Raw genomic sequence first — 115,343 nt, 5'->3', positions numbered from 1 at the left:
TTTAATTTTACGTAATCCTGATTATTAGCAGTTTCGGCAGCAGCCAATGAAGCTTTTGCAGTTTCAACGGCACCTTTTTTATCTCCTTGTTTTGCCTGGATCAACGATTTTAATCTTAAAATAAAATAAGGTTTTTCAGTACTCATATCTAGAGATTTATCTACATAAGTTCTTGCCGTTTCGATATTTCCGTTTGATTGAAATAAATATTGAGATGCAGCAAAATAATCATTTGCTGTTGGTCCGCCTAAAGTTTTTTCAATACTTGCAATCGCATTTTTTGCAGTTGGAACTTCAAATTTTAAAGCAACATGAGAGTTTTCCCAAGCCATTTCTAAATATCCGAAGTTTGGATCTAAACCATTAATTCCAATTGTAAATGTCTCAACTGGAGTTGGTAAAGCATCTTCTTTTACAGTGGTTCTTAAAACAACATACGATTCATTCCAATTTTCAGGTAATCCCCAGTTATCTGTAGAAAGATAAAAAATCACTTCCCAGCTTTCGATTTTAGGAATTGTATATATTGCATATTTTCCCTTTTTTAATGTTTTACCATCAATAATAACATCATCGCTAAAATTAATGATTGTATTTTCGTTAGCCCCTGTTCTCCATAATTTACCAAACGGAACTAAATTTCCAAATACAGCTCTTCCTCTGGCACCTGGTCTTGAATACGTAACTTCAACATCAGTTAAACCTACAGTTTGTTTTATATAACCTTTCGGACTCGCTTGTGGTGTTTTTATTTGTGCTTCTGTAGCAAAAGGAGCCAAAATAATGGCTAATGCAATAAGTAGTTTTTTCATTTCTTGTTTATTTTGTTTTGCCCAAATTTACAAATTCAATTAGCGAACAAATGTTAAATATTATATAATTCAAGCGCCTAGCTGTGATATTTTTTGTGCGTTTAATTCATTAAAATGGTTGATAATTAAATCAGCAGCAGATAAATCCTGCATTTTAGAATGATGGCTGTTATAACCTACACAAAACAAGTTTGCTGCTTTTGCCGCTTTCACTCCGTTTGTGCTGTCTTCAATTACAATACAATTTTCTGCCGGCGCCACAGACAATGATGCTGCATGAAGAAAAATGGCCGGATTAGGTTTTGATTGAGGAAAATCTTCTCCACTTACAATATGTGTAAAATAGGGATGCAAATTAAATCTTGTAAAAACACGATCAATCGTTACTTTTGATGCTGATGAAGCTAATACCAACTGTATTCCATTGGCATACAGATCTTTGATTAAATCTTCCACACCTTCTAACAGATACAAATCTTCTTTGGTATCAAAAGCATCATTAAAAATATTCCTTTTTCTCTGAATCAAATCTTCAACTTCATGTTCAATCGTTGGGAAAAAGCCTTTTAAGGTTTGAAAAGTATTTCGGGTCGAAAACCCAGTAAACGAAGTATACATTTCTTCGGTTACTTCGATATTCAATTCTGTAAATTGTTTATAATAAGCATAACGATGAACGGGTTCTGTATCGACAATTACACCGTCCATATCAAATATTACTGTTTTTATCATTTCTTTTTTAAGTTTCTAAGGTTCTGAGGAACTAAGATTCTGAGATACTGAGGTTCTAAGTTTTTTAGCTAAGTTTAAAATCTTAGCAGCTTAGAACCTTAGCATCTTAGTATCTATTTTTTCAGCAAATATCTAATTACGGTTTCGGCAGCGTGAAGTCCGAATAATCCTGGCATATAACTGTTTGTTCCGTAAAATGACTTTTTGAAGTTTTTTCCGTCGGTTAATTTTAAGCTTTTTTCGTCTTGAATTTCAGAAGAGAAAACCACTTTTAATTTGTTGATTTTGACTTCTTTCAAACGTTTTCTGATAGTTTTAGAAAAATAGCAGTTTATTGTTTTAGAAATATCACTCACTTTTACTTTCGAAGCCAGCATTTTTCCACCAGCACCCATACTGCTTATGATTTTAACTCTTTTGCGTTTGGCTGCAATAATCAAATTTAATTTTGGTGTGATACTGTCAATACAATCCAAAACATAATCAAATTCTGGAGAAACAATCTCAAAAGCACGTTCAGGAGATAAAAATTCCTGTATACGAGTTAGTTTCAATTCCGGATTAATATCCATCAATCGATCGCCAACAATTTTTATTTTTGGCTCACCAACTGTCGAATGCAATGCCGGCAATTGTCTGTTTATATTGGTTATATCAACTACATCGCCATCTACAATTGTCATACTCCCTACTCCTGCTCTTGCCAAAAATTCTGCTGCAAATGAGCCAACTCCTCCTAAACCAACTACTAAAACATTCGAGTTTTGCAAGTTCTGTAATCCTTCTTTTGTAAATAAAAGCTCGGCTCTTTCTGTCCACTCTGCCATATAAAATTCTTTTGTTTATTTCTTTATGTTTGTTTTCTTTGTTTCAGGTTTCAAGTTCCGTACTTGTGCTCAGCTTTGTCAAAGTTTAAAACTTTGACAAAGCTTCATTCTGAAATACTGTTTTAAAATTAACTGAGATAATATCTTGTAACTCATTAATTCTTATATTTTTATAATCTGCTGCTAAATTGTAAACCTGTTTGATACTTTCCTCTACCGTATCAGTTTCCAGAAAAAAACGATCGTTTGGAATTTGTTCGAAAACCGTTTTCAATTCCGGATTTCTCAATAAATATTTTCCAAACGAAAGATAAAATCCATCCTTAATAAGCTGATTTGCAGTTTGGGCATTTTTTGAAAAACCATGCACAATCATCGGAACTGAAATTTTCATTTCTTTCTTGATCGCGGTTATTTCCTGAAAAGCCGCAACACAATGAATTACAACGGGTTTCTTATATTTTTCGGCTAAAGCCAATTGTTTTTTAAAAACTATAATCTGCTCTTGTAACGGAATATCAATTCGTTTATCCAAACCACATTCGCCAATAGCCAGACAATTGTTGGTTTGCAATTTCTCTTCAATAATTTTCAAATCGGCATCAACTCTGTCTCGTACAATATACCAGGGGTGAATTCCGACAGAATAAAACGGAATTGCAGCATTAAATTCCTGCGGATATTGATTAACCAGTTCTAAAATATCAGGCTGGTTTGTAAATTGATGCGTATGAAAATTAAAGAATTCCATTAATGAAATGTTTTAACTCCGGCTTTAACTTCTACTTTCAAATCATTTTCTAAAGGAACCAATGGACATGAATACTTGTGATTATAAGCACAATACGGATTATAAGCCTGGTTAAAATCGACTGCAATTGTATTTCCCTTCGGAATTTTCAAATCAATATATCTTCCTCCTATATAACTTTCTTTACCGCTTGTTAAGTCAGAAAATGGTAAAAACAAATGATCTTTGTATGCTGCCGTTTTAGAAAGTTCGATATTTCTGTAAACGTTCAATTGCAGGGCAACACCGTTTAAGGTAAAATACAAAGTTCCGTATTTAATATATTGTGGAGTTCTTGTTCCTGTAGTTTTCATCTCAAAGACTTTTTCATTCTTTGCTTTTACAAACTTTGCATTCACAAAATATTTTGCATCTATAGGATAAAAATCTAAAGCTTTAAAAGTCTTTAAATCTTCTTCCATAAGCGGACTAGTCTTAGGATCAGCATATTCTGAGTTTATTGTTTTCTGAAATTTTTCTGTTTCTTTCTGATCAAATTTTTTCTGACCGAAACAAAAATTAACCAGTAACAATACTAAAAAAGAAATTACATTTTTCATCTTTGAAATTTTATGCAAAAATAGTTTAAAAGTAACAAAGCACCAACCGCAGGAAGTGACAAAGTTTCCTAACTTTGTTGCAAATACATATTTATAATGCTCAGAACTGCTTTTACCCACTACATCAATAATTTTAGAGGATTTTCAAGAGAAATTTGGATTCTTACCCTGATCACTTTTATTAATCGTGCCGGTACAATGGTACTTCCTTTTTTGTCAAAATATTTAAAGGAAGATTTACATTTTACTTACAATCAGGTGGGTTGGATTATGGTTTCTTTTGGATTAGGATCGATGTTAGGTTCGTGGTTAGGAGGAAAACTATCAGATAAAATCGGGTTTTATAAAATCATGATATTTAGTTTATTTACAAGTGGGGTTTCGCTATTTCTTGTACAATATATTACCACATTTTGGGCGCTATGCGGTGCTATGTTTGTTTTAATGACTATTGCAGACATGTTTCGACCTGCAATGTTTGTTTCTTTGGGCGCTTATGCAAAACCCGAAAATCGTACCCGCGCATTGACTTTGGTACGTTTAGCAGTAAATCTTGGTTTTGCTGCAGGACCTGCTTTGGGAGGTTTGATTATAATGGGAATTGGTTATCAGGGGCTTTTTTGGGTTGATGGTGCATCTTGTATCATTTCGATTTCCATTTTTGCTTTATTGGTTAAGGAAAAGAAAAAAGTAAACCACGGTGATAAAATGGAAATTTCGACAGAAATTAAATCGGTTTTTCACGATCGTATCTTTTGGGTTTTCTTGTTTGTGAGTTTTATTACGGCAATGATTTTCTTTCAATTATTTACGACTTTACCTTTATATCATAATGAAAAGTTTGGCTTAAGCGAATTTCAAACAGGATTATTAATGACTTTAAACGGACTCTTGATCTTTGCTCTTGAAATGCCAACTGTTGGTTTTATGGAGAGAAAAGCTTTCCCTAAAATTAAAATCATTATCCTGGGATCGTTTATTATGGCTTTGAGTTTCTTTTTACTACTTATTAATGTATGGGCTGGTATTCTGGTTATTAGTATGATTTGTATTTCGATTGGAGAAATTCTAACATTTCCTTTTTCGAATGCTTTTGCTTTAAGTCGTGCTCCACGTGGTCAGGAAGGTCGATATATGGCACTTTATACTATGAGCTTTAGTTTGGCTCATATCGTAAGTTCAAAAGTTGGTTTCGAAATAATTTCTCGTTTGGGTTATCAAATCAATTGGTTGTTTATGGCTTGTATTGGTGTTGTTGCTACTTTTTGTTGTTTCTGGATTAGGAAAGCTTTAGTAGACGAGAAAATTAATTAAATACTGGTTTGTGTGATTTTACCGCAATGCGTTAAGTTTATTTTTTATAGAATATGTTAAAAGACAATGCTTTGTGGGATTTTACCGCAAAGTGCGCGAAGATTTACGCAAAGTTCGCTAAGTTATTTTTAAGGTGATGTGTTTATAAACACAAAGTTCGCAAAGCTTTTTCAATACAAAGCTTTGCGAACTTTTTTTATTTTATAAAAACACTTTCAAATAGAAACTTTGCGTACTTTGCGGTAAAATCTCATTAAACATTGAAAATCAATCAATTAAACTCGTATTTCCTATACTTAAAACATAATCAAACGTATTTTTTAGTTAAATAACTAAATTTATAGTTGTGTAACTAAAAAAATAGTTGTAGGTTTGAATTAAAATTAGAAAACATGCAAAAGTTAACCAATAAGGAAGAAGAGATCATGCACATTTTATGGAAGCTTAAAAAAGCTTTTGTAAAAGAGGTTCAGGCAGAAATTACTGAAGATCAACCACATTATAACACACTTTCGACAATTGTGCGTAATTTGGAAGAAAAGGGATATGTGGCGCATAATGCTTTTGGAAACACACATCAATATTATCCAATTGTGAGTATTGAAGATTACAGAAAAGGATTTATGAGTACTGCAATCGACAACTATTTTAATAGCTCTTACAAAAGTATGGTTTCGTTTTTTGCTAAGGAAGAAAAAATTTCTGCTGATGAATTAAGAGAAATCCTTAATATGATCGAAAATCCTAAAGAAAAGTAAGAAAAAAATCAACCAAAATAAAATAACCTTTTTATGGAAGCACTTTTCATATTTGTCGCAAAATCAAGTGGATTATTAATATTGTTTTATCTTGCTTATCATTTTTTATTACGCAAGGAAACATTCTTTAATAGTAACAGATGGTTTTTACTAATTGGTTTGATAACTTCGGTTGCATTGCCCTTTTTAGTTTACACCAAAGTTGTCTGGGTTGATCCTACTCCACTGCCAAATTTTAACTATTCACCAACTTACGTTCCACAAAGTATTGAAAAAGAATCATTTGTGATAGACTGGAATTTAGTATCTCTTGCTATTTATGCCATTGGATTTTTGGCTTTTATGCTAAAGTTTGCTCTTGATTTTTATAGTTTAAATTCGGTTTTAAAAGGTAAAAAAGTACAACAACAAGCTGATTTTAAATTTATTGACATCAAAGAAAATATTGCGCCTTTTTCTTATTTCGATTATATCGTGTACAACTCATCAATGTACAGCGAATCTGAATTAGAGAATATTCTGGAACATGAAAAAGTGCATAGTGATCAAAATCATACTATTGACGTTCTAATTTCGAGAATCTTTTGTGTCCTTTTTTGGTTCAATCCAATCATCTGGCTGTACAAAAAAGCGATTTTACAAAATCTTGAATTTATTGCCGACAGCGAAGCCACCAAAAAAATATCCGACAAAAAAGCGTATCAATACACGCTTTTAAAAATAACAACACACGAATCATGTGTTGCAATTACCAATCATTTTTATCAATCATTAATCAAAAAACGAATTGTCATGTTAAACAAAAATCAATCAAAAAAATGGAATTATTGGAAGTATTACACCATTATTCCGGCACTTGTAGCCTTTGTATTTTTATTTCAAATCAAAGTTATTGCACAAGAAAAAGAAAGTAAAGAAAAAACAGAAGTTGTTGAGAAAACAGATCCTGTTGATGTTTACAAAATTAATAAACATACAACAGATCAGGATCTAAAGGAAATCGCCGAAGAGTTAAAGGAAAACTACGATGCTGATGTTGTTATTTCGAATGTAAAAAGAAATTCAAAAGAAGAATTAACATCTATTAGAATCGATATCAAAAAAGAAAATGAAGAAACCCAAACTCTTCAGATTGAAGGAGATCAAGCTATTAAAAAATGTGGAATTGTCGTATCTGTTGAGAATGACGGTTCTAATAAAATAGGTATACTTACGGATGATGCAATTGATAAACCAATAAGTATTGAAAATCGTAAGATTGAGATTAGAGAAATTAGAAATCAAGTGGGTGAAGTAACTTCTCCGACACCTCCGACACCGCCAACAATGCCAGTGTTTCCAAACGGGCCAATGCCTCCCGCTCCGCCTATTGACATGTCTAAAATGCCAAAAGCACCAAAAGCGCCAACCAACCATAACGATAAAGCAGCCATGAAAATTTTTGAAAAAGAATTGGCTGAATTCGAGAAAAAAATGGAAGCATTTGAACCTGATATGTCTGCTTACGAAAAACAAGTAGAAGAAATCATGGCAAAACGTGAAGCCATTTATGACAAAGAAATGGCAAAATATGATCTTGCTATGGAAAAGTTTGATGCTGATATGGAAAAATTCAATCAGTACGTAGAAAAAACATACGGCTCAAGCAGCGACGAATATGCTAAAAACATGGGAGAGTATGAAAAAGGCATGAGAACTTATGAAAAATATATGAGACAGCAAGAAAGGGATATGAGAAAAGCTGAGAAAAATAAAAAATCATAAGATTTATTAAAATGAAAGAAACATTTTTTATTGCAACAATATTGTTCATTTTAAATTTATGTTTTAGTCAGAAAGAAATGAACGGAACAAAACTGAATATTGATCATTGTATCAAAAAAGTAATAGAAATAAAATTAAAATAAATAATATATGGAACCAGTGAACAAAACACTGGTTCTTTTTTTAGCTTTTATTTTTCTGTTCAAAAAATTTAACCCAATATTTCTTTAAAAACGAAACAAATATTTAATACGAGAGTCTTTTAATTATAAACTAGCACGAATCTGTTAAATAGAACATTAAGTCGAAATCAAATGAAAAAAATAATTTTAATAGTACTGATAAGTTCTTGTTTATCTTGTCTGGCACAGAAACAATTAAATAACTTATCCGAAAAAGAAATTGTGGCATCAATGGATAAAAATGCCACAATTTTATTAGAAAATTCCAAAGCCAATTCCGTTTCTATTGGTATTGTAAAAGATGGTAAAACATTTACCAAACATTATGGCGAAATAGATAAAGGAAAAGGAAATCAAGCTACCAATAATACCGTTTTTGAAGTTGCTTCGATAACCAAATTATTTACCGGATTATTAATGGCTCAAGCCATTACAGAAGGAAAAATAAGTCCGGATGACGATATTAGAAAATACATAACAGGTTCATATCCTAATTTGGAATATCAGGGAAACCCAATTAAAATTAAAGATCTGGTTTCATTTAGAACCGGGTTTAATAAAGATTTACCGGATAATTCAAAATTCAGAAATAATCCAAGCGATAGCAGTTATCTTGATTTCAAAAAAATGGATGAATCCTATTCGAGAGAAAAATTCTTTGAAGATTTAAAAACAATAAAGCTGGATACTTTACCGGGAACTAAATTTAAATATAGTAATGGAAGTGTACAATTGGCTGCGCATATGCTGGAGAATATCTTTCATAAAAGTTACGAAACACTTTTGAAAGAAAATATTCTGTCTAAACTCAATATGACATCGACATTTTTACATCCTGATAAAAATACCATTATTGCAAATGGATATAACGGTAAAATCCAAATGCCAATGCTGTCTGATAATCTTTGGGGAGCGGCAGGATATTTAAAATCTACTTTAGGTGATTTAACCAAATTTATTGCTTTTGAATTGAATACAAAAAATAAAATAGTTCTCGAATCTCAAAGAAATCTATCAAATTCTGATAGTGATTTTAACGGTTATTTTTGGGATGGCATACAAGTTGACGACAACGGAAAAAACTGCTGGAAACACGGAGGAGCTTTTGGAACACAAAATATGTTTTTGGCTTATCCTGAACGTGGTTTAGGAATTTCTATTATTGTAAATATCAGTAATGAAAAAACAGCAAATGCATTAGGAAATGCCATAGTAAGCTTGTCCCACGATTTATTGATTAATGAAAACAGCAAAAAAGAAATTTACGGTTATAAAATTAGTAACAACAATGTTGTTTTTACTTATCAGCATGATAAGGCGCTTGATGCTAGTTTAGTAAAAAGTGTTTCAATTGCCGGCTCTTTTGACAATTGGAACCCGAAGGATCAAAAGTATCAAATGGTTCGAAAAAACAAAGATACTTTTGAGATTTCAATTCCAAAAAGCCAATTTGAAAATGACAAAATCCGTATGTTCAAATTTGTTATCAATAAAACGGGTTGGATCGAAGCTCCTGAAAATGCTTTAAATGTTGAAAATGGGCCAGATAAAAATTTGCTTTTGAAGATTGAATAAAATGTCTATTTGAATCTTTAGAAAAAAAAATCCCAAATAAAATTAACTTTTTACAATCTTAAAAATGAAAGAAACTTTTATTATATCAACTCTCCTATTGACTATTAATTTCTGTTCTGGTCAAACAAAGGAAACGACTACAAAACAAAAAATAGATGCATACATTAAGGATGTAATAGCAATCAATGAAATTCCTGGTGCAGCTTTGGCGGTCATAAAAGATGGGAAAATTATTTATGAAAACTATTATGGAAAAGCTTCTTTGGAAGAAAATAAACCAGTAGATCAAAATACAATATTCAAAATTTTCTCGACATCAAAACTAATTACGAATGTTGGCATTTTTCAACTTATAGAAAACGGAAAATTATCTTTAGAAGATGAAATTTCTACATATTTAGACAATTTACCCAAAGAATGGCAAACCATAAAAGTCAAGAATTTATTAACTCATTCTTCTGGTTTACCAGATATTATAAAATTTGATGACATACCAATTACATTACCATATGATAAAAGAATAGAATTATTGGCAAAAAAGCCAATGGAATTTTCTACCGGAAATCAATACAGTTATAACCAGACAAATTATTTGTTTTTGGCAAAAATTATAGAAAAAATCACTGGTTTAACGTTTGATCAATATATTTTGCAAAACCAATTTTCGAATGTAAAATCGGGTGTTTATCTTTCTTCTAACTTTGGAGAAGTGTTTCCAAATAGTGCTTATAGATACTTTTTTAACAGGCAAACCAATACATATGAAAAAAGTGTTACAGACAGCGGCAAAGATTCTCATTCTTCAAATGGAATAAATATTTCTCTTACGGAATTTATTCGATGGAATCAAAACCTGGATAATAATAGTTATTTAAAAAGCGAAACAAAGCACATTATGTGGGAACCTTTTCAATTTAAAAACAAATACAATTTTGGATATGGATGGGGAATTTATCCTGTAAATAATATTTTTACTTATGGATTTAGTGGCGGAAATGAAACTGCTTTCAGAAAATTTACCAAGAACAATTTGACTGTTATCTTTTTATCAAACGGACATAAATATTCTGGTGTTCAGGATCAGGTTGTTACTCATGTTGCCGGAATTGTAGATCAGGCTTTATATGACGAATATGCCATTACAGATGAAAAAATAACCTTCGATTTTTTAAAACTGGATTTTAATAAAGCAGAACAAAATTATATTGCTATCAAAAAACAACATCCTGAATGGAATTTTGAAGAAAGATTAAATACCATTGGTTATGCATTAATGACTTGCAAAAGAATTAATGACGCCATCAAAGTTTTTGAATTAAATACTAAAGAAAATCCACAATCCGGAAATGCTTATGATAGCCTTGCAGAAAGTTATTTTACTGATAAACAATTTGAAATTTCTAAGCAAAATTACCTGAAATCATTAAAATTAGCACCTGACAATAATAATGCAAAAGAGATGCTGAAAAAAATAGATACCATTTTAACTAAAAAATCTTAAACCTGTAACTCAAAAAGACTTTGCCGAAACGCAAAGTCTTTTTTTATATCTTTGACGAAAATTAACCCACCATGTATAAAATTTTAGCCAAAATAAATAAACTACTTTTACCAAGCTTCACTAAGCAGGGTTTGGATATTGCTAAAGCAAAAAAATGGCAAATGGCAATTATTGGTTACCGTGCTTATGTAACGAAACGTGCTTTGGGATAGTTTATAATCCAATATTTTTGTAAATGTTGATTTATTTTCAACACAGCTTTCTATTTGAATAAATTAGAAAAATACATCTTCTTAAGCTTACTACAAGTTTGCGTTCATCATAATTTTCATGAAAAATAAAGAATTCAACATTCCTCCTGTTCCGGCGGTACTTTTAGCTATTATTAGTGTACAGTGTGGTGCAGCCATTGCTAAAACCCTTTTCCCTACAATAGGCGCAGCAGGAACGGCATCTATACGAATTGGGATTTCGGCTTTGATTTTATTATTGGCTTACAGACCAAATTTAAAAGCAATTACACGTGAGCAATGGAAAATTGTAGTTCCGTATGGTTTAGCATTGGGATCCATGAATTTGATATTTTATTTAGCAATAGAAAGAATTCCAATTGGTTTAGCGGTGACTTTAGAATTCATCGGACCGCTTTTGGTCGCCATAATTGGATCAAAACGTTTAATAGACTATTGTTGGATATTATTGGCCGCGGCAGGAATCGTTTTAATTGCACCATGGTCAAATGAAAGAATCGATCCGCTGGGCGTTTTGTTTGCCCTTATCGCCGGAGGTCTTTGGGCTGCTTATATTGTTTTGGGCGGAAAAATATCCCGAATAATGAATGATGGTCAGGCTGTTTCTACCGGAATGTTATTTGCAGCGATTTTAATATTACCATTCGGTTTTTACGAAAACGGATTGGCAAATCTTACTCCAAAACTTTTCGGAATGGGTGTTGCGCTTGCTCTTCTGTCGAGTGCTATTCCGTTTACTTTGGAGATGAAAGCTTTGGGTCAGCTTCCTCCACGAACTTTCAGTATTTTAATGAGTTTAGAACCGGCAGCAGCCTCTATTTGTGCTTTTATCTTTCTGCAGGAAAACTTAAGTTTTTACGAAATTCTGGCTGTTTTTTGTGTTGTTGCTGCTTCTGTAGGATCTACATTAACCGCTAAGAAATAGATCTTTTAAATTCCAATATTTTAAAATCCAAATTCCAATTTACTTTTGTGAAATTTTACAGAATAAAAAATTCCAAATTCCAATTTAAAAATTGAGATTTGGAATTTTTTAAATTTGGAATTTAAAATTATTACATTTTTGGCAGTAAAACTGTATCTACAACATGAATTACACCATTAGATTGGTTTACATCTGCAATAGTAACTTTAGCTTTGTTTCCGCTTTCGTCGCTAATGTATAAATCTTTTCCATCCATCCAGGCTGTTAAAGTTCCGCCACTTACAGTTTTAAGAGTAGCTTTTCCTTTACCCGCTTTAATTGCTTTTGCAATATCAGATGCATTCATTTTTCCTGCAACAACATGATAAGTTAAAACAGTTTGTAATGTTTTGATGTTTTCTGGTTTCAATAATGTCTCAACAGTTCCAGCCGGCAATTTGTCAAACGCGGCATTTGTTGGGGCAAAAACGGTGAATGGTCCTTTACTTTGTAATGTTTCTACTAATCCTGCAGCTTTTACAGCGGCAACAAGTGTAGTATGATCTTTTGAATTAACTGCATTTTCAACAATATTTTTATTTGGATACATTGCTGCTCCACCAACCATTACTGTTTTTTGTGCGAAAGATGCAAATCCAAATCCTAATGTTAAGATTGCTACGGCTAAAAATTTTCTAGTTTTCATAATTAATATTTTAAGTTATAAGCTCATTTACGCCGTAACAATGGTTTTGGTTTTGCTAAAAAAATAAAAAAGATAAAATATTATTGTAAAATCCTCAAAATATACTGTAAAACAAGACTTTAATAGATTAAATTATTTTTGAAATATTTTAAAAACCAACTCTGTTTTGCTTCAATTTTATTATTAACTTTCATAAAAAATTAATCATTTATGGAAAATCTACCCAAAAAAGTAAGAAGTAAAAAGTTAAATACACGAGTTGATTTAACGGCAATGGCTAGCGTTTCTTTTTTATTGATTATCTTTTTTATGGTAACAATTGAGTTGGCGAAACCGAAAATGATGAACTATTACTTGCCTAATTGCTATGATGAAGTTCATGATATTGGTTGCAATAAACCAGATGAAAATCGTATTTTAACTTTGTTATTGGACGAAAACGATAAAATGATATCTTATATGGGAATTTTAGAATCTCCTATACAAATGCCCAAACAGATTAAATATGGGAAAAGTGGAATTCGACAAGAACTATTAGATAAAAATCGTAAAGTTCATGAGTATTCGGCAAATATGGGAAGACCTCAGATTGGTGTTACAGTTATCATAAAACCAAGTAATAAATGTAATTTTAAAAATTTAGTTGATATTTTAGATGAATTACAAATTACGGGTATAAAGTCATTTTCAATTGTAGATTATTATACACCTGAAGAAACAAAATTATTAGCTTTAAAATAATCTAAACTCTACATTCTAAAATCTAAACTTATATCACTCCCATTTTCTGCATTAAAAAAGTAGCGCTTTTGTTTTTGCAAATACCCGGACGCAATTTATAATCAAAATGGAGTTCATTATTTTGAATTTCGACTTCAAAACATTGGTTCGTTAAAGTAGCAGGATATTCATTGGCTGTTAAGCAAACTTCGATATCATGTGTGGCGATCGCCCCTATTGCTTTTTTTACAATAATCTTTTTTACGACTTCAATAGTTCCGTTACGTTTATCATCAGAATTTGTTCCTCTTAAAATTTCATCTAATAAAACAAAAGCCGGTTTATCTTCAAGCGCATCCATAATTTGTTTCAAACGCTTTATTTCGGCAAAAAAATACGATTCGCTATCCGCCAAAGAATCTGATAGTCGCATTGAAACTAAAACTGGAAGTGGATGAATGTTAGCCTTTGAAGCACAGACAACAGAACCTATTCCGCCTAAAACCATATTAATACCTAAACTTCTTAAGAAAGTACTTTTTCCGGACATGTTTGAACCAGTCAGAATCATGAAAGATTGCGGATAAAAATGAGTGTCATTCCCTACTCTGGTCGCAGGATTTAATAAAGGATGGCTCAAATCTGAAAATTCAATTTTGTATTCAGAATTAATTTCCGGAAAAACAAAATCAGAATTATTATATGCCAAATTCGCCAAGCTATTTAAAGCTTCAAATTCACCAATAATAGCAATCCATTTTTCCAGTTCATCAGAATAGTTTTCTTTCCATTTTAAAAGTGCTTTTAAAACGTGGAGATTAAACAAAAAAGTTCCGTTGAACAAAATAGCGGTAACAAAGTTGCTAATTGTATCCATTCTCGAAAACAGTTCTGATAAATCTTTTAGATGTTTGCTTGCAGTTGCATTTTTAAAAATAAGCTTTTGCTGCAAGTCAATTATTTTTTTAGACTGAAATTTTTCCGTTTCAATTTTCTCCACCAATAAACTGTATTGTTTGATGATTTTATCAACATTGTCTGCTTTGGCAATTTCTGATTGAATTCGTTTTAATGATCTTCCTAAAACAATCATATTGGCTATAAAAATATAAGTCAGATACGATAATAAAATTGTTTTTGAAGTGATAAAATAGGCAATTAACGTTCCGAAAAACAAAGTTGGAAGAATAATTGAAAGTGCAAGTAAAATTTTAGATAAGGTATTATTTTTAAATGAATTCCAATGAATTATAGAATCATAAGAGTTTTTAGAATCATTGCTCACCATTGCCAAAGCTAAAAACTCCTGCCTCCAGTCTATTTTTGTTTTAAGCTCATTAACGGCTTCCTGATTTTCTAAAATAGTATCATTAGAAAACTGTTGTAACAAGTTATTCGCCAATGTTTTTTTACCGATAAAAGTCGCTGTTCTGTTTAGATTCTGAAACAAGGAATGTTCTCCAAAAATATCTAAATCGTATGCATAAGGATGATGAAAATCATTGAATTCTATTCCGTTTTCAAAAGGAATTTTTTCTCTTTTAAGAAAGAAATTTCATTTTTATTAATTTTTAAAAGTGCCGTTGTAAGCTGTTTTTGAAAAGACAAACGCGAATGAATTCTCATCAAAAAGATAAAACCAACAAAAGATAGAAAAGCAAAAGCAACGTACAGGATTACATTTGTTTTGATGTAATAAAACAACAGAAACAAACAAGCAAAAATGCTTAAAAGCCTTAGTAAACTTAAACTATTGTATCTTTTATTGATTTTATTAAGAAGTTCCGAATAATGCGCAACTTTGTCTTGATATGAATTCATTTTATTGATTTGATGAAATACAAATATAGGTTTTAGATCATAAAATCAATATTAAAAATGGACCGAATTTAATCTTCATGCATAATTAAAACGGGTACTGAAACCTCTTTGGTTATTTTTTTGAAAAACTGGATTCGAAAATACTTTCAAAAAAAGATCTTTTATGCGTTATGGTCGTCAATATATCTATGTCTTTATAAAGTATAAAATCAAGAATAGTTTCTTTGACTTCATCACTCGGTAAAACTAGAAATTCAATGTTTTCGCCGGCAAATTCTTTTTCCCATTCTTTAATGGTAACATCAGAAACATCTGAATTTGAGGTTTTAACGTATAAACTTTTTACTTTGGCATTTGTTTTTTTGGCAATTTTCAATACTTTTTTCAGTTCTTTTTTATCTTTTTCACGGTAACGGGTTGTAAATCCAATTGTTTTAATTTTCTTGAATTTAGCATCAACAGGAATGCATAAAACAGGAACATCAACTCCGGAAATTACAGAATTTGTGTTTGATCCGAGAAAGAATTTTGTCCAGTCAGAAGCACCTGTTGTTCCCATAATTACAAAATCAATTTGATCTTCTTCAACGGCATTTTTCAAATTGTATAATAAATCACCATCCATCAGGCGGTGTTTTATCACTATATCGCTCAAATTTCGTTCGGCCGCAATAGTTTTTAATTTTGGGATTTCACCTTTGAACATTTCAAATTTTGCCAACTCTATGGAGCTGTAAACTGTGGCATAATTTTCAGGGAAAAATTGGCTATCGTATACCGGAATCTCAAAAGTATGTAACAAAATAAGCTCGGCATTCACAATTTTTGCAAATTCTAATGCATGTACAAACGCATTTGTTGCTGCGTCAGAAAAATCGGTTGGAAATAATATCTTTTTCATTCTGTTTCAGTTTTATAAAGTTCTTCTCTCAAATTTAATCATTCTAAAAACAAAACACCCTGATAATTATCAGTATTTTAACATTAAGATATGGGGTAAATAGTGCTTTTGCGAATGAGTTCCGGTTTCGGAAATTTGTGCCTTTTTTTATACCTTTGCACCATGATAAATCAAGATTCTATAGTTGCATTGGCAACACCATCCGGAGCCGGGGCTATTGCTATAATCCGAATTTCAGGTTCTGAAGCAATCACTATTGGAAATTCGGTTTTTAAATCGATTAAAAATAAAGATTTAACCAAACAAAAAACACATACCCTGCATTTGGGTCATATTGTTGATGATGTAAAAACGCTGGACGAAGTTTTGGTTTCTGTTTTTAAAGGACCCAATTCTTATACCGGAGAAGATACTATCGAAATATCCTGTCACGGATCAACTTATATTCAGCAGCAAATTATTCAATTATTATTGAGAAAAGGCTGTAGAATGGCCGATGCAGGAGAATTTACATTGAGAGCTTTCCTGAACGGAAAGCTGGATTTATCACAAGCCGAGGCTGTTGCCGATTTGATTTCATCTGATAATGAAGCTTCACATCAAATTGCGATGCAGCAAATGCGTGGTGGTTTTAGTAATGAAATTGCCAAATTGCGTGAAGAACTTTTAAATTTTGCGTCTTTAATTGAGTTAGAATTAGACTTTGCCGAAGAGGATGTAGAATTTGCAGACAGAACCCAGTTTTATGAATTATTAAACAGAATTGAATTTGTTTTAAAACGTTTAATCGATTCATTTGCTGTTGGGAATGTTATTAAAAATGGAATTCCGGTTGCAATTGTTGGTGAACCGAATGTTGGGAAATCTACTTTATTAAACGCTTTATTAAACGAAGAACGCGCTATTGTTTCTGATATTGCCGGAACAACCCGAGACACTATTGAAGATGAATTGGTTATTGGCGGAATTGGTTTTAGATTTATTGATACAGCCGGAATTCGCGAAACTAAAGATGTTGTAGAAAGCATCGGGATCAAAAAACTTTCGAAAAAATTGATCAGGCGCAGGTTGTTATATTTTTGTTTGATGGTTTCAAGTTTCAGGTTTCAGGTTCTGACTATATTGTAGAAATTGAAAAAGTTAAAAATAAATACCCTCTAAAACCAATATTAGTTGTGGTAAATAAGGTGGATTTATTAAGTGAAAAAGAAATTGAAACTATCAATGAAAAACTTGAAACTTTAAACTTGAAACTTTTAAAGATTTCAGCTAAAGAAAAAATTGGTGTTGACGAATTAAAGAATGAATTACTTTCTTTTGTAAATACGGGAGCGTTGCGAAATAATGAAACTATCGTAACAAATACAAGACATTACGATTCTTTACTTAAAGCTCTGGATGAAATTACAAAAGTGAAATTCGGTCTGGAAACAAATCTTTCAAGTGACTTAATTGCTCTTGATATTCGTGAAGCTTTATACCAATTTGGGCTTATTACAGGCCAGGTTTCTAATGATGAATTGCTGGGGAATATTTTTGCTAATTTTTGCATCGGAAAATAACAGGACAGAATAATTTTGTGATTTTTTTCAAGACGAGACAGGTAACCTTACACCAAACCAGGTACATCAATACAATATAAAAACAGAAAAATTATGGAAGAATTATTATGTAAAAAGCCCTACTATTGTAAACCAATAGCAGGACTAAAATATGACTGTAAATCTATTTTAGGATTAAGTATAAATATGTAAACTTTTTTCAGGACGAGACAAGGGTATTTTGGATAACAATGACTAGTATTCATTTTTTGATGGGTTTAAAATTCTAAAGATAAAAGTTATTCCCATATGCGACAGAAACCATTTTTTTGAATCTTAATCTTTCTCTTCTTTTTTCCATTTTTTAATAAAATAATATTCCAATACTATTACAAATATAGAGGTAACACTTAAAGCTATATAATCATTGGTAGTGAGATATCCCTTTTTGCTATATAACAAGTATATTGAATAGAATATTCCAATTACAGAAGCTATAATTAGAATTATTATTTTATTTTTTGTTTTCATTTATTCTATTTTATTAATATTTAAGTTTTCGAATTCTTCAATAATATTATCTAAAGTTTCTTGTGTCCAACCATCAAAACCTCTTCCTATTCCAACTATTTTCTTCTCATTTTTATAAAATCTCAATTCATAAGATTCAATACCTCGCGCACCTATTTCGAGTTTATATGAGAAACTAAGCTCTTTTTGGTTAATTTCTTTACAATAGCTATTTACTAACAACTTTCTATAGTAAAAATAAATAGAATTTTCAATTATCACAATTTTATATAAAAAAGGCTTCATAAAAAAATAAAAATTTCTAATCCCACAATAAGAATAAAAGATATAAAATAAACTATAAGATTAAACCCTGTGGTAACTAAGAAAAAAAGGAATTAAATACTATACCGATTAATAAAAGTTTTAATGATATTGATGAAAGACTTAATTTGAAAATCATTTTTATTCTTTTGTTATTGTTTCATATCCCGATACTCCTCCTTGGATTAATGCATTTGCATCTAAAAAAGCATCAACAGTATTTGCTCCATTCTCTACCGCTTTTTCTCCTCTACTTAATTGTTTCAAAGCATCAACTGTGCCCATTACATTTCCTCCTTTTCCCATAGTTCCAGGTATCCAGCTTGCCATTCCCTCAACAAAAGGAGCGTACTCGCTACCTGTTTGTCCTGCTATAAGTCCTGGAATAGTACTATACTGATGAAGAACATCACTTGGCTTCTCACTAAATGAATCAGCCATTTGACTAATTCCAATTGACACTTCACCAATTGTAAAGGGTAGTGCAAGTCCAGAGGCTCCACCAGTTTCAGGTATTGCGGTAACTGCACCAACTGTTCCAACAACTCCAAAAAATGTATTACTTAATCCATTCATAAATAGATTATCATCACTCCATGGTTGCATTGCAGGTCCGTACTCACCAGATGGTACATAATTATCTTTATTTCCTCCAACATTTACATTATCTAGTTCTATAGTATTACCTATATTTTTAGCTCCAAACATCCCAAACCATGTTGTTGTCTTAGAATCATACACCCAACTTCCATCTTTATCTGAATGTACAGTTCCCGTTTTTGCATCAAATCCTACAGGCGGATAAGCCATCATTCCATCTGGGTCAATAAAATACACTGGATTATCAAGGGCATATGTGTAAGGACTAAATTTACGAGATTTTTCAGCTAAGGGATCAATATTCATCCATCGACCGAGTGCAGGATCATAATTTCTAGCTCCGTAGTCGTAGGAGTTCAGCCCCAGTTCGTCTTGCAGTTCCTTGCCGTTGTACTTATACTTCTGCGCCGTACTATTTCCTTTAGTTATATTATTAACATAATTATATCCTTTTTGCTTTAATCCAAATGGGTAATAGTTGTTTTCTTCCTGAATTACAAGATCTTTATCATAACTTAAACGAACGTTACCTAAATGGTCTTTGTATTGGTAAATATAATCAAAAGCTCCTGAATTATAAGAGATGTACCCCTCAGGTTGAGAGAAAAATTTCAGTTGGCTATTTTCATAGATAAAACTACCTGTATAATCAGTTATTATGCCATTTACAATCTTTTGCTGTTTTGTTCCTGTCGCATCATAATAATATTTTATGTTCTGGCCGTTTATTGTCATTTCATCAGGCAGATTCAAATGATTGTAACTTATGGAGGTAATTCCTTTATTGGTATCAGTTTTCATATTTCCATTGGCATCATAGGTATAATCTATCGATGGGTCATCTCCTGAGCCTATAAAATCATCTTTAAATCCATATGTTTTATTCCCTAAATCAGATACAATTTGGAGTTTATTGCCATTGTCATAGCTATAAGTAAGATTATCCATTTCGCCGAAATGTGAAGGAATATTAATATTAGGAACTGTACCTCCTCCAACTATTTCTCCATTTCTGTTCAGATGCATGATATTTCCATTTTTATCATAACTAAGACTTTCGTTAAACTTATTTAAATTATCAGCTGCATTTCTCAGCCTGTTCAGCTTATCATATGTATAGGTATAGTTTTTAATGCTGGAATCATCATTTGCTGTTTTCCAGAAAGTTTGGCTTATGTTTCCGTTAAACAGTTTTTTATTAGGATCGGCAATATCATTATATTTAATTTGAAAAGCGAACAAATCACTTCCCATAGCATTTATATCATTAATATTTTTAAGCCAACCCCTAATATTGTATTTGTAATCTACTGTTTGTAATCGGCTTTGCGAAGCTTTGTTTCCAATTCCTTTGCTTACTAACTGGCCTAATTCATCATAGGTGTTAATCGTAATAACTTCTGGGTCAACCGCACTATTTATAGACTGAGTCTGCCTGGTCAGTCTGCCTGCCTGATCATATTCATATTTATCAACAATAGTAGTTGTAACACTATTTTTAATATTTGTTGATGTTGTTTGTTTTACTTTCCCCTGAAAGTCAAATTCACTCTTTACGATGCTTGTCGAATTTAAGTAATCATTTTTGCTGTAATTGTAAAAAGGCCTGCTCTTGTTATCATAATAACTCCAGCCCGTGATCCAGTTATTAGTACTTAGAATGCGGATTCTACTTCCTGTCGAAAGTCCTTTTACATTTGTAATAGCACCCAGAGAAGAAATATCTGTCGGCATAACATCAAAGTTATAATCGTCGTAATAATGTATGGTAAATAAATTAATATTAGCATCATTAATATTAGGGAAAGCATTATTACTATAGTAAACAATTGTACTGTTTATAGTATTGGCAGTTTGTTTTTGCTCGAAAAGTGTATTATTTTCATCAGCAAAAGACTGTATTAAGGCACGGGTCGTTTTTACTGTATTTTTATATTCACCTGTATATACTACTCTGTCAAAAACGTCATATTTAGTAAAGAGCCATTTGTTTTCAGTTCGTAAGTTAGCATCCTGAGTCAAAATAGGTTTGTCTTGTTTGTTATAAATAATATATTCCCAATCTTTTCCAGGCAGTTTCTTTTCAATCAATCTGTTTCTTTCGTCATATCGATATTGATAACATAAATTATCTAAAGTGCTTTGACTGCCATTGTCTATAACCGCAGAAAAAGTACTGCCTGATTTGGCATGAAATCCGTCAGTTAATCTAATATAATTAGATGCTTCTAAATTTAAAGCAGGGCTGCCAGGCTCAACAACTGCAGAAGATTCTATATGATCGTCTATATTTACCGAATCAAGAAGATCAGCAGCCTTAGGAGGAATCACAAAACTCAGATTTCCAAAATCATCATAAACATAATACGTATCATGTTTTTTGTTGGTTGTTTCTGTTCCTACAATTCCATAAGTTCTTTTTAAAACAACTTGGCCTTCTTTGTTTTTAAATTCTACTGTTGCCCCTTCCGCTTCTGTAGAATTTGTTACAGGATTTGCCGTAGAGTTTTCATCAAAAACAATGTTTTTAGAGAGCATAGTCTGAGCGTACGACCCTGATTTTTTTAATTTGGGCACATATACATTATTTTCGATAACAAAATCTACTGCGAACAGTTGTACTTCCTCAGGAGCGTTTGTCTTATAATCCATTTTTATCTCATGCCCCTGACCTATCATCCAGTCTTTACCTGGAGCTGCCTGTTTCAGAACGCGGTTAAGCGGTGAGGGCTCAAAATCTTTTTGAGAATAAGGATTCGATGCTGCCGGATTGATATCTGCCGGAAAATGACTCGCATAATAAGTTTTGGTTGCTAAATCAATATCTGCTGTTCTAAATGCACCACAGCTATTTCCATCAGTATAAGGCAGATATTCCTTGTCCTGTCTTCCATAATCATCATAACCTATATGTGTTATAAGGTCAACATTATTGATTCCCCCGGCTCGTATCTCTATTTTCTGTCTTGGCCTTCCTATGCCGTCATAATAAGTTATGGATTCCTGTTTTTGATTGTTAGCAAGCACATTAATATCCGTGCTTTCTATTAAAGGAACAATAGTATGAACATAGCTCTCTTCATTGCTAATACCATCACAATTAAAAGGCTGCAAATTAATAAAAACATCTGCAGAGGCTGGAGAGATGCATCCCGAGTAATTCGTTACCGTAAAATTATGCACGATACCAGCTTTCAGTCCTGTTATATTGGCAACAGGACCGGAACCAATAAAATTACCAGGATTTATTCTCCAGCCATTTGGTAAACCTGTCAAAATAACACTTCCTGTAGCAGTACTTAAAGTAGGATGTGTTATTGTACCTACAATTGGCGCAGTAGGTGTAACTGGCTGTGAATTAATAGTGAAAGACGTTAAAGGAGATGAAATATTAAATTCAGATGTCGCTTTTATGGTGTAGCTGCCTTGTGGTGCTAAAACCTCTGATCCTAATATACTTACATCCATTGATGGAATCACAGTATAACTATAGGAAGAATTATAATTGACAATTGTGAATTTTCCTTTACTGTTATTACAATCCGGCTGTATGATATCAGTCAACACAGGAGCATCTAAGATAGATGATTGTGCATTAATGACCACATTTGCCGAAGCATTTGACGTACATCCGGAAACATTTGTAACTGTAAAATTGTAAGTAGTAGAAGGATTTAATCCCGTTATGGTTGTTGATCCACCTGTTCCTGAAATATTTCCGGGATTGATAACCCATGTGCCAGAGTCTGGAAGACCTATCAAAGTGACGCTTCCGGTTGGGGTTGTTACAGTAGGTTGTGTTACATTGTAAATTGTTGGGGCAGGAACACCAACAAAATATTGTACACTGCTCGATTCATCACTCCAAATACCATTTGCACGTCTGGCTCTCAGGTAATATTCAGTACCCGATGTTACAGTTATAGTGGATGAGGAATTGGCCGTACTGGTTCCTGATGGGGTAGTCTGCCAATACCAGGTAATATCCTGCCCGCTAGTTCTTATATTTCCCGGGGGTCGTTTCTTTGCAGGACAACCTGATTGCATCCCGAACTTAATACAATTGGAGTATCTGGAGTTGCTGGGGTTGGAAGTACAGTAACATTTAGTTCTGCATAATACTGATATGATTCATCCCGCCTTTGATACAAAACATATACTTTTTCCTGATTTGGTGTTCCATCCCAATATACTTCGGCATCCGGTTGATAACTTTCATTTACATATGTTAAAACAGAACCATCATCCACTATCATCCAGTTGTAATTATAATATTGAGATATTGAAGGAGTATAATTGTCCATAGCATCTTTTAGATAATAGGTAACAACATCCCCATAATGAACAGTCGTGGGACCTTCTAAATACAACTGGCCCGTTACCTGTGCCTGAATTTTTGATGAGTTAAAGAAAATAATCATCACCAAAACTACAAAAACCAACGTGTTTTTTATCTTATTATGTGTCATTTTAAAAGTTTAAATTTTACAATAACATGCCGCAGCTCCTGACATCATGTGTCAATAGTACTGTGCCTGATTTGTGAGGTTATTTTTAGTTGGTGAAGTGGTATTTATTGGCAGAAAGAATTTTTTTATCTTTATCCTTAACCTGCTTCAAGCGTCCATAGGTATCATACTCATAATAAGTCGTGAATTCTTTAGGATCAGTCATGCTTGTAATTCCTATTAAAGAATCATAAGTAAACGTTGTCACCATAGCATTGGGGAAACCCGCTCTCAAAAGTCTTAATTTATTGACAAGATTATTTTCCGTGGTAGAATTCGTTTCTCCAAATGAAGCAGAAACAGCATCATTAATAAGAGTCTGCTGGGCAGGGGTTATACTGTTTGCCTGGCCACTTAAAAAGCTTGCATTTTCAATTTTGGCAATAGGGTATTTTTTATCATATCCCCAGATATAGCATACAGATGTTTTTCCTCTAGGAGTAACTTGCGTCGGATTCCCTTTTTCATCGTAAAGATCATAAGTGATTTCGGGATTTGGGCTATAATGTGAATCTTTATTTAATCCGTTAAAAACAGAAAACTGCAACAGAGGTAGCGGCGTGCTTAATTCGGTTATATAATTTTGGTCAGGAACAAAATTAGCATCGCTTTTTTTATAGGTAAGCACAGTGCTGTTAATTATTTTTTCATTTTTTAAAGTTGTTTTTTCAACTAAAGGAGAAATGACATTTGCATTATTCATCTGGTTGTAAATCCCTGTATTGATGTTAAAAGGATACAGAAATTTCTGAACAAGATTTTCGCCTTTAGAATTCAATAACGAAGACTCTTTTATAAATGAGGGCTTGTTTATATCGTATTTGTTAGTTATAGTCTGAACAATACTTGTTCCATCATCAAAAAATAATTCTTCGGTCGTAGTTTTCAAATTTTCTACACCGATAGCATATTTTTGTGTCTTATAGCCAAAAAATGATCCTGCATCGTATTGCACGCGTTCTAGTTCCTCTTTGGCAATTGCATTAGAACTAGATTTTGATCGGTCTTGATCTTGGTTTGCTTCAAGTCCATAAAAAGTTTTATACTTAAAAATTGATGTATCATAGATTTCATCTACGATATACTCTTCATAGTCGTAGTTTGTTTTTCTAACTTTCAAATACGTGTTATTGTTACCTCTTTTATACTCAATTTTTTGAATTATATTATTTCCTGACCAGAAATTAGATGGATCGATGGCAAATTTGTTTCTTTTGTAGGTGTAATGGCGAGTATCAAAGTTATAATCGTAAATCTTGGGAATATTGTTGTAGTAGTAGTTTTCAATTTTACCTATATTGTTTGCTACATCACCTATATATTCAGTCACTTTATCATAATATACCAATTTGTTTAAAAAAGTATAATATCGAGAAGGAAAATAACCACTATAACTCCTAGTTTTATAGGTTACATTAGCCGATTGATTTCTGAATGACGGAGTACCGTGAGCGCCACCGAAAATGATAAAATTGTCTATAACTTTCCAATCTGTAGCTGTTTCCTCGAATTCATTTTTAAAATATCGATCCGGATAAAGATAACTAGGTATTTGTCCTATTCCATCTTCATTTGAACCATAAGTATATTCCTTTTTCTTTATTTCTGTACCATCTTTATCTTTTTCAATTACTCTCTGAATTCTTAATCCTCCACAATCTTTTATTGGGTTGGTACCATCATTATATAAAGCCATAATTTTATTACCTTCATATTCAAATTCGCTTTTTCCACCTGTTGGATAGGTAATTGTTTTTATCATTCCAATTTTCATATCCTCAGGATTACTAAAACGGTTATTATTAATTCCTATCTCATTTGAAAAACTCATGTTTGCCGGTCCTGCCACGCAACCGCCTACAGGATTAGAAAATGCGACATTTACTGTGTCTTTTGAAATTAAATTTTCAATCTGAGAATTATAGTACCCCCAATAATCACCACTATTGGCTAATTTTTCTGCATGGGGAAGCTTATTCAGATTGTAATAATCAAATTTATATTTTTCAATTATTTGGTCATTTTTGTCTTTAATTTCAAAAGAATTTAAATAACTGGGCTTTTCACCGCCAGGATTGATTATGTCAAATTTTATTTTTTTAAAATTTCAATATTATTTTTAATTTCAATATTATTTAGCAGAAATCCATTGATGTCAGGAACATTTTGTCCATAATTAAAATTAATAGTTAAATCATTGTATGTTAGTTTTGTTAAAATACAGGCTTCCTGATTACTATACGGAGGCATATTGTAATTTTTTACAAAATAATTTCTATGTAAATCCCAACCAATAAGGTCATACAAAACAGAATTACTACACAGGTTCATATCATTTGAAAAATAATTCATTGCTGTAGTTAATTGGTCATGTATAATAAGTGGTGGCAATGGACTATTTCCGTTTAAAGATGTTTTTGTATATTCAAATTTGATAATATCCTTTTTGTTAGGAGCCATAATTGAATTTAACACCCAGCAAGTGACAGAATAGTATTCCTGATCAAGTTCATAATTTTGATTATTTAAATCACTCTTCCCAAATTGATATATATATCCTAAATCATCAGTTAGCTCTAAAGAGGTTATATATAAACGGCTACGATAAAGATATTCTGAAGTAGTTCTAACTTTATAAGGCTGATACGGCATAAATGCGGCAGTTTTATTACCATTTATGTCGTTTAATATAAATTTTCCACTTTTCCCATTTGGCAAAGAGAAGGTGAATATGTCGTATTCAGTATCTTCATATTTACCATAAACACCAGGTCTACCAACTTGACTCAGATCCTGAGTTTGAAAAATATAATTATTATTGAGATAATCCTCGTCATTGGTACCTCCGTATAAAGTGATCCAATCTGGAACATAACCTTCTGAGACTATACCTTGTTTATGATCATTCCTTTCGTCAGGATATCCTCTAACTTCTCGACTAATAAATCCGCCTATATTCATTACCCATTTAAGACCTAATACACCATTTTCAGTAACATTTGCTTTGAGACCCGAAGCATGAAATTTTAGATTTAAAGGGATTTTAATGTCTCCAAAATTTATTTCATAAAGAGGTAATGAAACATCAACTAAACCGTTTGATAATTCAACTGGATAATCAGCGAATTGTTTTAAAAGATGCACTTGAGGAGAATTTATTTTTTCAAGTGCCGAATTTTGTGGATTTGTAAATTGACTTTGAGATAAACTTTTGATTGATAATAAGGTAATAAAAAATAGTAGAATTTTGGTCATAGTTTGGTGATTGAGATAGTTTATATTTTTGGTTATTATTAAAAATGCAATAATTTTTAATTAATGAAAGTGTAATTTTAGAAAAAGAAAATAATCTTCTTGTTTAAGAAATGAACTTAAAAATGAGGATGTGATGTCAAAATAATATATAGTACGGAAATAATCACAAAACACTAATAGTCCAATATTATTGATTAGTTTAAATTGATTGTATTTCATAAAATACAAATACTTTTTCGTGTTAAAATTTTTATAAAAATAATAATTAAAATTTATCATACAATAATTTGGATGTGTATTTTTTACAATTGTTTAAAAAACTTTATAGCTCTAACAAGTAATATTTTTTGTAAATTATTCCAACTACTGGATTAATGCGTTCTTAGAAAATATTTCAACAAATTGAACAAATATATTCATTGAAAATTTATAGGATTTGCTTGTAATTATTTTTTATTATTTTATTTAGATAACTACTTTTCTTGTACCTCTGGACCTGACAATCCCAGTAAATACTGAGAATTTAATTTCTGTATTAGGAAATAGCAGGACAAAATAACACAAAACAAACAAACGGGTTAGAATACTAATAAACAATACATTAACCCGTTTGTTTTAGATAATTTACCTATTCAGATATAAATATCCAGCCTTTTCATGTGTAGTAGATCGCTTGTCCTTATATCTTAATATATAATAATAGGTACCTTCTTCTAATTCGTTTGAGTATTTACTAGAAAAAGCTCCTTCTGATATGCCTCTAAAAGCGATGTCGTTGTTATTATAATGATTTCTCTCGAATACCAAAATTCCTAAACGGTTGTAAATCTGCACTGTATTATCCGGATAACATTCTAAACCCTGAATATAGAATCTTGAGTTATTTTGATCTCCATTTGCAGAAACAGCGTTAAAGATTTTGATCAGACAATCACCAAATTCTAAAACAGTTGGTCTTTCACCATTAAAATCGCTAAAATCTGACTTGTCAGTAACAATTATTCTGCTTTTACTATTTCCTGATGCCATTGCCTGATTGCTTATAGTCCCGGCATTCAGATCTGCCTGAGTTAAAACATAGGTTCCTGTAATGGAAGAATTATCCATTTGCCCAATAGCTAAATCGATCGGACCACCAAATATCGCAATTCCAGGTAAAGGATCAGTAACTGTTATGTTTTCAAGATCAGAGTTTCCTTTATTTGCTATTTCGAAGCTATAAGTTAAAGTTTCACCCACTTCTGTATATCCATTTCCATTATCATCGTTAAAAACCGCTTTCTTAACTATTGCAATAGCAGGAATTTCTACAAAAACACGCACTGTTGCTGTACTGCAATTAGATAAATTAGCCACTTCACATATTTGATAGTTGAAGGTATAATTTCCTGCCTGTGTACCTGGCGCTACATCAATTGTACCATCAGTGTTAATAGTAATTCCAACAGGAGAATCTATAGCTTTTATTATCACTTGCGAAGCAGTAACAGGAATACCGTTTATTTTGTCATTATCCAAAACATTCCCTATTTCTAATGAACCATTAATACCGTCCGCATTCCATGTAGGATCTCCTGCTGCCTCCAATAGTGCTGCTGAAATTACTAGAGTTATCGTTGCCGGACTTGCGTCTATGCCTCCCTGGTTATCTCTTGCAGTAAATATAAATGTATCATTACCAACAAATGTTCCACTAGGATCATAAGTGAGCATTGCTGCCTGCGCTGTTGTCAGTACCTGATTTTTTGTTACCGGAACACCTGATAAAGCCAAAACACCGTGAACTGGTAAACTTAAGATGGTATAACTAACGATAGTTCCATCAACATCTGTTGCCGTTAATTTATCGATAGGTGTTGCGCCGGATGTAGATAATATTGCTGTATTTACATGATCAGCTGCAACCGGATTATCATTGACAGCCCTAACTCTAATGAGTTGGTTTGCTGTCGCGGTTCCACCATTCCCATCGCTTATTATATAAGGAAAACTGATGGGCGTAGCCGAATTATAGTTAGCATCCGGCGTAAAAGTAATCACACCTCCTATTATCTTTACTTTCGCATTTGGTACAATTATCACTTGATCAAAACCTGTTAAACTTGTTCCATTAATTGAAGTGATAGTCAATGTATCACCATCAAGATCTGAATCAAGATTTAATGGGTTCAATGTTGCCGTTTCGTCTTCTGCAACTGTATAAATATCGTCTATTGCAACCGGATTATCATTGACAGCCGTAACCGTAATAAGCTGGTTTGCTGTAGCAGTTCCTCCATTACCATCGCTTATGACATAAGGAATGTTTATGGCTGTAGTCGAATTAAAGTTTTTATCTGGTGTAAAAGTTATCACGCCTGCAGCCGATATGTTTATAGTGCCGTTCGATACAGCAATAACCTGTGCTGCACTTGTTAATGTCGTTCCATTAATAGACGTTATACCCAACGTGTCGCCTTCAAGATCTGAATCAAGATTTAATGGGTTCAATGTTACCGTTCCATCTTCAGTAATTGTATAAATATCGTCTACTGCAACGGGATTATCGTTGACAGCCGTAACGGTAATATACATGTTTGCTGTAGCGGTTCCTCCATTTCCATCGCTTATTGCATAAGGAATACTTATGGTTGTAGCGGAATTAAAGTTTTGATCTGGTGTGAAAGTAATCACACCTGTAGCCGATATGTTTACTGTTCCATTCGCTACGGAAATTAACTGTGCCGTGCCGGTTAAAGTGGTTCCATTGATGGACGTAACATTCAATGTGTTCCCATCAGGATCTGAATCAAGATTTAAGGGAGTTAATGTCAATGTCACATCTTCCGCAACTCTGTAAATATCATCAACCGCAACTGGCACATGATTGATATTTGGATTGACAGAGCTCGAATTATTTCCAAGGTTTGGATCATGCTCAATTCCTGTTATAGTAGCTGTATTGTTATAATTACCTGTAGCATTTACTCTTGCAACGATATTCAGCGTTGCAGTAGCTCCGTTAGCAAGACTACCAATATCCCAGTTTGGTGATGACCAGGTTCCTGTTGACGCCGTTACGCTGACAAAAGTGTAACCAGAAGGAAGAACATCTATTACCGAAACTCCCGTTGCAGCGCTTGGTCCGGCATTGGAAGCAGTGATGGTAAATGTAATGTTATCTCCAATATTTACCGTGTTATTGCTAATGGTTTTCGATATCGAAAGATTACTCTGCACTACTGGTGTGGCAGTTGATGTATTATTTGGTATATTAGTATCCGGATTATTCCCGGTAATGGTAGCTTTATTAGCATATATTCCTGAAGCTTTAACTGTTGCAACAATTGACATTGTTGCAGTTGCTCCGTTGACAAGGTTACCAATATTCCAGTTTGGTGATGACCATGTTCCGATAGAAGGGCTTGCACTAACAAAGTCATAACCCGATGGAAGTACATCATTTACAATTACTCCAGTAGCCTTATAGGGTCCATTATTTTTTGCATTTATTGTAAAAATACTAGTACTTCCGATACTTGGATTAAGATTATCCACTGTTTTTGTAATCTCCAAATCCAACGGACAAATTGCAGTCTCAAAACTTTTTAAGACTAATGATGTACCTCCACAAGAAGTAGTTACTAAATATTGAACCACAACAGTACCTGATGCGGTAAAATTTAGCGTATTTCCGGTGAGGTTTCCAGGACCGCTACGAATACTTAATCTACCTCCTGCAGGAGTTGGATCTAATAAAACAGGATCATTAACGCAATATTTCATACCAGGTCCTGCTCCAGCAGTAACAGGTTGAATAATAGGAAGTGACTCTACACCACAAATTTGTACTGGAGCTGTGGCAAAAGTATAATTTATTTCATTTGTATCTATATTACTGCCATCGCCCATACTTCCATGGTATCTATGGCCGACGTATCCAAATTTAACTTCACAATCTTTAACGATCATTGAGGTGTGCCCCCGGTTTCTACTGCCAGAATATGATCTTGTCCATTTAAACCATTAGGAATAACAGGGTTTGAAGTGGAACCTGTAGTTCCAAGTAACAAGCCATTATTACCAAATGCGTAAATACTTTTACTGTTGTTAATCACATTTATGGCGCCATATTGACCGTCATGTTCCTGCGGGCTAAACCATTTAATATCATTCATCACAGGACCTGTCGGAGAAGAATATCTGGGTTGTACCCACGATAATCTGTCAGTAACCGTCCAATCTCCCAGCTCCTTATTAGAATTTTCACCCATACTATATAAGTTACCGTTTGTTGCTAAAATATAGTACGATCTTGCTGTCCCGTTTCCAGTCGAACCAATCATTTTTGGAGTTGCATTCAAAGGCAGTGTCATCTGTATCGCCCTGGCTTGACTTGGAATAACAGGCGAGTTATTTCCCAATAAGACATTATTCCCCCAAACATATATAGTACCGTCTGACTTCAATGCCATAAGTCCATCGTTATTTCCTCTACAGGCAACGACACCCGTCAAAAATGGATTTCCGGTATCCGAAGTTGTTACTTTGTACCACGTAACAGCATTTCCCCTTCCTCCATTACCTCTTACAGTTGATGTTTGTGAAAGTACCCACACATCTCCACTACAAGTTGTTATGGCCAATGTCTTGTATGTCGCAAACATCATTTTAACATCTTGGGGATTTACACCAGTAGGCAGACCATTTGAGTTGCCATTTATAGTGAGTTTTTGAAAAGCTGTGCTTGAGGTAATTGCAGCGCTAAGAACGATTCCTTCTTTTGACCATGCATATAATCCATCTGTTGCTAAAATAATAGCCTGAATATTACCCGTAGAATTACTTCCCAAAGCAGCCTTGAGAGGGATACCTGTTAATGCCGGAAAGTTTAATGTATTTATCGTTAGAGGTGCTAATACATCTGTAGTTCCGTCATTTGCAATTTTTTCTCCCCAGATCTGGAAAGAACCATCAGAAGTTCTTACAACTGTGCTATGAAAACCCGAGACGAAATTATCATATTCTATTGTTGCAGCATCATTATTTGACTCACTTCCAAAATTGGATAAATTAGTGTTTGAACATCCTACAATTGGTGTAGCACATTGACTACTCGCAATTTGACTGAATATAAAAAAACAAAAATGAAGCATATTTTTTTTAAGTTTGATCTATTATCTGTTGATCTATTATCTAAGGGAAAATATCGTATTGGCATAATTTTCGGATTATTTTATCTGGGGAAATTAGATAATCGTTGGTTATTCAATTCATAAAACTCTTAACTTGATTTTCTTTACTTTTATTTTAATTGCAAGTACTTTTTTATTCAATTTGTGATACGGGGATGCTGTTCATACAATAATTAAGTAGTAAAATTACGACACTTTACTATTAGTGTACTTACAATTAGTAATTATATAATTACATAATTGCCAGCTGGCAAAACATCAATATTTCAAATTACTTATCCCAACATTCAGCCAGTTAAAATGATATTCAGTTATCATTTTAGATTTTATTGAACGCCTGAAAGTTGAACTTAATTTTGATGAAAAACAGGTTATTTAATGGTTTCAGCCAGTGATGTAAATCTTTGGCTGAAAAACAATTAAACAATAAAAGCGCCAAATCAATGGCGCTTTTTATAACTTTATATATTTAAAATTTCATTTTCTGAATTCTCACAGCATTTAAAATTGCCAATAAAGCCACTCCAACATCTGCAAATACAGCTTCCCACATCGTAGCCAAGCCTCCCGCACCCAGAATCAAAACAATTCCTTTAACAACAAAAGCCAGCGTAATGTTTTGCCAGACTATCTTGCGCGTTTGCTTTCCTATATTGATTGCCATTGGTATTTTACTGGGTTTATCATCCTGAATTACAACATCGGCTGTTTCAATTGTTGCATCACTTCCTAAGCCGCCCATTGCAATTCCTACTGTACTTAATGCCACAACCGGCGCATCATTAACACCATCACCAACAAAAGCTACTGTTTCATTTTTAGCTTTTATTTCATTAACCTTATTTACTTTATCTTCAGGCAATAAGTCCCCAAAAGCATTACTTATACCTAGTTTATTGGCAACAAACTGCACTACAGTGTTTTTATCCCCACTTAGCATTGTGGTTTTAACCCCCATCGATTTTAGTTTATCGATAGTTAGCTGTGCATCCTCTTTAATCAAGTCAGCAATAGTTAAATATCCTGCAAACTTTTTATCATAGGCAATGGCAATCAAGGTGTAAACAATAGAATCTGGATCAATATCATACGGAATGCTAAATTTGTCCATCAATTTAAAATTGCCCACATGAAGTTCTTTTCCGTTGATTTCAGCTTTTAATCCATGCCCTGCTATTTCTTCTACATTTTTAAGTTCAATGGAAGGATCAATTGCGCCTACGTGATTATGAATGGCAGTAGCGACTGGATGGGTACTTTGGCTTTCTAAAGCATTAACCATTTTAAGTATTTCTTCTCTTTCAAATTCATTTGAAATAATAACTTCCTGAACCATAAAAACTCCTTCAGTCATGGTTCCTGTTTTGTCCATTACTACATTTTGGATATTGGCAATACTGTCCAAAAAGTTACTACCCTTAAACAATATCCCGTTTTTACTCGCTGCACCAATTCCTCCAAAATAACCAAGCGGAATACTAATTACTAAAGCACAAGGGCAAGATATTACCAGAAAGACCAATGCCCGGTATAACCAATCATTAAAATCATAGTTAGCCACAAAAAAATAAGGCAATAAACAAATGGCAATGGCTAGAAAAACTACTATTGGTGTATAGATTTTGGCAAATTTTCTGATGAATAGCTCCGTTGGTGCTTTTTGAGCTGTTGCATTTTGAACCATTTCTAATATTTTGGAAAGCTTACTGTCATTATAGGCAGTAGTTACTTTTACCTGAGCAATGGTTGTTCCGTTTATCATACCCGCCAAAACGGTTTCACCTTTTACTTTAGTATCTGGCTTGCTTTCACCTGTTAGAGCGGCGGTATTAAACGATGCTTTCTCTGATATTAATTCTCCGTCTAATCCTAGTTTCTCCCCGGATTTAAGCTGTATAATAGTTCCAATACTTACATCTGCTGCTTTTACGGTTTGTACAAGATTATTCACTAAAATACTAACTTCGTCAGGACGTTGGTCCAACAAACTTTTTATATTTGATTTTGCCCTGCTTACTGCCAAAGTCTGAAAAACTTCGCCAATAGTATAAAATAGCATTACTGCGACTCCTTCCGGATATTCACCAATGGCAAATGCTCCAAGTGTAGCAATACACATCAAAAGAAATTCAGAGAAAAATTCGCCTTTTGTTATACTTTCAAATGCTTCTTTTAAAACAGGAATTCCAACAGGCAAATAAGCTATGATATACCAGCCTAATCGCAAATAGCCTTTAAACCAGTTTTGTGGAAAATAATTATCAAATACAATGGCAATTATCAACAAAATGAAGGATATAATAGCAGGCAAAAACATCTTAAATAAGCTATCATCAGCATTATGTTCATGATTGTGCCCATCATCATCTAAATGGCTGTGATCTTCATGTGCAGCACAGCATCCGGTATTCTTATTCGATTTTTTATTGTTTTTTTGTTCTAATTCGCAACAAAGTTGTTTCCCATCTTCGTTATATATATGTTCATGTGCCATTTTTGAACTCTTTTTTAGGATTTTTTATCAAAATCATTTAATGCCTAAGTTAAGTATTTTAAAATCTATTTATATATATATTTTGTTTAATGCTCGTGTTCACCACCGCCTTTTATTGCTGATAATAAATAAAAAGCGCCCTTGAAAACTATTCGTGCACCAGAAGGTATTTCATCTACAAATTTTACCTCTGTAAAACCAAGATCTGTTGTTCCGGGAATAACTTCAATAGCTTTAAAATGAATTTCATCCTGTTCTTTTTCTTTGTTCGCACTTTTCTTCTTGAGGTGATTTTGTTCCTGAATATAAACAAAATATTTATCACCATTTCTAACAATAGCATCTTTTGGTAATGCGGGAACAGTTGCATTTGTGATATTGATGTTTGCCGAGACATACATTCCCGGAATTAAATCTTTTGCATTGGCAGGATCTATTTTTGCATGTACTGCTACCGTTTTACTTTCATTCGAAAAAGATTTATTAATTCCGAAGATTTTTCCTTTAATAGATTTATTCGATTGATTCGTTAACACAAAATCAATCACCTGCCCAACAGAAATAGAACCCAGATCTTTTTCATAAACATTTAAGTCTAAGTGCATCTGACTGTTATCTACTACTTCAAATAAAATCAGTCCAGTTTCTGCAAATGCTCCTTTTGCAATGTTTATTTTGCCTACATAACCACTAATAGGTGCTACGATAGGAACAAGTGAGCTATTGCCTTTGGTGCTTACATGCAAAGTTTCGAGTTTATTTTTTGCTGCCTGTGCTCTTGCTCTCTCTGCTGCCAGTTTTGATTTTACTTCCTGAAAAATTTTCCGTGGATTTACATTCTCATCACTCAGTGTTTTCTGGCGATTATATTCTAATTGTAAATATTCAATATTTGCTGTTGCAGAATGATAATCTTCCTGCATCTCGATTACTTCCAGATTTTGAATGGTTGCCAGAACTTTTCCCTTGTTGACATAAGTGCCTTCTAAAACAAAAATATCTTTAACCGTTCCGCCAATTAAGGTTGCTACTTCTGCAGAATTTTGTGGCGGTACCGTTGTATAACCGTTTGCTTTTATGATTTTGTTCAGGTTTCTCTCTTCAACCAAACCAGTTTCGATTCCAACGGTTTTAAATTGATCAGCCGTTAATGCTACTTCCGTTTCAGATTTTTCTTCTTCATGTGTTTCTTCGGTTTTTTTATCCTGACAGGAAGTGATTAAAAAGAGACTTAAAACCAGTATCAATAAATTGATTTTAGCTGTTATTGTTGAAATATTATATTTTTTCATTTTGCGGAATTTATTTATTTGTAAGGGATGGAAACTGTAATTCGATAGCACTTTGGTTAAAGGAATGTGCTGCTTCTGCATACTGTTTTTTAATGTCAATGGCCTGATTCAAAAAACTGATGTACGACCAATAGCTCATATCACCATTAGCATAACTTTTTTCTGCCGACTTTATAATCTGATCCGCATATTGTGTTCCTTCATTTTGATAATAGGTCAATGCTTTTTTTGCTTTTCAAAATTGTTCTGTAATTCCTGCATTTGAAAATTCAAAGCCAGTTTGTTTTTATCTAATGCAAGCTCTGACTGCGAAATACTTATAGAAGCTGCCTGTGCCTTGGCTGTATTAACTCCTCCAAATAACGGAATTTGAAGCCCTGCCGTAAAGCCCTGAAACAAAGATTCTGTATTGATGGTTTGGGCAAAATATCCCAATCCTAATTTTGGCGTACGCATAGCTTTAAACGTATTGGCTTCTTTTTGATATACCGAAATTTGCTGATTATAATAATCTGTAACCAGACCCTCTGCTTTTGATTTTCCTTTCTCATTTACATCAGAATAGAGTAATGTGGTATTGGTATCCGGTACTATATTTTCATTAGTTTGAACAAAAAACTGAAATTGCTTTTGGTAAATGGCCATATCGTAACTAAGCTGCTCTTTTTGCGTTTCGATCTCTTTTACCTTGGCCTTGGCACTAATAACCTCGATATTGCCACTTTCTCCGGTTTTGAAACGAAGCTCTGCGTTTTTGAGGAATTTGGTATAAATATCATTCAGTTCAGAATTCAGCTTTTGGATTGAAATACCGTATAGATATTGATAATAAGACAGCGTGATTGCTTTTTCTATTTCATATTCAGATAATGCTTTTCGCTTTTCAGCCAGCTTGACCAGTTCTTCTTGTAATTGTCGATTGGCTTTGGTAATTTTTCCTATCGGAAAGTATTGCTGAATCGAAATATTATGATCAAAATCAACACTGTTGAATTGGCCTCCCTGATATTGAACATTAAGCGGATCTGCCTGGAAAGCTGTCTTTTTAAGAGCGGTTTGTTTCTCAATTTCCTTATCGGCAATTTTTAAATCTATATTGTTAGATTTCCCTATTTCAATTGCTTTTTGTAAACTTACCGGTTGTGTCGTTTGGGCAAATGAAATACTCGTAAAAAGCAATAACAATGCGATGGTAAGAGGTTGCGATATCATTTTTCTTTTTTTAGTATTGTTCTCCAATAGCAGATACAGAATTGGCAAAACAATTAAGGTCAGCAGGGTTGCCGAAAATAATCCGCCAATAACTACTGTTGCCAATGGCTTTTGTACTTCTGCCCCTCCACTGGTTGATAATGCCATTGGCAAGAAACCCAGAGATGCAACGGCAGCTGTCATTAATACTGGTCTTAGTCTGGTTTTGGTTCCAAGGAACACTCGTTGTAGCGGATCTGTTATTCCTTCTGCTTTAAGCTGATTGAAATACGAAATCAGGACAATTCCGTTTAATACCGCTATTCCGAATAAAGCAATAAAACCAATTCCAGCCGAAATACTAAATGGCATACCTCGCAACCAAAGTGCAAAAATTCCTCCAATAGCTGATAACGGAATAGCTGTAAAAATTAATCCGGCTTGTTTGAAACTATTAAAAGTAAAAAATAATAATATTAAAATTAATCCCAAAGCAATTGGCAATGCAATTGATAACCGTTTTGTGGCTTCAATTAAATTCTCAAACTGTCCTCCATAAGTAACATAATAGCCTGCGGGAAGTTCAAAACTTTTATCTAGTTTTTGCTGAATTTCCTCTACTACACTTTTAATATCACGACCACGAACATTCAGTCCGACTGTTATTCTTCGCTTACCATCTTCACGCGAAACCTGTACAGGACCTTGCTCATAATTAATGGAAGCCACTTGCGAAAGTGGTACCTGCTGCCCATTCGGCAATGGTATAAATAAATTGCTCACATCGGCAATATCGCTTCTGTTATCGGCATTCATTCGTACTACAACATCAAACCGCTTGCTTTCATCGTATATCTTACCTGCAATCTCTCCTGCAAATGACGAACGAATAATGCGATTAATATCGGATATATTCAAACCATACAAAGCGATTTTATTATAATCATATTTGATCGTAATTTGTGGCAAACCAGTAACTTTATCTGCTTTTAAATCTCCTATTCCTTCAATGTTTTTTACTTTCGAAATGAGTTCGGCTGCTTTTGCATCCAGAATTTCTAAGTCATCTCCAAAAATCTTAATTGCAATATCACTTCTGCTTCCGGTCATCAATTCATTAAAACGCATTTGAATAGGTTGTGAAATCTCAATGTTTACTCCGGGAATAATTTCCATTTCTTTTTTCATCGCATTCGCTAAATCTTCCCAATTTTTGTATTTTCCTGACCATTGCTTTTTATCTTTAAGAACAATAATCAAATCTGCACTTTCTATTGGCATTGGGTCTGTTGGTATTTCACCGCTTCCAATTTTAGCTACAACGGTTTTAATCTCAGGAAATTTATCTTTTAAAATTTTTTCATATTCCGTAGTAGTCTTTATCATTTGGGTTAGAGAACTTCCGGTCATAATAGTAACATTTAGTGCCAAATCTCCTTCTTCGATAGTTGGAATAAATTCTCCTCCCATATTTTGAAAAACAATGACTCCCAAAATAAATAAACCAAGAGCAATACCTAATACTGTTTTTTTAAAGGCCAAAGCCTTCTCTAAAAATGGTGCGTAAATATTCTCCAGCCACGCCATCATTCGGTCACTAAAGTTTTCTTTGTGTTCTGTATTTTTAGATAAAAACATAGCACTCATCATGGGTACATACGTTAACGAAAGAATAAAAGCACCAATAACAGCAAAACCAACTGTCATGGCCATAGGTTTAAACATTTTTCCCTCTGTACCAATAAGAGCCAAAATAGGCAAGTACACGATAAGAATAATGATTTCTCCAAATGCAGCACTATTTCTAATCTTAGACGCTGAATTATATACTTCAGTATCCATTTCTTCTTGTGATAAATTATCTTTTCTTTTGAGTTTCTGCAAATGATGCATCGTAGCTTCAACTATGATAACCGCGCCATCGACGATGATTCCAAAATCAATCGCTCCCAAACTCATTAAGTTTCCACTTACGCCAAAGGCATTCATTAAAATAACGGCAAAAAGCATCGCCAGTGGAATTACAGATGCTACAATTAAACCTGCACGAAGATTTCCTAAAAATAAAATAAGTACAAAAATAACGATCAATGCTCCCTCCAATAAATTTTTACTTATTGTTCCAATAGCGCTATCAACTAATTTCCCTCTGTCTATGAAGGCTTCTGCTACAACTCCTTCTGGAAGGCTTTTATTTATTTGGATCATTTTTTCTTTAATACGCGCAACAACTGCACTTGAATTTTCTCCTTTAAGCATCAAAGCCAGTCCACAAACAATTTCTCCCATACCATCTTTAGTAGAAGCACCATATCGAAGTGAAATGCCTTCCCGAACTTCTGCAACATCACGAACCAGAACCGGAGAACCATTACGATTTTTGACTACTACGTTTCCTAAATCTTTTACACCTGTAGCCATGCCGACTCCGCGAATAAAGTAGGCATACTGGTCTTTTTCGATATAAGCGCCCCCCGTATTTTGATTGTTTTTCTCTAAAGCATCAAAAATTTCAGTGATGGTTACGCCTAAACTATTTAAAGTATTTGGATTGACAGCTATTTCATATTGTTTTAATTTACCTCCCCAGGTACTAACATCTGCTACGCCTGCTATTCCCTGCAATTGCGGAATAATAATCCAATCCTGTATGGTTCTTAATTGTATCGCATCATACTTATCTTCATATCCTTTTTTGGCATACACATCATATTGATAAATTTCTCCTAAACCAGTTGTAATAGGCGCGAGTTCAGGAGTTCCGGCATACGCAGGGATATTCTCTTCTGCTTGTTTTAAACGCTGAAATATTTGCTCTCTGGCCCAGTAAATGTCAACATTATCTTCAAAAACCACGGTCACTACCGATAACCCGAAACGAGAAATACTACGAAGTTCAATGACTTTAGCAACGGTTTTGACAGATTGCTCAAGCGGATAAGTAATTAATTGCTCTACTTCCTGACTGGCCAAAGTTGGCGCTGTAGTAATAATCTGAACCTGATTATTGGTAACATCAGGCAATGCATCTAGTGGTAATTTTTTAAGCGAATAGCTTCCCCAGGCAATTAATACCAAGGTAAACAATAGTATAATGAATTTATTCCTTATACTAAACTGTATAATTTTATCTAACATTTGAATATATAATGAAATGAGAAATTAAGACAATAAATTGTCTTTAAATTGTGTGGAAAGTCCACAAATCTCTAACCGAATCCCGAAACTTCGGGACGGCCAACATTATACTATTTGAGGTGGCTGCCAAATACTTCCATAGAAATTGGAAGCTAAAACTGAGATGTAATTTGGTAACGGACGCTTAATCAAAGACCCTATAACATGAAAATCAAAATTAATTGCAGATGCATAACTTAACACTTGCACTCCACAACAACTGCATACGCAAAATGGTGAGCACAAATCATTTTGTGTGTCATGCGAATGATCAATATGAGTTTCAGTAAATTGAGCTGTCTTTTGCGCAGCATTATTCATTTCCATATCAGCACACGGCATGAAGGAAATAATAAGAATGATAAAAGACAATATGATATTGGTTGTTTTCAATACAGTAAAAATACTATTTATTCTATTACAAAATTAAATTATTTAAAGTGTCTGCTATAAAAATTGGTAACCTTGGCTTTTATCAATCCACAACTCTTTCGATCTGCATATTTGTTATCTTTTTTTGAAAGCCTTAATGACTCTGGCAAAAAGTCCGTAAACATAAAATAACCTCCAAAATCAAATAACTTTGGAGGTTTGTAATTGTGATGAATGCTGATGCGCTCCATTTATTTCTTTATAGATTAGAAATATTTGGCATCGCTTCAAATTGCCATCTGATATATTATTTCAAATTATCTTTAAAGAATTTTTCTAACTTATCAAAAGGAATCACATTCACTTTATCATACAAATCAACGTGAACTGCATTTGGGATAATTATTAATTCTTTTGGTTCATTTGCCACTTTAAAAATATCTTCACTAAAATATCTTGAGTGCGCATTTTCTCCTGCGATTAAAAGCATTGGTCTCGGCGAAATTTCTTTTACATAACTTAGTATTGGCATATTCATAAAAGATATTGGATTAGTCACCAGCCAGGCTCCGTTTGAGTTTACAGAGTTAGCATGAAAACCACGTGGCGTTCTGTAGTAATCAAAATATTCTTTTATAAATTGTGGTTCATCGCCTTTCAATGTTTCCGGTAAATTTCTTGGGCCATCTGCCGGTTTTCCGTTTTCTGCATCTTTCCAACGTTGCTCACCCAGATTTTCTAATGTTTTGGTTCTTTGTTCCAAAGTAACAGAATCATTGTAACCCTTCGACATTACTCTGGTCATATCATATAAACTTGTCACAGCAACCGCTTTAACTCGTTTGTCAATTGCTGTGGCATTCAGGGCAAAACCGCCAAAACCACAAATCCCTATAATTCCGATTTTGTTTCTGTCAACGTTTTTTTGCAATCCTAAAAAATCAACCGCGGCACTAAAATCTTCAGTATTAATTTCCGGAGAAGCTACATTTCTTGGTTCGCCACTACTTTCGCCTGTATAAGATGGGTCAAATGCTACAACAGCAAAACCACGTTCAGCCATAATATTGGCGTATAATCCTGATGATTGTTGTTTTACAGCTCCGAAAGGCCCGCTAATTGCTAATGCAGCTAATTTTGTGTTTCCGACATTTTTCGGAAGATATAAATCTCCGCTTAAAGTAATACCATAACGATTTTTGAAACTTACTTTTTGACGGGTTACTTTATCACTTAATTTGAAAGTATAATGTTCTTTTGATGTATTCATTTTTTCTGATTTAGATTTTTTGTCTTGCGAAAATGCTTGCAATGTTAAAAGAAGCATCATTGTAATAATCAATGTTTTTTTCATTTTATTAAATTAAATTGTTTTTAAAATTTTTGCAGGAATTCCGCCTACGATCGTATTATCGGGAACATCTTTAGAAACTACCGCTCCTGCTGCGACAACTGAATTTTCGCCAATCGTTACGCCCGGCAAAATGGTAGCGTTGGCACCAATCCAGGCATTTTTTTTAATGAGAATTGGTTTTGGAATTAGAGAATGTCTGTCTTCGATTGAAGTTGGGTGACCTTCGGTAAGCAAACTTACTTTCGGAGCTATTAATACATTTTCTTCAATAGTAATTCCGCCCAAATCAAGAAAAACGCAATCGAAGTTGATGAATACATTTTTGCCGATTTTGGTATTTTTTCCATAATTGATATAAAACGGTGTAAATACAGTTACACTTTTGTCAATCTCAGATGCTGTGATCTGGCTTAAAAATTTTATGATTTCAGCAGGATCTGACGAATTATTCATCTGAAGCAATAATTTCTTTGTAGCAAAAGAAGCTTCACGCATTTTATAGGCATCTTTATCTGCTGACGAAATGATTTCGCCATTTCTTAATCGGTCGAATATTGTTGTTTGCATCTGTTTAATATTTAAAAACACAAAATTAAACACAAAGCCTCGCAGTGACTTTACTGCGAGGCTCAAAGAATCTTTCTGACAGGCTCAATACATTTAAGAAACAGGTCTTGTTTCGATAATCAGGAAATGAGCGACACGGTCTTTGATGAACCATTTTCCATTTACAAATACATAACTGTCATCATATTTCACACTGTAATCAGTCAAAATATCTTTTCCTTCAATTTCTCTGATCATTTTGATTTGAGTAAATGAAACTCCCGAAGCAGTTTCGTTACCGATTTTTACAGTATGTTGTCCGTTCAATGTAAAATAGGTTTTTACCAAAGAAGCATGATGGTTAAAATCTTTTTCCATATTTTCTCTTCCGGAAACATCGGCTACCAAAACGCCACCCATATAAACTTTATAGGTAACATCCGGTGTTAATAAATCCATCACTTCAGCAATTTTTTTATCATCACCTAAATAGGCATAATCATCAATTAAGCTTCTAAGTTCTTCTTTTGTTTTTAAAATCTCTAGGGTCATAATTTTGTCGTTTAATTCAAATTGAAAATTTATTTTGTGTAATTATTACAAGCCAAAATTATATTATATTTGCTTACAATTTATTAGTGATTACCTAAAGGTTAGCAGGTAATAAACAACATAGTTATGGATGAAGTAAAAGAAAATCAAGTAGATAACAAAGCATTTACAGAAGATTGTCATAAAGTTTTAATGGCAGTTTCAGACGCTTTATATGCCATTGGCGGCAAATGGAAACTGATGATTATCATCGCCATGGCAAGAGGAAATAAACGATTTACCGAAATTCAAAGACAAGTTACAGGAATCTCTGCAAGAGTTCTTTCCAGCGAATTAAAAGAACTGGAAATGAATGGTTTTATCATTAAAAAAGTAGAAAATGGATACCCTGTAAGCATAGAATATGAACTTCTGCCCTACAGTCATACGCTTGAAGAAGTTGTAGGAGCCATGACAAAATGGGGAATGCAGCATCGCGAAAAAATTAAAAGCGAACATTCTTCGGGAAAATTAAAAAAAGATAAAAAAGTCTAAACTTCCGTTGGCGAAATTCCGTATTGTTTTTTAAAGGCGGTTGAAAAATGAGATGGGTTTTTAAAACCAACTTCCATATAAACATCTTGTACTTTTCTGCCTTCTTCCTTTAGTTTTATGTAAGCCATTTCCAAACGTTTTTTTATCAGCCATTTTTGAGGTGTAAGGCTGCTTATTTTTTTAAAATCTCTTTTAAAAGTGGCCAGACTTCGTCCGGTAAACGATGCGATTTGTTCCATTGAAAGTTCCTGATTATAGTTTTCGTTGAGGAATTCCAAAAGGTCAATTTTCCAGGGTTCGGCAAAGTCAAAAAGTATTCGATAAAGCTGTTCACTGCTGTTTAGTAAAGCATAAATTCCTTCCAGCAATTTTAAATGTGTAACACCTTCCGTTGGTTTTATGTTACTGTCAAAATAAGGGGTAAGCGATTGAAATAAACTTTCTATTGCAGGAGTTGTATCTAATTTGAAAACCGTTTGATCGGTAACTTCTACAGCTTTCGGAATTTCAGATTTATTCATTTTGTTGTAAAAATCACGCAATATATTCCGCTTAAAAGTCAATGAAATACCTTTGTATAAATCCTCGCCTTTGCTGTTTTTATACATTTTCAAGCGATGATCTCTTCGGATAAAAGCACAATCACCAGCCTGTAGTTTTATTTTTTTGTTTCTGTCCTCTATAATCTGTTCTCCGGAGTACAAATAAACCAAAACGTGTTCGGGCGTGGCGTGAATACACTTTTCGCTATAATCACTAAAACAGGACAAGAATATTCCTGAATAGCTTAATGTTTTTAATTTATCTTCTTGCTGCACGTCCATAATTTCTAGTATTGTATCACTAACGTACAAAATTAAAATTTATATTTCAGTATCGCTTTGTTGTAAGGTTCATATTGTCTTTCTCTAAGGCTCAATTAGATTATTGGCAATTACTCAAAAAATACTTCTAAAGGAAACCTAAAAAAGAGCTGTTGGCAAAAACAGCTCTTTTAGGGTTTCTCAAATGATGTACAAGCTTACTAATTCAAATACTTCTAAAATAATAATGTTTGAAAAACCAGTATTGTATTATTTTAATTTAAAGTTCCCTACTCCTTCTTTTAACCAATTCGTATAAAATTGAATATCCGGATTGTAAGCTGTTGGCTGGTTCAAAGATTCTCCATTATGATTGGTTAAAACATAATAAGGCTGGGCATTGGTTTTGTATTTCAGGATTTGAAATTCACTCCATTTCTGACCAATATATTTTAATTTTTTACCTGTTATTTTTGATACAATCTGCTCGTTTTCTGCAAGTGGTCTTTTATCATCTACATATAACGAAATGACAACAACATCATTTTTTAACTGCGATAAAACCTGTTGATCCGGCCAAACGCGTTCTTCCATTTTACGGCAGTTTACACAGGCATATCCTGTAAAATCGATCATAACGGGTTTGTTTACTTTTTTGGCGTAGGCCAAACCAGTTTCATAATCATGAAAAGTCGTGATTCCGTTTGGACCACTTTCTGCGCCTTCCGGCAATACCTCTTTTGAATCATTTGAAACCGCTGTGTTTCCAAAACCATTTGGCGATTCACTATATTGTTTTGCCGGCGGAAAACCGCTGATGTATTGCAATGGAGCTCCCCAAAGTCCTGGAATTAAATACACTACAAAAGCCAGAACTGCAATTCCTAAACTCAATCTCCCAACAGAAAGATGGGTTACAGGAGAATCGTGCGACAATTGGATTTTACCAAATAAATACAAAGCCAAAACAAGGAAAATAGCGATCCAGATAGCCAGAAAAACTTCTCTTTCTAATAAATGCAATTGCAGAACTAAATCGGCATTGGATAAAAATTTAAAGGCTAAAGCCAATTCTAAAAAGCCTAAAACAACTTTTACAGAATTAAGCCAACCGCCAGATTTTGGAAGTGAATTCATCCAGCCCGGAAAAGCGGCAAAAAGTGTAAACGGCAAAGCAATAGCCAATGAAAATCCAAACATTCCGATAATGGGTGCCAAACCGCCCTGACTTGCTGACTGTACTAACAATGTACCCACAATTGGTCCTGTACACGAAAAAGATACTATCGCTAAAGCCAAAGCCATAAAAAAGATACCGATAACCCCACTCTTCTGTGAATTGTTATCGACTTTGGTGAGCCATGAACTTGGCAAAACAATTTCGAATGCACCCAAAAAGGAAACCGCAAAAACAACCAATAATAAAAAGAATATCAAATTGAAAACGACATTTGTTGCCAGTGCATTTAAGGCATCTGCGCCAAAAAGTGTGGTTACCAATGTTCCCAGTGCTACATAAATAATGATGATAAACCAGCCGTACAACAATGCATTTCGAATTCCGGCTGCTCTGGTTTTGCTTTGTTTGGTAAAAAAACTAACCGTCATTGGGATCATCGGGAAAACGCAAGGTGTTAACAAAGCTGCCAAACCTCCCAGAAAACTCAATAGAAAAACACTCCAGATATTTTGTTCTTCCGGTGCGGGAACATTTTTTACGGCAACAACCGCTTTTTTGACCTCTGGTTTAATTACATTTTCTTTTACAGTAGCTGTTGCAATTGTATCGGGATTTGTGGTTTTAGTTTCCACAATTACTTTTGTTTCTTCTTTTAAATTATCTTTCGGAATTTCAAAAATAAACTCTCTTTCCGTTGGCGGTAAACAGCTTTGATCGTTGCAAACCATAAATTCGATGGTGGCATTTATCTTAAAAGCTTCATTTGTTTTTCGCTCTATTATTTGTGTAAAAACAGCTTTGGTTTCAAAAAACTTAATGCGCATATTAAAAACCGGATCATCAACTTCATGTCCGTTTGGTTCTGTAACGCCACCTTTTACCGTATAATTTTTAGATTTTGCAAATTTAAAACTCGTTGGCATTGGTCCGTTTGCAGGAACTTTTTGAGAATAAATGTGCCAGTTTTTTTCTATTTGGGTTGTAATACTTAATTCATAAGTATTACTATCTAATTCTTTTACAGCTGTTTTAAACGATACCGGATCGTAAATTTGAGAAAATGCGTTTTGAAAACTAAAAAGTATCAAAAACAATAAAAGTAATTTTTTCATAGCAGGAAACATTTCATGATCGATCCAATTAAGGAAAGTCCATAATTAATTGATAAAACGAAAAATAGTTTAGATAAAGAACCTTGGTAATCAGGTGTTTTGTGGTTTTCAATCTTTGTCAAAGTTTGAAACTTTGACAAAGATGATCACCTAATATTACTTTTTATATCGGCTTAAAATCCATTTGCCGATATCGTCCAGAACTTCGGGAGCAAAAACTTCGTCTATTTCTTTGACTTCTTTCTGTGTACAAGCAGTGCAATGCTGGTACATGTGATTTAATCCCGGATAAATTTTAGTCGTCAGGTCTTTGGTTTTCAGATATTTTTTGAATGAATTTACATTCTCTACCGCCGGAACCTGAATGTCTTTGTCTCCATTTCCTATAAATACCGGAATTGTAATTTTGGGCAAATAATCTTCAGGATTGTAATGAATGGTGTATCGATACCATTTTTTATCAGCATCTCTTGAATATCGGTAGGTAAAAGTCTCATCACGCCTGTCTGAAAGGTATATTTTTTCAGTATAACCGAATCCTGCATTTGCATCCAGGCTTTTGTTTTTGCTTCAATAACAGGCTTTGCAGATTCGTCATCTTTTGTATTATAAACAGCTTTGAATAAAATATTATACAACTCCATTTGTTTTCCCACAACTTCATCTGTAAAACCATAACTTTTAAGAATTGCCGTATTTTGCAAGTTCAGCATTTCGAGTCCGCTTACTCCTACTCCGGATAAGCTTATCATGAATTTTACATCTTTATTTCTCGAACTTACAATCGAGGCAATCATTCCGCCTTCACTATGACCAATTAAACCGATATGTGATGCATCGATAGTTGGATCGTTTTTTAGGTAAACAATTTCTTCATCAATATCGTCGGCAAAATCTCCGGTTGTTGCGATTTCAAAATCTCCTGTTGTTTTACCAATTCCACGGTCGTCAACGCGCAAAGAAGCGATTCCGTTTTTTGCCAGATAATCTGCTAAAACGGTAAAAAATTCTCTTCCTACATACGTATAATTACGATCATGCTGTCCTGTTCCTGAAATTAAAATAGCAACCGGATATTTCTTTTTATTTTTCGGAAGTGTCAATGTCGCTCCATACGTCAGTTTGGTATTTTTCCCTGAAAAGGTAAAATCTTTCACTTCATACGGATATGGTTTTTGCGGATGCTGTGCAAAAAACAACGGTTTAATTTCGTTTTGTTTCTTTAAGATAATTGTCGCATTTGGAATCGAGTAATTATTAAAAATCCCAGTAATTGTTGTTTTCTGCGGATTGTATTTTCCTTTAAAAGTAAACCCATACATATCATTTTTAAAGGAAACACTATCAGCAACAATTTTTACGGCAACTTTAGATTCTGAACCTAATTCAGGAATACTAAAGGCCAGGGAATCTATTTTACTATCAAAATCTCCAGAAACCAATATGCGGTACGATTGATATTGTCCCTGCCAGATGGTTTGTGAAAAACCAGTCTGACAGCACAATAACAAAATGCTGAGATATAAAAAATTAACAATTTTCATTTTCTAACCTTTTTAACTAAATTATTTTTTCTCAGCTTTTAAATATTCTATAATAATCGAAATTTCATCGGCAAGTTCTGTTGGGCTTCCAAAATATCCATTAGACATCCATCTTAATTTTCCGTTTTGATCGATAATCATTTTTTCAGGAATTCCCGAAAACTGAAATGCTTTTGCATACTTTTCATAGACTTCGTCAAATTTTCCTGTTTTTGGATTTTTTCCATCATACAAAATTGTAAAATCAAAGTTTTTCTCTTTTATAAATGCCTGTGTTTGTGCTTTAAAATCTTTGATATATTCCTGTGTATCTACAAAATAGAAATTCACATTAGGATCTTGTTTGTATTTTTCAACAGCCATCTGCATTCCCGGCATTGCATTTTTACAAGGTCCGCACCACATTGCCCAAAAATCAAGTACAACAATTTTTCCTTTATGATCGGCTAATTTTACTTTGCCTCCTTTGCTGCTTTCTAACTCAAAACCTTCAATTGGCTTATTGATAAGTTCTGCAATCAATTTGGTTTTGTGTTCCTGAATATTAATGTCTGATTTAAATGAATTGACATAAGCTTCAAAACCTGCTTCTTTTCCGCCTTCTTTTAAATAAATGGCTTTTAATGAAGCGAGCATTTCCGGAGTTGATTTGTTTTCTCTAATGCTTATAGCCAATAATTCCTTAGCGTCCAGCGTTTTTCCTTCTCTTAAAAGCATTCTTGTATACACTTCATTATACGAAGCGTCTTTATACCCGTAAAACGGCTTAACTTTATCTAAATACCTTCTCTCTAAATCATAGTTTTTAAAGTATTCCTGAAGTTTTGCATACGTAAAATATTCTCTTGCCGCATAATTCAATGCCTGAGCCTGCCATTCTTTTGGAGATAATTTTTGAACAAATTCTTTTGGAACATACGCTTCTCTGCTTTCCATTTCAGGAATAATTATATCGGCGTATTTTTTTAATGTTTCTAAAGATGTTTTTTCAACTCCGTCTTCATTTCTGTTAAACGGAATTGAAATTAAATGCCACGAATAATCTAATACATTATAGAACGAAACTTTTTTTACGCTGTTGATGGCAAAGTCGTAATCTTTGTTTTTTACGATATAATTGTAAGCGATTGCCTTGAATAATTTATCGCTGAAAAGACTTTCTGTCTCAGTAACAACATCTAAGAATTTTTCTTTTGGAAAGTTCTTTTCAAACTCGTTATATTCTTTTACTTTTTTATCAAAATCTTTTTCCATAAACATTTTTTTGATTTCAATATCGCGAGCCAAAACCCCTTTTGGATATTTTTTCAAAATTGCCTGTTGTACTGAGTCTATAAAAGCTTTATTAGCCGTTGGCTCTAATAAATTCAATGTTCTGGTCACATTGTACTGATCCTGATTATCTAATTCATTAGTAAGTATAAATCGAAGTTCTTTTTTAATACGAGGAGAAAAATCACCGCCTCTAACTATTTGAGCTACTTTTAAGGCAGGATAAAAATCTTTTTGCGGCTTTCCGGATGGTATTGCAATTCATAATTTACCCACATTACGGCAACAGAATCATTTTTAAAAGCTGATTCATCAACAATATTCGGAACATCATCTGCAAAAACTTTATTACGCAGCATTCCCCAACCAATATAAGCACCCGGAGATTTTGGAAGCATCCAGCTGTAAGTAGTCAGTCCGCCTTTATCTACTAAAGTATCCGAAGTAAAAATAAAAGTCACTAATGACGCATGATCTGAAAGCTTTACTTTAGTCTGCCATTTTTTATCTGCATTAGCTTTTAGATTGATATCCTTAATTTGCCATTTGAAATTATCGTAAGTATAAAGTCTTGCCGAAACTTCTTTTGCATTTTTTAAAATCGTTTGTGAAGGGTCGTATGTAATGGTAATTTCTTCACCCGGATTTGGTTGCTCTGGCGCAACATCAAATGTTTTAACTTGATCTTGCGCATATATAGAAGCATTCGCAACTATAAAAAGTGCTAATAGTTTTAATATTTTCATTTTTTTGATTTTATAAGCACGCCCATGTAGGTTTTTAGGCGTGCTGTATACTATTGAATTTTATTAATTTTGTTGTAAATCAGGGGCGTAATCAAAGTAGATTGCCGCAAAAGGAAACTGGTAACGGGCTCCGTTTGGTTCGATACTAAAAGTTTCATTTAAATAGGTGCGTGTAATGGTTTTAGCAAAACGAGGATCTTTATTTAAACGTTTCAAATCAGCCCATCTAAATCCGCCTCTTCCCATTAATTCTTTTCGGCGTTCGGCCAAAACTTTAATAAGGGCATCATTGGCATCAACGGCAGTTAAATCGGTATAATCTGCGGCTCTAAAACGACTTTTTCTTAAGGTATTAATCGTATTCATTGCTGCTCCGACACTTCCTGCTCTGGCTTCACATTCTGCTTTAATCACATACATTTCAGGTACAGTTGGCCCTGCGTTACGTCCGTCTCCAGATAAAAGCTCTTTTGAGTAAGCTCTTCCCTGAGTTAGAGTTCCAAAAGTCATATCATTTAATGATCTTGTATACAACTGATATCTAAGATCGTTTGTATCAAATGAATTTAATAACTCGTCACTTAATGATAAAACCATTGGAGAATACATATAATTACCTGATTCTTTTGCCAGTATATTTTCAGGATCCTGAAAAGTTCTCGGCCATGAATAATCTCCCAGATTTTGGTAATCTTCCATATTCAACAGGTTGTTTTGCAGGGTCAATGCGGCTTCTGCACTTTGCTGTGCTTCGGCATAATTTCCCATATACAAATTGGCTCTTGCCAAAAGCGCATAAGCAGCAGCTCTTGACGGAAACCAAACGTTTCTTCCTGTTTGTACGGCTTTTAATCCTGATGTAGTAGCTTCTGTAAGATCTTTTATAATTTGATCATATACTTGTTTTACTGATGCTCTTGTAATGTTTTCGGTTACTGTTGGCTCAGTTAAAAGTGGAATTCCCGGATCTGTCGCCGCTGTTGCAGGATCATACGCTTTAGCAAATACATTTGCCAGGGTTAAAAAGATGTAGGCTCTGTGCACCTGTGCTTCTCCTTTTATGGCTAAACGCTCAGCATCTGTACCATTTGTACTGGTCATTACTTCAGAAATAATTACGTTGCAGGTGTACAATGACATGTATAATGAATTCATATTACTGTCTGTTTCCCCTACCGGAATAATTTCATCAGCCCATTTATACGTTTGTACATAAGGTCTGTTGAAGGCAGATCCAGAATAATTCTGCTCGAAATAAGCGGCATGATCATCACGCATTACAATATCATCCGAAGCCATATCTATTAAACCGTATGTGCTGTTAAACGTGCTGGCTCCCTGAAGTAAATATCTGTAGTTTGCTGTTTCTTTGGGAATTAGTTTCCCTTCGGTTTGTATGTCTACGTAATTATCACAACTTGTTAAAAGTGTTGATAAAATGCCTATATAAATTAAATATTTTTTCATCGTTGCAGCTTTTAAAAGTTAAAATTGAATCCTACTGAATACATTGCTGTTGGAGGTAATTTCATGGTGTTTCCCGTATATGGCAGAAAATCAGGGTCTAAATCTTCTTTGTTTTTTCTCCAGATAATGCCCAGATTTCTTGCAGAACAAGTCAATGAGGCGCTATTGATAAAAGTATTGGCAAACAATTCTGATAAATCATATTTCAATGAAACTTCTTTAAAACGCACATGGTCTCCATCAATTACACGGTTATCACTAAAAATATAGCGTCCGTAACTGTAGCCTGTCATTCCTCTAACACCCGGAACATTTGTAGTTGCTTCGTCTCCCGGATTTCTCCATCTCTCATCAATTTCTGCCGTTAAATCATATCCATTAAATGTTCCGTATCTGCTTACATAATTGCTAAATGCTGGTTTAAACAATACATAATCTAATTTATAGGTTGCTAGAAGATATAGAGAAAGTTTTTTATAACTTAAATTAGCACTTAAACTTCCGTAATATTTTGGTGTAGAACTTCCCATGTATTTCATGTCTTCAATATCAGTCAACAGTGCATTTGGCTGTACAATGTTTCCTTCTTTATCATAAACCTGAGTTGCTCCCGAAGCATTTAAACCTGCATTTCTAAAAGCAAAAACACTTCCTGTTGGATATCCTACCAATGGTGCTGTACTTCCTGAACCGTTTAATATATTGGTAAAATTGGTAAATCTTGAATCGGTTACCTCATTTTCGTTGTAAGACGTTACCAAATTCAAATCAAAACTAAAATTTTTGGTTTTAACAATAACACCGTTTAAATTCAAATCAATTCCATGCCCTTCTAAAGTTGATGCATTTCTCACTAACATATTGTTTGGAGTACCATAAAATGGCGAAACCGGAAATTCCATAATTAAATCCCTGCTGTCTTTTTTATAATATTCTACAGTTCCGTTTAAACGATAATTAAGAAGACTGAAATCTAAACCAAAATTCATGATTCCTGTTTTTTCCCAACGCAATGCCGGATTGGCTGCCGCCGAAACAAAAGCAAATGGTTGTTGTGATAATCTGTCAACATCTCCAAGAGAAATACTTGTAAAAGGGAAAGTGCTCAAACTAATATTCCCGTTATATCCATAACTTGCCCTAAAAGCCAAATTATCAAAAAGGGTTGCGCCTTTCATGAAATTTTCCTTGATGATATTCCATTTAAAACCTGTAGACCATAACGGTGTTCTTCTGTAACTTTTATCTACACCAAAATTATTATAGTCATCTAAACGCGCACTTCCTGAAATGGTATATTTGCCATCATAAGTATAAGCTGCATTACCATAATAAGACAAAAAGCGGCGTGTTGCACTTTTTAAGGTATTATTGTAACTAACGCCCTGAGCATAACCATAAATTGTGTTAGGCATATTAGATGGAAGATCAATAGAAGTCTGAGCCGTATCATTGTAACCAAATAATGTTCCTGACTGATTAGATTCTTTAGTTTCTCTAAATTCAATACCTCCCATAGCATCAATAGAATGTTTATCAGCCAAAAGCGTGTTATAGACTAACTGTCCTCTGGCAGTATAACTGTCTTTACCAAATCTTGAACTTTGATTTATGCCTCCTATCGGAACTCCATAAACAAGTTCATTAGTTGCCGGATCAAGATAGGTATACTGGTTAACAAAATCTCTTGCAAAAAAAGTATCCGCACTAGATAATTTCCTATTATCCAGATTAGAAGTTTCGATATAATAGGCTCCAACTGCATCCAAACCTTTAAACAAAGGTGCCGTAACCGAAATATTGGCAGAGTAATTTCGCTCTTTTAGATTTGTGTTTGCATTATTTAATTCATCCATATAATTGTAAGTCCACGGCAAATATCCCTGACTTTGAAGTCTTTGGGTATCTGCACTATAAAAACGTCTATCGTATGAAACTGAATTTCCGTTAGCATCTACAATTTGGTCATAAGGCAAATACGTTGTTAAAGACGAACCGAGCGGCGTTAATCCTAAACCATTTTGATCATAATCAAAAATAGACCCTTTAAAACTTGTGCTTACTTTTAAATAATTAAACATTTTAAAATCCTGGTTTACAGTAAATGTCATACGTTTACCACCAGTACCAATAGCCTGCGTTTTTTCGTTAGAAAAAGAGGCCGATGTAAAATACGTATAATCATTTTCGCCTCCGCTAAAGGAAAAATCATAAGTATTAGATTCTGATGGACGCAATAAATACTGACTAATCTGGTCATAATTATTTCTCCCTCTTAAAATATCCAACTGCGCATTTTTTTCAGCAGCCGTTATTGTACCTCTTTTTTCCTGAAGCATTAATTCAACTCCCTGACTTACAGGTGTTGAATTAAAAAGACTAAAAGCCATTGCCGGATCTGTAATAATTCTTTTATCTACCAGTTCCTGCTCTAAATTTAAAACCTGAGAGGAGTTCATTAGTGGCAAGCGCGATAAAGAAGCTTTATCTGCAATAGCATAATTTTGAGAAGCACTAAATTTTGTTTTCCCTCTTTTTCCTTTTTTGGTTTCGATTACCATAACGCCATTTGCAGATCTTGCCCCGTAGATTGAAGCGGCAGCAGCATCTTTTAAAAACGTTATTTTCTCGATATCTTTAGGATTTATCGTTCTGATATCCAATTCCGTTGGTGTTCCGTCTAAAATAATCAATGGCATACTGTTGGCGTTATAAGTCGACTGGCCTCTTATTCTAAAGTTGTAACTTCCCTTGCCCTGATTTTCGCCAAATAAGTTTCCGTATACAAATGAGTTATCAGAATCTAAAACGTCGATTGCCAAACCCGCAACCTGACCTTCTAATTGGTGCATTAAGTTTGAAACCGGAATTTTCTCCAAATCTTTTGCCGTAATTACAGATACAGATCCTGTCGATTTGTTTTTTGAAATTTTCTGATAACCATTATTCACGACAATTTCGTTCATTAAGGCTACTTTTTCTTTTGCTATTATTGTGATATTGGGCCGACCTTCAAGAAAAACATTTGTTGTTTCCACGGTTAATCCTGTAACTTCGATAATTGCATCTGTTGGCACATCGTATAAAACGAAGCTTCCGTCAAAATCGGTTACAGCTCCAATTTTGGTTCCTGTTACCCAAACATTTACGCCCGGATAAGGGTCTTTCTGCGCGTTAAGGACTTTTCCTTTAACCTGAATAGATCCGGTAGTTTTATTTTCGGGTCTTGAAGAAGTGACAACAATAGTTTTGTCCTGAATAGAAAAAGAAAACTGCTGGCCTTCAAAAATAATGGCTAAGGCTTCCGGAACACTTTTTTTCTGAATATTCAGGTTGACTGGTTTTGCATTCTCTAATATCTTCACATTATAAAAGAAAACATATCCTGTTTGCTTTGTAATACTGTTAAATACAGTTTGAAAACTTAAATTATTACCATCAATAGTCACTGTCTTAGTGCTTTGTGCAAAAGAAAAACAGCTAAGAAGAAGCAATAATATAAGGTATAGTTTTTTCAAATTGCCAGTTGTGAGGGACAGGAATTTTTCTATTTGGGAAGAATTCTTGTGTGGTTGTAATTTTTGATTGGTTAAAAATTTCATTACTTTTGAACGGTTAGTTATTAAATAGGATCGGTTAATTTTATTTAGAACTACGCTATACATACCCACAGCGCTCCAACGCTATGGGTATTTTTTTGCGTAAAGTTCTTGCGGCACTATATTACTGTGTCACAATCACCTCCTTTCCTGAAACTTTAAAGTGAACATCTTTGCTTTCAAGCATTTTTAATACCTGATTTAGTTTTAAGTCTTTTTGAATGGCACCCTGAAATTTTTCATCCGGAATTTTTCCTTTATAAATTACTTTGACATCATACCATCTTTCGATCTCCCGCATGATTTCATCATATTTTGCATTTTCAAAATAGAAAAGTCTGTTTTTCCAGGCGATGGCGAGTTCTGTATTTACTTCGGCAATTTTCATTGTATGCCTGTCGATTGTTACGGTAGTTTGCTGACCCGGTTTTACGATCATTGTATTATCGTCTTCGGTCACTTTGATTTTTCCTTCTAATAAAGTAGTTTTTAAAACCGGTTCATTTTCATAAGCCCTGATGTTAAAATGAGTTCCTAAAACTTCAACCTGCTGTCCGTTTGAGAAAACCTTAAACGGCATTTTTTCATTATGCGAAACTTCAAAATAAGCCTCGCCGGTTAAAACAACCGATCTTTCGTTTCCATCAAAATAAGTTGGATATTTTAAGGATGAACCAGCATTCATCCAGACATTGGTTCCGTCTGGCAATGCAATCTGAAAAGTTTTTCCGTTGGGAGTAATTAGCGTATTGTAGGTTGGTTTTCCGGTATGCTGATCGTTATTTTCATCATATCGAATGCTTCCGTCTTTATCTTTGGTAATTACCACACTTTGCTGGCTGGCGACAACTCCATTTTTCTGATCATTCAAAATTACTTTTGAACCGTCAGATAAAGTAAGCACTATATCATTAGAATTTTGAATTGTCTCTTCGGTTTCAATTGTTCCTTTTCCGGAATCAATTACGTTTGTTTTGGTTACTGTAAAATATCCAATTCCTAATAATAAAACCACAGATGCGGCAATGGCATATTTATAATACGATTTTCTACTTTTCTTAGGAGAAATTCTTTTGTCAACTGCCTGCCAGGCTTTATTAAGATCAAGTTCGGCTTCGCTAATTTCAATTTGGTAATTTTCCTTAACCTTTTCAAAATATTCCCTGTGCGAAGCTGACTCCTTGTACCATGTATCAAAAATCGATTCTTCTTCTGGGGAAAGAGTATCGTTTATTTTCGCTATGATGATTTTAAATTCCATTTTCAGAATCTCTTTAAATTAACAATTACTTAATGTAATATATTAGCAAGACAACCGAAAGATGAAAATGGGTGACAAAAAATTAATAAAAAGTGAAAAAAAGTAAAATTAGCCTAAAAAGCAAAATTTAACTTACAACAAGGGAGAAAACAAACTAAGCAGCAATGGTATAGCCTGATTGATTTTCTGTTTGGCACGTTTAAGCTGTGTCTTTACCGTGTTGACAGATATATCGAGCTTTTCTGCTATTTCGATGTATTTGTAATTTTCGACAAATTTTAGTTTAAAAATTTCCTGCATGCTTTCCGGAAAAGTTTCAATGATTTTTAAAATCTGGGTATATAAGATTCTTTTTTCTTCTTCAGAAATCATTTCAAAATCTTCTTCCCACACTAATATCGAGTTAAGATCGATTAAATTAATATCGTCTGTAATTTTTAGGGATTTAAGATAGTTCAGGCATTTATTGCGAACCATGGCATACAAATAGGCTTTTAAAGAAGATTTAATCTCAATATCGCCGGAGTTTTCCCATAGTGAAATAAAAACTTCCTGCACAACATCTTCACTCGCATCTTTGTCGTATAAAAAGTTATTGGCATACAAAACCATCCCTCTATAAAAATGATTAAAGACATTATTATAAACGGATTTATTCTTATTGCGAAGCTCTTCTAAAACTATATTTATTTCCAAAGTGAGAGTTAAAAAAATAATATGTTTGTGCAAAAAACAAATCTATATAAATTTAATTTATCCTGAAATATCATTCCAATTTCTTTGAATACTATCAAAACTTATCGCCAAAGTAGAACAATAATTGAGTAATAATAAAAAAACGAGATTTTAATTATTATAAAAAAACAATATTAGTACTTCTCTTACTCAATTCTGATATTGCATTAATACTATTAATCTTAGGCGATTTTTAAACTTAATACTATATGTACGTAAATTTCTCTTTTTAAGTTCCTGTTTTTCTGTTTAAAATATAAAGAAAACAAATTAATTTCAAAAAATGAACACTGTTCAAAAAATAATTTTATATTTGCAGAATAAATTATACAAATGAGTACTGCCGAAAGAAAAGCACGTGAAAAAGAAGCCTTAAAACTACTTATTCTACAAGGAGCCAAAAAACTCTTTTTAGAACGCGGTATTGAGCAGACAACCATTCGTAATATTGCTGATGAAATAGATTACAGCGTAGGAACTGTATATGTGTATTTTAAGGATAAAAATGCCATTTTACACGATTTGCACTCTATTGGCTTTGACGAATTAAGCGGTTATTTTAAAGAATTATTTTCGATAAAAGACCCTATGGAACGCCTTAAAAAAATGGGGTTTACCTATATTAAATTTGCCCTTGAGAATACAGAAATGTATGATTTGATGTTTATCGTTAAAGCGCCCATGGAGTTTATTGAAACCTCTGAAAAAGAAGCCTGGAATGAAGGTGTTGGCACTTTTGGCGCATTAAAAAGTACCGTAGAAGAATGTATGAATAAAGGCCATTTTAAAGGCAATACTTTAGAGCCTTTATCCTTTATGATCTGGAGCATGGTGCATGGCATGTGTTCTCTTGAAATACGCCAAAGAACAAAAGGTGTAAAATTCTCTAATCCGGATAAAATCTTGTTTGAAGGATATAATGAATATTTAAAAATAATAGAAAAGCTTTAAATTTTTTTGATCAAAAAAATGAACAATGTTCAACTAATAAACAATGTACAATAAAATGAAAAAAGTAATAACCCTAACGCTTTTTTGTTTTGGATTTCTAGGATATTCCCAAAGCAAACTCGACAATTACATCCAGATAGGATTAAAAAGTAATGAAGTCATCAAACAACATAATTTTGACATCAACAAAAGCATGTATGCGCTTAAAGAAGCTCATGCCCTGTTCTACCCCACTGTTTCCTTAAATGCCAATTATACCAAAGCAGATGGCGGAAGAACGATCGATATCCCGATTGGCGATATGCTGAATCCGGTTTACAATACCTTAAATCAGATTACCAATTCGAATGCATTTCCTTCTTTGCAAAATCAATCTGTGCTGATTAATCCGGATAATTTTTATGATGCCAAAATTCACACTACAATGCCTTTATTGAATTATGAAATTATTTATAACAAGAGGATTAAAAGCCAGCAAACTTCTTTACAGAAAATAGAACTTGAAATTTACCAGAGAGAATTGGTTAAGGAAATCAAAATTGCCTACTATAAATACCTGCAATCTATTGAAGGGATTAACATTTATCAGGATGCTTTAAAGCTGGTTAAGGAAAACCAAAGAGTGAACCAGTCTTTATTTAAAAATGATAAAATAAACCGTACCGCAGTTTTGCGAAGTGATAATGAGGTAATTCGCATCGAAGCAAACCTTGAAACAGCAAAACAAGTAAACAGCAACGCCAAAACTTATTTTAATTTTTTAATCAATCAAAAATTGGATAGCGAAATTGAAATTGATGCAAACGACGAAGCTACGCCTACTATTTTGGTAAATGAAAATACATCAAACCGCGAAGAGCTTTCAAAATTAACTCAGGTTAGCGAAATCAACAGTAATGTCAGCAAACTTACAGAATCGTATTGGTATCCAAAATTAAGCGGTTTTGCTGATTTTGGTTTTCAGGATTTTGATTTTGAAGTCAACAAACAATCCAGATATTATTTTGCAGGAGTTGGTTTAGAATGGAATATTTTTTCTGGCAACAAAAACAAATACAAACTAAAACAGGTTGAAGAAGACAGTAAAAAAATAAGTTCCCAAACCGATAATGTGAGACAGCAATTACTGCTTCAGTTTCAGGTATCCCAAAACAATCTCAAGTCGGCTCTGGAACAATTTAATGCAGATAAAAATCAAAAAGAATCTGCCAAAAAATACAACGATGACATCACCAAATTATACAAAGAAGGTCAGGCGATTTATATCGAACTGCTTGATGCACAAAATCAATGGGTTAATGCCCAACTCAATACCAATATCTCACTTTATAATTCCTGGATTGCTTTTGCAGAATTAGAAAGAGCCAATGCCACTTTTACTTTTAAATAATCCCAAAAACAAAAATTATGAAATCAAAAATTTACGAATACCTAAATAATAATTTTATACATAAAAAAGCATTAGCAATATGTCTTTTTGTATTTCCTGTTTTTTATGCGTGTCATGAAGAAAAAAAGAGACGAATCAATTTGAAAACAGCGAAACTGTTGCCATCAAAACAGCGACTGTCGAATCTCTTTCCTTAACGAGCAATATAAATGCCTCGGGTTTAGTTACTACTGAAAATTCTGCTAATTATGCTTTTAAAATTGGCGGCGTAATCAATAAGATTTACGTAGAAGAAGGTCATTTCTTCAAAAAAGGACAACTTCTGGCCACTTTGGATGCTACCGAAATTAGCGCAGGTTTAAACCAAACAGATCTCAATGTAAAAAAATACGAACGCGATTATAACCGTGCTTACAATTTGTACAAAGACAGCGTCTATACTTTAGAACAGCTTCAAAATACAAAAACCGGTCTGGACATTGCCAAAAAACAAAAAGATGCCGTAGCCTTTAATGCGCGTTATGCCAAAATATATGCAACTGCCAATGGTTTTGTATCGCAAAAATTAGCCAATGAAGGCGAAGTTGTGGCGCCCGGTTCTCCAATTTTAGCCATAAACGAAACGACTCAAAACAATAATTATTTATTAAAAATTGGTTTGACAGACAAAGAATGGGCTGCCGTAAAATTGGGGCAAAAAGCCATTGTAACCCTTGACGGTTATCCTGATAATCAATTTAATGCAACTGTTTTTAGAAAATCGCAGGCGGCAGATGCGGCACTTGGCTCTTTTCAGGCCGAATTAAAACTGGACATGAAAAACAGCAAACCGGCTGTAGGCATGTTTGGCAAAGCCGAAATACGTACTGATGCGACAAAAGATGTCATTACAATTCCGTATGATGCTCTTATTGAAGCCGATGGAAATAAAGCTTTTGTATTTATTGTAGCAAACAACAAAGTAAAAAGACAGCCTGTTTCTATTTTTAAATTTGAAAATAATACGGTTTATATCAAAGACGGCCTGCAAAAAACAGATCAGATTGTGATCTCCAACAGTGCTTATTTAAATGAACAATCAACGATCAAAATCATTAAATAATCATAAGATGAAGATAACAAACTTTGCCGTTAAAAATTATCAGTTTACGCTGATTATATTTCTTCTAGTGTCGGTTGTGGGGTATATCACGCTATTTTCGATGCCAAGATCTGAAGACCCTTCTACGCACCCGCCCCAATATCTTATTACGGTTATTTATCCCGGAACGAGTCCGAAAGATATGGAGGAACAAGTCGTAAAACCTATTGAAAATAAAATTTACGGACTTGAAAATATCGATAAAATCTTAACTACCGTCGAAGATGGTGTTGCCGCATTTCAGGTAAAATTTAAATACGGAGTTGATGTTGATAACAAATATCAGGAAATTTCGACTGAAATGAACGCGCTGAAAAACAGTGAACTTCCAAAAGATATTTATCAGATTAAAACAGAAAAAATTGCTTCTTCTGATGTAAAAATTCTTCAGGTGGCTTTGGTTTCTGAAAATGCTTCGGATAAAAAATTACGCAATGAAGCGGATGAATTAAAATCAAGACTTGAAAAAATTACCAATTTAAAAGACGTAAAATATTCCGGCGTACCGGAACAGGAAATTCGAATTGATCTTCAATTGGATAAATTAGCACAATTAAAAATTCCGTTGAATGTGGTTATGGGAAGCTTACAAAGTGAAGCCGCCGATATTCCCGGAGGAAGCATTGATCTTGATACCAAGGTTTTTAATGTGAAAACAAGCGGGAAATTTAAAAATGAAGAGGACGTTGCCAATACGGTTATTTACAACGCAAACGGAAAAATAATCTACATGAAAGATGTTGCCGAAGTAAGCTACAAATCTCAGACCGTAGATCATATTACCCGAATTAACGGACATCGCTGTGTTTTGGTTTCTGCCGGAATGAAAGACAATGTAAACATAACGGATGTTAAAAAACAATATGACCCAATTGTAGCCGAATTTACCAAAGAATTGCCGCAAAACATTAAATTGATTAACAACTTTGATCAGGCGAATATGGTTTCGCAGCGTTTGGGGCATTTGGGTTTTGATTTCGGGCTTGCCATTTTTCTCGTTATTATTACGCTTTTACCTTTAGGATCAAGAGCTTCTATAATCGTGATGATTTCGATTCCGCTTTCATTGGCTTTAGGATTAATTGCCATGAATGCATTAGGTTTTTCTTTAAATCAATTAAGTATTGTTGGTTTGGTTGTTGCGCTGGGTTTACTGGTGGATGACAGTATTGTTGTTGTCGAAAATATTGAGCGCTGGCTTCGTGAAGGCCACTCAAAAATGGAAGCGGTTTTGAAAGGCACAAAACAAATCGGAATTGCTGTTGTAGGATGCACCGCAACGCTGATTATTGCGTTTTTACCTTTGGCTTTTCTGCCCGATGTTGCAGGCGAATTTATCAAAAGTCTTCCAATGGCGGTTATTACGAGTGTTTTAGCGTCTATGGTTGTTGCCTTAACATTGGTACCTTTTCTTGGCAGCCGATTTTTAAAAACACACGATCACGCCGGTGGTAATATTTTTCTTCAGTACCTGCAAAAATTTCTAACGAGATCGTATCGTGATATTATGCCAAAAGCGTTACAATATCCTAAAACAACCATTGCAATTTCATTGTTATTGAGTTTTACAGCCTTTGGATTATTCAGTCTTACGGGATTTAAATTGTTCCCCACTTCTGAAAAGCCAATGTTTTTAATCAATATAAAAACACCGCTGCAATCGAATATTTCAGAAAGCGACAGGGTTACCAAAATGATAGAAGCAGAATTAAAAAACCATAAGGAAATCGCTTTTTATACTTCAAATGTTGGTAAAGGAAATCCGCAAATTTATTACAACATACATCCACAGGACAGAAAACCTGATTTTGCACAGATTTTTGTTCAGTTGGAAGATGAAGCAAAACCTTCTGCTAAAACGGAATTGATTGAAAATTTAAGAGAGAAATTTAAAACAATGCCATTCGCCAAAATCGAAGTAAAAGATTTTGAACAAGGTCCGCCGTTGGAAGCCAATATCGTGGTACGTTTATTTGGTGAAGACCAGAAAGTGCTTCGAAAACTGTCTTCTGAAGTAGAAAATATTTTAAGAAATCAGGAAGGAACAATTTACGTTAACAACGAACTAAATACGTATAAAACCGACGTTAAGGTAAAAATCAACAAAGAAAAAGCAAGAACGCTGGGTATTTTAACAAGTGAAGTCGATAAAGTGATTCGTCTTGCTGTTGCGGGATTAACCGTTGGAGATTATATTGACGATCGCGGCGATGCCAGAAATGTAACGCTCACGCTGCCAAGAGATAAGTTTGCCAATCTTGACGCCTTAAAAAACTTGTATGTCAATAATATTCAGGGAACTCCGATTGCGCTGAATCAGATTGCGACAATCTCTTTTGAAACTTCGCCAACAGCAATCAATCATTTTAATAAATCCAGATTCTCAAAAGTTACTGCAGTTTCTAAACATGGTTTTTATGCAAATGATTTGTTGGTAGACATTGTTCCTAAATTGGATAAATTAAAAATGCCAAAAGGATATTATTACAAATTGGCGGGTGAAAAAGAATCTGAAGGTGATTCGCTGGGAGGTAATTTTCTTTCGGTCATTATTTTGAGTACTTTTTTATTCATAGCGGTTTTATTGCTGCAGTTTAAAACCTTTAAAGGAATTATCATTGTATTGTCTATCATTCCGTTAGGAATTTTGGGTGGCGTAGTATTTTTGTTAATCGACGGAAGTCCGATGTCATTGGTGGCGATTATTGGTTTTATCGGCCTTTCTGGTATACAGGTCAAAAACTCACTTTTGCTGGTCGATTTTACCAATCAGTTGCGACAAGAAGGACATTCTATTGATGAAGCAATTGCTATTGCCGGCGAAACCCGTTTTCTGCCCGTTGTATTAACATCAATTACAGCAATCTGCGGACTTATTCCTTTGGCATTAAACTCAAATCCATTGATTGCGCCATTGGCTATTGTATTGATTGGAGGTTTGATAAGTTCCACTATTCTTTCCAGAATTGTTACACCGGTAATGTATAAATTAATACCTCCTAATCTTGATATTGAATAATTAGGATTGAAGAAGATTTGATAAAATGGAAATAAAAAACATTTTTTATAATCTACTAAATTACGCATCAAAAACAAAAAGGCTGTCAGACAGCCTTTATTTGTTTTTGTATAATAGCCTACTTTTATTGGGTAATTTTAAGTCTGAAAATCTGCAAACAATTTGCTGCCTTCTTCGTTGTCCTCAATAATAACAATTGTCCTTTTTATTCCTAAATTACTTTAACAGCGAAAGTATTTTAGTGAATACTTCATTATTTTCATATACTCCCTGAAAATCCTGCGAATGTGGCCCATAAGAAAATATAGGCACCATCGTGGCAGTATGGTCGTTTGTTATAAAGTCTCCTTCTATTTGGTGCTTTTTGATGTTTCCCTGTGGAATACCAAATCCGGAAGTTTCATGATCTGCTGTAATGACAACTAATGTTCCTTCGTTTTTATCGGCAAAAATAAGTGCCTGAGTTATGGCTGTATCAAAATCTATTGTTTCAGCTACTATTCCGGCAACATTGTTAACGTGACCAAAACTGTCAATTTGTGCGCCTTCGACCATTAGAAAAAAGGGTTTATTTTTTTTACTTAAAAATTCAAGGCTGTATTTTGTTGCATCTGCCAATACTTCTCCTCTTCCTTCTAAAACAGACGGCACTCTGCCCTGGGAAATAAAAACACCAATAGTATCAGCAGTTACGGTCAGCATGTCTTTTACTGATGGCAATACTTTAAATTTAGAATCTAATGCAATATTCTTAAAAGTAGAAGCCCCGCCTCCAACAAATAAGTTCAATTTACTCTTTAACAAATATTTAGCAATTACCTCTGTATTAGACCTTTCTATTGTGTGAGCATAAAAAGCAGCGGGTGTTGCTCCCGTAATTTCATCTGTTGTTATAACACCTGTAGAAAATTTTCTTTTTGTAAAATTTCCAAAATATTAGTGATGGGTTTTTGCAAACTATCTGTTCCAATGGCTCTGTTATTTGTTTTTTGACCTGTTGCCAATGCTGTTCCTGCAGCAGCAGAATCTGTTGTAAAATCGTCGGCAGATTGTGTTTTTATAAAACCAACGCTTTTTAATTGTGTTAATGACAATGCGCCGTTATTCGCCAAAACAGCCGAAGATATTTGAGATAAACCATTTCCGTCTCCAATTAAAAGAATTACATTTTTAACAGAACTGTTTTTTTGATCTGTTTTGTAAGTAGGTTTATAAACTGTTGAAGAATTTGCGGCTGTTATGAATCTCTTTGGTAAAAATCCAAGATATTGAACACAATTGTAAGGTGTGTCTGTGTTGATAATATCTACTCCTAATTCTGAAAATGCTTTCCAGGCACTTTTTGTATCCGGAGCACCCCAAAAACGGAATGGTTTATTGGTTGTTTTTGCTTTAGAAATAACTGAACTTACACGATCGTGATCTTCTTTTGTTAATTTTCCTAATCCATTCCAAACAGAATATTTTTTAAAATCTACACTAACCATCGCGACTTTTTCCCAATTTTCTTTTGAAATTGATTTCCCTAATTCCTGAAAATCAAAGTAAATAAAACTAGGATATTTTGTATAAGAATCTGAATTTGGTCTGTTTCCCGAAACGATGATTTTAATATTCTGATCTTCTGTGATCGTTTTATATTTATTTAAAACAGAAACGAGTTTGTTAAGTGTTGGTTCAGCATCCGTTTTAATGTCTATTAACAAAAATAATTGCTGCTCTTTTTTGTACTGCATTTTTAAAGCAGTTTCCAAGGGTTTTAAATACAAAGATTCTAATGTTCTCGAAGCGGTAATATTTTGCTGATCGTGAGCAACATATAAATCATTGTCTTTCAAAAAAATATCAGCTTCTATAGACGTTGCTCCGTTTGAATATGCATCCCAAAAAGGAATAGTATGATTGTAATCGTTGTGTGAATGTACTTTTACTAAATCTTGAGAATATATTGAATTTCCTGCTCCAAATAATAGTAGGAACAAGCTAATGAATAAAAATGATTTTTTCATTTGAAATAAATTAATGAATTGAAAAAAGCAATTGGGTATTGGGACAAAAAGGGTATTAGCGTAAATCATTTGCTTATTCTGACATCAGAATAAATTGATATTTTTTCTATCAGATTGTAGGTTTTCTGAAAGAAGAAAAACGTAAAAAAACAGGGTGCTTTAAAAATTCTAAACACCCTTGTTTTTAAAAAATAAACACAAGAAGGCTGCTGATTATATAGCAATGGCAAAAATGAACAGCCTTCAATTCAAAACAATTAAACAAATTTTTAATATCCTTTATTTTGTACTAAATATCCAGGCGTGTTTGAAGCTCCATCAATTGCTACCTGTGGAATTGGGAACAATCTGTGGTTTACATCTACATCTGATTTTTCAGTCCATTTATCTTCAAAATGGTTAAAACGAATTTGAGTAGTTCTTCTTAAACCTTCCCAATAAAATTCAAAACCATATTCTCTGTACAAAATATCTAAGTTAATAGCCGTAAGCGCAGCAGGAATTGGAGCACGTGCCGTTCTTGAAGTTCTCACGATATTCATATCGGCCAATGCTTCACCAATTTGTCCTTTTCTTAATTTAGCTTCGGCACGCATCATATAAATTTCAGCGTATCTAAGCAATACCATATCTACACTGCTGTATGTGTTTCCATCAGGAGAAGTATGGCTAAATTGATATTTAGACACTCTGTATCCGGCAGCGTGCGTACTGCCTTCGTTAGTAAAATCAACTTTAAGGGTAAGGTTCACATAACCTACGTTTTTGTCAGGTCCGTTTCCTTTAATTTGCTTAACCGGATAAATTCTGTATCCGCCATCGCATTTATAAAAAGCTCCATTGGCATCTTTTCTTGCTGCCCAAGGAATACCTCTCATGATTCCTCTGTCAATTTCAAAATCCTCAGCTTTTACACAGTAATAATGATTTTCGTCATTTAATGGTGAAAGTCCCGTAAGATCTTTTAAGTTGTCCGGCACTTTTGCATTATTTTTATAAAATCTTGAATCAGCATCTGCAGGATCTACGCTGCCATAAGCATCAACCCATGTTTGATAAAAATCTGACGTAATCGCCGGACCATCTGTTCCGTCTACGTTAATAGATTCTGGTCTTGCGAACATTGATCCCGGTATTGACCAGTATGCCCAACGGTTATGCTCGTCTGCCAAAACTCCACGCTGATCTATGGCAAAAATCAATTCAGGGTTTGAATTATTAGCATCATCAAATAAGTCAAAATATTCTGGAGATAAACTGAATTTACCTGAGTTTATAATGTTGTCAGTATATTTAATCACTTTATCCATATCTGCTGCTGCAAATGCAGGCGTTCCGTAAGGATCACGGTAAACAGCAGCATTTAAGTACAATCTTGAAAGAAGTCCCCAAACTGCAGACTGCGTCATTCTGCCCGGTCCTCTTGTAGTATTAATAACATCGGCAACAGACAACAACTCACTTTCTATATAAGAAACGGCGTCTTGTCCTCTCAATATTTCTGAGGTACTGGCCGATGATTCTTTTTTAAATACAAGTCCCCAGCTGTCCAATGTCTGCATATTTAGATACGCTCTCAGGGCTTTCATTTCGTAAAGCGCTCCTTGTGCTTCTGTATTTCCACTTTCTGCAAGAGGAGTCAATACTTCAATAGCAGATAATGTTCTCGAAATGTTTTTGGTAAGAGCATTCCAGGTACTTGTAACCAGGTCGTTGGTAGGTGTTGTAGTGTGCGCGTGTACGGCTAAATATTTACCTCCATCATACCAGTCAGTTCCTCCTCTGTATGGTAAAATACCTTCGTCACTTGCAATTAACTGCAAACCAAAATTGTTTGTATGATACCATGTCGATTTTAATTGACCGTAAGCGGGAGCAATTGCACCACTAATTGCCTCTGCCTGTCCTGCCCCATTTAAGGATTCGTCAAGGACATTTTCTTCTAAGTCAGTACAGCTCCAGGTAAAGAATAAACTGAATGCAAGTCCTGCTATTATTATTTTATTTTTCATGTTTTGTTATTTTTGATTAAAATGCTGCGTTTAAGCCAAATACAATAGTTCTGCTTCTTGGGTAACTGAAATAATCAATTCCAAAAGACTGAATTTCGCCTACTGAAGTTCCAGTATTAATTTCAGGATCATAACCGCTGTACTTTGTGATTACAAATAAGTTTTGTCCTGTAACCGAAAGACGAATGTTGTCCATTATATTATCAAGTCCGATTGTTTTTGGGCTTAAATTGTAACCCAGAGTTGCATTATTTAATCTTAAGAAACTTCCATCTTCTAAATATCTTGTAGAAACTGTATTTGAATTCGTAGATGCTTCGTTTAAATACTGCGAAGCCCTGTCTGTAGTATTAAAAGAATTTGCCAAACTTCCTCTGTTGAATGAAGACATTGCAACGTGGTTGTAGATTTTATTTCCCTGAGCTCCGTTAAAATTAGCTCCAAAATCAAAATTCTTATATTTCAAATTCAAATAAAACGCATAAATATAATCCGGTAAAGCACTTCCTGCAACGACACGGTCATTGTCCAGAATCTTACCATCGTTATTTGTATCTTTAAATTGGTTTAAACCATCAGCACCAATTCCGGTAAATTCAAGCATATAAAAAGAACCAATTGGCTGTCCGTTTAACACACCGTTTATCGTTGCTCCGGATTGTCCGCCTCCCTGTGCTCCTCCTGTAGTTAAAATTTGATAAGGTGAATTTTCTACTTTGTTGTTTGTAAAAGAGATATTTCCACCAATGCTATATGAGAAATCTTTGCTTTTGTCGCTGCTGTAATCTAAAGCAACCTCAATACCGCTGTTTTTGATTTCCATATTTGGAATGTTTGTCCAATATTTTGATGTAGGCTGAATTGGGTCTACCGGCGCTACTTCTAATAAAATATTCTCTGAAACTTTGTTGAAATAATCAACAGTACCTGATAATCTGTTATTTAATAAACTAAAATCTAAACCAATATTGGTTTGTGTTGAAACCTCCCATTGAATATTAGGATTGGCTAAACGTGTGTAGATTGAACCATAAGGATATCCGGCTAAATCTGTAGCAGATGGATCTAATGGATAAGTATCATATCCGCTGTTGCTTTCTGTGTAACTTGCTTTTGTAATTTTAGAAGGAATCTCCTGAGAACCTGTCTGACCCCAGCTTGCTCTTAACTTAAGATTGTTAAGAATTTCAGATTCTTTTAAAAAATCTTCATTCGTAATGTTCCAGCCTAAGGCAACAGATGGAAAATATCCATATCTGTTATTTTTACCAAATTTTGAAGAACCATCGGCACGCATCGTTGCTGTAAGCAAATATTTGTTGTCATAGCCATAGTTTAATCTTCCAAAGAAAGACTGAAGCTCATTTTCTACCGCAGATGAAGACTTGGTTCTAAGCTCAGTAGCTGCTTCGATTTGATTCTTTGGTTCAACACCATTGTCAGGGAATCCCTTAAAGTCGTAATTCTTTTGGTTTACTTGTATTTTCTGGTAAGACTGACCCGCCAAAACTGTAAAACTATGAACATCTTTACTAAAATTATACGTCAGTGTATTTTCGTATAAGATATTATTATTAGTAGTTGTAATATTGTTCAAAGTACTTTCGGTTGTATTAGTTGCCGAAGTATATGGTAAAACTTGTACGTCTCTTTCAGACATAGAATAATCAACACCAAGATTAAATTTGTACGTTAACCCTTTTATGAACTCATAAGATGGCGCGATATTAGCCAAAATACGATTGTTGTTGGTTTCATCAGAATAAATTCTCTGACTGATTAAAGGATTTACAGCATCATTGCTTAAGTTAACATTTGGTTCTCCATTCACAGAAATTGCATCAGTTGGGTTCATTGTCAACATGCTGCCCACTACACTTCTGGCGTCTGGTCTTGAATTTTCAAGTTTTGTTGCTGTCATGTTAAAAGCAACATTAAACTTATCGTCAAATGCTTTTTGGTTTAAATTTAAACGTCCGGAATAACGTTTTAAATCACTATTTTGTAAAACACCTTCCTGATTGTCTACTCCTACAGATGCTGCATAAGTTGATTTATCTGTTCCTCCGCTCATTGAGAAATTAACGTTTTGAGAAACTCCCGTTCTGGTTAATTCATCCTGCCAGTCTGTATTTGCTCCGCCGTCTTGTAAATTTCCGTTTACAGCAACAACTTGTTTTCTAAATTCATCGGCACTAAAAACATCAACTTTATTAGCCAATGTTGAAAATCCGGTGCTCATAGAAAGGTTTATTTTAGTTTGTCCTTTCGCTCCTTTTTTAGTTGTAATTACAATTACTCCATTTGCAGCTCTCGAACCGTAAATAGCAGAAGCAGATGCATCTTTAAGTACCTCAATACTCTCAATATCTTGCGGATTGATAAAGTTTAAAGGATTTGAAGCAACTCCATTGTTTGTGTTATCCAAAGCAAAACCGTCTACTACATAAAGCGGTGTTGTTCCTGAGCGTAAACTTCCTACCCCACGAATAATTATATCTTGTGAAGCACCCGGCTCACCACTTGCCCCAACAACGTTAACCCCGGAAACTTTTCCCTGAATCAATTGTCCGGCATTGGCCACCACTCCTTTGTTAAAATTTTCACTTTTTACAGAAGCGATAGCTCCGGTTACATCAGATCTTTTTTGAGAACCGTAACCTACAACTACTACTTCATTTAAAGTACTAACCTCTTCTGCAAGAGAAACAGTCAATTTTTGACTGCCAGAGAAAGAAACTTCTTTTGTTTTAAATCCTACGTAAGAAAAAACTAAAACACCATCATTTTGGGCTTTAATTTTAAAATTCCCATCAAAATCTGTCGTAACAGCTCCTTTTGGTTCTCCTTTAATATAAACAGAGACCCCTGGTACGGGTATTTTTTCAACATCAGAAACTACTATTCCTGATACAGTACCCTGCGCAAAGGAATGCGACATACATCCTAAGGCAAGAATTAACAATGCGTAAATTTTTTTCATTTAAATACTTTTTTAGTTTTGCCAAAAGTATTTTATGGATCCCGGCAATAGGAGGACTTTTGTATTTCAAAAGTGGACTTTTATTGCAATTTAGGACAGATTTAACGGTAAAAAAGGGTAATTTTAGTTCATTAACATTAGGCTAACTTTCTGTAAATGCAGCCCTAACAAAAACCTACGCGCTATATTCTTTATATTCCTTCGGACTTTTGCCAAAATACTTTTTAAATGAGCGTCCAAAGTATTTCGGATCGTTATATCCGCACTCAAAACTGATCTCAGATATGTTCAGTCTTTTCGTTTTTAGCAAAACTTCTGCTTTTTGTAATCGAAGCGACATTAATATATCCAAAGGAGACTGATTTAGGGTTTCTTTAAACAAACGATAGCATTTTACCCTCGAAATTCCCAATTGCTCCACAAGCATTTCTACATTAAAAGACGGATTTTGTAATTCTTCCTTAATTATTTCTAAAGCCCTTTTTAAAAGTTTTTCATTTGGTGTAATATGTTCATTATCTTCCGTAAGAATCTCAAATATTTTTTGCTGAATTTTATATTCTCTCAAAGGCTCTGCATTTTGATTGATCAGGCTATCAATTTTCTTTCTGATAAATGATGCTCTCACGGGCAATTTAATGTGTGTGTCGATACCAATTTCTAATAATTGCTCGTCTAATTCATAATTAATATCTTCTGAGATATAAATCATGGGGCTTTTTATATTGGTATTTTCTTTGTTTGTTTTTAAAAAATGAATCAGGTCATTGGAGAATGCTGCCTGATAAAAAACCAAAGCGGCTATATCAATCTGCTTTGTTATTGCATTTAAATTAGAAACCGAACTTTCAAAAATCAGGTTGTAATTTTCGCTTTCCAAAACCTGATTTGCGGCGGCATTATTAAATTGATCACCAAAAACCAAAAGACATTTTTTATCGGAAGAAAACTGATCTTCATAATTAAAATTTTTCCAGGAAATTGTTTCTTTAAAGTTAGTTTCAGGATCAACAACTTCTATCGGAATTAATATTGTGGTTTGAAATTGTTCTTCTGAAGATGGAATCAATTCTCCTTCCAGATCTTGTATTAAAACCTGTAAAGCCCTGAAATATGGACTATAATGTACAATATTGTGCCAATTGTTCTTTAAAATTACACTATCAGAAACTGCATTAATTTTTAAAAAATTATTTTCATACGTAATTGCAATGCTTAAAGTGCTGTCTCTGTCTGAATACTTGCAGAAATCATTAAAAAAATACTGCAATGCCAGTTTTAAACGCAATACATCAATAACAGCAAAACAATCTGTTTTGTCTATTTCACAATTAAAATTAACCTGATTAAACTGCAGCTCTTTCTTTAGTTTTTCAACATTATTTTTTAAAACAGGGAACAAATCGGCAGCTGTTTTCTTTATGGGGCCAAGATCTTTAACGTGTTCAAGGTAATTCCATTCAGAAATAAGGTTCATCAATTTACCAGATTGTGACATCAGGGCGCGCTGGGTTTCAGTATCCTTTTTAAACGAACTTGAGATTTCAATTATTCTCGCTATCGGATCCTGAAATTCTGCCAGCATAAAAGTCTTAAATTTTTCAATTTCAAAATTTTCGTTTTTAAAATTGCTGTGCAGAATCAAAAGTTTCTCTTTTTGTTCTTCTATTTTTTTATTTTTTTTATCCAGTTCTGCATTAATTTCTTCGAGGTTTTTTTTCTGCTTTTCAATAACATTAGTTCGTGCTTTTACAAGTTCTTCAAGATATTTTTGCTGCTCAAGCGCTCTTTTATTTTTGACATAAATTACTATTACGCAAACAAGCAATATAAAACCTGATAACAGGATATAAAACAATACCGATTCATAAAATGCTTCGGTAATGTGAAGCGTAAAAAATGCTGGTTCAGGAATTCCGTTTTTGCCCTGTTTTATCATAAAGGCATAATCTCCGGAAGATAAATCAGTATATTCGATTTTATTGTTAGCACCCAAAGAAATCCATTGGTCATCATTTCCTTCGAGCTTGTAATAAATATCGCTTCTTTTGGCTTTTGGAAATAGTATAGGTATTATTTCAATTTCCAATTCATTATCACTAAAGCTTTTTTCTATTTCTGCCGGATAATTTTCATTACCATCGATTTTTAATTTTACTCTTGCTTTTGAATTTCCGGTGTGAATGGTTCCCGGATTAAAATAATTAAGTCCGTTTATGCCTCCAAAAAACAAATTCCCCTTTGAATCCTGATGATAAGCTCCTTCAGAAAATTCGGGCGCCTGCCAGCCGTGATTCGGGTTATAAGAAGTTATGGTATATTTTTTCTTGTCAATAGAAGCAAGTCCTTTTGTGGTGCTAATCCAGATTTTATTTCCATTATCAATAAGTCCATAAACCATATGACTTGGCAGTCCTTCAGACTCTGTAATATTTTTTATTACCCCGGTCTTTTTATTAAAAACGGTTATACCTCCCAAAGAAGCAATCCAGTAATTATCTGATTCATTATCTACAAAAACAGAATATACACTATTGCCTAAAATTCCATCTTTGGTAGTGATTTTTTTAAGGCATTCGTGGTTAAATTAAATACAATCACTCCATTATTTTCTGTCGCCAGTATAAGGTTTTGATTGTTTTTTTTGACGCATCTTATATTGTATTTATTTAATAATTCCTGGCCTTTAAATGTTTCAAACTTTCCGGTTGTCAAATTAAATTTGGCCAAACCTCCCCAACATCCCATCCAAAGCTGTTTGTTTTGATCTTCAAACATAGAATAACATCTGTTAACGGGCATTCCTTTAATATTGCTTGTTTCATAGCTGGTACATTTAGTATCCGAAATACGTAAAATTCCTTTGTAAGTTCCGGCCCAAACTGTTCCATCGCTTGACGTAAACAAAGTTCTTATTCGTTCCCAATCCGGACTTGAAGCGGCTTTGTCTATTTTAAATTTTTCATATAAGTGGCTTCTGTCATTGTAGCAATAAAGTCCTCTTGTATAATAACCCAACCAGATTTTTCCTTTACTGTCTTTGGTAACTGCTCTTATTGTTTCATCCGGCAGATTAGGTTCTTTTATAGGATGCGGCATAACAGAATTTATTTTTTCAGAACCGGTAAATGCCATACTCAAACCGCCATCTTTTTGCCCTAACCAGATATTTCCAAAATCATCCTCATGAAGCGTTTCTATTTCATTATTTGTAAAGGAATATGGCGCATACAAATCAGAAGTAAAATGTTGTATGTTATTTTCATCAGATTCATTTGTAATGATATACAATCCGTTTTCACGAGTGGCAAACCATATATTTCCTAGCTTGTCTTTTAAAATATCGTTGATAATAAGTTTAGGATATTTTCTAAGCAAAATACTTTTTAGATTTTCAAAATCTGTTCTTTGCACATTATTTTGAGATATTTCAACAAAAGAATTATTTTTAAATTCATAATAAGCCGTACTTGTTTCTACTACTATATTTCCCTTTTGAGACAAATGAATCCCTTTTGGAGTACTTTTGAACTTAAATGCTGCAAATTCATCATTTCCAAGATATTGGTTTACGTTACCTTCTTTTGTAATGAGCCAGATTTGCCCAAGGGCATCTTTTTGCAATTTTGTAATGTAGTTACTTGAAACTGTTTTATGATCTTTAAAATTGTTCTTAAAAATCTTAAAGCTGTAACCATCAAAATAATTCAGACCGTCCCAGGTTGCAATCCACAGGCCGCCATCTTTATCGCTTTCTATATCAAGTACCGAATTATTTGATAAGCCCTGGTTTGTTGTAAAGTTTTCAAATTTTATCTGTTGTCCAAAAGAATATAGTGTAGAAAGACAAAATAGTAGTAATACTCGAATCATTGTATATTATTTAACTCGCAAGTTTACAATTGCAAGTTAATTTAAACATGAACTGTGTGTTAAGTTAAAAATGAAGCGAAATGTAAAATACATTGTAACAGTCTTGATTCTTTTAAAATAAAAAAACCTGCAATTGCAATGCAGGTTATATTTATAGTAAAGTTCCAGTTGTTTTTTATAATCACGAAGTTTAGTCGGCTTTATATTTATTATTCCAATATAACATTAGGAGTAATGTAACAATTATGCACGAAGCAGTTCCCTCAAAAAACAAACACAAAGAATATGTTGCTACCGATGGCTCGCCTCCAAACATAAACGCTTCAGATAATGATTTTACGTATTTGTCACCTCCTTTAGCATAACTATAAATAAGCAATGCTATAATACTAATAACCACTCCTGTAAAAGAAGTTACCATAGCCGAAATTGCGTTGGGAACAAAACTGTTCTTACCATCAGCAAGATTCATTTTTAAAGTTCTGTTTACACCATAAAAAATAAAAAGTACATTTAATAAACGCAGATAAAATAGATGAGCAAGATTTAAAACTTCCAGCAATAAAAAGAAAGCAGCAATTCCTAAAAATATATAAATCCCGTTAATAATTTCTCTAGGTATTTTCATAATAAGTTATTTTTAGTTAAAAAATGAACATTGTAATAGGCCAGTAATTTTATATCTCAAATTAAATAAAAATGAAAGAGAAAAATTCTACTATTCCATGCCAAAAATTACAAAATGTCCATAAATTCTTAAATACAACTTCAAAGTAAACAACTGATAATAATACAATTAAAGATAAAAAAAGTGTAATTTATTCTTATTTGTTGTCTATAGATTTGTAATGAACTCAATTGCTAATTAATAAGTGTAGTCCCTACGGGACAAAAAATGGCACAAATAAATTGATTTCTACCAATATGTAATCTCTCCGAGATATTTTTATTACTCCGTTAGGAGTTAAATATTGGTAGAAACGAAAGGCACGCCCTGAATATCCCGTAGGGATTATACTTTTTTTATTAGCAACTTGAATTAATTATTAACTATAAACTTATTATTATGAATACTTCATACCACAGAAACGACAGATCAGATAATCAGGCGAATAAATCTGAAACCATGGAGAGCAAGGATACTATACTAAATCAGGATCAGGCTGATACTTCCGGAAAAAGAGATCAATATAATGAGAAATCTAATGAGCATCCAATTCAGCATAGACTGGATGATAACGATAATATTGATCCCGATTTTCAAAAAAACACCAATAGACCGCAGTATCTGGATGAAGATTTAAAAAAGGATAATGATCCCGACAGAAGAACTTTGGATGAATATAATGCAACTACTGCCGAACCTGAAGATGATGATACCTATACAGAAGATGATGTAAATAGATAAATCTGTATATAAAAATCGGGATTTTATAAAAAGTAATTTAAACCGTTGGACAAAATCCGGCGGTTTTTATTTTGCTGATAACAATCTGTTATTTACGAAAATATGCTAATGTATTCTTAATCATTTCTTTTTGAAATAAGCGTTTTAAACTATTTTACCTAATTTTACAGCAATCCAAATCTTATCAAATGAAACGTTCCGGCACAGCAGATCTTCCTTTACATTATGGGCATGTTCCATTGTGGCTTGCTGAACGAATGTCTAAACTTGGTTTTGCCATTGTAGAAACGATTGCTTTAGAATTTTCTACTTCTGAAGTAATAAGCAAACTAAGTAATCCTTTTTGGTTTCAGAGTTTTGGTGCCGTAATGGGCATGGATTGGCATTCTTCGGGCATTACAACTTCTGTACTTGGAGCCTTAAAAAAATCAGTAAACCCGCATTCAAAAGAATTGGGAATATATATTTGCGGAGGCAAAGGCAAACATTCCATGCTAACTCCGCAGGAACTTTTATTTGTTGGCGAAAAAACAGGCCTTGACGGAAATAATCTTGCCAATTGCAGCAGACTAACTGCCAAAGTTGACAATACGGCCATTCAGGACGGATTTCAATTGTACCAGCACAATTTTATCGTTGATAATAAAGGACAATGGGCGGTTATTCAGCAAGGAATGAATCCTGACTCGCAAACTGCCAGAAGATATCATTGGCATTCGCAAGATTTAAAATCCTTTATAAATGAGCCACATACCTTTATTTATGGCGAAAATCAAGGCATAATCTTAAATCTTACGGCTGAGGCAGCCACAAAATCCAGAGAAGGCATTTTAGAATTATCTAAAGAATCTCCAACAAGAATCATGAAAGAAATGCAGCATCTTTCTATGCCTGCACATCACGATGTGAGAATGGAAGATGTAAATATGAAAAGATTGGGTGCAATGTTATGGGCAACCCACGAAAATAAACCGGAAGATTTTGAAGAATTATTGCTTTTGAAAGGAATGGGGCCAAGAGCTTTGCAATCGTTAGCATTGGTTAGCGAAATAATTTACGGCACTCCTACCCGATTTGAAGATCCGGCACGTTTTTCTTTCGCTCACGGCGGAAAAGACGGACATCCGTTTCCTGTTCCTGTAAAAATTTATGATGAGACAATTGATACTTTGCAAAGGGCAATTAATCGTGCTAAAATTGGAAATAGTGACAAAATACAGGCGATTCAAAAATTATCAGAGATTTCAAGAAAAGCCGAAGAAAGTTTTACACCCAATTCTAACTTCGATGCCCTGATTCAACGAGAACGCGATGAATCGCATAAATATGGAGGAAGAACTATTTTTGGTGATGCCAAACCTCCAAAAAGCAAACCTTCAAACCCTAATAATCAATTGGAATTATTTTAAACTGATAACAGGTTTCAGCAAAAAAAATCCCATTTCGATAATGAAATGAGATTTTAAAACCCTTTGTAATTGTTTTAACACATAGAAACATAGATTTTGCATGCTCAAAAAAGGCGTTTCACTTGCATAACAAATCCCGAAGCTTCGGGACTATGTGTGAGAAACAAGTTTCTTTTGGATTTACTTTTTCAAAATCATAAAATCTATGTTTCTATGTGTTTAATTAAATTTTATACATTACACCCAACGGGTTAAAAAAAGCGTTTTTTTATTACCCGAGCTCAAACCATTTTTGCACCTCTTTTTCAATATTTTCTCCAATTATAACATTCTCAAATTCATTAGAAGAACTATTGTATTTGTAATCCTTTTGCCATTCCTGATAATTTTGCGCAACTTGCTTTACAGCATCACAAATAAACAAAAGTTCTTCATTTGTCATGATTGGATGCAGAGATAAACGAACCCATCCCGGTTTATTGGTTTGATTTTTCTGAAGCAATTCGTTGGTAATTTCCTTTGATTTTTCTTCGTCAATATCAAACAAATAATGCGCATACGTGCTGGCGCAGGACCAACCGCCACGAACCTGAATTCCGAAACGGTCATTTAAAAGTCTCACAACCAAATTGTAATGAATGTTTTCAATTATAAAAGAAACGCAGCCAATTCTTTCGGTTGTAATATCTCCTAAAATAGATAAACCCGGAATTTTACTAAACGCTGCATAACAAAGATCAAGCAATTCTTTTTCTCTGTTTTTTATGTTTGCTACTTCCATCTGGTCTTTTAGTTCCAGAGCCAAAGCAGTTCTTATTACCTGCAAAAATCCCGGAGTTCCGCCATCTTCTTTTACTTCTATTATGTCACTATATTGGTATTCTCCCGATGGATTTGTCCATTTTACGTTTCCTCCGCCCGGATTATCGGGAATGTTACTTTTGTATAATTTTTCATTAAAAACCAAAACCCCGCAGGTTCCGGGACCGCCCAGGAATTTATGTGGAGAAAAGAAAATCGCATCCAATTGTTGTTCAGGATCTTCGGGATGCATATTAATTTTTACATAAGGTGCCGAAGCTGCAAAATCAACAAAACAAAAACCACCATTTTGATGCATGATTTTTGCCAATTCATGATAAGCCGTAATTATTCCGGATACATTTGAGCAAGCAGTAAAAGAGCCGATTTTTAGTTTTCGGTCTGCGTATTTTTTTATTTTTTCAGCGAGAATTTTGGGGTTTACCAAATTGTTCTCGTCGGCAGGTAAAATAACCACATCGGCATTGGTTTCATACCACGGAACCTGATTAGAATGGTGCTCCATGTGCGTAATAAAAACAACTGGTCTATCTGTTTTATCGATAGTTTCAGAATGCAATTTATTATCGGCAGTACGCAACCCCAGATAACGCTGTAATTTAGATAAAGCTGCTGTCATTCCGGTTCCTGTGGTAACCAAAACATCAGATTCATTAGCATTAACGTGTTTTTTAATTATTGCCCTTGCATGCTGATAAGCATACGTCGAAGCTTTTCCGGTTTGACTTGAAAATGAATGCGTATTGGCAATCATCGGGCCTATTTTATTGAGCATTATATCTTCAATCGGAATATATAATCTTCCGCTGGCAACCCAGTCAGCATATAATAAATTTTGCTTTCCGTAAATGGATTCAAAAATGTGATTTACTCCTATTGTATTTTCTCTAAATTTCGAAAAATACTTTTCTAATTGGCTTGTTTTTACTTGCTTCTCAATAACATTCATTTCCCTATCATTTTAAATTAACATATTTTATTTCTGGTTGAATCTTTCAAAGATTTCAAATTTTCAAAGTGATTTTTTATGGTTTTGTAGCCGATTTTTTACCGCAGAGAACGCAAAGATTTTTATCTAAGAATGCCTTAAAAAGCACAGAGTTCGCAAAGCTAAATCAATACAAAGTTTTGCGCCCTGAAGCTTCGGGATGTCTTTTATAAAAGCTAAGAATAAAAAACTTAGCGTTCTCTGCGGTAATTTTTTTCTTTCTCCACAGGTCTTGGGATTGATCCTATTTCATAATAATTTAGTTTAAAATTGAACATACATATCCCTGACCAATTGGAAATGGTCTAACGTAACGTCAATAAAGGGAAATAGACTGGAAAAAATTACCTGCCGTGCATTCGAAAAACTAAAAAATTGTTTTCCCGGGATAGCAAATTGGTTTCTTTAAAATTGGCGTATAATAATAGCTCAGCTTTCATTTTAATGATAAAAAAATTAAATATTGATGAGCTTATTCAGATTTACTAAAAGAAATCTTTCTTATCTGTCCGCCGTAGCGGAAGGATTTAGCACCTTATTTGGCAACAGGTTGCTAAGACATCATCGGGCCTATTCCCTCAGTCTTTCTGGATAAGTCATGTAGAAATTTTCTACTCTGCAAATATATATAAATTCTATCGAATTAATATAGTTTAAAACTGTTTTTTTTAATTTTTAACAATAAATAAAGTATTACGCATTGTACGATCTCTTTTCTGAACAATAAACACTTCAAACAATTGACATAAATCCTTTGTTTCTATGACCTATTATTTAGTTGAAATGAGCATCTTTGCATATCGAAAAATAAACTTATTTAATGATAAAAATTACACCCGAATTATCTTTTCCATTAAAAGATGTATTATTCTCATTTGCATTAGAATCTGAAGCAGCAGATGTTTTTGTTGGTCAAAATACGCTCATTACCGGAATCGGAAAAGTAAATGCAGCTTATGAATTAACTAAAGCTATTCAGAATAAAAAACCATCCTTAATCGTTAATCTTGGATCAGCAGGAAGCAATTCTTTTCAAAAAGGCGATATTATTTGCTGTACTAAATTTGTGCAAAGAGATATGGATGTGAGAGGTTTAGGGTTTGCGCAATATGAAACTCCGCTTTCTGATTTACCAATGATTCTTAACTATGGTTTGGCAATGGATAACCTGCAAATAGGCATTTGTGGAACAGGTGATAGTTTTGAAATGGGTCATGCCACCAAAATCTACGACGTGGTAGATATGGAAGCTTACGCCCTTGCCATGATTGCCATGAAAGAAAATATTCCGTTTTTATGTCTAAAATATATTTCAGATGGTGCAGATGACAATGCCGCTGATGATTGGGTTATTCAGGTTCACAAAGCCGCAGCAGCTTTTGGAAACATTTTACAACTCAATAAGAATAATATTTCGCTATAATTTAGTTTTAGAAAAAAGATTTAAAACACGGATTTCACGAATTTGCACGAATTTTTAATGTTGATCTAAAAAAAATAATTCGTGCAAATTCGTGAAATCCGTGTTTTTTTTAACTTTATAAACATTACCAACGGTTTCAACCGTTGGGAAATATAATATTTTATTCTGCATGTCTCCCAAGGTTGAAACCTTGGGCTATATTCATCTCTCTTTCTTTCTTCTATTCTCTTTCTTCTATTCTCTTTCCTCTATTCTCTTGCTTCTATTCTCTTCCTTCTTAATGCGATTTCTTCAAATATTCATCAAATGCCTTATTTGGATCTGAAGTTGCGTATTCATTTTCCGGTTCCGGAATTACGTGAATCTTTGAATCTTTTAAGGATACAATGGCAGAACAAACATAGACCCCTATTTTTCCTTCGCTGTATTTAAAATCCAATAAAGTCAATTTTACCACTTCATTGATCGATACTTCGTAATAATTTCCGTGACGGATTATTTTAAAATAGATTTCTTTTTTGTCGACAATTTCAAATTGATTCGTTTGAATATTTTCGAAGATGAAATTGTTTTTGACGTCTTTTTCATTAAATCCCCACGCTCGAAACTGGACAAAACCATTTACAAAATCAATCGAAACATAATAGGCAGTTCCTTCTTCATCACACTCAATTACAAAGCCTGTTTTTCCCATTCCTTCAACCGCCAGTGTTCCTTCCCACACAAAATCATTGGATGGTTTTTCAAAACAAAAAACTTCATAACCGCTTCGGCATCCAAAGCGCCACTTATTTTCATGTTCTAAAACAAAATTTGCAGATGGATTTCCTAAAATAGGCACCGGAATTGGTAAATTCTTTTGCGCAATTGTTCTCTGATAAATCGTTTCCCAATGGTGATAAGTTTTTAATAAAAGTCTGCCGCTGGTATCAACATCTAATTGTTTTGGTGGCGGAATTACGCGATGTGTGTTGACATTTCCTCCCACAAAATAAAAATTGTAGATCAAAAAATAATCGCCTTCTTTTACAATTCTTGCAGCATAATTACCTTGTGGCATCAGCACATTATTATGAAAAGCATGATATTCTCCCTTAAAATCAGGAGAGAACCAATAACGAACTTTAATATCTTCGCGAATCGAACCCAATAAATAATGCATTCCTTTTATTTCGACTACACAAGGGCATTCCACATCATCATATACATACGGAACATGCAGCGGCTTTTGAAGCACAAAACCAGTAGCTTCTCTTTTGCTACACCAATGCACCCCCTTCTATAAGTTGGTCCAATGGCACTTCTGGCGCAAATTAGCAAATAATCTTCGCCTTCAAATTCATACTTATACGGATCTCTAAAACTAATCCATTCGCGGGGATTATTGGCCGAACTTTCATAATAAGGTGCCTGACTTTTTAAGGGAAGACCATACTCGTTTTCTTTCGTCCAATGAATTAAATCCGGAGAAACTGCCCTGCCCACTTTTTGCATTATTCCTTTATCCTTGCGCTTTAATCCTGTATAATACATTTCGTAACCTTCTCCTGCGGTGTTTTTACTTACATGCATCGTCCACAACATATCGTCATCCCATTCTCCGGGATCTCCAACCCATAAAGCATTTTTTACTCTTTTCCAGGAAAGACCATCACGCGATACGGCATGTGCAATATAATCGTGATTAGGAATAATCAAATGAAACAAATGATGAAGTCCGTTTTCATCAATAAAAACATCAACATCGCCTATTTCCCAACTGCTAAAACCTGAACCTGAATACATATTATTTTATTATTTTATAATGTTTTAATCCTTCTAAAATTCCTAAAGATGCAGAGCTTTTTGCCACAAAAATACTTTTGGTTGTTTCATAATGATCTAATTCCATACTTCTGTTTCCTACAATAATTCCTTTTATTGCACCTCTAAACATGTCGATATCATTTCCTGAATCGCCTGCCGCAATTACGTTAGACAAAGGAATTGCCCATTTACGGCATAAAAATTTAATTGCGTTTCCTTTTGAAGCTCTTTTTGGAATAAAATCCAGAAATTGTCCGTGACTCGGAATAATGTTTATTTTATACCATCCCTTTCCTAAAGCTTGGACTAACTCTTCATGATCGTATTTTTCTTTATCATAATAATAAGAGATCTTAAAAGGATTTTGAGCTTCATCTTCCTGGAGTTTCATCCAGGGAATTTCTTTTAAACGATTTTCAATATCGTCTCTTTTCCATCTTCCTGATAAAAAAGTCGCCCAGCCTTTATCTAAAATGTAATCTGTACCATTTGTATAATAAATTTCGGTTCCAACAGAGCAAATAATAAAATCCGGTAGCGGAAATTGTTCTTCATCAATCACTTTTTTAACCAGCGCCAAATTTCTTCCGGATGCCAGGGCAAAAGCCATTTTATTGGTACGATTTACTAAATGCACTTTTAATTCTTTTAAACCCGGATTATTTAATTTGGGTTCAATCAGGGTTCCGTCAATATCCGAAACCAATAAGTTTTCGACTTTTCTTTTTAAACGCTCAATATTAATATTGGGATAGTGCCTGTTTTTAATACCGGAACCAGATGAAAGCGTCAGATTCTCATTAATTAACTCAACATATTGATTAACATGACTTAACCAACTATAATGTTTTTGAATATTGATGGCTCCGTTATTCGAATAATATTTCCATTGATTTTCATCGGTCAATATATTTCGCACCGCTTTTTTAATTTCATTTACATCTAAAGGATCTACTAATATTCCGTTTTGACAGGTCGGAATAATTTCAGATGGTCCTCCGTTTTTGGTCACCACAACAGGTAAACCAGAACTGGCTGATTCTATTACGGTTAAACCGAAATTTTCGTGCAGCGTCAGATTGACAAAAACACCTCTTTTTTCGGCGGCATAACGGTAAATAATCGAAACTTCATTTTCTACATCATGCTTTTTCGGAATTGCCATTTTCCCGTATAAATCGTACTTATCCATTAACAGCAGTAAATCTGTTAATACGTCTTTTTCTGATTCCGGCATTTGTGAAATATCTTTTCGTATACCTGCAAAAATAACCAGATTAGCGATGCTTTGCAGTTCTTTGTCTTTGCCGTAAACTTCAATAAGTGTATGAAGGTTTTTATGGCGATCTGGCCTTGAAAGTGCCAAAATAAAAGGCTTGTGGGGATTTATAAGAAACTTAGAAATGGTTTCTGCAACCCAGTATTTTCTTTGTTCTTCTTCCATTTGCTTATCTAAATCCTGTTCAAGATGATAATAGGGAACAAATTTTCTGGTATCGATACCAGGAGAAATGGCGTGGTATTTGGCTAAATCAAAATTTTTATACGGTTTATAAGTTTCAATTTCCTGCTCTGTCGAAGTAACAATAAATTCTGATAGTTCGAGTGTTCTTTCTTCTGCGGCAATTCTGGCTTTAAACTTAAATTTCTTTTCGAGTTCCTGTTCGTCTATCCCGCTTTCCAGCAATTTTTTTCTTTTATGAAAACCTAAAGAATGTCCGGTATGAGCAAAAGGAATATTTAAGATTATCGATAATTCGCTGGCCACATAACCCGCATCTCCGTAATGCGAATGAATCCAGTTGGGAAATATGTCATGAACTTTAATATGCTGAACAATTCCGTTTACAAAAGTGTCAAGACCATCCCATAATTGTTCTTTCGGTTTGTATTTTTTCCCTAAAAAGGGAATTCGCCTTATGGTTAATTTTTCATTTACTACTTCAATAGGTACTGCATATTCTGGAGAAAGACTGCGATCGTCAATCAATCTGGTAAATAAATCAACATGCTCTACATCTGCATGTTGTGATAAAAATTCGGCAAGTTCGTATACATATTTAGTTTGTCCTCCATTATCAGCATCTCTGCCAATCTCAAGGCCTGAGCCTTTCAAAAGTCCGTGAATATTGATCAATGAAATTCTTAATTTTGTCATCATCTTTTTTATTAATTTGATTTTAAGGTACGAAAAATAAAGCGAACTGACCCGAAATCTGAGGAAAAACAGACAATTTAAATCAAATCTGTAAAAATTATGGCAATAAAAATGTATTCACATCAACAAAAAAACGATGAATATTTCATCATGTAAATCTTTGATTTGCAATAAATTTCTCTTTGATTATTAAAGTATAATGGTAACCTATTGAATAGTTTTTGAGTCAACATTCCCCATGACCTGAATAAGTTTGCGTAAATTTGCCAAAACAGCAATTTTTAAAATGAATATAAAAAGGTCAGAGATCAAAAAATTATTGAAAAAGCAGAAGACAAAAATTTATCTTTCCGCGTTTTTGATTTAGACAAAAACCATATTGAAAACTATCAGCAGCCTCACAAAAATGATCACTTTTTGATTATTATTGTAGAAACAGGAAAAGTTGATGTTCAGATCGAAGACAAAATTCATTTTCTAAAAGCCGGAAAAATTTCTATCATTTTTCCGGAGCAAATTTGCTTTATTTCTAATTTCAGTAAAGATTTAACCGGTAAAATAATTTTATTTGAAGAAGTATTATTTTGTTCCGATATATTAAAGAATGAATTAAGTCCTTATAATGTAAATCTTTCTGCGAATCTTAATTGTACGGCACTTCCTGTCCACGAATTTGAAGAAGCGATTACGCTTGTAAAAAGTATCCAGAATATTTACAATAAACCAAGTCTTGTTAAAAAAGAACAAGCCCGTTTTTACATTAAAGTTTTTTTATTGGGACTTATAGAATCTATTCACGGACAACATCCTGTATTGCATCAAAAAACAAATCAGCATATTTATATTGGTTTCAAGAAACTCTTAAACCAACAATACAGAAGCGAACGTACGGTACAATATTATGCTTCTCAGCTTTCAATTACTCCTAAAAAACTCAACGAAATAACCAAAAAACATTGTGGAGAAACGGCCATAAATGCGATTCATAACCGCATTCTGACCGAAATCAAAAGACAATTATTGTTTTCTGATCTTTCTCACAAGGAAATTGCATTCGACCTTGGATTTAGTTCTCCATCGGCACTTAATAAATTTGTCAGAGCAAAACTAAAAGAAACTCCTACCGAACTGCAACAGGAATTGGCTCAAATTTATACCGCATAGTCTTGTTTGTATAACATCCTGCCCTGCCCGCACCTTTAACTTTGCATCAATAATTAAATACTATTAAAGATGAGCAAATTATTTGTTGCAGGAGAGGTTTTCCACGGTCCGGGAAGTCTTGAAGAATTAAAAAATATAAAAGGTAAAAAAGCTTTTGTTGTAACCGGCGGAAGTTCTATGAAAAAAAGCGGAACGCTTGATAAAGCTGTAGCTTTTTTGAAAGAAGCAGGAATTGAAACTTTTGTTTTTGATGGTGTTGAAGAAGATCCGTCATCTGCTACAAGTTTTAAAGGTGCAGAAGCTATGCGTGCGTTTCAGCCAGACTGGATTGTAGGTATTGGTGGCTGTTCTGCTATTGATGCAGCCAAAACAATGTGGATTTTTTACGAACATCCTGAAACTGAATTTGATTCGCTTATCAAACCTTTCAGCGTTCCGGTATTAAGAAACAAAGCTAAATTTATTGCAATTCCTTCTACAAGCGGAACTGGTACTGAAACAACTGGTTTAGCGGTAATTACAGATCGTGAAAAAGGGGTAAAATACCCAATTGTATCTTACGAATTAACTCCGGATATTGCTATAATCGATGGCGAAATTTGTGCGTCTATGCCTGCTCACGTTACATCAAATACAGGATTGGATGCTTTAACACATTGCGTTGAAGCTTACGTTTCTAATATTGATGATAATTTTGCCGATGCATTATCAAAAGGCGGATTAGAAATTGTTTTTGATAATCTGGAAGAAGCTGTAAAAAATCCATCAAATATTACGGCTCGTCAAAACATGCACGACGCTTCTTTTATGGGAGGTTTGGCTTTTAATAATGCCTGGTTAGGAATTGTTCACTCATTATCTCATCAGGTTGGTGCTTTATACGGTATTCCACACGGAAGCGCAAATGCTATATTTTTACCGAATGTTATTCGTTATAATAGCGTCGCTACGAATAAATTTCCGTCATTGGCAAAAGTAATTGGGTTGCAAACTGCCGAAGAATTGGCGCAGGCAATTGAAGGATTAAGAAAAAGAGTGAATAATATTTCGTCTCTAAAAGAATTCGGAATTTCAAAAGAAGACTGGGATAAAAACCTGGATTATATTGCAAACAACGCATTCATTGATCCATGTACAGGTTTTAATCCGCGTGTAACCAGCGTAGAAGATTTGAAAGATATTTACAACGCCTGCTACGAAGGTGTCGTTTATGCAAATGATGCTGTATTGAATTAATTCTAAAGACAAAACAATACTTTATAAACCAGACATTTATTTTATTTGTCTGGTTTATTTTTTAATAACATCTCTATTTTTCAATTATCTTTTTTCGGTGTTCTATTCCCCAATCTGTCAGATTATTAATTATTGTCTGCAGGGTTTTGCCATGTTCCGTAAGCTCGTACTGAACACTTATTGGCTGCGTTTCCAGAACCGTTCGCCTGATTAATTTGTTTACTTCAAGCTCTTTTAATTCTTTACTCAGCATTTTGTTTGAAATTCCAACTACATCATTCAAAATATCCGAAAATCTTCTTTTGTTATAATAACAAACAGAAGAAATAATAGCTATTTTCCATTTTCCGCTAAGCACATCCATTGAATCCTGGACTGCCATCATCTCTTTTTTGTGCTTCTCTTTTTCAGGTACTTTACACTCCATAAGGTTACTTTGTTACTTCAAGGTTACTGTTACTTTTAGTTACAAAGTTACTAAAATAAATTAATCTGCTCTAAATTTGCCTTTGTAAAATCATAAAAATAAAAACATGAATAAATTAAAAAACAAAGTAGCAATAGTTACAGGCGCATCAAAAGGAATTGGAGCTTCTATAGCTAAATATTTTGCGGCAGAAGGAGCCAAAGTTGTTGTCAATTATGCATCAAGTAAAGATGATGCTGATAAAGTTGTAAAAGCAATAACAGATAATGGAGGAACAGCTATTGCTGTAAAAGCCGATGTATCAAAAGAATCAGAAGTAGCTATATTATTCGAAGAAACAAAAAATGCTTTTGGCACATTGGATATTTTGGTAAATAATGCCGGTATTTATCAATATGCCCCAATCGAAGAATTCTCAGCAGATTCTTTTCATCAGCAATTCAATATCAATGTTTTAGGATCATTACTAACCATTCAGGCTTCTTTAAAATTATTTGGCGATAAAGGCGGTAACATTATCAATATCAGTTCTGAAGCAGGCAAAACACCGCTTGCAACAGGATCTGTTTATTCTGCGACGAAAGCAGCTTTAGATGCCATTACGATTGCATTGTCTAAAGAATTCAGTGGAAGAAATATCCGTATCAATTCTATTTTGCCGGGCATTGTAGAAACTGAGGGTTCTCATACTGCAGGTTTCATTGGCAGTGAAGCCGAAACAAAATTTGTTGCCAATACACCGCTTGGCCGTACAGGACAACCGGAAGATATTGCAAAAGTAGCTGTATTCCTTGCTTCTGATGATGCTGGTTGGATTACAGGAGAAAAAATTTCCGTTTCCGGAGGTATTTACGGTGTATAAATCTTCCTCAAATTATTAATAATTAAATATTCAAGATTAAAAGAAAATGAGCAAATTAAAAAATAAAGTAACGGTTGTTACAGGCGGTAATAGCGGTATTGGATTTGGTATTGCAGAAGCATTTAAAAACGCAGGTGCCGTTGGTACAATTACCGGAAGAAATGAAAAAACACTGGATGTTGCCGTAAATGCTTTAGGCAAAGATTTTATAGCAATAAAAGGTGATGTCACTAACAGTGATGATTTGGAAAATGTATTCAAAAAAACGGCTGAAAAGTTCGGAAAAATTGATGCTTTGGTAGTAAATGCCGGCGGAGTTGTAGATTGTGTTCCTATGGGAACCATAAACGAAGTTACTGAAGAAAGTTATGACAGCTATATGGATCTAAATTTGAAAAGTGCTTATTTTACAGTACAAAAAGCGCTTCCGTATTTAAACGATGGCGCTTCTGTCATACTTATTGGTTCAAGTGCAGCACATCGCGCTGCTCCAGGAATGGCTATTTATGCAGCGGCAAAAGCGGCCATTATATCTTTGGCCAAAGGTTTATCTCTGGATTTGCTGCCTAGAAAAATACGTGTAAATACACTTTCGCCGGGTTCTATTGATACACCCGTTTTTGGAAAATTGGTACCGGAGGAACAATTAGAGCAGGTAAAACAAATCTGGATTGATATTACGCCTGTTGGCAGACAAGGACTTCCATCTGATATTGGAAACGCTGCTGTATTTTTAGCATCAGATGATTCGGCTTTTATAGTGGGTACCGAAATCCTTTCAGACGGCGGTATTACCAATATTAGTTTGATGAAATAATATTTCAAAACCTGATTCTCTAAAATCCAAAAAACCTCCAAAGTCAATGACTTTGGAGGTTTTAGTTTTTAGAAAATGAATTTAAAAAAAACACCTGACATAAATTGTTTTATATGCCAGATGTAATTACAAATCAACCTTAACAACCTAATTTTTATTGTACCAAATAAGCTACTTTATCTGCCTCACAAAGCCTGAAATACCCAAAAGCATAATTATTGACATCATTTGTATTGATAATATTACCTCTGATGTTACCGGGAGGAATAGAAAATGGACTTCCTCCGTATACTTCTAAAATTAAATTCATGTAATTATAGAAGTTCTTAGAAATACCGCGATGTGTAATTTCAATCGTATGCCCGGACTTTAGTTTATCTTCATTCGAAAATCTTGTGTTTATTTCATTTCCGTTAAATAATTCATCGTCTGTTAGTTCATATTCCGGAAAAATTAAAGATTCTGTTTTATAATCTGTGAGATAATAATTGACTGCATCAGCCGGATCTTTATAATAATAGGTAACTTCAATTACATCTTCGCCTCCAAAATCAGGAACCATCTCTTGTTCTACACGATCAATTGGTGTTACCGAAGTCAACTTTTCAACAGCCGTAAAACTTTGCCCTTCTGCCGTAACGTACAAGGTATAATCCATGCCAATAACAGGAACAAAATTAGTGCATACATACAAGCCCGCTTCTGTCTCATTGAAGGTAAAAACATCACCATTAGTATTTTCAATTCGTACTTGAGCGCCTGAAACTTTTGGTGTTGTATTATTATAATAAGGAGCCGTTTTACTAATTTTTATGGTTTGCTCGTTACCGTTTGTTCCTTTTTGCCAAATAATTTCTGCATCTACCACTAATCTTGTTTCCCCGGTTTCCAGATCAAGCGTTACAACATCTTCACAAGAAGCAAAAAACAGTACGAGAAACAGGCTAAATAAAGTCAGTGCTTTACTTTTAAAATTATATTGTTTAAACCTTTGCATATTCATTAAAATTTAAAATTATAAGAAATACCAGGTACTATTCCAAAAATAGACAGTCTTCTGGTTTCATTCGCTCCCGTATCTTCGTTTGTTGCAAACGTCATCGAAGCGGCATTTTTTCTATTGTAGATATTATAGATGCTAAATACCCAATAGCTTTGCCAGCCTTTCTTTTTATCCGGTTTTGGCGTATAAGTTGCCGCCAAATCTAAGTGATGAAAAAGTGGCAGTCTGTTTTCATTTCTCAATGAAAAATTAGGAATATTGATTCCTCCAAACTCATAATACCCATTTGCATACGTTACAGGCTGACCTGATTGTAAGGAGAAATTAGCATTAAAAGACCATTTCGGATTATATTCATAACTACCTACAATATTCAGGTTATGCATTTTATCATATCCTGATAAATACCAATCGCCATTTGCAATTCCTGGTTCGCCTGGGGTTCTGCCGGGAGTTTTTTGTTCTGCCCTTGATAAGGTATAAGAAACCCAACCTGTAAAATCACCTGTGTTTTTTCTAACTAATAATTCCAAACCATACGATCTGGCTTTACCATTCAAAATAACCTGTTCTATATTATTGTTTGCCAATATATCGGCACCATCAATATAATCAATACGATTTTGGATATTCTTATAAAACAATTCGGTTTCAAGAGAATAATCTCCATCTTTAAAATTCTTAAAATATCCAACCGCATATTGATCCAAAAGCTGTGGTTTTGTAAAGGGCCCGCTTGGTGTCCAGATGCTCATTGGCAATGGCGACTGTGTATTGGATAAAATATGAATATATTGCGCCATTCTGTTGTAACTTGCTTTTACCGAAGTATTGTCGTTAAAAGCGTACGACAATGCTGCGCGCGGTTCCAGATTATCAAATTTACTTATGGTTGCCCCACTTTTATATGAAATGCTTCCGGTTGGAGTTCCTTCTTCATAAATATTATACAACGGATTGTAAACTACTGCCTGCCCATTTTCGTAAGTGTTGATAGTCTCGCCTCCTAAACGATAAAACATACTATAACGAAGCCCGTATCTTAGATTTAATTTTTCTGTAATATTATGTTCAAAGTCAAGATAAACTGACGATTCAAAAGCATATTTTTTATCAAACTGTTTGTAATTAAACTGCGAATCTGAGCTTGTTGGCTTTACAGTTCCCGGGTTAAAATCATAATATTGACCGTCAATTCCGTAGTTAAGTTTCAATTTTTCTGTTACAGCATGGTTCCATCCGTATTTAAGACCGTAGCTTTTTATGGTGTTGTTCCATTCAAAATTTTCTGTAGAAATTTCAAGATTAAATTTATAATCACTGTAGAACACCGCTAAATTGGTATTGATTTTATCAGAAAATTTATGTTTCCAGTTTAATATTCCCATTGTATTTCCGTAAGTACTGCCAAAACGATCGTTTATATCGAAAACATCATTTCCTAAATATCCTGAAAAAGCAATCGTATTATTGGCACTAAGGCGATAATTTAATTTAGCATTAATGTCATAAAACATGGCCGAATTACTATTATCAGACAGCTTCAAAAATAAATGAGCGTAAGAAGCACGACCGGCAATAAGAAAAGAACCTTTTTCTTTCTGGATGGGTCCTTGTACCAATAAACGACTTGATATCAAACCAATACCACCATTTACCTTGTAGTTTTCAAAATCTCCGGTTTGCTGGCTAACATCAAGAACCGAGGAAACTCTTCCTCCAAATTTAGAAGGAATCCCACCTTTATATAACTCCAGTCCGCTGATGGCATCTGCATTAAAAACAGAGAAAAAACCAAACATATGAGAGTCACCATATACAGGAGCTCCGTCTAAAAGAATTAAATTCTGATCGGCAGCACCTCCCCTAACATTAAAACCTGAAGAAAGTTCTCCTGCATTTGTAACTCCCGGCAATGTCAATATTGATTTTAAGGGATCCGGCTCACCCATAGCAGATGGAATTCTCTTTATTTCTTCCATAGTAAGCTTATTTACACTCATTTGTGTATTTCTTACATCAACCGCTTTGGTGTTGGTTATAATAACCTGTTCCAATTGCTGGCTGTCGGATTCCATTTTAAAATTAATTTTTTCATCATCAGAAACTGTAATTTGCTTTTCCTTATTTTTAAAACCTACATAGCTCACCACAACAGTGTAAGTTCCTTTATCCAATTCTAATGAAAAAATTCCGTTTTTATCGGTCGTAGCACCTGTTTGCAGTTCTTTAATAAAAACATTTGCACCAATAACAGTTTCATTGTTATCGTCAAGTACCTGACCGGTTAACTTTTTTTATTCTGCCTGTATTAGTTTTAGAAGCTTTTTGCTTTACGAAAATATTATTGCCTACAATCGAAAACTGAATCGTAGTGTTCTTATTAAGTTCATTAATAAGTTCTTTGATTTCGATATTTTTAAAGGTGTTTTTTTGATTAAAATACTTTTGACTTGTATTAACCTGATCGGTAAAGGCAAATTTAAAATCGGTTTGATTTTCAATTTGTTTAAAGAATTCTTTTAAGGTTACCGTTTTGTCAACAGTTACAGTTATGTTTTGAGAAAACATGCACCAACTGAATAAAAAAAGCACGCTGAAATTATATGCTTCATGAATTTTTGTATTTTTGAATATTATTAAATGGAATAGTTTTATACTATCCTGACTATGAGGAGGATGTTTAGTTTCGCGGCTAGTGCATCCTTTTCTTTTCTATTGAAAAGTAATTTCTTTTAATTCGTCATTTACTTCGAAGTTTAGGTTATACATTTCTGATATTAATTGAACAATTGTTTTTAAATCCTCTTTTTTGTTTATTCTTACTGTAATTCGCTGGTTGTAATATTCCTGCGGAATTGTCATTTTATAACCGTAATTTTCCTCAATATAAGTTCCTAATGCGGTTAATTTTTCATTATCAAAATCAATAAACCTTTCAAATTCATCTACTTTTGCTATTTCGTTTCCATACGTAAATTTGTCGCCGGGTTCCAGTATCCATTTTTTATCCTGACCTTTTACATTCATCTGGACGCTTCCTTCATAAAGTGCTATAATGGCCCCATTTTTAGTATATTCTTTTACAGTAAAACAAGTTCCTAAAACAGTTGTTGTGGTTTCATTACAAAAAACCTGAAAAGGATGTTTTTTATCTTTTTTTACTTTAAAATAAGCTTCTCCGTGAATTTCAATTTTTCTGTTGCTTTCAAAATTATTGGCATATACAATTTTAGAATTTGGGCTTAATTCTACTGTTGAACTATCCGGCAGGAAAACAGTTTTTATTTTTGAAGTCGTATTTTCAATTACATTAGAAGCCGCATAAACATTTTCCTGCAAAGGGCTTCTGTTAAAATAAATTCCGGTTCCGATAAGCATGAAAATTATAACTGCCGCCGCTGCTGCATAACGCCAAATTTTAAAATCCTTCTTTTTTGGAGCAAAGGCTTTAGATTGAAAACTCTCCCACGAAGCCTCTTTTTCAGCATCAGAATGTAAATTGGGAGTTTCGTCCCAGATTTTTTTTAATTCTTCTTCTATTTTTTTCTCATCCATGTCTTTGAGCGTTAAAGTTTCTGACAATAAAATCCCTGCTTATTAAAAACACCATACACCATTTCCTTAATGTCTCTGTTGGTTTCGATTCTTAGAATATGATTTGAATCTTCCAAATCAAAATTCATGATACAATCAGAAATAACAAATTGAAGAAGTGCTACAATAAACCTTGCCTCTTCCCTAGTTGTAACATCTGTTTTATAAGCCTCAATTTCCATTTCTATGTTTCCGTTTTTATATATAACAAACGAGAACATAAAAGTTCCTAATGGTTTTCGATTTTTTTCTAATAAATTTACTGGCGAGATAAATATGATTGGCTATGGTCTTTTCAGAAAGATCCGTCATCGCTGCAATCTCCTTATAGCTAAGGTTTTCCAGTTTATGTAAAGTAAATATTTTTTGTTGCTGTTCCGGAAGCTGATTTATGAAATTATATAATTTTTCGCTTCTTTCTTCAAAAATTCCCGTATCAATCTCTTCTTCTGCGATTTCAAATTGCGAAGGATCAAACTGAATTATTTTATTTTCTCTGTTAAGGTGATTGATAATGATGTTTTTGCATATTACAAACAGTTGTTTATCAAATAAAACATCTTCGTTCAATAATTCTCTTTTATTATATAATCTTAAAAAAGTTTCCTGAACAAAATCCTGCGGGGTAAGAACCGTAAAATTAAAACGTCTGGCAATGTTTATCAGTTTATCGTAGTATTTTAAGTAAGCTTCCTTGAAAGAAGCCTCATTACCTTTTTTAAACTTAATATAAACTTTTTGTTGTCCATAACGTAAATATGATAATTAGTCTAAACTCAATGTCCAGAATAATATTGCCTTCTAAAGCTAATTGCTTAAGACAGCCTTAATCATTTCTTTAGTAAATGCTAAGTTGCAAAGAACAGAAATTTATTCGAAAATTATTTAATAGAAAAAATATAAATCAAAGTTTCTATCATTTAATTAGATTTTATTGGGTTTGCTAACGTATTTATTGTCTTTTACAAAAAATCTCCAGGGTAAAAAAGCATCTTCCTGCGCATAGGCAACACCTACGCGCGGACCAGACACGATAGCATCATCAGGATATTGAATCCCATGATCTTCTACCCAGATTTCTTCGCCGCCTAAATCTTTTTTATTGAAAGAATTATCAATTCCCAAAGCCTTCGCCGCAGAACCCGGACCAGATGAAATAGCGCTTTTAGAAACAGGCATTTTCCGTCTCAATTCCATAATTTCCTGACCAATTAAAGGTTCAATTGCCCGAATTAAAACCGCGTGAGGTTCGCCATTTACAGAAGTTACAATATTAAAAAGATGATGAATTCCGTAACATAAATACACATACGAAACCCCGCCTTCACTATACATTATTTCGGTTCGGTTCGTGCGTCGGCCGCCATAAGCGTGAGAGGCTTTGTCTATTTCGCCAAAATAGGCTTCTGTTTCAACGATAATTCCTGCGGTTATTTGTCCATCAACTTGCGTATAGAGAACTTTCCCAAGCAAATCTTTGGCTAAAAAAAGCACATCGGGATTGAGATAATAGGATAATGGTAATTTCAAAACTGAATAATTTAATACTTTAATATAAAGATTTGCAGACTTCTAAATTAATTTAAAAGCACTTCATTTTATTACCAAATTAACCTATTTATAATAAAAAATCATTAGTATCTCTAAGATTTTTTTGCTAAATTGGATATATGAAAACAAATCCGGATGTAGTAATTATAGGCGGCGGTCTTGCAGGTTTGACAGGAGCCATACATTTGTCAAAAAAAGGATTAAAAGTAACCCTTATCGAAAAATCCGATTATCCGCGTCACAAAGTATGCGGTGAATATATTTCTAATGAAATTCTGCCCTACCTTCTATGGCTTGGTGTTGATGTTTTACAATTGAAGCCAACCAATATTTCTAAATTTGAGTTTACTACACAAAGTGGTAAAATGGCAAAAACCACACTTCCATTGGGCGGTTTTGGTGTAAGTCGTTTTGCACTCGACAATTTTCTATATCAAAAAGCATTAGAGAACGGCTGTACCATTATCAATGAAACGGTTACTGATGTTTCTTTCAACAATAATACATTTACAGTTACAACTCAAAATCAGGTCTTGCCATCAAAAATAGTATTGGGTGCTTTTGGAAAACGTTCTAATTTAGATCAGGTTTTATCCCGGGATTTTATTACTAAAAAATCGCCCTGGTTAGCCGTTAAAGCGCATTTTTCGGGAGATTTTCCAGATGATGTTGTGGGCTTACACAATTTTAAAGGCGGTTATTGCGGTGTTTCAAAAGTAGAAAACAACGTTATAAACATTTGTTACCTAGCTGATTATGCCACTTTTAAAAAATATAAAAATATAGACGATTACCAGCAAAATGTACTTTATAAAAACAAGCATCTTAAAAACGTTTTTGAAAACAGTAACTCTGTTTTTGAAAAACCATTAACGATAAGTCAAATTTCTTTTGATAAAAAACTGCCTGTAGAAAATCATATTTTAATGATTGGCGATACGGCGGGTCTTATTCACCCGATGTGTGGTAACGGAATGGCAATGGCAATGCACAGCGCCAAAATAGCTTCAGAATTAGTGCTTGATTATCATAATGGTAAGATAGCATCACGTGAATTATTAGAAGAAAAATACATCAAAGAATGGAATAAGAATTTTGCAAAAAGACTGCTTATGGGACGGTTTTTGGCAAAAACTTTAACCTACAAAACAATCACCAATGTGTTTGTTGCAATAGTAGCTTCAATGCCTGCACTATTATCTGCAATAATCAAACAAACACATGGCAAACCTATAGCAATCGAATAATGAGCATAAATACCAAATATAGAACACAGGAAGCCGAAATAATGGACGATTTTTCGCTTCAGGGCAATGAGCTGACGGCCGCGCTCGATCAAATTGCGCGTATAAATCAATTTCTTGGAGGAAATAATCTCACGCTTAACGGCGTAAAAAAATTATTAAACAAAGCTGATACTACAAAAACCATCAAAATCGCAGATATTGGTTGTGGCAATGGCGATATGCTGCGAATGTTATCAAATTACGGTCAAAAAAACAATATCAATTTTAAACTTATTGGCGTAGATGCAAATGCTTTTACTATCAATTACGCCAAAACACTTTCAAATTCATACCCGAATATTGAATATAAATGTATCGATATTTTTAGTGAAGATTTTGCATCTCTTCAGTACGATATTCTTCTGTGTACACTTACACTTCATCATTTTTCTAATGAGCAAATATTAAATATTATTACTATCTTTAGTAAGAATGCTACTATTGGTGTTGTGATAAACGATTTGCACCGCAGTAAATTAGCTTACAGGCTTTTTGAAATAATTTGCTCTGTATTTAATTTAGAAAGAATGTCTCGTGAAGATGGTCTGGTTTCTATTTTAAGAGGATTTAAAAAAATGAACTGGAGGAATTCTCCAAAAAACTAAGTTTAAAAAACTATACCATACGTTGGAAATGGGCTTTTCGCTACCAATGGATAATTACTAAAATATGAGTGTAAAAATAGTTACTGTTGCAAAACAACTACCACAATATTCAAGAACAACAGCCGATATACTTCCGTATTTGGATGGATGGCTTGATGGGCAGGAAGAGCGTTTTATAAAAAAAGTAAAAAAAATATTTGAAGCCGCCGCTGTAGACAAACGCTATTCGATAATGGATCCTGTTGAAGTTTTTACAGCGACATCTTTTGAAGATAAAAATGATATTTACAGTCGCGAGGTCATTATTTTGGGTGAACAGGTTTTAGAAAAAGCACTTGAAAAAGCAGGCTGGAAACCGCAGACTCTCGATTACATTATCACGGTAAGCTGTACCGGAATCATGATTCCGTCGCTGGACGCTTATCTTATCAATAAAATGAAACTGAAACAGGATATTGTACGATTGCCGGTTACAGAAATGGGTTGTGCTGCTGGTATATCCGGAATAATTTATGCCAAAAATTTCCTGAAAGCCAATCCCGGAAAACGCGCTGCGGTAATTGCGGTTGAATCACCTACAGCTACATTTCAGCTCGATGATTTTTCGATGCCGAATATTGTAAGTGCAGCCATTTTTGGTGATGGAGCAGCTTGTTGTCTTTTGTCTTCTTATGAAGAAGATAACGGTCCGGAAATAGTGGCCGAAGAAATGTATCATTTTTATGATGCCGAACATCTGATGGGATTTAAACTGACTAACGGTGGTTTGCAAATGGTTTTGGACATTGAAGTTCCGGACACAATTGCTTCACATTTTGACGATATCATTCATCCATTTCTCAAAAAGAACAACTTAGAAATAAGAGATCTGGATCATATGATATTTCATCCAGGAGGCAAAAAAATAGTAACAACCGTAGAGGCACTTTTTTCAGGATTAGGCAAAAATATTGATGATACAAAAGAAGTGCTTAAACAATACGGCAATATGTCCAGCGCAACCGTATTATATGTTTTAGAGCGTATTATGGACAATAAACCGCAAGCAGGAGAAAAAGGACTGATGCTTAGTTTTGGGCCCGGATTTTCGGCACAGCGTGTTTTACTGCAATGGTAATTATTTAGAAAAAACAATTATGGAACTAAACAATATTATAGCACAACTACCCTACAGCGATCCGTTTTTATTTGTAGATGAATTACTGCATGTTGATGAAAATGGCGCAACAGGAACGTTTACTTTTAGAGAAGATTTAGATTTTTACAAAGGTCATTTTAAAGATAATCCTGTAACTCCGGGCGTTATTTTAACCGAAACTATGGCTCAGATTGGCATGGTTTGCCTTGGCATTTATTTATTAAAGGATGACTTGAAAAAAATACTGTAGTTGCTTTTACATCAGCAGATATGCAATTTTTAAAACCTGTTTATCCTAATGAAAAAGTAACCGTAACTTCTCAAAAAACATTCTTTAGGTTTGGTAAACTTAAATGTGATGTTGTGATGAAAAACGAAGCCGGGCAAGAAGTCTGCAAAGGCATTGTAGCCGGAATGATTACTACAAAATTATGAGTAAACGTGTTGTAATAACAGGCTTGGGTGTAGCGGCTCCAAACGGGGTTGGAATTCCTGCATTTACCAATGCGCTAAAAAAGGGTATTTCAGGAATAAAACATGACGCTCAATTGCAGGAACTCCAGTTTTCCTGCCAAATAGCGGGTAAACCGGAAATTAGTGATGAACTGAAATCACACTATTTTACTGAGCTTGAACTACGCGGATTTAATAGTACGGGGATTTTATACGGTGTTATTGCGGGCATAGAAGCCTGGAAAAATGCCGGATTACCTATAGAAAACAACAATGAACCCGATTGGGATAACGGAACTATTTTTGGCTCAGGAACTTCGGGAATTGATAAATTTCGCGAAAGCATTTATAAAATAGACGAACTGCAAACCCGAAGATTAGGAAGCACTGTTGTGGCTCAAACCATGAATAGTGGTGTTAGCGCTTATCTTGGCGGTAAACTCGGACTTGGAAATCAGGTTACTACAAATTCATCGGCCTGCTCAACGGGTACTGAAGCTATTATAATGGCGTACGACCGTATTCGATCCGGGCAAGCAAAACGCATACTGGCAGGCAGTACGGGCGATAGCGGCCCTTATATTTGGGGCGGATTTGATGCTTTAAGAGTATGCAGTTCTAAATTTAACGATAATCCCGAAGAAGGTTCCCGCCCCATGAGTGCCACAGCTGCAGGTTTTGTTCCCGGCAGCGGCGCCGGAGCATTGGTCATAGAAGATCTGGAAAGTGCCTTACAACGGGGCGCAACTATTTATGCCGAAATATTAGGCGGCAACGTAAACTCTGGCGGACAAAGAGGGAACGGAAGCATGACCGCGCCAAACAGCGATGCCGTACAGCGATGCATTACAACTGCAATTACGAGTTCCGGTATTTCTGCAAATGAAATTGATGCCATAAACGGACATCTTACAGCCACCACAAAAGATAGTCTGGAAATCGAAAACTGGACAAAAGCATTAAATCGAAATGGAAATAACTTTCCGTATATAAACTCTCTGAAAAGCATGACAGGACATTGCCTGAGTGCCGCAGGAAGCATCGAAAGTGTAGCGACCGTTTTACAGCTTTACGAAGGTTTTTTGTTTGGAAATACAAATTGCGAAGATTTACATCCGGAAATTACTGCGCTGGTAGATGCATCAAAAATACCTTTAAAAACAATAAATAAAGATCTTACTATAATTGCCAAAGCAAGTTTTGGTTTTGGAGATGTAAATGCCTGTATACTATTTAAAAAATTTGAAAACTAATCAATCATGAATAAAGAAGAACTTATTGCAAAATTAAAAGAAATCATAAAGCCTTATACCACAAATACCGAGGCTTATGATAATCTTACAGAGAAAACTGATTTTATTAATGATCTAAATATTAATTCGGCAAACCTTGTGGACATTGTACTTGATATTGAAGAAGCTTTTGATGTCGTAATCGACAATACAGATATGGAGCGCATGCTTGATGTAAAAACTGCCGTAGAAATTATAGAAACTAAACTTGCCGCAAAATGATAGGTAATGATGTGATAGACATATTACAATCACGTCATGAAAGCAACTGGCAGCGCAAAGGTTTTATTCAAAAACTTTTTACAATTGATGAGCAGTTACTTATAACCCATAATCCTGAACCTGAAATTATGGTCTGGACATTATGGAGCATGAAAGAAGCTGCTTATAAAGTTTATAACAGGCAGACAAAAATTAGAGAATACATTCCCCAAAAACTAGTTTGCAAGATATTATCACAACAAAATAATGCCGTTTTTGGTCAGGTTATTTGTTGTGAAAACATCTATTTTACCAAAACAACTTTGTCAAAAGACATTATTCATAGTATTGCAACCCACAATTTACATGATTTAAACAATGTCACCGAAATTGAAAGAAAAGAAATCCATAAAGACCATAACGGTATTCCGCACTTGCTAAATATTGCTTTAAATAAATTTCAGAATGTTTCGATTAGTCATCATGGTCGTTTTGAAAAAGTGGTTACGATTAACACTCCTTTTCATTAATAAAACAACTTAAAGTTTTATAATCCGTTTTGAAAATTATTGAATCCGTTCCATATTATAAAATGAAACGTATTATATCTATTTCAACTATTGAAAAAGGGAAAATGGCTTTAATTTAGATGAAATTAAAAATCAATTTGCGATTCAGCTATTAACTTCTGAAAATACCTCAAATGCAAAGAATTTCATTTACATTACTATTCTTTCTGTTCTGTTTATTGGCATCTGCACAAACCAAACCAATAGATACTACGGCAACCCCTGCTTCCGCCAAAAATATTGATTTTAATGTAATGCCGTATATCAACTACAACAGAACGCTTGATTTTATGTTTGGGGCAATCCCGATGATGATGTACAAAATAGATAAAACAGATACTATTTCTCCCAAATCTTTATCAGGATTGTCTGCCGTTTATACCACCAATAAATCTTATTTTATAAGCTTGTTTAATAAATTTTATTTTAAAGAAGACAAATGGCGTGCACAATTGTTTTTTGTAACAGGCGATCATAATTCACAATTTTATATGGATGATCTCGAAGCGCCGGATTTTTATGATTACGGAACTAAAACAACGATCGTAAACACGAGTCTTCAGCATAAAATAATAAAATCTTTATACCTGGGAATTGGCTATTCGTATGCGCATTATAACACAAAATATGAAAATGATGTACAACCTGCTTCTATTACCCACACCAATGGTTTACAACTGATTACATTATATGATACCCGCAACGCCGTTTATTATCCTACCAAAGGTGATAAAATAAGATTGCGATGGATTACTTACCCGGAATGGTTTGGAAATGATGTGAATGCCAATAAAATATTAACTGAATACAATAAATATTTTCCAATGCGAAGCGGAACTGATGTACTTGCCGCTCGTTTTTCGGGAAAATTTGGATTAGGAAATATTGCTTTTGAACAGCAGGTTACCATTGGTGGAGAAGACATTAGAGGATATTCAGAAGGAAAATATCGTGGCGACGGGCTTATAGCTTTACAAAGTGAATATCGCTATAATTTTAATAAAAAAATGGGACTCGTAGGTTTTGCAGGAATTGCTACTATTTATGGTTCTGATACAGCAGATTTCAATTGGAACATATATCCCGGAGCCGGTGTAGGTTACAGATACAGAGCTTTTAAAACAGAGAAATTTAATGTTGGACTTGATGCTGCGGTAGGAAAAGGAGATTGGGGAATTTACTTCCGTATCGGCGAAGCTTTTTAAAACAATTTGCATTCGTTTTAAAATCTCTCACAAATCAAAAAATGGGAATTATATAACAAAAAACAAAAATTATATAAAACCGTCTTATACTGTCGAATTATTTTTATAAACTATCCATTATTAGACAACAGATCTTATAACGTCAAAAAATACGAATCATTAAAAGTTCAAAATCAAACTATTGTAACAAATACATAAATGATAAAAAATTATTTAAAAGATTTAAAGGTAATAAAACGACACTGCATGAATTATGTGGATATTGTTAATAATGATATTTAAAAACGTAGAAAGCTTGTTATAAACAAGTTTTTTTATCCCTATATCTTTTAAAAATAATCATAAACTTATATTATTAATGAGTCAAATTTAGTTTCGGGACAAGGAAAACCAAATTACTTAAGAATAGAAAAAGTCAACCAAACATTTTATAAATGAAATATAAAAATATTTTGCAAATCGATGATGATTTTGATGATTGCGAATTTTTTCAACAGGCTTTGGAATCAGTATCAAATGCCGTATATATGGCTTTACATAATCCTGTCGAAGCTTTGCAAAAATTAACAAACAGAGAAATCAAACCCGACATAATTTTTCTGGATATCAACATGCCTTTAATGACAGGCATTGAGCTTTTGGCAGAAATTAAAAAAACGGAGTCTATCAAAAATATACCTGTTATTTTATTTTCGACCGGACCAGCACCAATTGCTTATCCCAAAGTACTTGGCGCAGAAGATTACTGGACTAAACCTAACAATTTTAACGAACTAAAAAATCTTTTAAAAGATATAGTCTGAAACCTATTTAAGTAACAACCAAAGAAAATGACGCCCAAAAAGCGTCATTTTTTATTATCCGAATTCTATTTAATTTATCTTCATTATCAATTTCTTACCTTCAGTTTTATTTTCCCGAAGCATTTGATGTGCTTTTTTAATGGTAGCAACTTCCAATGGACCAATTACATTAATTACAGGCGGTTTTATTAATTGTTTTTCTAATAAACCTTTTAGCTGCTCCAATCCATTTTTATAATAATCATATCGTTTTTCAAGACCATATGTATAATTTGAAATATTCATTATTGTAGCCCCTTTCCCAAAAAGTATTTCGCGGGAATATTTGGTCGTGAATGCAGTAACATCGAGATAAGTTCCGTTCGTTTTTAAAAGTTTTACAACGATATCCGCGATTGCATTTCCTACTAAATCAATCACAAAATTAAATTTTTTAGCCGCATTTAAACGAAGTGCTGTTTCCTCTATCGAATCAATTTTGTAGTTTATAATTTGATTTTGGTTTACGCCCATTTCTAGTAATGAAGCAATACTTTGATCATTTCCTGCAGTTACAATAAAATTATGATAACCGTTTGCAATCAACAATTTAACCAATATATTACCTACCCCACCGGCTGCTCCGGTAATCAAAATAGAATCTGTTTTAGATGCCTGCATTCTATTTAAACATTGCAGCGCTGTAAGTCCGGAAGAAGGAATTCCGGCAGCTTCTTCAAAAGAAATGTTTTTTGGCAAATGCACTGCAATTTCTTCGGGGATACAAATAAATTCGGCATAAGTCCCGTTAGATCCCATACTTCCTGATCCGGAGAAAACTGCATCTCCTATTTTAAAACTAGTGACTTTTTTCCAATCGCGGTTATAACTCCGGAGAATTCCCTGCCAAGAATTGGCGAATGCAAATACTTTTTTCAGAGCCGCCTTCTGTCATTTGATAATCCACGGGATTAAATCCAGAAGCGATGATTTTTACCTGAATTTGATTTTCCAGCGGTATTGGAGTAGCTACTTCTTCCAGAATAAATTCATCATTTTTATATACTATTGCTTTCATATTTATTGTTTTATTATACAAAAATATAGCGCTAATACCTTATTTTTGTTATGGGTTAACCTAAGGTAACCGGTTACCAAAGAGAAACTAGTATGGCAAAAATCAATGATAACGGAATAGTTCGGGAAGCAAATTGTTCAGAAGAATTAATGGCAATGCGCGATAGTCTTGATGTTTTGGGCGGCAAATGGAAACTGATGATTTTACGTTTCCTAACCAACAGAACACATCAGGTTATTCATTTTAAAAAAATGCAGCGCGAAATTGACGGTATTTCTGCTAAAATGCTAAGCAAGGAACTTAAAGAATTAGAAACTAATTTACTTGTTAGCAGAACAATACAGGAAACCAAACCCGTTACAGTTGCTTACGCTATTACAGAATATGGAAAATCTGTTTTACCCGTAACCGAAACACTGGTAAATTGGGGACTTACCCATCGAGAAAAAATTATAGATTCTATTGGTAAATAATTTCTTAAAACTTAGTAATCAATTTATTAAATTCAATATGTAATAAAACCAAATATTGGTTGCATATTATAATTTGAAACCTGTTTTTAAACGTATTTTCTCACTTCATTTGTTTTAGTATATAATTTTACTTAATGAGAGAAATAATACTATCTAAAAAACAATTGATTATGAAAAAAATATCTATTTTAAAACTATTATTAATTTTATTCTCTTTTGTTCTAATATCAGGCTGTAAAAAAGAAATAAAATTAGAAGAAGAAAAACATTCAGAACTTACTACTGAAGAAGCAAAATCACTGGCTAAAGATGCTTATTTATTTGGAATGCCTGTTGTTTTTTTGAAAAACAATTTGACTATCAGTCGTATACTACTAAAAGCACCAAAACAAAAGCACCTGTAAATCATTTTTTGCATTATCGGGCATTTGTTGATGCTTCAGACAAATCTGTAGTTGGTTTTAATGTAGATAATTTATATTCTATTTCAGATGTTGATCTCTCCAAAGAACCTTTGGTTTTATTTGTTCCGCAAATGGGAAATCGGTTTTGGCTAATGCAAATTATTGATGCTTGGAATGGTGTTCCTGCTGCGCCAGGATCCAGAACACACGGTAACAAAGGTGGTACTTTTGTTCTTGTTGGTCCCGATTTTATGGGAGATTTACCAAAGGGTATAGAAGTTATAAAGTCCCCTACCAATTTGGTTATTATTGGCGGTAGAACGTATTGCGCAGGAAAATCTGATTATGCAGAAGTAAACAAATTACAGGATCAATATAAATTGGTTCCATTATCACAATGGAAAAAAATTATGTTCCTCCAACTAATGTTCCTTTAAAAAAAGATGTTGATGGCACTACTTTGGTAAACAAACAATTTAACTCCTTAACTGCTGAGCAATTCTACAAAAACCTAAATAGATTAATGGTTACTAATCCTCCGTATGCCAGCGACTCTGTTATGGTTAAAAAAATAGAAAAACTCGGTATTAAACCCGGTTCTGATTTTTCTTTAAGCACATTTAAACCAGAAATAGCTAAAGCAATTGAAGAAGGTTATGCCGAAGGTTATAAAGAGATGATGAAAGAATCAACTCAATTAGGAAAAATTGTAAATGGCTGGTCGCTGACTTATGACATGGGAAAATATGGTACAAGATATGCTTACAGAGCCGCCTGGACTTATTTTGGAATTGGAGGAAATATTCTGGAAGATGCTTTTTATCCATTGGCGCAGACTGATGCTGATAAAAATCCATTAGACAGCGCGAACAAATACACCCTTACATTTACAAAAGATCAAATTCCACCTGCATCGGCTTTTTGGTCGCTGACAATGTATGATTTTGATGCTTATTTAGTTCCAAATAAGTTAAATCGTTATGCACTTGGCGATCGCAGTAATCTTAAATTCGAAAAAGACGGTTCTCTTACTCTTTATCTGCAAAATACAAATCCGGGAAAAGAAAAAGAAAGCAATTGGCTGCCAAGTCCTGCAAGCGGAAAATTTAAAGTGGCATTACGCCTTTATGTTCCGAAACCTGAGGTTATAAAAGGAAAATGGATACCACCAGCAATTCAAAAAGTGAAATAATTTTTGAATCATTAAAATTAATTTACAACAACGAATTTAAATGATCGCAAGGAAAATAAATCGTTATGGCTGTACCTTCGTTTGGTTTAGATTCAGCGCGAATTGTTCCTCCACAGGTTTGCATTATTTTTTTGCTCAATGCCAAACCAACTCCCGAACCACTGTATTTTTCTTGTGGATGTAATCGTGTAAATATTTTAAAAATAGAAGCGGCATATTCTTGTTCAAAACCAATTCCGTTGTCTGTAAAAGTAATCCAGTGACAATAAATTTGAGTTGAAAAATTATAAGGTTCCGGTTTTTGTGAAGCTGTTACTTTAATAACAGGCAATCTGTCCGAAGATGCATATTTTAATGAATTTTGCAGAATATTAGAAAACAGCTGTTTCATCAAAAAATGAATTCCATGAATTTCAGGCAGATTTTCGTATTCAATTAAAGCGCCACTTTCAGTAAATGATTCTTTCATTTCATCGAGAGTAAGCTCCATAATATTGTTTAAATCAATTTTCTGAAGTGCATCTTTGGTATATTTTATGCGGGTATATTTTAGAATATCCTGTAACAAAACCTGCATTCTGTTTGCTGAATTTGAGACACGCTGTAACGAATCATAAACAGATTGAGGTGGAACATTGTCTATTTCGAGAAGTAATTTAGAAATAATAAGCTGAATTTTTCGTAAAGGTTCCTGCAAATCATGTGTACTGATCCAGTTGATGTTTTCCAGTTCTGAGTTTGTTTCTTTTAAAACTTCACTCTGACTTCTATATTTCTCTTCTTCCTCACTCAGCATCAATAAAATAATCTGATTGTGAAGTACGTGCGCGTAACTTGCCGCTGCATTTATTTCGGGATGAAGCCACTTACTACTTTGGTTTTTAACAATTTGTTTCCAGATATTAAACGAATTTCTGGGATGAAGTCCATTATTGTCTTTGATAATGGCTTTTTCCGGATCTCCTCCCCAATTTATTTCAGATATAGTTTCTGGTCTGTACCATACAATACTATTATCATTTCCTAAAGAATGGTAAATAATTCCGGCAACATCGGGATTATCATTAAATTCCGGAAAATAATCTGTTAGTTTATTGGTAGTGAATATTCCTTCTTTAGCAAAATAATTAATTTTTATATTGATTCGCCCAATCTGATCATCAGAGGGTGTAATACCATGTTTGTATATTTTGTCTCCAACGCAAATAGAAACACCCGTTGCATTACAAAGATTTAATAACTCAGGATCTACACAAATGGTTGCAAATGATAATGGATCCAAAGGCAGATCTAAACCTGTTAGATGTTCCAGTGCCAAAGATGTTTTGCGCGCAATTTGATATTCATCTGTAGATTGTCTCAAATCAATTTGAGAACTAATAAATTGTCCCTGAAGTTTTGCTGCAAGCCTGATTTCGGGAGAAATATTTTTTGCCGAATAATGGTGGCATGCAATTAACCCCCATAATCTGTCATGATGAATAAGAGAAATTGTTAGTGTAGCGCCAACGCCCATATTTTTAAGATATTCGACATGAATTGGCGATGTACTTCTTAAAATTGAAAGACTCAAATCGAGGTTTTTATTTTCCCGATCATCAATCGTAAAAATCGGAACGGGTTTGTAATTCATATCAGTTATCAATCGCAACTGATTTTTCATATACAATTCTCTCGCCTGTGCCGGAATATCTGTATGCGGATAATGCAATCCTAAAAATGACTCTAAATCTTCCCTGCAATTTTCGGCATAAACTTCTCCATTATAATCGGCATCAAAACGGTAAATCATAACACGATCGTAACCGGTTATTTCACGTGTTCCTTTTGCTACAAGCGCACATAAGTCCTTCAAACTATTTGTGCTGTTCATATCGGTTATGAACTGAATCATTTGAGTATATAATTCAGCAGTTTTCTCTTTGCCTCCAAAATGTGGTTCGGCTTCAAGAACATAAACATCATGACTTTTGTGAATGCTCAATTGAAATGATTTTCCCAAAAAATCAATTTCAAGCGGAAAAATCAGTTGTTTTTTGTCACCATTGATATAAGTAATAATTTCTTCTTTTGCCTGAACTCCGAAAGTGGCGCAAAAATCTTTCCCTATTATATCTTTATAAACTAAATCAACGAAGGCTGAAATATTTTCGGTACAAAAATCTATTTTCCAATCTGCAGTAACGCCAACCAAAAAACCATGTGGCTGAATACTTCCCGGGATATGTATGGGTTCATGCTCGCAGTTTGTTAACGTAACAATATCCCTATTTACAATATCTCTAATTTTCATTTCTCTCTTTCTTCACAAAATGATCATGAATACAATCAAAGGCATAAATTGCTCCTTTAATTATTTCATCTTCACAGTTATTTTCTTCCTGATATTCGGTTAATACATTCAAAAACGATTTCCAATGACTTCCCGTTTTGTTGCCATATCCTGTAAAATACGAAACTCCTTTACCTTCATCAAGTCCTTTTATTGTTTCGATATTTTTCAATATAAATCGACCTCCCAAAGAAGAACCTTCAACAACATACAAAATACCCAATGCAAATGGTATTGTTATATTTTCAGTATTAAAAACAGTACTTGCCACGGGCTCATTATAATTTAAAAAAGCAAGATCTTCTTCTATTAAATGCTTCTTTTTTCTTTCTCTTAAATCATGAATATTACCTGAAAGCAACGGAAAAATATTTTCTTCTACATCATAATGAACGTCGTACATCAATTTTAAATAATGTGCATAATCTTCTGTTTTCATTTTGGGTGAAAGGATAGAAGAAGACACGGGTAAATTTTCCAGTCTTTTATGCGCACCGGCTGTTTGTGTTTTAAGCGTATGTAAAAAATCTAAGGATAAGGAAGAATTCAAATCTGGGGCCATTTTGTTTGTATTAATTTTCTTGACTTATACAAATATACTATTTTGAAACATTTTTTATTCTATAAATTGATGATCAAATATAGTATTAATAAAAAGAAAAAGCGCTAAACCAAAAGATTAGCGCTTCCTTATTCAGAAATGAGATAAAATTTATATTACCATCCTTTTACAGCTCCGCCCTTAAATTCGCGAACAGCTGCTTTTTCTACTTCAACAGATTGAAAAGCTTTTAAAAATTGCTTTACTTTTTCTTCGTTTTTATTGTCTACTCTGCTTACTACAAGATTTACATAAGGAGAATCTTTGTCTTCAACAAACAAAGCATCGGTTGCCGGAACTAAACCTGCCTGAGATGCAAAAGTATTGTTGATAATGGCAATCGTTACATTTTCGTCATCTAAAGCTCTTGGTAATTGTGGCGCTTCTAACTCTAATATTTTCAGATTTTTAGGATTTTCTGTAATGTCGGTTACTTTTGGAAGCAAACCAACGCCATCGCGAAGTTTCAACAAACCGTTTTTCTGCAAAAGCAATAAAGAACGTCCGCCGTTTGTTGGATCATTCGGAATAATAATCGTGCTTTCGTTTTTCAATTCAGAAAGGTTTTTGATTTTTTTGGAATAACCTGCAATTGGGTAAATGAATGTTTTTCCGATAATTGCCAGTTTGTAACCTCTTTGTTTTGATTGCTCATCAAGATATGGTTTATGCTGAAAAGCATTGGCATCGATATCTCCCTGGCTTAAAGCTTCGTTTGGAATAACATAATCGTTGAAAGAAACCAACTCTACTTCAAGACCGTATTTTTCTTTAGCTACTTTTTTAGCTTCTTCGGCAACTTTATATTCTGGTCCGGTTGCAACTCCGACTTTTATAAAATGCGGATCGTTGTTTTTACTTTTTCCGCAATTAACCAATGAAAGTGACAAGGTTAAAACGGCGATTGTTTTTAAAAAATTATTTTTAGTAATCATGTTTTTATATTTTAATAATTAATATTTATATGTTGTGTGTTTTTTACCGCAGAGAACGCAAAGGTTTTTCGCAAAGATCACAAAGATTAAGTTGTGCCAGCACAATTTAAAGTTCGCAAAGCTTTGTGAATTTTACCATATAGTCTTGCGAATTTAACCGCAGAGAACGCAAAGGTTTTTCGCAAAGATCACAAAGATTATTTTGAGTTGATTCTCAAGAAAAGTTCGCAAAGCTTTGTGTACTTTGTGTTTTTACTAAACTTAGAATAATCAAAAACTTTGTGTTCTCTGTGGTAAAATTTCAAAGCAATCTCAAAGTAACCACAAAGCTTTGCGTCCCGAGACTTCGGGATGCCTTTTCACAAAACTTCGCAGAGTAAAAAAACTTTGCGTGCTTTGCGGTAAAAATCTCAAAGTATTATCTCAAAAGTATTATCTATGATCAAAGCGTTTTGATAATGTATCGCCTGCAAACTGAATCAGGAATACCAAAAGTACCAGCAATGCCAATACAGAATTCATCGTTACGGCATCATAACCAATATATCCGTATTGATAACCAACCTGCCCTAAACCGCCTGCTCCAACTGCTCCGCCCATTGCAGAATAACCTACAAGTGTAATTAAGGTAATGGATGCTGCATTTATTAACGATGGCAAAGCCTCCGGAAGCAATACTTTGTACACAATTTGAAAAGGTGTTGCGCCCAATGCTCTTGCCGCTTCTATTAATCCTGATGGTAAACCCAGTAAACTATTTTCTACAAGACGGGCAATAAACGGTGCTGCGCCAATACTTAACGGAACTAATGCTGCACTTACGCCAATAGAAGTTCCTACAAGTGCGCGTGTAAACGGAATCATCCAGACGATTAATATGATAAATGGAATGGATCGGAAAATATTAACCAAAACAGATAAACTTCTGTTTAAAACGGGCTGATCTAATATTTGATTTTTTCGGGTAAGGAAAAGTAAAATTCCGGTTGGAAGTCCTAAGGCGAAACCAAAAAAGCCTGACACAAAGGTCATTACTATGGTTTCCCAGGTTCCTTTTACTAATAATTCAATAATTGCTTCAGACATAACCTATGATTTCTGTTTTAATATGTTTTGAAATAAAATAATCAATTGCCGCTTGGTAATTTTCGCGTTTACCGGATAATTCGATCAGCATAACCCCAAAATTAACTTCTCCGGCCTGATCCATTTGAGCAGAAATGATTTTGAAATCGGTATCAAATAATCTCGAAACTTCTGAAATAACTGGCTCATTTACCGATTTACCGGTCATTTCAAGTCGCAACAGCGGGTTTAAAGTTCCGTTGTCTTCTTTTTGAAGTTTGTCCTGATAAACAGACGGAACATCAAGATGTAAGGAAGAAGCAATAAACTCTTTTGTCAATTCATGTTTCGGATCGGCAAAAATTTCACCTACACTTCCCTGCTCTATCAATTCTCCGTGACTAATTACGGCAACCTCATCGCAAATTGATTTCACCACTTCCATTTGGTGTGTAATTAGTAAAACTGTAATGTTTAAACGACGGTTGATGTCTTTTAATAATTCAAGAATTGATCTTGTAGTTGCAGGATCCAATGCACTTGTGGCTTCGTCGCACAAAAGTACTTTTGGGTTGTTTGCCAAAGTTCTGGCAATAGCCACTCTTTGTTTTTGCCCTCCTGAAAGACTTGCCGGATAATCGTTTGCTTTTTCTCTTAAACCCACCAATTGCAATAATTCGAGAACACGCGTTTCAATAGTTGCTTTTGAAGTTCCTACTAATTCTAACGGAAAAGCAACATTTTCGAAAACAGTTCTTGATGAAAGTAAATTGAAATGCTGAAAAATCATTCCAATTTGTCTTCTTTCAATTGCCAGTTGAGAATTTGATAATTGCATCAGCGATTTTCCGTCAACGATAATTTCTCCTGAAGTTGGTCTTTCCAGTAAATTTACACATCGAATCAATGTGCTTTTTCCTGCTCCCGAAGTACCAATTACACCAAATATTTTCCCTGGCGGAACTTTAAGTGAAACATCAGCCAAAGCAGTAACAATTCTGTTTTTCTGATGAAACGTTTTGGTAACATTTTTTAATTCAATCATTATTTTAATTCAAATTAATTTGCATTGTAAGTGTCTTTTTACCGCAAAGAACGCTATGTCATTCGCAAGGTTCGCTAAGTTTTTTTTATAAGCTTTGCGAACTTTGCGGTTTTTATTTGCGCGCTTTGCGGTAAAATTTTAAAACAAAAAAACCTTTCAACGATTATGAAAGGCTTTTGTAATAAATCATATTATTTTTTATATAAGCCAGACATTTTATCGCATAACAGCAGCACAACACTTCATCATGTTATGGCTATAATGGCTAAAATTCTGGATCTCGTTTTTCATTGCTGCGGCAAATTTAAAGAGATAATTTGAATTTGAATGCATAAAAACGTAAAACTTTTTAAACCCTATCAATATAATAGACTAATTACGGAATTGAGTAGTATTTGCTAAATATTTAACAGAATAATTTTAAGGTTTTCAATTAATTATTGATTACAATTTAATTGTAAAACATTGGCTCCTAAAGGTTGTTCGAGTTTGCGTTCTAATTTTTCATTATGAATGGTAATATAAATTTCCATAGAGCCTGTTCCTACTTTTAAGGCCAGAATATGTCCGCCATAAGCATCAAACTTATCATCGGTTGCTACACCATGAACGTGAATGGATGGTTTTTCTTCTTTCCAGGCGATTGATCCGGTTAAACTTCCCATTTCGACTTTATTGAAGGTTTTGGGATTGAATTTCTTTGCATTAAAATCATAAAAACCAAAAGTAGCGTCGCTTGCAAAACCAATTCCGGTAAAGTTGGCTGAGGGGATTTGTTTTTCTTTTGCTAAATTTTCAAGGTTAGCCAAAACATCATCTCCTTCTCTTAAAACCATTAAATAACCATAATCTGTTTTTGTATAGCGACATTTTTCGTTATCTGCTTTTTCTTGCGTATGTGCTGCAAGTAGTGCCATACCTATTATTAATATAGCGAATATTGTGAATATTATTGTTTTTGGTGATAAGTTCATATGGTGAATTTTTAAACAAAACCTGCAGTAATTATTACTGCAGGTTTTTCTGAATCAATAACTAACATTATAAATAAATTGAATCAATACATAGATTTATTAATCTATTTGCTGTTTTCCTATTTCGGAGTTGTAGTTGCTGTTGTGTCTTTTACAGCTGTTGTGTCAGTAGGTACCATTGTAGTATCTACTGCGGCGGCATTGATACTATCAACTGTAGTGTCTGTTGAATCGTACGTTGAATCTGCCGGGACAGTGTCTGTCTTTTTGCATGAAAATGCAAGTCCTGCTAAAATAACAAGTAAGGCAACTTTGGATTTGATAAGTGTTTTCATAATAATACGGTTTTTCATTGATAACTAATTATTCAAATTTAGACTTTGATTACATTAAATTTCTTACATAATTATTTTTAGTTTTTACAAAATATTACATGTAAAAAACTAAAAAGCAACAAGTTAATCAAGAAAATAAGACCTTAGTCTTTATATTGAAATACAATATTGCCTCCTTTATTAAAACTATTTACTAGTGAGTTTCAAATAAAAAAAGGTGCATTACTGCACCTTATCATGTTTATTAAAAAAATCGTGAATCTTCCGGACTATTTTTTATCAATTTTATAGAGTCTTCCACCATCTGTAACGGCGTATAAAGCTCCATCACTTCCCTGGGTTACATCTCTAAATCTTTGACCTTCGCTGGCAAGCAATCTTTCTTCGCCAATTACTTTATTATCTCTAATGGCAAGACGAATAATATGTGTTGCGCTTAATGAACCGATGAACAAATTGTTTTCCCATTCTGGTACACGGTTTCCTGTGTAAAAAGTCATACCACTTGGAGACACAACAGGATCCCAGTAATAAACAGGTTGTTCTAAACCATCTTGTTTTTGAATTCCGGCTCCAATTTTCTCTCCGCTGTATTCAATTCCATATGTTATTGTTGGCCATCCATAATTAGCTCCTCCTTTAAGGCGATTAATTTCGTCACCTCCACGTGGTCCGTGTTCGCTTTCCCAAATGTCACCTGTAACCGGGTGAAGTGCTAAGCCTTGTGGATTTCTATGTCCGATAGAATATAATTCAGGTAATGCACCACTTTGGCTAAAAGTTGGATTGCCTGATGCTGCCTGACCTTCTTTAGTTATTCTAATCACTTTACCAAGACCTCCTGTTACGGATTGAGCCAATGGTCTGGTTTCAAGAACAGAACGTTCTCCGGTACTAACTACCAGATTTCCTGTTTTATCAAAAAGAATTCTTCCTCCATAATGAAGCGTACTTGGGTTTGCAGGATTCGCATGATAAATTACCGTAGCGCCTTCTATTGTTTTTTCGTCATTTGCTAATCTTCCTTTTGCAACTGATGTTTGATTTCCTCCTGTTACTGCTTCTGAGAAAACCCAATAAATCATTCTGTTTGTAGTAAAATCAGGATCGAGCACTAAACCTAATAGTCCGCCCTGTCCCGCAGGATTTACAGCCGGAGCTCCGGTAATAGCGGCACTAACCACTCCTTCTTTAGTTACAATACGGAAGGTTCCTGCTTTTTCAGTTACTAATAATCTGCCATCAGGAAGGCTTTTTACACCCCATGGAGCAGTTAAGTTTGTTGTAATCACTTTTCCTTCATAAGGAGTATTTGTCTGTACACCATTAATACGGGTCTGACCTGTAAATGCAGGAGCATAAGCTGTATTAGGTGTTTCTGTTTCTACCGGATTTGTAATTGTACCGGGATCAGTATGTGGAATTTTGTCATCGTTTGAACAACTCGTAAGAGCTAATAATGCACCCGCAAGGATAGCAAAGATGTAATGAATTTTTTTCATGGTATTTGGGAGTTTAAAAATTAAAAAAGGTTTATATATAAATAGGTTAACACTAATTGAATAAGAATTTTACTTCATTTTCTTTTCGTAGGTTCAAATTTCTTAACTTTATGAATATAAAATCTTACATAATTTAACGCAAAACTTATACAATTAATTGTTTGATTCTAAAATAAACCTACAAAATTGATAATCCGACGATTTAATTGTAACACTAAAAATTTATTTCATGACAGTAAATTCCTATTCCATGACATATTAATCTAGTGCATTGTATGAGATATTTACTTTTAAACTGAAAAAATAAATTATTCATATAAATAAAGAGTAAACGAATATCATTTGACAAAAAAGTGAATAATTATTCCGTTTTCTATAAAAAAATAAGTAAAAACTTGCTTTTTTGAGACAAAAACAGGTATAAACACCTGTATATTAAATAGATATAAAAAGTAACTTAGCATTATACTAAAAAACTTTCAAATATATCTTTTACTATACAGATAAGATGACAAAACCAAAACAAAATTTATTAACTATCTAATTTTTAAAACCATGGAAGAATA

Annotated in this window: 96 protein-coding genes, 3 pseudogenes and 1 riboswitch (2 of these 100 cut by a window edge); of the genes and pseudogenes, 35 read left to right on the top strand and 64 right to left on the bottom strand. The window is 33.8% G+C overall.

The window, feature by feature from the left end; all coding sequences use genetic code 11:
- The 5 genes from ACZZZT_RS14850 to ACZZZT_RS14830 form a co-directional block, all read right to left on the bottom strand.
- Window positions 1-812, bottom strand: the 5' portion of a protein-coding gene (locus ACZZZT_RS14850) for a DUF2911 domain-containing protein (RefSeq protein WP_042566900.1). It extends 31 nt beyond the left edge of the window; 812 of the gene's 843 nt are visible here — the first part of the coding sequence; it begins with the start codon at window positions 810-812; the stop codon falls past the left edge of the window.
- 69 nt (window positions 813-881) lie between these two features.
- Entirely contained in the window at window positions 882-1,544 is a 663-nt protein-coding gene (locus ACZZZT_RS14845) for an HAD family hydrolase (protein ID WP_463460969.1), read from the bottom strand.
- A 113-nt stretch (window positions 1,545-1,657) separates the two neighbouring features.
- Complete coding sequence (locus ACZZZT_RS14840; RefSeq protein WP_463460968.1) at window positions 1,658-2,371, bottom strand: tRNA threonylcarbamoyladenosine dehydratase; 714 nt, start codon at window positions 2,369-2,371, stop codon at window positions 1,658-1,660.
- Window positions 2,372-2,456: 85 nt separating this feature from the next.
- On the bottom strand, window positions 2,457-3,122 hold the full coding sequence (locus ACZZZT_RS14835; RefSeq protein ID WP_463460967.1) for a TatD family hydrolase: 666 nt from the start codon (window positions 3,120-3,122) through the stop codon (window positions 2,457-2,459).
- Window positions 3,122-3,721, bottom strand: a complete 600-nt coding sequence (locus tag ACZZZT_RS14830; RefSeq protein WP_463460966.1) for a DUF1684 domain-containing protein — start codon at window positions 3,719-3,721, stop codon at window positions 3,122-3,124. The genes ACZZZT_RS14835 and ACZZZT_RS14830 overlap by 1 nt, the downstream gene beginning before the upstream one ends.
- Window positions 3,722-3,817: 96 nt before the next feature.
- On the opposite strand from ACZZZT_RS14830, the gene ACZZZT_RS14825 reads away from it, so the two are divergent.
- The 7 genes from ACZZZT_RS14825 (at window position 3,818) to ACZZZT_RS14795 (ending at window position 11,991) form a co-directional block, all read left to right on the top strand.
- A complete protein-coding gene (locus ACZZZT_RS14825; RefSeq protein ID WP_463460965.1) occupies window positions 3,818-5,035 on the top strand; it encodes an MDR family MFS transporter in 1,218 nt (405 codons plus the stop codon).
- Window positions 5,036-5,427: 392 nt separating this feature from the next.
- A complete protein-coding gene (locus tag ACZZZT_RS14820; protein ID WP_042566894.1) occupies window positions 5,428-5,793 on the top strand; it encodes a BlaI/MecI/CopY family transcriptional regulator in 366 nt (121 codons plus the stop codon).
- Window positions 5,794-5,826: 33 nt separating this feature from the next.
- Window positions 5,827-7,557 carry a M56 family metallopeptidase gene (locus ACZZZT_RS14815; RefSeq protein ID WP_463460964.1) on the top strand — a complete coding sequence of 577 codons (1,731 nt, stop codon included), beginning with the start codon at window positions 5,827-5,829 and terminating at the stop codon, window positions 7,555-7,557.
- 314 nt (window positions 7,558-7,871) lie between these two features.
- Entirely contained in the window at window positions 7,872-9,314 is a 1,443-nt protein-coding gene (locus tag ACZZZT_RS14810) for a serine hydrolase (RefSeq protein ID WP_463460963.1), read from the top strand.
- Between the two features lie 64 nt (window positions 9,315-9,378).
- A complete protein-coding gene (locus ACZZZT_RS14805; RefSeq protein WP_463460962.1) occupies window positions 9,379-10,815 on the top strand; it encodes a serine hydrolase in 1,437 nt (478 codons plus the stop codon).
- Window positions 10,816-10,886: 71 nt separating this feature from the next.
- On the top strand, window positions 10,887-11,027 hold the full coding sequence (locus tag ACZZZT_RS14800; RefSeq protein WP_042566890.1) for a hypothetical protein: 141 nt from the start codon (window positions 10,887-10,889) through the stop codon (window positions 11,025-11,027).
- A 118-nt stretch (window positions 11,028-11,145) separates the two neighbouring features.
- Complete coding sequence (locus tag ACZZZT_RS14795) at window positions 11,146-11,991, top strand: EamA family transporter (RefSeq protein WP_463460961.1); 846 nt, start codon at window positions 11,146-11,148, stop codon at window positions 11,989-11,991.
- A 130-nt stretch (window positions 11,992-12,121) separates the two neighbouring features.
- Here the strand turns inward: ACZZZT_RS14795 and ACZZZT_RS14790 are convergent, their stop codons facing one another.
- The gene (locus ACZZZT_RS14790; protein ID WP_318800575.1) at window positions 12,122-12,676 is read right to left on the bottom strand and encodes a fasciclin domain-containing protein; all 555 of its coding nucleotides are present in this window, start codon (window positions 12,674-12,676) and stop codon (window positions 12,122-12,124) included.
- 210 nt (window positions 12,677-12,886) lie between these two features.
- Here ACZZZT_RS14790 and ACZZZT_RS14785 point away from each other — a divergent pair, with 210 nt between their 5' ends.
- A complete protein-coding gene (locus tag ACZZZT_RS14785) occupies window positions 12,887-13,417 on the top strand; it encodes a biopolymer transporter ExbD (RefSeq protein ID WP_463460960.1) in 531 nt (176 codons plus the stop codon).
- Between the two features lie 28 nt (window positions 13,418-13,445).
- Here ACZZZT_RS14785 and ACZZZT_RS14780 read toward each other — a convergent pair whose 3' ends face one another.
- The 3 genes from ACZZZT_RS14780 to ACZZZT_RS14770 form a co-directional block, all read right to left on the bottom strand.
- Window positions 13,446-14,846, bottom strand: coding sequence for a MutS-related protein (locus tag ACZZZT_RS14780; RefSeq protein ID WP_463460959.1), 1,401 nt, complete (start codon window positions 14,844-14,846; stop codon window positions 13,446-13,448).
- Between the two features lie 59 nt (window positions 14,847-14,905).
- On the bottom strand, window positions 14,906-15,217 hold the full coding sequence (locus ACZZZT_RS14775; RefSeq protein WP_463460958.1) for a hypothetical protein: 312 nt from the start codon (window positions 15,215-15,217) through the stop codon (window positions 14,906-14,908).
- 112 nt (window positions 15,218-15,329) lie between these two features.
- Entirely contained in the window at window positions 15,330-16,118 is a 789-nt protein-coding gene (locus ACZZZT_RS14770; protein WP_463460957.1) for a universal stress protein, read from the bottom strand.
- Window positions 16,119-16,280: 162 nt separating this feature from the next.
- Between ACZZZT_RS14770 and mnmE the strand changes: the two are divergent.
- Window positions 16,281-17,680, top strand: a pseudogene (gene mnmE, locus ACZZZT_RS14765) (tRNA uridine-5-carboxymethylaminomethyl(34) synthesis GTPase MnmE).
- 510 nt (window positions 17,681-18,190) lie between these two features.
- Here mnmE and ACZZZT_RS14760 read toward each other — a convergent pair.
- The 15 genes from ACZZZT_RS14760 to ACZZZT_RS14690 form a co-directional block, all read right to left on the bottom strand.
- On the bottom strand, window positions 18,191-18,475 hold the full coding sequence (locus ACZZZT_RS14760; protein ID WP_463460956.1) for a hypothetical protein: 285 nt from the start codon (window positions 18,473-18,475) through the stop codon (window positions 18,191-18,193).
- 159 nt (window positions 18,476-18,634) lie between these two features.
- Window positions 18,635-23,140, bottom strand: coding sequence for a DUF6443 domain-containing protein (locus tag ACZZZT_RS14755; protein ID WP_463460955.1), 4,506 nt, complete (start codon window positions 23,138-23,140; stop codon window positions 18,635-18,637).
- The gene (locus tag ACZZZT_RS14750) at window positions 23,095-23,562 is read right to left on the bottom strand and encodes a hypothetical protein (protein ID WP_463460954.1); all 468 of its coding nucleotides are present in this window, start codon (window positions 23,560-23,562) and stop codon (window positions 23,095-23,097) included. Before ACZZZT_RS14750 ends, ACZZZT_RS14755 begins: the two co-directional genes overlap by 46 nt.
- A gap of 85 nt (window positions 23,563-23,647) precedes the next feature.
- Window positions 23,648-25,432 (bottom strand): hypothetical protein, encoded by a 1,785-nt coding sequence (locus tag ACZZZT_RS14745; protein WP_463460953.1) that lies wholly within the window; start codon window positions 25,430-25,432, stop codon window positions 23,648-23,650.
- 260 nt (window positions 25,433-25,692) lie between these two features.
- A complete protein-coding gene (locus ACZZZT_RS14740) occupies window positions 25,693-26,856 on the bottom strand; it encodes a hypothetical protein (RefSeq protein WP_463460952.1) in 1,164 nt (387 codons plus the stop codon).
- A 624-nt stretch (window positions 26,857-27,480) separates the two neighbouring features.
- Entirely contained in the window at window positions 27,481-30,807 is a 3,327-nt protein-coding gene (locus ACZZZT_RS14735; RefSeq protein ID WP_463460951.1) for an Ig-like domain-containing protein, read from the bottom strand.
- The gene (locus ACZZZT_RS14730; protein ID WP_463460950.1) at window positions 30,804-31,991 is read right to left on the bottom strand and encodes an RCC1 domain-containing protein; all 1,188 of its coding nucleotides are present in this window, start codon (window positions 31,989-31,991) and stop codon (window positions 30,804-30,806) included. Before ACZZZT_RS14730 ends, ACZZZT_RS14735 begins: the two co-directional genes overlap by 4 nt.
- A 508-nt stretch (window positions 31,992-32,499) precedes the next feature.
- Entirely contained in the window at window positions 32,500-34,524 is a 2,025-nt protein-coding gene (locus ACZZZT_RS14725; RefSeq protein ID WP_463460949.1) for a heavy metal translocating P-type ATPase, read from the bottom strand.
- 86 nt (window positions 34,525-34,610) lie between these two features.
- Window positions 34,611-35,816 (bottom strand): efflux RND transporter periplasmic adaptor subunit, encoded by a 1,206-nt coding sequence (locus ACZZZT_RS14720; RefSeq protein ID WP_463460948.1) that lies wholly within the window; start codon window positions 35,814-35,816, stop codon window positions 34,611-34,613.
- A 10-nt stretch (window positions 35,817-35,826) separates the two neighbouring features.
- Window positions 35,827-36,036, bottom strand: coding sequence for a hypothetical protein (locus tag ACZZZT_RS14715; protein ID WP_463460947.1), 210 nt, complete (start codon window positions 36,034-36,036; stop codon window positions 35,827-35,829).
- On the bottom strand, window positions 36,033-40,145 hold the full coding sequence (locus tag ACZZZT_RS14710) for a CusA/CzcA family heavy metal efflux RND transporter (protein WP_463460946.1): 4,113 nt from the start codon (window positions 40,143-40,145) through the stop codon (window positions 36,033-36,035). Before ACZZZT_RS14710 ends, ACZZZT_RS14715 begins: the two co-directional genes overlap by 4 nt.
- A gap of 105 nt (window positions 40,146-40,250) precedes the next feature.
- On the bottom strand, window positions 40,251-40,577 hold the full coding sequence (locus ACZZZT_RS14705) for a DUF6660 family protein (RefSeq protein ID WP_463460945.1): 327 nt from the start codon (window positions 40,575-40,577) through the stop codon (window positions 40,251-40,253).
- A gap of 286 nt (window positions 40,578-40,863) precedes the next feature.
- On the bottom strand, window positions 40,864-41,910 hold the full coding sequence (locus tag ACZZZT_RS14700) for an alpha/beta hydrolase (RefSeq protein WP_463460944.1): 1,047 nt from the start codon (window positions 41,908-41,910) through the stop codon (window positions 40,864-40,866).
- A 9-nt stretch (window positions 41,911-41,919) separates the two neighbouring features.
- On the bottom strand, window positions 41,920-42,486 hold the full coding sequence (locus tag ACZZZT_RS14695) for a sugar O-acetyltransferase (protein ID WP_463462442.1): 567 nt from the start codon (window positions 42,484-42,486) through the stop codon (window positions 41,920-41,922).
- An 84-nt stretch (window positions 42,487-42,570) separates the two neighbouring features.
- Entirely contained in the window at window positions 42,571-43,008 is a 438-nt protein-coding gene (locus tag ACZZZT_RS14690; protein WP_463460943.1) for a nuclear transport factor 2 family protein, read from the bottom strand.
- Window positions 43,009-43,134: 126 nt separating this feature from the next.
- Between ACZZZT_RS14690 and ACZZZT_RS14685 the strand changes: the two genes are divergently transcribed.
- A complete protein-coding gene (locus tag ACZZZT_RS14685; protein WP_463460942.1) occupies window positions 43,135-43,542 on the top strand; it encodes a winged helix-turn-helix transcriptional regulator in 408 nt (135 codons plus the stop codon).
- Here the strand turns inward: ACZZZT_RS14685 and ACZZZT_RS14680 are convergent.
- The 10 genes from ACZZZT_RS14680 to ACZZZT_RS14635 all read right to left on the bottom strand — a co-directional run bounded on the left by ACZZZT_RS14680 (window position 43,539) and on the right by ACZZZT_RS14635 (window position 57,222).
- Window positions 43,539-44,366 carry an AraC family transcriptional regulator gene (locus ACZZZT_RS14680; protein WP_463460941.1) on the bottom strand — a complete coding sequence of 276 codons (828 nt, stop codon included), beginning with the start codon at window positions 44,364-44,366 and terminating at the stop codon, window positions 43,539-43,541. The genes ACZZZT_RS14685 and ACZZZT_RS14680 overlap by 4 nt on opposite strands.
- A 249-nt stretch (window positions 44,367-44,615) precedes the next feature.
- Window positions 44,616-46,637, bottom strand: a complete 2,022-nt coding sequence (locus tag ACZZZT_RS14675; protein WP_463460940.1) for a protein-disulfide reductase DsbD family protein — start codon at window positions 46,635-46,637, stop codon at window positions 44,616-44,618.
- A gap of 156 nt (window positions 46,638-46,793) precedes the next feature.
- Window positions 46,794-47,051 (bottom strand): hypothetical protein, encoded by a 258-nt coding sequence (locus ACZZZT_RS14670; protein WP_463460939.1) that lies wholly within the window; start codon window positions 47,049-47,051, stop codon window positions 46,794-46,796.
- Window positions 47,021-48,181 carry an alpha/beta hydrolase family protein gene (locus tag ACZZZT_RS14665; protein WP_463460938.1) on the bottom strand — a complete coding sequence of 387 codons (1,161 nt, stop codon included), beginning with the start codon at window positions 48,179-48,181 and terminating at the stop codon, window positions 47,021-47,023. The genes ACZZZT_RS14670 and ACZZZT_RS14665 overlap by 31 nt, the downstream gene beginning before the upstream one ends.
- Window positions 48,182-48,202: 21 nt before the next feature.
- Window positions 48,203-49,552: a TlpA family protein disulfide reductase gene (locus ACZZZT_RS14660; protein ID WP_463460937.1), complete on the bottom strand. Its 1,350-nt coding sequence runs from the start codon at window positions 49,550-49,552 to the stop codon at window positions 48,203-48,205.
- Between the two features lie 113 nt (window positions 49,553-49,665).
- Complete coding sequence (locus tag ACZZZT_RS14655; RefSeq protein WP_463460936.1) at window positions 49,666-50,199, bottom strand: hypothetical protein; 534 nt, start codon at window positions 50,197-50,199, stop codon at window positions 49,666-49,668.
- A gap of 63 nt (window positions 50,200-50,262) precedes the next feature.
- Window positions 50,263-51,666, bottom strand: a complete 1,404-nt coding sequence (locus tag ACZZZT_RS14650) for a RagB/SusD family nutrient uptake outer membrane protein (protein ID WP_463460935.1) — start codon at window positions 51,664-51,666, stop codon at window positions 50,263-50,265.
- Window positions 51,667-51,677: 11 nt separating this feature from the next.
- A complete protein-coding gene (locus ACZZZT_RS14645) occupies window positions 51,678-55,184 on the bottom strand; it encodes a SusC/RagA family TonB-linked outer membrane protein (RefSeq protein WP_463460934.1) in 3,507 nt (1,168 codons plus the stop codon).
- A 205-nt stretch (window positions 55,185-55,389) separates the two neighbouring features.
- Window positions 55,390-56,526: a FecR family protein gene (locus ACZZZT_RS14640; protein WP_463460933.1), complete on the bottom strand. Its 1,137-nt coding sequence runs from the start codon at window positions 56,524-56,526 to the stop codon at window positions 55,390-55,392.
- 132 nt (window positions 56,527-56,658) lie between these two features.
- Window positions 56,659-57,222 (bottom strand): RNA polymerase sigma factor, encoded by a 564-nt coding sequence (locus tag ACZZZT_RS14635; RefSeq protein ID WP_463460932.1) that lies wholly within the window; start codon window positions 57,220-57,222, stop codon window positions 56,659-56,661.
- A 372-nt stretch (window positions 57,223-57,594) separates the two neighbouring features.
- Here ACZZZT_RS14635 and ACZZZT_RS14630 point away from each other — a divergent pair, with 372 nt between their 5' ends.
- From ACZZZT_RS14630 to ACZZZT_RS14615, 4 genes are all read left to right on the top strand, one after another.
- Window positions 57,595-58,212: a TetR/AcrR family transcriptional regulator gene (locus tag ACZZZT_RS14630; protein ID WP_463460931.1), complete on the top strand. Its 618-nt coding sequence runs from the start codon at window positions 57,595-57,597 to the stop codon at window positions 58,210-58,212.
- Between the two features lie 55 nt (window positions 58,213-58,267).
- Window positions 58,268-59,602: a TolC family protein gene (locus ACZZZT_RS14625; protein WP_463460930.1), complete on the top strand. Its 1,335-nt coding sequence runs from the start codon at window positions 58,268-58,270 to the stop codon at window positions 59,600-59,602.
- A 163-nt stretch (window positions 59,603-59,765) separates the two neighbouring features.
- The gene (locus ACZZZT_RS14620; protein ID WP_463462441.1) at window positions 59,766-60,704 is read left to right on the top strand and encodes an efflux RND transporter periplasmic adaptor subunit; all 939 of its coding nucleotides are present in this window, start codon (window positions 59,766-59,768) and stop codon (window positions 60,702-60,704) included.
- 7 nt (window positions 60,705-60,711) lie between these two features.
- The gene (locus tag ACZZZT_RS14615) at window positions 60,712-63,762 is read left to right on the top strand and encodes an efflux RND transporter permease subunit (protein ID WP_042567200.1); all 3,051 of its coding nucleotides are present in this window, start codon (window positions 60,712-60,714) and stop codon (window positions 63,760-63,762) included.
- Between the two features lie 216 nt (window positions 63,763-63,978).
- Here ACZZZT_RS14615 and ACZZZT_RS14610 read toward each other — a convergent pair whose 3' ends face one another.
- The 8 genes and pseudogenes from ACZZZT_RS14610 to ACZZZT_RS14575 all read right to left on the bottom strand — a co-directional run bounded on the left by ACZZZT_RS14610 (window position 63,979) and on the right by ACZZZT_RS14575 (window position 75,267).
- A complete protein-coding gene (locus tag ACZZZT_RS14610) occupies window positions 63,979-64,551 on the bottom strand; it encodes an alkaline phosphatase (protein WP_463460929.1) in 573 nt (190 codons plus the stop codon).
- A 24-nt stretch (window positions 64,552-64,575) separates the two neighbouring features.
- Window positions 64,576-64,641: pseudogene (locus ACZZZT_RS14605) on the bottom strand (hypothetical protein); the annotation flags it as partial.
- Window positions 64,642-64,652: 11 nt separating this feature from the next.
- Window positions 64,653-65,771: a phosphatidylinositol-specific phospholipase C/glycerophosphodiester phosphodiesterase family protein gene (locus tag ACZZZT_RS14600; protein ID WP_463460928.1), complete on the bottom strand. Its 1,119-nt coding sequence runs from the start codon at window positions 65,769-65,771 to the stop codon at window positions 64,653-64,655.
- 269 nt (window positions 65,772-66,040) lie between these two features.
- A complete protein-coding gene (locus ACZZZT_RS14595) occupies window positions 66,041-67,783 on the bottom strand; it encodes a RagB/SusD family nutrient uptake outer membrane protein (RefSeq protein WP_463460927.1) in 1,743 nt (580 codons plus the stop codon).
- 16 nt (window positions 67,784-67,799) lie between these two features.
- The gene (locus ACZZZT_RS14590) at window positions 67,800-70,766 is read right to left on the bottom strand and encodes a SusC/RagA family TonB-linked outer membrane protein (RefSeq protein ID WP_463460926.1); all 2,967 of its coding nucleotides are present in this window, start codon (window positions 70,764-70,766) and stop codon (window positions 67,800-67,802) included.
- 175 nt (window positions 70,767-70,941) lie between these two features.
- Entirely contained in the window at window positions 70,942-73,245 is a 2,304-nt protein-coding gene (locus ACZZZT_RS14585; protein WP_463460925.1) for a helix-turn-helix domain-containing protein, read from the bottom strand.
- A gap of 59 nt (window positions 73,246-73,304) precedes the next feature.
- Window positions 73,305-74,639 carry a ligand-binding sensor domain-containing protein gene (locus ACZZZT_RS14580; RefSeq protein ID WP_463460924.1) on the bottom strand — a complete coding sequence of 445 codons (1,335 nt, stop codon included), beginning with the start codon at window positions 74,637-74,639 and terminating at the stop codon, window positions 73,305-73,307.
- 190 nt (window positions 74,640-74,829) lie between these two features.
- Complete coding sequence (locus ACZZZT_RS14575; RefSeq protein ID WP_042566831.1) at window positions 74,830-75,267, bottom strand: hypothetical protein; 438 nt, start codon at window positions 75,265-75,267, stop codon at window positions 74,830-74,832.
- Between the two features lie 438 nt (window positions 75,268-75,705).
- Between ACZZZT_RS14575 and ACZZZT_RS14570 the strand changes: the two genes are divergently transcribed.
- Complete coding sequence (locus ACZZZT_RS14570) at window positions 75,706-76,047, top strand: hypothetical protein (protein ID WP_463460923.1); 342 nt, start codon at window positions 75,706-75,708, stop codon at window positions 76,045-76,047.
- A gap of 188 nt (window positions 76,048-76,235) precedes the next feature.
- Complete coding sequence (locus ACZZZT_RS14565; protein ID WP_463460922.1) at window positions 76,236-77,456, top strand: DUF763 domain-containing protein; 1,221 nt, start codon at window positions 76,236-76,238, stop codon at window positions 77,454-77,456.
- A 271-nt stretch (window positions 77,457-77,727) separates the two neighbouring features.
- On the opposite strand, the gene ACZZZT_RS14560 is transcribed toward ACZZZT_RS14565, so the two are convergent.
- Window positions 77,728-79,227 carry an aminotransferase class V-fold PLP-dependent enzyme gene (locus ACZZZT_RS14560; RefSeq protein WP_463460921.1) on the bottom strand — a complete coding sequence of 500 codons (1,500 nt, stop codon included), beginning with the start codon at window positions 79,225-79,227 and terminating at the stop codon, window positions 77,728-77,730.
- A 537-nt stretch (window positions 79,228-79,764) separates the two neighbouring features.
- Window positions 79,765-79,864: riboswitch (SAM riboswitch) on the bottom strand.
- 222 nt (window positions 79,865-80,086) lie between these two features.
- Here ACZZZT_RS14560 and ACZZZT_RS14555 point away from each other — a divergent pair.
- Window positions 80,087-80,689, top strand: a complete 603-nt coding sequence (locus ACZZZT_RS14555) for a 5'-methylthioadenosine/S-adenosylhomocysteine nucleosidase family protein (protein ID WP_463460920.1) — start codon at window positions 80,087-80,089, stop codon at window positions 80,687-80,689.
- 277 nt (window positions 80,690-80,966) lie between these two features.
- Here ACZZZT_RS14555 and ACZZZT_RS14550 read toward each other — a convergent pair whose 3' ends face one another.
- The 3 genes from ACZZZT_RS14550 to ACZZZT_RS14540 are packed head-to-tail and all read right to left on the bottom strand — an operon-like array spanning window position 80,967 to window position 84,656.
- Window positions 80,967-81,851: a hypothetical protein gene (locus tag ACZZZT_RS14550; RefSeq protein ID WP_463460919.1), complete on the bottom strand. Its 885-nt coding sequence runs from the start codon at window positions 81,849-81,851 to the stop codon at window positions 80,967-80,969.
- A 14-nt stretch (window positions 81,852-81,865) separates the two neighbouring features.
- Complete coding sequence (locus ACZZZT_RS14545) at window positions 81,866-82,474, bottom strand: glycoside hydrolase family protein (protein WP_463460918.1); 609 nt, start codon at window positions 82,472-82,474, stop codon at window positions 81,866-81,868.
- Window position 82,475: 1 nt separating this feature from the next.
- Window positions 82,476-84,656, bottom strand: a complete 2,181-nt coding sequence (locus tag ACZZZT_RS14540; RefSeq protein ID WP_463460917.1) for an HAD-IIB family hydrolase — start codon at window positions 84,654-84,656, stop codon at window positions 82,476-82,478.
- Between the two features lie 414 nt (window positions 84,657-85,070).
- Between ACZZZT_RS14540 and ACZZZT_RS14535 the strand changes: the two genes are divergently transcribed.
- Together ACZZZT_RS14535 and ACZZZT_RS14530 are read left to right on the top strand one after the other, a co-directional pair.
- The gene (locus ACZZZT_RS14535; protein ID WP_463460916.1) at window positions 85,071-85,817 is read left to right on the top strand and encodes a helix-turn-helix domain-containing protein; all 747 of its coding nucleotides are present in this window, start codon (window positions 85,071-85,073) and stop codon (window positions 85,815-85,817) included.
- Between the two features lie 69 nt (window positions 85,818-85,886).
- Window positions 85,887-87,053, top strand: coding sequence for an iron-containing alcohol dehydrogenase (locus ACZZZT_RS14530; protein WP_463460915.1), 1,167 nt, complete (start codon window positions 85,887-85,889; stop codon window positions 87,051-87,053).
- Window positions 87,054-87,126: 73 nt separating this feature from the next.
- On the opposite strand, the gene ACZZZT_RS14525 is transcribed toward ACZZZT_RS14530, so the two are convergent.
- On the bottom strand, window positions 87,127-87,480 hold the full coding sequence (locus ACZZZT_RS14525) for a winged helix-turn-helix transcriptional regulator (RefSeq protein WP_463460914.1): 354 nt from the start codon (window positions 87,478-87,480) through the stop codon (window positions 87,127-87,129).
- A 106-nt stretch (window positions 87,481-87,586) separates the two neighbouring features.
- On the opposite strand from ACZZZT_RS14525, the gene ACZZZT_RS14520 reads away from it, so the two are divergent.
- Entirely contained in the window at window positions 87,587-88,342 is a 756-nt protein-coding gene (locus ACZZZT_RS14520; RefSeq protein WP_463460913.1) for an SDR family NAD(P)-dependent oxidoreductase, read from the top strand.
- Between the two features lie 46 nt (window positions 88,343-88,388).
- Window positions 88,389-89,159: an SDR family oxidoreductase gene (locus tag ACZZZT_RS14515; protein ID WP_463460912.1), complete on the top strand. Its 771-nt coding sequence runs from the start codon at window positions 88,389-88,391 to the stop codon at window positions 89,157-89,159.
- A 154-nt stretch (window positions 89,160-89,313) separates the two neighbouring features.
- Here ACZZZT_RS14515 and ACZZZT_RS14510 read toward each other — a convergent pair whose 3' ends face one another.
- The 7 genes from ACZZZT_RS14510 to ACZZZT_RS14480 form a co-directional block, all read right to left on the bottom strand.
- Window positions 89,314-90,156, bottom strand: a complete 843-nt coding sequence (locus tag ACZZZT_RS14510; RefSeq protein ID WP_463460911.1) for a DUF4249 domain-containing protein — start codon at window positions 90,154-90,156, stop codon at window positions 89,314-89,316.
- 5 nt (window positions 90,157-90,161) lie between these two features.
- A complete protein-coding gene (locus ACZZZT_RS14505; RefSeq protein ID WP_463462440.1) occupies window positions 90,162-92,396 on the bottom strand; it encodes a TonB-dependent receptor in 2,235 nt (744 codons plus the stop codon).
- Window positions 92,397-92,433: 37 nt separating this feature from the next.
- Window positions 92,434-92,733: a hypothetical protein gene (locus tag ACZZZT_RS14500; RefSeq protein WP_463460910.1), complete on the bottom strand. Its 300-nt coding sequence runs from the start codon at window positions 92,731-92,733 to the stop codon at window positions 92,434-92,436.
- A 144-nt stretch (window positions 92,734-92,877) separates the two neighbouring features.
- Window positions 92,878-93,720 carry a FecR family protein gene (locus tag ACZZZT_RS14495; protein ID WP_463460909.1) on the bottom strand — a complete coding sequence of 281 codons (843 nt, stop codon included), beginning with the start codon at window positions 93,718-93,720 and terminating at the stop codon, window positions 92,878-92,880.
- Window positions 93,721-93,731: 11 nt separating this feature from the next.
- The gene (locus ACZZZT_RS14490) at window positions 93,732-93,941 is read right to left on the bottom strand and encodes a hypothetical protein (protein WP_042567195.1); all 210 of its coding nucleotides are present in this window, start codon (window positions 93,939-93,941) and stop codon (window positions 93,732-93,734) included.
- A 16-nt stretch (window positions 93,942-93,957) separates the two neighbouring features.
- Window positions 93,958-94,416, bottom strand: a complete 459-nt coding sequence (locus ACZZZT_RS14485) for an RNA polymerase sigma factor (RefSeq protein ID WP_463462439.1) — start codon at window positions 94,414-94,416, stop codon at window positions 93,958-93,960.
- 267 nt (window positions 94,417-94,683) lie between these two features.
- Window positions 94,684-95,289, bottom strand: coding sequence for a DNA-3-methyladenine glycosylase (locus ACZZZT_RS14480; protein ID WP_463460908.1), 606 nt, complete (start codon window positions 95,287-95,289; stop codon window positions 94,684-94,686).
- Window positions 95,290-95,429: 140 nt separating this feature from the next.
- Between ACZZZT_RS14480 and ACZZZT_RS14475 the strand changes: the two genes are divergently transcribed.
- From ACZZZT_RS14475 to ACZZZT_RS14435, 9 genes and pseudogenes are all read left to right on the top strand, one after another.
- Complete coding sequence (locus ACZZZT_RS14475; RefSeq protein ID WP_463460907.1) at window positions 95,430-96,557, top strand: NAD(P)/FAD-dependent oxidoreductase; 1,128 nt, start codon at window positions 95,430-95,432, stop codon at window positions 96,555-96,557.
- Window positions 96,557-97,201, top strand: coding sequence for a methyltransferase domain-containing protein (locus ACZZZT_RS14470; protein WP_463460906.1), 645 nt, complete (start codon window positions 96,557-96,559; stop codon window positions 97,199-97,201). The genes ACZZZT_RS14475 and ACZZZT_RS14470 overlap by 1 nt, the downstream gene beginning before the upstream one ends.
- A 64-nt stretch (window positions 97,202-97,265) precedes the next feature.
- On the top strand, window positions 97,266-98,318 hold the full coding sequence (locus ACZZZT_RS14465) for a type III polyketide synthase (protein WP_463460905.1): 1,053 nt from the start codon (window positions 97,266-97,268) through the stop codon (window positions 98,316-98,318).
- Window positions 98,319-98,337: 19 nt separating this feature from the next.
- Window positions 98,338-98,774: pseudogene (locus ACZZZT_RS14460) on the top strand (3-hydroxyacyl-ACP dehydratase FabZ family protein).
- A complete protein-coding gene (locus tag ACZZZT_RS14455) occupies window positions 98,771-100,045 on the top strand; it encodes a beta-ketoacyl-[acyl-carrier-protein] synthase family protein (RefSeq protein WP_463460904.1) in 1,275 nt (424 codons plus the stop codon). The pseudogene ACZZZT_RS14460 and the gene ACZZZT_RS14455 overlap by 4 nt, the downstream one beginning before the upstream one ends.
- A 6-nt stretch (window positions 100,046-100,051) precedes the next feature.
- Entirely contained in the window at window positions 100,052-100,306 is a 255-nt protein-coding gene (locus tag ACZZZT_RS14450) for an acyl carrier protein (protein WP_042566812.1), read from the top strand.
- Window positions 100,303-100,815 (top strand): 4'-phosphopantetheinyl transferase superfamily protein, encoded by a 513-nt coding sequence (locus tag ACZZZT_RS14445; RefSeq protein WP_463460903.1) that lies wholly within the window; start codon window positions 100,303-100,305, stop codon window positions 100,813-100,815. The genes ACZZZT_RS14450 and ACZZZT_RS14445 overlap by 4 nt, the downstream gene beginning before the upstream one ends.
- 173 nt (window positions 100,816-100,988) lie before the next feature.
- Window positions 100,989-102,059, top strand: a complete 1,071-nt coding sequence (locus tag ACZZZT_RS14440) for a BamA/TamA family outer membrane protein (protein ID WP_463460902.1) — start codon at window positions 100,989-100,991, stop codon at window positions 102,057-102,059.
- A 434-nt stretch (window positions 102,060-102,493) separates the two neighbouring features.
- Window positions 102,494-102,862: a response regulator gene (locus tag ACZZZT_RS14435; protein WP_463460901.1), complete on the top strand. Its 369-nt coding sequence runs from the start codon at window positions 102,494-102,496 to the stop codon at window positions 102,860-102,862.
- A gap of 69 nt (window positions 102,863-102,931) precedes the next feature.
- On the opposite strand, the gene ACZZZT_RS14430 is transcribed toward ACZZZT_RS14435, so the two are convergent.
- Both ACZZZT_RS14430 and ACZZZT_RS14425 read right to left on the bottom strand, forming a co-directional pair.
- Complete coding sequence (locus ACZZZT_RS14430; RefSeq protein WP_463460900.1) at window positions 102,932-103,660, bottom strand: quinone oxidoreductase family protein; 729 nt, start codon at window positions 103,658-103,660, stop codon at window positions 102,932-102,934.
- 64 nt (window positions 103,661-103,724) lie between these two features.
- Window positions 103,725-103,919, bottom strand: coding sequence for a hypothetical protein (locus tag ACZZZT_RS14425; RefSeq protein ID WP_463460899.1), 195 nt, complete (start codon window positions 103,917-103,919; stop codon window positions 103,725-103,727).
- Window positions 103,920-104,011: 92 nt separating this feature from the next.
- Between ACZZZT_RS14425 and ACZZZT_RS14420 the strand changes: the two genes are divergently transcribed.
- From ACZZZT_RS14420 to ACZZZT_RS14405, 4 genes are all read left to right on the top strand, one after another.
- Window positions 104,012-104,392, top strand: a complete 381-nt coding sequence (locus tag ACZZZT_RS14420; protein ID WP_463460898.1) for a winged helix-turn-helix transcriptional regulator — start codon at window positions 104,012-104,014, stop codon at window positions 104,390-104,392.
- A 170-nt stretch (window positions 104,393-104,562) separates the two neighbouring features.
- The gene (locus ACZZZT_RS14415) at window positions 104,563-104,796 is read left to right on the top strand and encodes a hypothetical protein (RefSeq protein ID WP_463460897.1); all 234 of its coding nucleotides are present in this window, start codon (window positions 104,563-104,565) and stop codon (window positions 104,794-104,796) included.
- A gap of 8 nt (window positions 104,797-104,804) precedes the next feature.
- Window positions 104,805-105,233 (top strand): DUF1254 domain-containing protein, encoded by a 429-nt coding sequence (locus ACZZZT_RS14410; protein ID WP_463460896.1) that lies wholly within the window; start codon window positions 104,805-104,807, stop codon window positions 105,231-105,233.
- Window positions 105,194-105,988 carry a DUF1214 domain-containing protein gene (locus ACZZZT_RS14405; protein ID WP_463460895.1) on the top strand — a complete coding sequence of 265 codons (795 nt, stop codon included), beginning with the start codon at window positions 105,194-105,196 and terminating at the stop codon, window positions 105,986-105,988. Before ACZZZT_RS14410 ends, ACZZZT_RS14405 begins: the two co-directional genes overlap by 40 nt.
- A gap of 22 nt (window positions 105,989-106,010) precedes the next feature.
- On the opposite strand, the gene ACZZZT_RS14400 is transcribed toward ACZZZT_RS14405, so the two are convergent.
- From ACZZZT_RS14400 to ACZZZT_RS14365, 8 genes are all read right to left on the bottom strand, one after another.
- The gene (locus ACZZZT_RS14400) at window positions 106,011-108,281 is read right to left on the bottom strand and encodes an ATP-binding protein (RefSeq protein WP_463460894.1); all 2,271 of its coding nucleotides are present in this window, start codon (window positions 108,279-108,281) and stop codon (window positions 106,011-106,013) included.
- Window positions 108,271-108,882 carry a biliverdin-producing heme oxygenase gene (locus ACZZZT_RS14395; RefSeq protein ID WP_463460893.1) on the bottom strand — a complete coding sequence of 204 codons (612 nt, stop codon included), beginning with the start codon at window positions 108,880-108,882 and terminating at the stop codon, window positions 108,271-108,273. The genes ACZZZT_RS14400 and ACZZZT_RS14395 overlap by 11 nt, the downstream gene beginning before the upstream one ends.
- Window positions 108,883-109,037: 155 nt before the next feature.
- A complete protein-coding gene (gene metQ, locus ACZZZT_RS14390; protein ID WP_463460892.1) occupies window positions 109,038-109,856 on the bottom strand; it encodes a methionine ABC transporter substrate-binding lipoprotein MetQ in 819 nt (272 codons plus the stop codon).
- 432 nt (window positions 109,857-110,288) lie between these two features.
- The gene (metI, locus tag ACZZZT_RS14385) at window positions 110,289-110,942 is read right to left on the bottom strand and encodes a methionine ABC transporter permease MetI (protein ID WP_042566804.1); all 654 of its coding nucleotides are present in this window, start codon (window positions 110,940-110,942) and stop codon (window positions 110,289-110,291) included.
- Entirely contained in the window at window positions 110,935-111,966 is a 1,032-nt protein-coding gene (gene metN / locus ACZZZT_RS14380; protein WP_463460891.1) for a methionine ABC transporter ATP-binding protein MetN, read from the bottom strand. The genes metI and metN overlap by 8 nt, the downstream gene beginning before the upstream one ends.
- Window positions 111,967-112,403: 437 nt before the next feature.
- Entirely contained in the window at window positions 112,404-112,883 is a 480-nt protein-coding gene (locus ACZZZT_RS14375; protein ID WP_089075980.1) for a PPC domain-containing DNA-binding protein, read from the bottom strand.
- 176 nt (window positions 112,884-113,059) lie between these two features.
- Window positions 113,060-113,275, bottom strand: coding sequence for a hypothetical protein (locus ACZZZT_RS14370; RefSeq protein WP_042566801.1), 216 nt, complete (start codon window positions 113,273-113,275; stop codon window positions 113,060-113,062).
- 269 nt (window positions 113,276-113,544) lie between these two features.
- Window positions 113,545-114,777, bottom strand: a complete 1,233-nt coding sequence (locus tag ACZZZT_RS14365) for a PQQ-dependent sugar dehydrogenase (protein WP_463460890.1) — start codon at window positions 114,775-114,777, stop codon at window positions 113,545-113,547.
- A 555-nt stretch (window positions 114,778-115,332) separates the two neighbouring features.
- On the opposite strand from ACZZZT_RS14365, the gene ACZZZT_RS14360 reads away from it, so the two are divergent.
- Window positions 115,333-115,343: the start of a phage tail protein gene (locus ACZZZT_RS14360; RefSeq protein WP_073398148.1), read on the top strand. It continues 577 nt past the right edge of the window; only the first 11 of its 588 coding nucleotides appear in the window; its start codon is at window positions 115,333-115,335; its stop codon lies off the right edge, out of view.

It is taken from the genome of Flavobacterium sp. AC274 (assembly GCF_979258275.1).
This window is presented reverse-complemented; position numbering and strand designations above follow the sequence as displayed.

Bases quoted from the DNA above. Each gene is read 5' to 3' on its own strand.
- ACZZZT_RS14790 (WP_318800575.1), bottom strand. From the start codon at position 12,676: ATGAAAACTAGAAAATTTTTAGCCGTAGCAATCTTAACATTAGGATTT.
- ACZZZT_RS14450 (WP_042566812.1), top strand. From the start codon at position 100,052: ATGAATAAAGAAGAACTTATTGCAAAATTAAAAGAAATCATAAAGCCT.
- ACZZZT_RS14805 (WP_463460962.1), top strand. From the start codon at position 9,379: ATGAAAGAAACTTTTATTATATCAACTCTCCTATTGACTATTAATTTC.
- ACZZZT_RS14650 (WP_463460935.1), bottom strand. From the start codon at position 51,666: ATGAAAAAATATTTAATTTATATAGGCATTTTATCAACACTTTTAACA.
- ACZZZT_RS14795 (WP_463460961.1), top strand. From the start codon at position 11,146: ATGAAAAATAAAGAATTCAACATTCCTCCTGTTCCGGCGGTACTTTTA.
- ACZZZT_RS14680 (WP_463460941.1), bottom strand. From the start codon at position 44,366: ATGGACGTGCAGCAAGAAGATAAATTAAAAACATTAAGCTATTCAGGA.
- ACZZZT_RS14665 (WP_463460938.1), bottom strand. From the start codon at position 48,181: ATGAAAATTGTTAATTTTTTATATCTCAGCATTTTGTTATTGTGCTGT.
- ACZZZT_RS14405 (WP_463460895.1), top strand. From the start codon at position 105,194: ATGGAAAAAAATTATGTTCCTCCAACTAATGTTCCTTTAAAAAAAGAT.
- ACZZZT_RS14525 (WP_463460914.1), bottom strand. From the start codon at position 87,480: ATGGAGTGTAAAGTACCTGAAAAAGAGAAGCACAAAAAAGAGATGATG.
- ACZZZT_RS14750 (WP_463460954.1), bottom strand. From the start codon at position 23,562: ATGACACATAATAAGATAAAAAACACGTTGGTTTTTGTAGTTTTGGTG.
- ACZZZT_RS14830 (WP_463460966.1), bottom strand. From the start codon at position 3,721: ATGAAAAATGTAATTTCTTTTTTAGTATTGTTACTGGTTAATTTTTGT.
- ACZZZT_RS14375 (WP_089075980.1), bottom strand. From the start codon at position 112,883: ATGGCACTACTTGCAGCACATACGCAAGAAAAAGCAGATAACGAAAAA.
- ACZZZT_RS14575 (WP_042566831.1), bottom strand. From the start codon at position 75,267: ATGAAAATACCTAGAGAAATTATTAACGGGATTTATATATTTTTAGGA.
- ACZZZT_RS14800 (WP_042566890.1), top strand. From the start codon at position 10,887: ATGTATAAAATTTTAGCCAAAATAAATAAACTACTTTTACCAAGCTTC.
- ACZZZT_RS14630 (WP_463460931.1), top strand. From the start codon at position 57,595: ATGAGTACTGCCGAAAGAAAAGCACGTGAAAAAGAAGCCTTAAAACTA.
- ACZZZT_RS14820 (WP_042566894.1), top strand. From the start codon at position 5,428: ATGCAAAAGTTAACCAATAAGGAAGAAGAGATCATGCACATTTTATGG.
- ACZZZT_RS14595 (WP_463460927.1), bottom strand. From the start codon at position 67,783: ATGAAAAATAAAATAATAATAGCAGGACTTGCATTCAGTTTATTCTTT.
- ACZZZT_RS14490 (WP_042567195.1), bottom strand. From the start codon at position 93,941: ATGGAAATTGAGGCTTATAAAACAGATGTTACAACTAGGGAAGAGGCA.
- ACZZZT_RS14810 (WP_463460963.1), top strand. From the start codon at position 7,872: ATGAAAAAAATAATTTTAATAGTACTGATAAGTTCTTGTTTATCTTGT.
- ACZZZT_RS14500 (WP_463460910.1), bottom strand. From the start codon at position 92,733: ATGTTTTCTCAAAACATAACTGTAACTGTTGACAAAACGGTAACCTTA.
- ACZZZT_RS14600 (WP_463460928.1), bottom strand. From the start codon at position 65,771: ATGAAAAAATCATTTTTATTCATTAGCTTGTTCCTACTATTATTTGGA.
- ACZZZT_RS14580 (WP_463460924.1), bottom strand. From the start codon at position 74,639: ATGATTCGAGTATTACTACTATTTTGTCTTTCTACACTATATTCTTTT.
- metI (WP_042566804.1), bottom strand. From the start codon at position 110,942: ATGTCTGAAGCAATTATTGAATTATTAGTAAAAGGAACCTGGGAAACC.
- ACZZZT_RS14675 (WP_463460940.1), bottom strand. From the start codon at position 46,637: ATGAAAAAATTACTTTTATTGTTTTTGATACTTTTTAGTTTTCAAAAC.
- ACZZZT_RS14815 (WP_463460964.1), top strand. From the start codon at position 5,827: ATGGAAGCACTTTTCATATTTGTCGCAAAATCAAGTGGATTATTAATA.
- ACZZZT_RS14775 (WP_463460958.1), bottom strand. From the start codon at position 15,217: ATGAATTCATATCAAGACAAAGTTGCGCATTATTCGGAACTTCTTAAT.
- ACZZZT_RS14415 (WP_463460897.1), top strand. From the start codon at position 104,563: ATGAAAAAAATATCTATTTTAAAACTATTATTAATTTTATTCTCTTTT.
- ACZZZT_RS14845 (WP_463460969.1), bottom strand. From the start codon at position 1,544: ATGATAAAAACAGTAATATTTGATATGGACGGTGTAATTGTCGATACA.
- ACZZZT_RS14425 (WP_463460899.1), bottom strand. From the start codon at position 103,919: ATGAAAGCAATAGTATATAAAAATGATGAATTTATTCTGGAAGAAGTA.
- ACZZZT_RS14370 (WP_042566801.1), bottom strand. From the start codon at position 113,275: ATGAAAACACTTATCAAATCCAAAGTTGCCTTACTTGTTATTTTAGCA.
- ACZZZT_RS14625 (WP_463460930.1), top strand. From the start codon at position 58,268: ATGAAAAAAGTAATAACCCTAACGCTTTTTTGTTTTGGATTTCTAGGA.
- ACZZZT_RS14785 (WP_463460960.1), top strand. From the start codon at position 12,887: ATGGAAAATCTACCCAAAAAAGTAAGAAGTAAAAAGTTAAATACACGA.
- ACZZZT_RS14455 (WP_463460904.1), top strand. From the start codon at position 98,771: ATGAGTAAACGTGTTGTAATAACAGGCTTGGGTGTAGCGGCTCCAAAC.
- ACZZZT_RS14555 (WP_463460920.1), top strand. From the start codon at position 80,087: ATGATAAAAATTACACCCGAATTATCTTTTCCATTAAAAGATGTATTA.
- ACZZZT_RS14440 (WP_463460902.1), top strand. From the start codon at position 100,989: ATGCAAAGAATTTCATTTACATTACTATTCTTTCTGTTCTGTTTATTG.
- ACZZZT_RS14550 (WP_463460919.1), bottom strand. From the start codon at position 81,851: ATGCATTATTTATTGGGTTCGATTCGCGAAGATATTAAAGTTCGTTAT.
- ACZZZT_RS14745 (WP_463460953.1), bottom strand. From the start codon at position 25,432: ATGAGTTTTTCAAATGAGATAGGAATTAATAATAACCGTTTTAGTAAT.
- ACZZZT_RS14760 (WP_463460956.1), bottom strand. From the start codon at position 18,475: ATGAAGCCTTTTTTATATAAAATTGTGATAATTGAAAATTCTATTTAT.
- ACZZZT_RS14735 (WP_463460951.1), bottom strand. From the start codon at position 30,807: ATGATCGTTAAAGATTGTGAAGTTAAATTTGGATACGTCGGCCATAGA.
- metQ (WP_463460892.1), bottom strand. From the start codon at position 109,856: ATGATTACTAAAAATAATTTTTTAAAAACAATCGCCGTTTTAACCTTG.
- ACZZZT_RS14520 (WP_463460913.1), top strand. From the start codon at position 87,587: ATGAATAAATTAAAAAACAAAGTAGCAATAGTTACAGGCGCATCAAAA.
- ACZZZT_RS14640 (WP_463460933.1), bottom strand. From the start codon at position 56,526: ATGGAATTTAAAATCATCATAGCGAAAATAAACGATACTCTTTCCCCA.
- ACZZZT_RS14615 (WP_042567200.1), top strand. From the start codon at position 60,712: ATGAAGATAACAAACTTTGCCGTTAAAAATTATCAGTTTACGCTGATT.
- metN (WP_463460891.1), bottom strand. From the start codon at position 111,966: ATGATTGAATTAAAAAATGTTACCAAAACGTTTCATCAGAAAAACAGA.
- ACZZZT_RS14420 (WP_463460898.1), top strand. From the start codon at position 104,012: ATGGCAAAAATCAATGATAACGGAATAGTTCGGGAAGCAAATTGTTCA.
- ACZZZT_RS14770 (WP_463460957.1), bottom strand. From the start codon at position 16,118: ATGAAAAAGATATTATTTCCAACCGATTTTTCTGACGCAGCAACAAAT.
- ACZZZT_RS14475 (WP_463460907.1), top strand. From the start codon at position 95,430: ATGAAAACAAATCCGGATGTAGTAATTATAGGCGGCGGTCTTGCAGGT.
- ACZZZT_RS14755 (WP_463460955.1), bottom strand. From the start codon at position 23,140: ATGCAATCAGGTTGTCCTGCAAAGAAACGACCCCCGGGAAATATAAGA.
- ACZZZT_RS14730 (WP_463460950.1), bottom strand. From the start codon at position 31,991: ATGCTTCATTTTTGTTTTTTTATATTCAGTCAAATTGCGAGTAGTCAA.
- ACZZZT_RS14435 (WP_463460901.1), top strand. From the start codon at position 102,494: ATGAAATATAAAAATATTTTGCAAATCGATGATGATTTTGATGATTGC.
- ACZZZT_RS14560 (WP_463460921.1), bottom strand. From the start codon at position 79,227: ATGAATGTTATTGAGAAGCAAGTAAAAACAAGCCAATTAGAAAAGTAT.
- ACZZZT_RS14655 (WP_463460936.1), bottom strand. From the start codon at position 50,199: ATGAAAATATTAAAACTATTAGCACTTTTTATAGTTGCGAATGCTTCT.
- ACZZZT_RS14720 (WP_463460948.1), bottom strand. From the start codon at position 35,816: ATGAAAAAATATAATATTTCAACAATAACAGCTAAAATCAATTTATTG.
- ACZZZT_RS14710 (WP_463460946.1), bottom strand. From the start codon at position 40,145: ATGTTAGATAAAATTATACAGTTTAGTATAAGGAATAAATTCATTATA.
- ACZZZT_RS14515 (WP_463460912.1), top strand. From the start codon at position 88,389: ATGAGCAAATTAAAAAATAAAGTAACGGTTGTTACAGGCGGTAATAGC.
- ACZZZT_RS14545 (WP_463460918.1), bottom strand. From the start codon at position 82,474: ATGTATTCAGGTTCAGGTTTTAGCAGTTGGGAAATAGGCGATGTTGAT.
- ACZZZT_RS14495 (WP_463460909.1), bottom strand. From the start codon at position 93,720: ATGGATGAGAAAAAAATAGAAGAAGAATTAAAAAAAATCTGGGACGAA.
- ACZZZT_RS14685 (WP_463460942.1), top strand. From the start codon at position 43,135: ATGGATGAAGTAAAAGAAAATCAAGTAGATAACAAAGCATTTACAGAA.
- ACZZZT_RS14470 (WP_463460906.1), top strand. From the start codon at position 96,557: ATGAGCATAAATACCAAATATAGAACACAGGAAGCCGAAATAATGGAC.
- ACZZZT_RS14565 (WP_463460922.1), top strand. From the start codon at position 76,236: ATGAAACGTTCCGGCACAGCAGATCTTCCTTTACATTATGGGCATGTT.
- ACZZZT_RS14365 (WP_463460890.1), bottom strand. From the start codon at position 114,777: ATGAAAAAAATTCATTACATCTTTGCTATCCTTGCGGGTGCATTATTA.
- ACZZZT_RS14725 (WP_463460949.1), bottom strand. From the start codon at position 34,524: ATGGCACATGAACATATATATAACGAAGATGGGAAACAACTTTGTTGC.
- ACZZZT_RS14510 (WP_463460911.1), bottom strand. From the start codon at position 90,156: ATGCAAAGGTTTAAACAATATAATTTTAAAAGTAAAGCACTGACTTTA.
- ACZZZT_RS14400 (WP_463460894.1), bottom strand. From the start codon at position 108,281: ATGAAAATTAGAGATATTGTAAATAGGGATATTGTTACGTTAACAAAC.
- ACZZZT_RS14700 (WP_463460944.1), bottom strand. From the start codon at position 41,910: ATGAAAAAAACATTGATTATTACAATGATGCTTCTTTTAACATTGCAA.
- ACZZZT_RS14430 (WP_463460900.1), bottom strand. From the start codon at position 103,660: ATGGGATCTAACGGGACTTATGCCGAATTTATTTGTATCCCCGAAGAA.
- ACZZZT_RS14840 (WP_463460968.1), bottom strand. From the start codon at position 2,371: ATGGCAGAGTGGACAGAAAGAGCCGAGCTTTTATTTACAAAAGAAGGA.
- ACZZZT_RS14465 (WP_463460905.1), top strand. From the start codon at position 97,266: ATGAGTGTAAAAATAGTTACTGTTGCAAAACAACTACCACAATATTCA.
- ACZZZT_RS14570 (WP_463460923.1), top strand. From the start codon at position 75,706: ATGAATACTTCATACCACAGAAACGACAGATCAGATAATCAGGCGAAT.
- ACZZZT_RS14740 (WP_463460952.1), bottom strand. From the start codon at position 26,856: ATGACCAAAATTCTACTATTTTTTATTACCTTATTATCAATCAAAAGT.
- ACZZZT_RS14835 (WP_463460967.1), bottom strand. From the start codon at position 3,122: ATGGAATTCTTTAATTTTCATACGCATCAATTTACAAACCAGCCTGAT.
- ACZZZT_RS14540 (WP_463460917.1), bottom strand. From the start codon at position 84,656: ATGATGACAAAATTAAGAATTTCATTGATCAATATTCACGGACTTTTG.
- ACZZZT_RS14445 (WP_463460903.1), top strand. From the start codon at position 100,303: ATGATAGGTAATGATGTGATAGACATATTACAATCACGTCATGAAAGC.
- ACZZZT_RS14395 (WP_463460893.1), bottom strand. From the start codon at position 108,882: ATGGCCCCAGATTTGAATTCTTCCTTATCCTTAGATTTTTTACATACG.
- ACZZZT_RS14690 (WP_463460943.1), bottom strand. From the start codon at position 43,008: ATGACCCTAGAGATTTTAAAAACAAAAGAAGAACTTAGAAGCTTAATT.
- ACZZZT_RS14590 (WP_463460926.1), bottom strand. From the start codon at position 70,766: ATGAAAAAAATTTACGCATTGTTAATTCTTGCCTTAGGATGTATGTCG.
- ACZZZT_RS14825 (WP_463460965.1), top strand. From the start codon at position 3,818: ATGCTCAGAACTGCTTTTACCCACTACATCAATAATTTTAGAGGATTT.
- ACZZZT_RS14530 (WP_463460915.1), top strand. From the start codon at position 85,887: ATGAGCAAATTATTTGTTGCAGGAGAGGTTTTCCACGGTCCGGGAAGT.